Source organism: Oerskovia gallyi, from assembly GCF_014836745.1.
Taxonomy (GTDB): Bacteria; Actinomycetota; Actinomycetes; order Actinomycetales; family Cellulomonadaceae; genus Oerskovia; species Oerskovia paurometabola.
The window spans coordinates 109,106-203,507 of sequence record NZ_JACSQE010000010.1 but is presented as its reverse complement, the minus strand read 5'-3'; the positions used below and the strand labels follow the sequence as shown (position 1 = coordinate 203,507).

The window sequence follows — 94,402 nt, the reverse complement described above, 5'->3', positions numbered from 1 at the left end:
GCGGCCCCCACCACCACCCGACCCGAGGATCCCCCCTGAGCCCCGCGCCCCACCCCCTCAGCGACCGCGCGACCCGCAAGGTCCGCGCCGTCGCGGACCGCCACCGCCCGACCCTCGGCGAGCTGCGCCACGTAGAGTCGTGCACGCTCTCCGCGCGCGCGATCGGGACGGTCGCCGGGATCTTCGCCGCGGTCGTCGCCGTGATGGTCTTCAACGGCCGCGTCGTCGAGGTGATCGGGTTCGCCCTCTCGATGGGCCTGGTCCTGGCCGTGGTCCTGCGGTTCGTCGCGAGCGAGAAGCTCCTCGTGCTCGAACGCGGCCTCGTGGTCGGCTCGTTCGGCCCGTTCATGACGCCCTACGCCGTGCCCTACGCGGACGTCGACGCGCCGAGCGTCGCGGCGATCGTCGGGACCCAGCGCCCGGTGACGCTGCTCAAGGCCGACCAGGGGGCGTCCGCGACGAACCGGACCGCCTTGTGGTCGCTGCGGTCCGTGACGTTCGTCGGGCCGACCGCCGAGGCCTCCCGCGCGTTCACCCGGACCGGGACGTGGCAGCCGCAACCCGAGAAGCAGGACCTGTGGGTGTTCTCGGTGCGCGGCGCGCGGCGCCAGGAGATCCTCGTGCACGAGCTCGCCGCGGCCCTGCACCGGTCCGGCCAGCCGGGCGCCGAGCAGGTCATGGCGCACGCCCTGCCCGCGCGGCGGCTGCGCGTGAGCACCGCCGACGCCGACCACCTGCGCCTGCCCGAGAAGCTGCGCTCGACGAGCGTCCAGGTCGGCGCCCCGGTCGGCTGAGCCCGCTCAGCCCAGGGCGGCGGCCACCTCGGCCAGCAGGGGCGAGGCGGCGCCGTCGGACCCGCTCGCCGCGTCGCGCAACGCCGCGACCTGCAGGACCATCCACGGGCTGAACGCCCACGGCGTCGCGTCGACCGCGCTCCCCAGCGCGCCCGGCGCGGCCCACTCGAGCTCGGCGACCTCGTCCGGGTTGGCCGTCACGTCGCTCGCGGCGCGCGCGACGTACACGGGGCAGATCTCGTTCTCGACCACGCCCGACGCGTCCACGGCCCGGTACCGGAACCCCGGCACGGCGACCTCGAGGCCCTCGATCCGCAGGCCCAGCTCGTGCGCGGCGTGCCGCGTGATGGACTCCTCGGTCGTCTCCGTCCAGCGCGGGTGCCCGCAGAAGGAGTTGGTCCACACGCCCGGCCACGTGCGCTTCGACAGGGCACGACGCGTCACGAGGAGGCGACCTGCGCCGTCGAGCACGTAGCAGGAGAACGCCAGGTGCAGGGGCGTCTCCGTGGTGTGGACGTCGCTGCGCGCGAAGGTCCCGGTCCGGTTCCCCTCGGCGTCGACGGTCACGACGTGGTCGGCGGCGACGGGCACGTGCACGTCGGTCATGGCTCCTCCAGGGTCCTGCGGTGCTGTCGGGGGGGTGCACCGGTCGCAGGACCGGTGCGAGCAGCGCGGGCGCGGGCGCGCCCGGGGCATCCGGCCCCACTGTCACACACCGGACGAGAGGAAGGAAGTCCGTCCGGCAGGTGTCCCTCCCGGCCCGACGGCGCAGGGTCGCCCTGCGTCGTCGGGCCGCCGGTCAGACGAACCCGAAGACCGGCGGGAACACCACGACCACGACCGCCGCCCACACGGCGTACACCGGCAGGAACTGCGTCTGCCAGCGTCCGAGGGCCGCGAACGGGCGTCGTCCCCGCAGGAACGCGGTGAGGAGCAGTGCCGACCCCACGAGGTGCACGAGCAGCAGGAGGTTGAGCCCCAGGGCCGCGACCTTGTTGGGGCTGAACCCGAACTCGGCGATGCGGGTCAGCATCGCGGTGAGAGCGACCGCGTCGACCGCGAGCGCCGCGACGACCAGGGCGAGCAGCAGGGCGTCGAACAGGTGGGGCGGCGAGAGCGGGTCGCGTGCCGAGACCGAGTAGAGGAGCAGGCACAGGACGAGGACGAGGATCGCGTCCATGAGGATGAGGAGCCCGCGGTCGGTGTCGAGCAGGGACCCGGCCGTCGCGAGGACGACGAACAGCACGAGCAGCATCACGATCGTCAGGGGGGTGAAGACCCTGGTCAGGACCGGGGCGATGTTCTCGACGACGTTCTGCTTGGCCTCGACGAGCCAGGCCGCGACGACGAGCGCCCCGGGCACGGCGAAGGGCAGGACCCAGCCCTCGAAGAACGGCTCGGGGTCGATCCCGACGAGGTTGAGGGTCCCGAACGTGAGGCCGAGCAGGACGGCGCCACCCAGCGCGAGGAGCGTGAAGTAGATCGCGAGCTCGCCCGTGAACCGGGCGAAGTCCATGCGGCCGCTGTCCGAGCGCCACCGTCCACCGACGTACGCGATCCCCACGAGCGCCCACAGGACGACCGGGGCGTGCAGGGCGGCGAGGAGCAGGGTCGAGCCGTCCGCCTCGAATGGGTAGACGTTGAGCACGACCGCGAGCACTGCGAACGGGACCAGGAGCATCACGCCCACGCCCCACGTGAGGCGTCGCTTCCACGCGAAGTAGCCCGCGAGGAACGGGAGGACGAGCAGGCTGACGTTGCGCAGCAGGACGGTCTCGTCGCCGATCGTCTCGGCGGCGACCTTGACCGCGACGCCCGCGCCGACCGCGAGCGCGAGGACGACGGCGAGCTCGCGCCACGACCGCTCGCCCCGACCTGGCGTTCCGGCGTCCGGGACGAGCACGAGCTGCTTCCACAGGCGGTCGGAGTGCTCGCGCGCGAACTCCCGCGAGACCTCGTCGAGGTTGCCCATGCGCTTGACCGCCACGAGGAAGGCCTCGTCGCCGTCGAGGCCCGTCGCGGTCAGGTCGGCGACCTGCTCACGCAGGTGGTCCTCCATCTCGTCGACGTCGGCCGTGGAGATCGCCTGACGGCGCTGGACGTAGCTGCGCCACTGGTCGATCTGGGCCTCGAGCTCAGGGGTGCCGGGCATCATGCCCACCCCTCGGCCACGGCGCGGGGAGGCTGGGCGTCGCCCAGGTCCTTCCACACCTGCTGGAGCGCGTCGGCGACGACCTGCCACTGCGCGCGGCGCTCGGCGAGCGCTTCGTGGCCTGCGGGCGTCAGGGCGTAGTGCTTGCGCCGCCGCCCGACGTCGGACACGCCCCACGTCGCCTCGACGAGCCCGAGGCGTTCGAGCCGGTGGAGAAGGGGGTAGAGCATGCCGTCGGTCCACTGCATGTGGCCGCCCGAGAGCTCGTTGACGCGTCGGACGATCGCGTAGCCGTACGACTCCCCGTCGGCGAGGATGCCGAGGACGAGCGGCGTGGCCGAGGCGGCGACGAGGTCCTTGTCGATGTGCATGGTGCTCCAATACCTAGGACTGCTAGGGGTAACTAACCTAGCAGATCTAGGTATGGTGGCGCGGGCCCCTCGAGACGAGCACGGCTCGCGGTTGCCGACCCTCACGACCCGTGCCAGAAAGACGACCGTGGAGAACTCGCGGCCGAGCATCACGGTCCTCGCGCCGCACGGGACCGCCCTCGGCCCCGCGCTCCACGCCGGCCTCGTGGCCCGCGGGTGGACGGCCGACCTGCTCACCGTCTCCCGCGCCGACCCCACGCACCTGCGGACGAGGGCGGTCGTCGTCATCGAGGACGACGACGGCAACCCCCGGATGGGCCTGCCCACGTCCGGGTCGCTCACGACGTGCGTCTGCGTCGGCTCGGTGCGTTCCGTGTCGGTCCTGCTCACTCTCCACGGTCGCGGTGCCACGGTGCTCAACCAGTCCGCGTCCCTGCTCTCGCTGCTCCGCCTCGTCGAGAGGGCGCACCTGACGCCCGGACGGACCGAGCACGAGGCCGTCGCGTTCTCCCGCACGCTGCAGCGGCGACGCGACGAGAGCGCCGGCCTCGGCCGCCTGACCGCCGCCGAGAACGGCGTCCTGCGCGGCATGATCGCGGGCTTCAGCGCGGCGCAGATCAGCAACCAGCGCTTCCTCTCGACCCACACGATCCGCAGCCACATCAAGTCGATCCTGACCAAGCTCCAGGTCCGGTCCCAGCTCGAGGCCGTAGCCGTCGCCCGTCGGTCCGGCCACATGACCTGGCTCCACGACGCCCCGGCACAGTTCACCAATTCTGGTGAGGACGACACCTGACGCCGTCGAGCAGAGTGAGGAACGCACGACGACGTGCGCGAGGCTCCCGCCGAACCGCCCCCTCGGAGGCGGCGACCACGAGGCCCTCGCACCCACCCGGACCAGGGGACCGGTGATGCATCGATGACGAGCTGAGCACGACCATCCGTAATCACTCGAACACGCAAGGGGATCGATGATGAGACAGGTATCGAACACACAACCGACCACGCTCCTCAACACCACGGTCGTCGGCCAGCCCTGGCAGCCGAGCTACAAGCCGGGCCTCGGCGTCGACGCCGTGACCGGCCAGCTCCGCGCCTCGGCCGTCAAGCCGTTCACCGTCACGCCCAGCACGACCCAGAACCCCGAGTTCATGTACTCGTTCATCCAGGCGGAGAGCGACGTCCAGTCCCTCATCAGCGCCTCGCTGAAGGGCTCGTACAACATCGAGGGCATCACGGTCAGCGCCAGCACCTCGTTCCTCGACGAGCTCGCCGTCTCCGACCTCGCGGTGACCCTCGTCGCCGAGGTGTCCGTCGAGGACGGCCAGTACTCGCTCGCCCCGTCGTACGAGCTCGCGGTCGAGCCCGGACCCGGCTTCCGCGAGAAGTACGGCGACTACTTCGTGGCCGGCTACCGTTCGGGCTCCTCGCTGTACGTCACCTACCAGTGCCGGTTCACCAGCACCGAGCAGCGCACGAAGTTCTCGGCCGCCGTGGCCGCCGAGGTCCCCCAGGTGTTCAGCACCGAGGGAAGCTCGGCGTTCGAGAAGGTCGCCTCGGAGCACGGCGCGAACGTCAGCATCCACATCACCGCACGGGGGGTCAAGGGCAGCTTCCCCGACCCCCCGTCGGGATCGACGTGGACGGCCGAGACGATCGTCTCGACGCTCCTGCCCTGGTTCAACGGGGCCCAGACGCCCGCCCCGCTCGAGTCCTACCTCATGGCCTACCGCATGATCGACCCGTCGATCTCGGGCGAGGTGCCCATCAGCCCCGACGTCTTCTCGCAGGTCGGCTACCTCTACGGCCAGTTCTGGCTCGCCAGGAGCCGCGTCAAGACCTGCCCCGAGTTCGGCAAGAAGCTCGTGGACGACCCGTTCCGCAGGCTCGAGAAGGACCTCGAGGCCTACCAGTCGTCCCTCCCGACCGACCAGCCCCGGATCGAGGCGTTCACGGCGGACACCAAGCGGCTCCTCGGCGAGCTCGACGTCGTCGCCAACCGCCAGACGTTCTACACCCAGGTCGTCGCCGCGGCGAAGACCGAGCCGGCCGAGGGGGAGAACTTCGACGCCGACAAGGGCCGGGTGCGGTGGGGCTACGGGTTCCAGCGCGGCGACGCCCCGGGCATCGACGTGGCCAGCGTCACCCAGAACTACTCGGCCGACTGGAAGATCGGGTGGCGGGAGAACGTGTTCACGTTCCGCGACACCTCCAAGGTGATCGTCGGGTGGGACGTGATCTGCAACAGGACCGACAACGGCGGCGACTGGCAGAAGCGCAGCGCCACGATCATCGGCCGGAACAACGGCAACGTCTACGTCAAGAGCGACTACGACCGCGGCTGCAGCTGGACGATCGTCTGGTACACCGTCGACGCCAACCTGTACCCGGCCGGGCCGTGGACGCTGACCGCGACGCACGAGCCGGACTTCGTCGAGTCCGACGACGTCACCCGCGCACTCCACGCGGCCGACGCCGAGGGCACCGACTTCTGGACCCCCGAGCGGATGGAAGAGGCCGAGCCGCTCGACCGCTCGGTCACGATCGACCGGGACGCCCTGGCGGTCACCGAGGTCACCTCGGCCGGCGCAGGCGGCACGGTGTCCGGCACGGCCCCGTCCGAGGGCGGGCGGCTGGACCTGCTCGGCGCCGCCCAGACCGCCCGCGTCAAGGACCCCCAGTCCTTCCCCGAGCGGACCGTCGGCAAGCTCTTCTTCGTCATGGACGGCAAGCCGCACACCGCGTCGGCCGTCGTCGTCCACCGCTTCGGCATCATGACCGCCGCGCACTGCCTCGTGCTCGGGGGCAACCAGGCGACCGACATCGTCTTCGTCCCCGCCTACACGGCGGGCGCGGCCCCCTACAAGAAGTGGAACGTCACCCGGTCGGCGTGGCCCACCGCGTGGACCACGGACGAGTCGTCCGCGTGGGACCTCGGGCTGTGCATCGTCGCCCCGGACGGCGACGGGCGGGGCGTCGGCGACGTCGTCGGCACGGCCGGCGTCCGGTGGGGGCGCACGGGCACCACCTGGGACAACACGGGCTACCCGGCCCGCCCGACCCCCCGGTTCCCGTTCGACGGCGAACACATGTGGCACAGCCTCGGACGGCGCGTCGCCGACACCTTCCCGTCGACCGTCACCAAGGAGGACAACCTCACCGCCGGAGGCAGCGGAGGACCGTGGTTCACGACCGAGGACCCGCCCGTGGTGAACGGCGTCTTCAGCCGATACTCGGTCGAGGAGGAGCTCAACATCAGCCCCGAGTTCGCCGACTGGGTGGGGCAGTTCTACCACCACGTGTTCGGCTGACGCCCGCACGGACGTGCCAGGGCGGTCGCTGAACCCGCCAGGTACGACGAAGGCCCCGGATCGATGATCCGGGGCCTTTCGTACATCACGTGCGCGAGGGGGGACTTGAACCCCCACGCCCTTTCGGACACTAGCACCTGAAGCTAGCGCGTCTGCCATTCCGCCACTCGCGCGTGCCGCAGAAGATTATCACGAGAGCCGGTCCAGACCTGCATCGGTCGTCGGGCCACCCTCGGAGGGTCTTCCACAGGCGCTTCACCGGGGCCGAGCCCGGTGCTGCACCAGAGAGAACAGTACCCCGCTGCGGGAGGCGCCTCACGCACGGGGCACCCGATCTCCCCCTGATCTCCCCGTCCACTTCGGCCGATCACCGGCCCGGCGAGGCCCCGGGTCGTTACGATCTAGGTAGTCTGCCCGGGGACCGTGTACCCGGTCGAGGGAACGTCGATGAGGGAGGAGGTGGCATGGGAGTCCTGGATCGTTTCGAGAAGGGCGTCGAACGCGTCGTCAACAACGCCTTCAAGGTCGGGCGCAGCGAGGTCAAGCCCGTCGAGCTGGCGAGTGCTCTGCGTCGTGAGGTCGACGACCGGGCCGCGGTCGTCGACCGCGACCGGACGGTCGTGCCCAACCAGTTCACCATCGAGCTGTCGCCGGACGACTACGCACAGGTCGAGGGCTGGGGAGCGGAGTCGCTCGCCGACGAGCTCGCGGCCAACGTGACGGAGCACGCGGCCTCTCAGCACTACGCGTTCGTCGGCCCGGTGAGCGTGTCGTTCGAGCAGGACGACTCCCTGGACACGGGGCGTTTCCAGCTGCGGTCGGCGAGCGTGCGGGGGAACGTCGCTCCCGCGACGAGCTCGGCACCCAGCGCACGGCACCCCCTGGTCGACATCGACGGGCAGCGTTACCTGCTCACGGGTCCCGTCACCGTCATCGGACGCGGGTCGGAGGCCGACATCGTGGTCGACGACCCGGGTGTCTCGCGACGCCACCTCGAGATCCGCGTCACGCCCGACGGCGTGATCGCGACGGACCTCGGTTCGACCAACGGACTGTTCGTCGAGGGCCACCAGGTCCCGGCCGCTACCCTGCTCGACGGGAACAGCCTGACCATCGGGCGGACCCGCATCATGTTCTGGACGGGTGCGCCCGACAACGAGGATTGGTGATCCCCTCCGCATGACCGAGCTGACGTTCACCCTGCTGCGGCTGGGATTCCTGGTCCTCCTGTGGGTGTTCGTGTTCGCCGCGATCGGTGTGCTGCGACGCGACCTGTACGGCACCAAGATCACGGCACGCAAGGGCCGGAACACCCCCGAGGCGCGCTCTGCCGCTGCTGCGGCTCCCGCACGGGGCGCGGCCCCCTCCCGCGGAGCGGCCCCCTCGGCTCCGACGCCCGCGGCGCCGGCCGGACCCACGCGGCTCGTCGTGACGTCCGGTCCCTTGCGCGGCACCACGATCCCGCTCTCGGCGTCGTCGATCCTGCTGGGTCGCGCTCCGAGCTGCACCCTCGTCCTCGACGACGACTACTCGTCGTCCCGGCACGCCCGGATCTTCCCCCAGGGTGGCACCTGGTACGTGGAGGACCTCGGCTCGACGAACGGCACGTACATCAACGATCGACGCATCTCCGGTATCGAGCCCCTTCCTCCTGGCGTGGGCGTGCGGGTCGGTCAGAGCATCGTCGAGCTGCAGCGGTAGCGCCCCATGAACATCGCGCTCAAGTACGCCGCCCTCTCCGACGTGGGCCTCGTCCGGTCGAACAACCAGGACTCGGGGTACGCGGGTCCGCACCTGGTCGTCGTGGCCGACGGGATGGGCGGCCACGCCGGCGGTGACGTCGCCTCCTCGCTCGCGGTCGCGGCCCTCGCCCCGCTCGACGGCGAGTCGCACGGTCCGGACGAGGCTCTCGCCCTCCTGGAGTCGTCGATCGACAACGCCCGCCTCGACCTGGTCGAGCGCAGCGAGCAGACTCCCGAGCTCGCGGGCATGGGGACGACCGTCACGGCGCTCCTGCGCAGCGGCAACACGCTCGCGATGGCGCACCTCGGCGACTCCCGCGCGTACCTGCTCCGCGACGGCGTCCTGAACCAGGTCACGACCGACCACACGTTCGTCCAGCACCTCGTCGACACGGGCCGCATCACCCCGGAGGAAGCCGAGTACCACCCGCAGCGCAACGTCGTGATGCGGGTCATCGGCGACTTCGACGTCGACCTCACGCCCGACATGTCGGTCCGCGAGGCCCGCCCGGGCGACCGCTGGATGCTGTGCTCGGACGGACTCTCGGGGTTCGTGAGCCTCGAGACGCTCGAGCAGACCCTGATCTCGGTCCCGGACACCGACGAGTGCGCCGAGCGGCTCCTGCACCTCGCGCTGCGGGCGGGCAGCACGGACAACGTGACGGTCGTCGTGGTCGACGTCGTCGACCTGGACACCCTTCCCGACGGCGCCGGTCCCTCGACGGCACCGGTCGTCGTCGGCTCCGCGGCGATCGACCGCGACCGCCCGACGTCCGCCCAGGACGGTCCGGCAGCGCGGGCGGCGTCGCTCGTCGCCTCGGCGAGCGCTGCCCAGCAGGAGGCCACCGCGGGCGAGGAGCCCACCGACCCTGAACGCGCGCCGGCCGACGGCGCGGACGGTGCCACGCCCCCGGCTGGTGACGACGCCGACGTGCGTCCTGCCAAGCGCACCAAGCGCTGGATCGCCCCCGTCGTGACCGTCGTCGTCCTCGCGGTGATCGGTGCAGGTGCCCTGTACGGGTACCGCTGGACCCAGGAGCAGTACTACGTCGGTGTCGCCGACGGTCAGGTCGCCGTCTTCCAGGGAGTCCCGACGAGCGCAGGGCCGCTCACGCTGTCGACCCCGGTCGAGCTCACGGGCGCCAAGGTCGCCGACCTCCCGCCGTACGTCGTGGACCGGCTGCAGGAGACCATCAGCGCGACGTCCTTCGACGACGCGCGCGAGCGCGCGAGCCGCCTCGTCGCCGACGCCAAGGCGGACACCGAGGCCACGACCAGCGAGACCACCGAGACCCAGACGCCGGTCGACCCAGCAGCTCCGGTCGACCCTGCCGCGCCCGTCGACCCGGCCGTCCCGCCCGCGGACGCCACCGTCCCCCCGGCAGCGCCCTGATGGCCACTGTCGAGCCGCACGCCACGACGTCCACGAAGCGCCCGTCCCGACGAGCCGAGGCGGGCCTGCTCGTGCTCGCTCTCGCGATCGGGATCGGTTCCTATGCCTCGGTCGGGTACGGGCTCCAGGACAAGCTCCCGGACAACTTCACCCTGTACAGCCTGACCCTCGTCGCGCTCGCCGTGGGCGGGCACGTGATCCTGCGCCTCAAGGCGCCCTACGCCGACCAGGTGATCCTGCCCGTCGCGATCGCGCTCAACGGCATCGGCCTCGCGATGATCGGCCGGATCGCCATCGGCGGCTCGATGGTCGGGTCTCCCTCGGACCTGGCGTCGAAGCAGCTCATGTGGACCGTGCTCGGCGTGGTCGCGGCGTGCGGCGTGGTCTGGCTGCTCAAGGACCACCGGACCCTGCGCCGGTACTCGTACACCGCGATGATCGTCGGCCTGGTGCTCGTCGTCATGCCCCTGCTCCCGGTGATCGGCCGCAACATCAACGGCGCCCGCATCTGGGTGAACATCGCCGGGATGTCGCTCCAGCCGGCCGAGTTCGCCAAGATCGCCTTCGCGATCTTCTTCGCGGGCTACCTCGTGACCAACCGGGACACGCTCGCGCTCGCCGGCCCCAAGATCCTCGGCCTCCAGCTCCCGCGCCTGCGGGACCTCGGCCCGCTCGTCATCGTGTGGGCCGCCTCGCTCGCGGTCCTCATCTTCGAGCGCGACCTGGGGACCTCGCTCCTGTTCTTCGGGCTGTTCGTCGCCATGCTGTACATCGCGACCGAGCGCTTCAGCTGGGTCGCGATCGGCTTGAGCATGTTCGCGGTGGGCGCCGTCGTCGCCGCCTCGGTGTTCCCCCACGTCCAGGCGCGGGTCGACGTGTGGCTCAACCCGCTGGCCCCGGAGATCTTCGGCCGTGACCCGGGGGGCTCGGGCCAGCTCGTGGGCGGCATGTTCGGGCTCGCGAACGGGGGCCTGACCGGTACCGGCTGGGGACAGGGCTATCCACGCCTCGTGCCGTACGCCTACTCGGACTTCATCTACACCTCGCTCGGCGAGGAGCTCGGGCTCGCGGGCCTGCTCGCGATCCTCGTCATGTACCTCGTGCTGGTCGAGCGCGGCCTGCGGACCGCGATCGGCGTCCGCGACGGGTTCGGCAAGCTCCTCGCGGGCGGTCTCGCCTTCGTCATGGCGTGGCAGCTCTTCGTGGTGATCGGCGGGATCACCCGCATCATCCCGCTCACGGGCCTGACCATGCCGTTCGTCGCGCAGGGCGGTTCGTCGCTGCTCGCGAACTGGCTCGTGATCGGTCTCCTGCTGCGGATCTCCGACAACGCCCGCCGGCCGTCGTCCCTGCCGGTGCGGGGCCAGGTCGCGCCCTCGCAGGCAGCGACGGGTCCGAGCACGGGCAGCCAGCCCGTCGCGGTGGGTGCTGGCTCCCAGGAGGCCGTCGAGGCGGGCGAGGCGAGCGCCGTCGTCGGGCCGTCGCGTGGCGGCCACTCCCAGGACCTGCCCACGCAGGTCGTGCGCACCGACCTCTCCGAGGCGGGTGGTGACCCGATGACCGGGGCGACCGAGATCATCGACGACACCGAGCGGAAGAACCTGTGAACGTCCCCCTGCGCCGCGTGGCGACCGTCGTGCTCGTCATGTTCCTGGCGCTCATGGTCTCGACCACCTACATCCAGTTCGTCCAGGCGGACTCGCTCAACAACGACCCGCGCAACAAGCGCCAGGTGTACCGCGAGTACGGGAACTTCCGGGGTCCGATCGTCGTCGCGGGGGAGTCGGTCGCGCTCTCGACCCCGGTCGACGACCCGTACGGCTACCAGCGCTCCTACACCGACGGGCCCGTGTTCGGGCACGTCACGGGGTACTTCTCGATCGTCAACGGGAAGTCCGCGATCGAGAGCACGGAGAACGAGTTCCTCAACGGCCAGGCGAGCACGCTGTGGATCGACCGGCTCCAGGGCTTGATCACCGGACAGAAGCCCCAGGGGGCGTCGGTCGAGCTCACGATCGACCCCGCGGCCCAGCGGGCCGCCTACGACGCGCTCGGCGAGCAGCGCGGTGCGGTCGTCGCGATCGAGCCGGCGACGGGCAAGATCCTCGCGATGGTCTCCAAGCCGTCCTACGACCCGAACGTCCTCGCGACCCACGACACCAAGGCCGCGAGCGAGGCCTACCAGTCGCTCATCAACGCCGACGGCGACCCGCTCGTGAACCGCGCCATCGCGGGCAACACGTACCCGCCGGGGTCCACCTTCAAGCTCGTGACGGCCGCCGCGGCCCTCGAGTCGGGCCAGTACACGCCCGACACCGTCATCCCGGCCCCCGACGAGTACCAGTACCCCAACTCGACGGCGACCATGAAGAACTTCGGCGGGGCCCGCTGCTCGCCGTCGGGGGAGCAGACCCTGGCGGACGCCATGCGCATCTCGTGCAACACCGCGTTCGCGGACCTCGGGGTCACCCTCGGCGGGGACGCGATGCGGTCCCAGTCCGAGGACTTCGGTTTCGACTCGAAGCTGTCCGTCCCCATGACGGTCACCGCCAGCCACTTCCCGGACGCGGAGGTCACCGACGACGGCGGGCAGCTCGCACGCGCCTCGATCGGACAGGGCGACGTCCGCGCCACGCCGCTCCAGATCGCCATGATCTCGGCCGCGATCGCCAACGGCGGCAAGCAGATGACGCCCTACACCGTGCAGACGGTCCGGGGCGCGGACCTCGAGGTCGTCGAGCAGACCGAGCCGTCGCTCCTGCGCACCTCGGTGTCGCCGACCACCGCGCAGCAGCTCACCTCGATGATGATCACCGTCGTGGAGAACGGCTCGGGCAAGCCGGCTCGCATCAGCGGCGTCCAGGTCGCCGGCAAGACCGGGACCGCCGAGCACCAGTCGGGCGCGGCCCCGCACGCCTGGTTCACGGGCTTCGCGCCCGCCGACAACCCGCAGGTCGCCGTCGCCGTCATCGTCGAGAACGGTGGCGACAGCGGCAACGAGGCGACCGGCGGCGCCGTGGCCGCCCCCATCGCGAAGGCAGTGATGGAGGCGGTGTTGAACAAGTGAGACCTGTGGAGGGGCTAGCCCTGGGCGACCGCTACCGCCTCGTCCGCCGCATCGCGATCGGCGGCATGGGGGAGGTGTGGGTCGCGAACGACCGCGCGCTCGGGCGCGAGGTCGCCGTCAAGCTCCTGCGCGAGGAGTACGCGGGCAACGAGGACTTCCTGGAGCGCCTGCGCACCGAGGCGCGCAACAGCGCCGCGCTGTCCCACCCGAACATCGCCCAGATGTACGACTACGGCGAGCAGAACCAGTCGGGGTACCTGGTCATGGAGCTCGTCATGGGCGAGCCCATGGCGGACCTCCTGGAGCGCGAGCCGGTCCTCATGCCGTCCAAGCTGCTGCCCATCCTGGCGCAGACCGCGCGCGCCCTGCACGCCGCGCACGTCGCGGGCGTGGTGCACCGCGACGTCAAGCCGGGCAACATCCTGCTCGAGCCTCGCGGGATCGTGAAGATCACCGACTTCGGCGTCTCGCTCGCGGCGAACCAGGTCCCCATGACCGCGACCGGCATGGTCATGGGCACGGCCCAGTACCTGTCTCCCGAGCAGGCGATCGGCCAGGCCGCGACGGGCGCCTCCGACGTGTACGCGCTGGGGATCGTGGCGTACGAGTCCGTGGCCGGGAACAGGCCGTTCACGGGGTCGACGCCCGTGGACATCGCGGTCGCGCACGTCAACGAGAAGGTGCCGCCGCTGCCCGCGCACGTGCACCCGTCGCTCGCCTCCCTCATCTACGCGATGCTCGCGAAGGACCCCAAGGCGCGCCCCATGCCGGCCTCGGCGCTCGCCCAGACCCTCGACGACCTCGTGGAGACCATCGCACGCGACCCGTGGGGGGCGACCGCTCGTGCGGGCGGCCCGTCGCGCCGCTCGCGCCGCGCGCAGCCCGCCCGCCACGGCGCGTCCCCGCCCCCCAGCTCTCCCACGCCGCTCGAGATCCCCGAGGAGCTGCGCTCGCGCCCGCTGCCCACGATCTCGTCGCCCCGCCTGCAGGACCCCGCCCGGTCGGCACACTCGGCCCCCTCGGCACCCTCGGCACCCTCAGCATCGGCGGCATCCGCGGCACAGGCGGGTCTGTCGGCACAGACCGGCTACTCGGCCCAGTCCGGGTACTCGGGCCACTCGGCCCTCTCCGCGCCGTCCGCGGCCTCGGCGGCGGCTGCACCCGCGGCGCCCGCGACGGCGTCGAGCACCCCTGTCTTCGACGGCCAGGCCTTCCCCCCTCCGCCGCCGCCTCCGCCCGCACCTCCCGTGCCCGGACCGGCCGAGCCGACCGCGCTCCCGTGGGAGCGCGCCTCGGCACCCGGCGCCTCGGCACCCGCCGCGGCGGACCCGCCCGCGGACACGCCACGCTCGTACCCGCCGCGCCGGGAGATGCACGGTGGTGCGTCGGCTGCGCGCCCGCGCCGCGCAGAGTCCGGCCCGACGACGTCGCGCACCTCGGCGCAGGCAGGCTCCCCCCGGGCGGCCACCGCAGGTGTCACGCGCGCGGAGCGTCGGCGCGCGTCCCAGGACGCGCCGCCCGTCAGGACCTCGACCACGACCGGGCAGCGGATCGGCGGATTCGCCAAGGGGTTCTCGTGGCCGCTCCTCGCGCTCCTCGGGCTCCTGCTCGTCGTGCTCGTCGCGACCCTCGTGGGAGGCGGCGACGAGCGCTCCGAAGGGGCATCTTCCGCGCCTAACGTGACCAGATCGTTGCATTCGTCCCCGGACCTGGCGTCCGACGATGGGATGATGCTCAGTACTGTGCCGGGTCCCTCTGGGTCCCCGGCCCCGACGACATCGAAGGACTCCTAAGTGGTGGACAACGCTCCCCGGGTACTCGCCGGCCGGTACGAGGTCGGTGAGCTCATCGGCCGAGGCGGTATGGCCGAGGTGCACATCGGCCACGACACCCGTCTCGGACGGACCGTGGCGATCAAGATCCTGCGCTCGGACCTCGCGCGCGACCCGTCGTTCCTGGCCCGGTTCCGCCGCGAGGCGCAGGCCGCAGCGGCACTGAACCACCCGGCGATCGTCGCGGTGTACGACACGGGTGAGGACACCCACGTCGAGCCCGGCGGCGGTACCGCGCACGTGCCGTTCATCGTCATGGAGTACGTCGAGGGTCACACCGTCCGCGACATCCTGGGCGACGGCCAGGCCGTCCCGATCGACGAGGCCATCGAGATCACCGCGGGCGTGCTGTCGGCCCTCGAGTACTCGCACCACGCCGGCATCGTGCACCGCGACATCAAGCCCGCCAACGTGATGATCACCCCGACGGGTGCGGTCAAGGTCATGGACTTCGGCATCGCCCGTGCGGTCGCGGACTCCGCGGCGACCATGACGCAGACGCACGCCGTGATCGGCACCGCGCAGTACCTGTCTCCCGAGCAGGCCCGCGGCGAGACGGTCGACGCGCGCAGCGACCTGTACTCGACGGGCTGCCTGCTCTTCGAGCTCCTCACGGGACGCCCGCCGTTCATCGGCGACTCTCCGGTCGCCGTGGCCTACCAGCACGTGCGAGAGGCGCCCGCGAAGCCGAGCGACCTCGCCCCGGACGTCCCCGAGGTCCTCGACCGCATCACGCTCAAGGCGCTCGCCAAGGAGCGCACCGCGCGCTACAGCAGCGCCGCAGAGTTCCGCAACGACCTGGAGAACGCGGTCCGTGGCGGACACATCACGGCACCCGCGCTCGGCGTCGCGGCGGCGGCCGCGGCAGGGGCGGCCGCTCTGGCCGCGACCCAGGTGCAGGGCCCGCTCGAGAACGCGACGCAGGTCATGAGCCCCGCCGTCGCCGGTGCGCCGAACCCGTGGGAGACCACCGGGGTCCCCGCCGCCGTCCCCCCGGGGCAGCAGCCCGGTGGGCCCCTCGCCGAGGGCGAGCCGGAGGACGAGGGGTCGGGCAAGAAGCGTGGCCTCATGTGGGCGCTCATCGCGGTGGGCGTCGTCGCGATCGCCGCGATCATCACCATGATCCTGCTCAACCAGCAGCCGCCCGAACCCAAGACGGTCACCGTCCCTGCGTTCAGCGCGACCACGACCCCGGAGCAGGCCGAGGAGGCCCTCGACGCCGTGGGGCTGACGTTCCTCAAGGCGATCGACCAGGAGTCGCAGCTTCCCAAGGACACCTTCGTCAGCTCGAACCCTGAGAGCGGCGCGTCCGTCCCCGAGGGCACCGAGGTCACGGTGTTCTTCTCGGCCGGCCCGGCTGCCGTGATCGTCCCGAACGTCGCGGGGCTCTCCCAGGAGCAGGCTCGTGCCGAGATCGAGTCCGCCGGCCTCGCAGTCGACCCGACGGTCGACCAGGAGGACAACGGCACCGTGAAGAAGGGTCTGGTCACACGGACCGAGCCCGCTGCCGACGAGAGCGCCCCGGCCGGTTCGGCGGTCAAGATCTTCATCTCGAGCGGCCTCGTCACGATCCCGGACCTGCTCGGCAAGCCCCAGGCCGAGGCCGAGAAGGCCCTCGACGACCTCGACCTCAGCTATGCGATCGTCGAGGAGGAGAGCACCAAGACCGCCGGCACGGTCATCAAGCAGAACCCGGGCGCCGGCCCCGGCAAGCAGGGCCAGAAGGTCACGCTGACCATCGCCAAGGCCCCCGTGCCGACCGGACCCGAGATGACGAACGTTCCGGACATGACGGGGATGACGCAGGACCAGGCCGAGGAGTCGCTCGGCGGCCGCCAGCTCAACCTGGGCAACGTCACCGAGAAGGAGTCGGCCACCGTCCCCAAGGGTCAGGTCATCTCGTCCAACCCCGCGAAGGACACCGCGATCCCCGAGGGGACGAAGGTCGACCTGGTGATCTCGAGCGGCCCGCCTGCGGGCGGCGGCAACGGTGGCGGCGGCAACCCGACGCCGTGACGCTCCGGCGCGAGCCGTAGGACCGAACGCGTGCGGGCCCGGCCCCATGGGGGGCCGGGCCCTCACGCGTTCGTCCAGGACTCGAGGTGAGGCGCCCCGCGTCAGCGGCGCACGAGCGGCGCGAGCCCCTCGGAGCGCTCCACGGCGTCGGACGCCCCGCACGCCGCGAGCCAGTTCGCGAGCAGCCGGTGCCCGCCCTCGGTCAGGACCGACTCGGGGTGGAACTGTACGCCGTGCAGCGGGAGGTCCCTGTGCTGCAGGGCCATCACGACCCCGCTCTCCGTCGCGGCCGTGACGACCAGCTCGGCGGGCACGGTCTCGGGTACCACCGCGAGCGAGTGGTAGCGCGTCGCGGTGAAGGGCGAGGGAAGGCCCGCCAGCACGCCGGAGTCCTCGTGCTCGACCAGGCTGGTCTTGCCGTGCATGAGCTCGGGGGCATGGGTCACGGTGGCCCCGTAGACCTCGGCGAGCGCCTGGTGGCCCAGGCAGACCCCGAGCAGGGGCGTACGCGACGCCGCACAGGCACGGATGACCTCTTCGCTCTGGCCGGCCTCCGCGGGGGTGCCCGGACCGGGGGAGACGAGGACGCCGTCGAACACGCCGTCGTCGTCACGGAACCGGCCGTCCACGCCCACAGGGGGGACGGCGTCGTTGCGCACGACGACCGTCCGGGCACCCAGCTGGTTCAGGTACCCCACGATCGTGTAGACGAACGAGTCGTAGTTGTCCACGACGAGGATGCGGACCATCCCTAGCTCACCTGTTCCTTCGACGGTCGACTGGTTGACACGGCACGGCCACCAGGCCCGCCGGGAGCACACGTTCGACGCGGCCGCTCCGGAGCGGCCACCACGGCCACCGCGTCTCGTACATCATCGCTCCCCGGGCATGCGCCCGGTCGTGGCGTCCACGGCACGCAGCGGGGGGCGACGCCGTGCGGCCGTCGGCTCCCGCGGCCGGTCCCTGCGTCCCGCGGCGGGCGGGACGACGCTCACGCCTCGTCCTTCTCGCCGGGCACCCGGGCGTACTGCAGGTCGGTCGCGCCCTCGAAGGCGGGGATCTCGAGCGAGGACGACTTCTCGACCTTCCACCCGAGCCCGTACGCGTCGACGTACTCCTGGTAGACGCTGATCACGGGCGAGCGGTCGAGCGCGGCCTGGAGGGCGGCCGGGTCGCCGATGGCAGAGACCACGTACGGCGGCGAGTAGACCCTTCCGTGCAGGTTGAGCACGTTGCCGACGCAGCGGAAGGCGGTGGTCGGGGTCACGCGCTGCCCCTGGAGCATCATCGCCTCGGCGCCGCCCGCCCACAGGGCGTTGATGACCTCCTGGAGGTCCTGCTGGTGGACGACGAGGTCGTCCACGCGGGCGTCGACCGACTTCTGGGTGGGCGGCGCGTCGTCGAGGGTCACGGAGAGCGCCGGTCCCGAGACGGGGACCGAGCCGGCCACTATGCCGGTGTTCACCACGACCTCGGGTGGGGTCACCTCGGCGGGGGCGAGATCCTCGGCCAACGAGGTCACCTCGGCCTCGAGCTCGACGACCTTCTCCGTCATGTTCTCGACCCGCTGCTCCTCGTTCTGCACGAGGTCGGTGAGGTTCTGGGGGTGGCGCCCGTCCTGGTTGCGTGCGAGCCGGGCGCTCGCCGTGAACATGAGCCCGGAGAGGGCGAGCACCAGGAGCACGGTCACACCGGAACGGATGCGTCGTCCGCGGGTGGGCCTGGGGCCGACCGGCGCACGTCCGTCGCCGTCGGCGGACATGGCCCGGCCGTCGACGTCGGTGACGTCGCCCCGGGGCGCGTCGACGTCCTGGTCGTGCTGGCTCACTGACCCACCTCCGCCTCACCGTGCACAGGGCTATTGTGTCGGCCCACTACGCTAGACGTCGAATGGCGTTGCCGTTCACGACGTCGCGCAGCGCCGTTTCGTCCCACCCGACACAGCTCCTGCACACCCCCCGTGCCAGGATCACGCATACCGAGGACAGGAGCCAGCTCTCGTGCCCGAGTCGAAGTCCCGCAAGAAGCCAGTCAAGGTCAAGGTCCCGCAGGTGAAGAAGCCTGACACGGGCAACCCGCGCTGGCTCGTCCCGACCATGCTCACCCTGATGCTGCTCGGCCTGGCCTGGATCGTCCTGTTCTACCTCACGAGCAACGGGCTCGGCCTGCCGATCCCGGGCCTGCACCAGTGGAACCTGGCGATCGGGTTCGCGCTGATCATCGCGGGCTTCGTCCTGACGACTCGCTGGAAGTAGGACCCTCGCCCGGTCCGGACGGGGAGACGTGCTCGGGTGGGTCCGCAGTGCTGCGGACCCACCCGTCGTCTGCCGGGATACCCACAGGACACATCGCCCTGTGGATAACTACACCGGTGTAGTTCCACAGGTGTGAGTAAGTCTGTGGATAACTATTCGAGGTCGAGTAGTCGGCTCAGAAGAACACGATCTCGGGGACCGACGCGTACTTGAGGACCGTGAGCGCCACCAGGGCGACGGCGACGAGCACGGTCACCCCGACGCTCCACAGCGTGCGGCGCGCCTTGGGCGCGTAGGCGTACCCCGCCCCGAGGATCAGCCCGACGGCGAGCCCACCCAGGTGCGCCTGCCACGCGATGTTGGTGCCGGGGATGAAGCCGATCGCGACGTTGATCCCGATCAGCACGAGGATCTGGGTCGCGTTCCGGCCGAGACGCCGCAGGACGAGCAGGATCGCACCGAAGAGCCCGAAGACCGCACCGGACGCCCCCACGACGGCGGTGTACCAGCTCTGGGTCGTCGGGTCCGCGAGCAGCAGGACCCCGACCGAGCCCCCGAGCGCCGCGAGCACGTACAGCGCGACGAACCGCACCCTCCCGAGCATCTGCTCGAGGAAGGGACCGGTGATCCACAGGGCGTACATGTTGAACAGGATGTGGAAGACGCCCGTGGAGTGAAGGAACGCCGCAGTGAGGAAGCGGTAGGGCTCCGTCTCGCCGATGAAGGGCGCGAACGCCAGGCGCTGGGTCCAGTCACCGCCCGTCGCGAGCTGGAGCAGCCAGCTCCCGACGCACAGGGCGACGATCGTCAGCGTGACGACGGGGCGCCCACCACGGACCGTGCCCCCCAGGGCCGTCTGCGCCCGCGGGACGCTGCGTGCCTGTTCCCGGACGCAGTCCACGCACTGCACGCCGACGGCAGCAGGGCGCTGGCACTCGGGGCAGGCCGGACGGCCGCAGCGCTGGCAGCGGACGTAGGAGACGCGGTCGGGGTGTCGGGGACACACCGGAGCCGGCTGGGCCGGCTCCGGTGTCCCGAAGGCGGGGACGGAGATGGTCAGTCCTCGATGGTGACCGAGGTGATGACGATGTCGTCGACCGGACGGTCACCCGGACGCGTCCGCGTCGTGTTGATCGCGTCGACCACGGCGCGCGACTCGTCGTCCGCGACCTCGCCGAAGATCGTGTGCTTGCCGTTGAGCCACGGCGTGGGGATCGTCGAGATGAAGAACTGCGACCCGTTGGTGCCCTCGACCTCGCCCGAGACCGGGTTGCGACGCGACCCGGCGTTGGCCATGGCCAGCAGGTACGGGCGGTCGAACTGGAGCTCGGGGTGGATCTCGTCGTTGAACGTGTAGCCGGGACCACCGGTCCCGGTGCCCAGAGGGCAACCGCCCTGGATCATGAAGTCCTGGATCACGCGGTGGAAGATCAGCCCGTCGTAGAACGGCGCGTTGCTCTCGGCGCCCGTGCGGGGATCCGTCCAGGTCGTGGTGCCCTTCGCCAGACCGGTGAAGTTCGCCACCGTCTTGGGCGCGTGGTTCGGCAGGAGCTCGATACGGATGTCACCAGCAGTGGTGTGGAGGGTTGCGAACATGACCTCATTCTCACACGAGGCCCTGTGGCCCCCGCCAGTCGCCCGACTGGTGTCGAACGCCTCGGCGCGCTTGTCTCGCGGGTCCCCTGGCACGGTGGCAGAGTGGAGTCCCAGCGAGCATCACCAGCACCGCGAACACAGGAGGCTCCATGTCCGACCGCACCCGCCGTTCCGCCCGAGTCGTGAACGACACGATCTCCTCGATCGACTCCGAGAAGATCAAGGATCAGGCAGCCGAGGTCGCCGCGCTCGTCGGCGACGCGAGCGCCAAGGCGCAGACGACAGCAGCCCAGCTCGCCGACCAGGCCAAGGAGTGGGGCCAGCCCAAGGTCGAGGCCTTCGTCGAGTGGCTCACCCCCCGCCTCGAGAAGGCGTGGCAGGACAGCCTGCAGGCGGCGGCCCCCCGCGTCGAGAAGGCTGCCGAGAAGGCCAGCCCGGCGATCGACACGGCCCACGACAAGCTGGTCGAGGAGGTCCTGCCCAAGATCGTCGCGAGCTTCAACGCGGCTGCGGCGGCGGCCGCCGAGGCCGCCTCCCGCAACGTCGAGGCCGCGGCCGCGGCGACCGTCGCGTCGGCCGCCGCTGCCGAGAAGCTGTCCCGGAGGGCGACGAAGAAGGCCGCCAAGGCCGCCAAGAAGGGGCTCGACACGTCGGCTGCCTCGGCCAAGAAGGCCGCCAAGGCCGCGCCGGCCAAGCTCACCGCTGCGGCCGACAAGGCCGACCCCCAGAAGAAGAGCAAGGCCTTGTGGTGGGTCGTCGGTGGCGTCACCGCCGCCGGCGGCGCCTACGTGCTGTGGCGTCGCGCGCAGCCCACGACCGACCCCTGGGCCGAGCCCTGGGACCAGGTCCCAGCGTCGACCTTCGAGGACGCGCGGGCAGCGGTCAACAACGCGGCCGAGGCCGTCGGCGAAGCAGCGGGCGTCGCGGTCGCCAAGGGCCGCGAGACCACGGGCAAGGTCCAGGAGGCCGTCACCGACGCAGGCGAGAAGATCACCGGCAAGGTCCAGGAGGCGGTGAGCGACGCCAAGGAGGCCACGCGCAAGGCGACGACCCGCGCCAAGGACGCTGCGCCGTCGGGCGACGAGGGGGACACGGCAGCCGGGGACGGCAAGAAGCCGACCGTCTGACACCTCGCCCCCACCCAGAGGTACCCGAGAGCCCCGACCGGCACGACCGGGCGGGGCTCTCGTCGTTCGGGCCGGTGCAGGCCCGTACCGCGGGGCTCCGTGCGCTGGGCATGCGAAAGGCCGCCTGCCAGGTCCTAAGACCCGGCCGACGGCCTGTTCACCCTGTGGAGCCAAGGGGACTCGAACCCCTAACCCCCTGCTTGCAAAGCAGGTGCGCTACCAATTGCGCCATGGCCCCAGATCGCGCGGAACTACCCCGCAGAGACCGTCACTCGAAGGTGTCGGTGACCTCTGCCCACAGATCGCGCTCGTTGTTGTCCTCGGACACCTTGCGCCAGATCAAGAATCCGGCGCCGGCAACGAGCAGCAGTACGAAGAACTTCTTCATGACGTTCCCCCTCGGGTGGGTTTCCGGCAGTGGGCCTAAGAGGACTTGAACCTCTGACCTCTTCCTTATCAGGGAAGCGCTCTAACCGTCTGAGCTATAGGCCCTTGCTGTGCTGCGGCAGCGCTTGAGACTACCGCACTTCTCGGGGTGCGCCCAAACCGGGACATCGTCCGACGCGCTCCGAAGCAGCTCGAGGCCCTTCGGACGACGTCCCGGTATGGGGTGTTATGTCCTAGTCGTCCGTCAGTGTCAGGTGGATTCCGCCCACCATCGCCGCGACGATGTTGTAGATGAAGGCCATGATCGTGGACAGCGCTGTGATGAGCACCATGTTCACGATCGCGATCAGGGTGGACAGCGCGACCACCCGGTTGAACTCCACGAACTGGAGCACGTCGACCTTGGACTCCTCGCCCACGATGCTCCGGATCAGCGCATCGGTCTCGGTGAAGACCCCCATGCCGTCGAGCACGGTCCACAGGACCGCCGTCGCGACGACCGTCATGATCCCGATCGCCACGGCGAGCAGGAACGACAGCTTCATGACCGACCAGGGGTCGACGCGCGAGATCGCGAGCCGTACCCGCCGAGGCCCGTCGGCCGGGCGCGCCGCAGGCGTCGCACCCGTCGCCGGCTGAGCAGGCCTGGGCGCCTGCTGCGCAGCGGGGGCCGCGGCTGCGGGCGTCGCGCCCGTGACCGGGCTCGCCGTCCCGCTGAAGCCCGCCGCCGTGTAGTGCATGGCGGGCACCTCCTGCGTGCCTCCTGCAGGGGGTGCGCCGGCGCTCGTCGGGGTCTTGTTCACGCGTGGCACCGTTCGGTCGTCGATCTCGTCGGAGGACTTCTCGCTCTGCTTCGCGGGCGCGGGCGCCGGGGCGGGCTCGGCCAGCTTCTTGGCGGCCGCCTTGGCGGTCGCCATGGCGGCGGCGGCCGCCTTCAGCGCGCCGGACCGGGCGGTCGTGCTGCTCGGGGGCGGCGGGACGGGCGTCTCGTTCGCCCCTGCCACGCCCGACGGCGTCGCTCCCGTCGCCGGGGGAGGCGGCGGGACCGGGGCGCTCGCCCCGGTCTGGGCACCGTTGGTCGTCCCGCCCCCTGCGGTCCGTGCGGTGCCGTTGCTCGCCGGTGGGCGGGTGGCGGTGCTCGTCACCTCGTCAGGGCGCGGCGACACCGCCTTCGGCACGATCGTCGGCGGGGACTTCTTCTCGCTGCTCATCTACCATCCTCGGTGGCTCCGGGGGCCGCTTCCGACGAAGCCTCCTGCCCGGTGGTGCTGGCGGGAGAGGCTGCCTCGGACTGCCCCTGCTCGGACGCGTCCTCGTCCACGGTATCCCGATCCTCCCCCAGCCGACGTTCGACATTACGCGCAACGGCGATGATCTTGTCGTTCTTGTCCGGCTTGGCGAAGATGACGCCCTGCGACGTGCGACCCGTGGGCTTCACCTCGTCGACCGACGAGCGCACGATCTTGCCGCGCTCCATGATGACGAGCACCTCGTCGTCCGCGTCCACCACGAGCGCGCCGACCAGGTCACCGTTGCGCTCCGGCAGGTTGGCCACCTTGATGCCGAAGCCGTTGCGGCCCTGGACGCGGTAGTTGTCCTCCGTGAGCTGGGTCCGCTTGGCGATACCGCCCTCGGTGACCGTGAACAGGAAGGCGTCGTCACGGACCACGTCCATGGCCAGGAGGTCGTCCTCCTCGCGGAACTTCATGCCCGTCACACCCGAGGTGGAGCGCCCGAGGGGACGCATGGCGTCGTCGTCGGCCGTGAAGCGGATCGACTGCCCCTTGCGCGAGACGAGGATCAGGTCGTCGGTCGCGTCCACGAGACGGGCCGAGACCAGCTCGTCGGTGTTGCCGTCCTCGTCCTCGCGCAGGTTGATCGCGATGAGGCCGCCCGAACGCGGCGAGTTGTACTCCGCCAGGCGCGTCTTCTTGACCAGACCACGACGGGTCGCGAGGACCAGGTACTCGGCGGCGTCGTAGTCGCGCAGGTCGAGGACCTGGGCGATCTTCTCGCCCGGCTGGAACGCCAGGAGGTTCGCGACGTGCTGCCCCTTGGCGTCACGCCCGCCCTCGGGCAGCTCGTACGCCTTGGCCCGGTAGACCCGCCCGAGGTTCGTGAAGAACAGGAGCCAGTGGTGCGTCGTCGTGACGAAGAAGTGGTCGACGATGTCGTCCTCACGCAGCTGTGCGCCGCGCACCCCCTTGCCGCCACGCTTCTGCTGGCGGTAGTTGTCGCTGCGCGTGCGCTTGGCATAGCCGCCGCGCGTGATCGTGACGACGACCTCCTCCTCGGCGATGAGGTCCTCGATCGACACCTCGCCGTCGTAGGGCAGGATCGTCGTGCGACGCTCGTCGCCGTACCGCGCCACGATCTCCTCGAGCTCGTCGCCCACGATCTGACGCTGACGCTCGGGACGGGCCAGGATGTCGTTGAGGTCCTTGATCGCGGCCTCGAGCTCGGCGTACTCGTCGATGAGCTTCTGACGCTCCATCGCGGCGAGCGCGCGCAGCTGCAGAGTCAGGATCGCCCGGGCCTGGATCTCGTCGACCTCGAGCAGCGCCATGAGGCCCTCGCGAGCGTCCTCGACCGTGGCCGACCCGCGGATGAGCGCGATGACCGCGTCGAGCGCGTCGAGCGCCTTGAGGTAGCCGCGCACGATGTGCGCCCGCTCCTCCTTGGCCCGCAGGTCGAACCGTGCACGCCGCATGACGACGTCCATCTGGTGCGTCGTCCAGTGACGGACGAACGCGTCGATGCTCAGGGTGCGCGGCACGCCGTCGACCAGCGCGAGCATGTTCGCGCCGAAGTTCTCCTGGAGCGACGTGTGCTTGTACAGGTTGTTCAGGACGACCTTGGCGACCGCGTCGCGCTTGAGCACGATGACCAGGCGCTGACCCGTGCGGCCCGAGGTCTCGTCGCGGATGTCCGCGATGCCCTGGACCTTGCCGTCCTTGACCAGGTCCGCGATGCGCAGCGCCAGGTTGTCGGGGTTGACCTGGTAGGGCAGCTCGGTGATGACGAGGCAGATCCGGTTCTGGATCTCCTCGACGTTCACGACAGCGCGCATCGTGATCGAGCCACGCCCCGTGCGGTACGCCTCCTCGATGCCCTTGTGACCGAGGATCGTCGCGCCGGTCGGGAAGTCGGGGCCCTTGATCTTGGTCAGCAGCACCTCGAGGAGCTCCTCCTTGGAGGCCTCCGGGTGCTCGAGGTGCCACTTCACGCCGTCCGCGACCTCGCGGAGGTTGTGCGGCGGGATGTTCGTGGCCATGCCGACCGCGATCCCGGCCGAACCGTTGACCAGCAGGTTCGGGAAGCGGGACGGCAGGACGACGGGCTCCTGCGTGCGACCGTCGTAGTTGTCCTGGAAGTCGACGGTCTCCTTGTCGATGTCCCGGACCATCTCCGTGGCCAGCGGCGCCATGCGGCACTCGGTGTATCGCGGCGCGGCCGCCGGGTCGTTGCCGGGGGAACCGAAGTTCCCCTGGCCGGCTGCCAGCGGGTAGCGCAGCGACCAGTCCTGGACCAGACGCACCAGGGCGTCGTAGATGGACGTGTCACCGTGCGGGTGGAACTTGCCCATGACGTCGCCGACGACACGGCTGCACTTGGAGAACGCCCGGTCGGGGCGGTATCCACCGTCGTGCATCGCGTACAGGACACGACGGTGGACGGGCTTGAGACCGTCACGCACGTCCGGGAGCGCGCGACCCACGATGACGCTCATCGCGTAGTCGAGGTACGAGCGCTGCATCTCGAGCTGCAGGTCCACCTGCGCGATCCGGCCGTGCTGCACCGCGACCGCGCCGTCGGCCGGCGTCGCCTCGGTCCCGTCCCCGGGAAGGGTCCCCTGGTTCTCGTCCTGCTCGGGAGTCTCGTCCGTCACCGTCGTCTACCTCGTCCTGTCGTGGTCCTGCTGGGTGGTGAAGCTGAGTCGTCATGGCACGGAGCCCGTGCCCGCGCAGGCGGGTCCCGCCCTCTCGGACGGTCCGCCGGCGCCGGTGGCTGTGCCGGGTCCGGGCCCGGTTCTCGCCCCGGGCCCGGGGTCGGGCCGGGCGCCGCGAGCGGCCGGGTCGAGGACCCGACCGCTCCGTGGCACCGACCACGACCGCACGCTAGATGTCCAGGAACCTCACGTCCTTGGCGTTGCGCTGGATGAAGTTGCGGCGCGACTCCACGTCCTCGCCCATGAGGATCGAGAAGATCTCGTCCGCGGCAGCGGCGTCGTCGAGCGTGACCTGGTTGAGCGTGCGGTGCTCGGGATCCATGGTCGTGTCCCACAGCTCCGAGTAGTCCATCTCGCCGAGACCCTTGTAGCGCTGGATCCCGTTCTCCTTGGGGATGCGCTTGCCCGCGGCCTGACCGGAGAGCAGGAACGCGTCGCGCTCCCGGTCCGAGTACACGTAGTCGTGCGGCGCGTTGGACCACTTGAGGCGGTACAGCGGCGGCTGGGCGAGGTACACGTGGCCGTGCTCGATCAGCGGACGCATGTACCGGAAGAGCAGCGTCAGCAGCAGCGTGCAGATGTGCTGGCCGTCGACGTCGGCATCGGCCATCAGGACGATCTTGTGGTACCGCAGCTTGGCGATGTCGAAGTCCTCGCCGATGCCGGTCCCGAAGGCCGTGATGAGCGCCTGGACCTCGTTGTTGCCCAGGGCCCGGTCGAGGCGCGCCCGCTCGACGTTGAGGATCTTCCCGCGCAACGGCAGGATCGCCTGGTTGTGCGGGTTGCGTCCACGCACCGCCGAGCCACCCGCCGAGTCGCCCTCGACGATGAAGACCTCGCACTCCTCCGGCCGGTTCGACTGGCAGTCCTTGAGCTTGCCCGGCATGCCGCCCGACTCGAGCAGGCCCTTGCGGCGGGTCGCCTCGCGCGCCTTGCGGGCCGCGAGCCGCGCCTGCGAGGCCTGGATCGCCTTGCGGATGATGTCGCGCGCCTCGGTCGGGTGCGAGTCGAACCAGTCCGTGAGCTGAGCGCGCACGACACGCTGGACGAAGGACTTGGCCTCGGTGTTGCCGAGCTTGGTCTTCGTCTGCCCCTCGAACTGCGGCTCGCCGAGCTTGATCGACAGGACGGCCGTGAGGCCCTCGCGGATGTCGTCACCCGTGAGGTTGTCGTCCTTCTCCTTGATGATGCCCTTGGCCCGCGCGTACTCGTTGACCAACGAGGTCATGGCCGCACGGAAGCCCTCCTCGTGCGTGCCGCCCTCGGTCGTCGAGATCGTGTTGGCGAACGTGTGCACGGACTCGGAGTACGAGCCGGTCCACTGGAGCGCGATCTCGACCGAGATGCGCCGCTCCTTGTCCTCGGACTCGAAGTCGATGATCTCGTCGTGGATCAGCTCGACCTTCTTGGCCGAGTTGAGGTGCTTCACGTAGTCAACGAGCCCGTCGTCGTACTTGTACGACACGACGCGGGGCTTGAACTCGTCCTCGCCCTCCGGAGCCGCGACGAGGTCCTCCGCAGGATCGGCGACCTGACCCGTGACCTCGTCGTCGGTGTCGAGGAACTGGCGGCGCTCGTCCGTGAGCGTGATGCGCAGGCCCTTGTTGAGGAACGCGTACTGCTGGAAACGGGAGCGCAGCGTCTCGAAGTCGAACTCGGTCGTCTCGAAGATCTCCGGGTCGGCCCAGAACGTCTGGGTCGTGCCCGTCTCGGTCGTCGCCTCGCCCTTGACGAGCGGTCCGTCCGTCTTGCCACCGTCCTTGAAGCGCTGGCTCCAGGTGTAGCCGTCGCGCTTGACGACGGTCTGGACCTTGCGCGACAGCGCGTTCACCACGGAGATGCCCACACCGTGCAGACCACCCGAGACCGCGTAGCCGCCACCGCCGAACTTTCCGCCGGCGTGCAGGATCGTCATGACCACCTCGACCGTGGGCTTCCCCTCGGTCGGGTGGATCGCGACGGGGATGCCACGGCCGTTGTCCGTGACTCGTACACCTCCGTCTTCCAGAAGTGTCACGTCGATCGTGTCGGCGTACCCCGCGAGGGCTTCGTCCACAGAGTTGTCCACAACCTCGTACACGAGGTGGTGGAGTCCGCGCTCACCGGTCGACCCGATGTACATACCGGGTCGCTTGCGCACCGCCTCGAGGCCTTCGAGGACCGTGATGTTGCTCGCGTCGTACGTGCCGCCAGAGGGATCCCGGTCCACGCCCGGCCCTCCACCACTCTCCGGGGGCAGGCTGGAAGGGACGTTGTCTGTGTGGTCTGCCACGGGCGGAAGCGCTCCTCGTCATCATGCACGCGACAGGTTCACCCGCTGGGGAGGATCGCTGCACGGCTCATCGGTTCCGGCTCGCGCGGTGCACCAGTCGGTGCGTGCGGAGGTACCCGGAATGACCTCTCCATTCTACCTGGGAGGTGGCCGAAACAGCGGATTATGAGGCCCTGGAGGCAAGTTCTCCACAAGGTTCTCCACAGGGTGGGGGATCTATCCACCGAGGATGCGGGTCCGCCGGGCCTCTGGGTGGGCAAACCAGGTCGAACCGGGCAGCGTGTCAGCCGTACGTGTCGCGCGGTCCACGGCCCCGGACGGACTTCGGTCCGCGCCGGAAGCTCGGTCCGGTCGGGCCGAGGACCGTCACGGTCTCCACGACTCCCTCGCCGACCTCCTGGGCCAGGCGTTCGAGCAGCCGAGGCGTCAGCAGGCGGACCTGGGTGGCCCACGCGGTCGAGTCCGCGCGGACGACGAGCACCTTGTCCTCGAAGGTCTCCGGCTCGCAGTGGTCGGCCACCTGGTCGCCGACCACCTCGCGCCAGCGCCCGATCACCCCACCGACCGACACGTCCTGGACCCAGCCGCGCTCGTGCAGAAGCCGCTGCACGACCGCCCCGAACGTCTGAGGGTCCCGACCCCCCGGGCGCGCACCTGTGGACGGCGGAGGGTCCGCCAGGACGCGTCGCGACGGCTGACCCGGCCGGATGCCCTTCGCCCGTGCGGCCGCGCGCGCACGGTTGAGCGCCTCGCGCGCGACCTGTGCAGGAGGAGTGAGGTCCACGACCTCGCCGACAGGCAGACCCGGAGGCCGGCGGTGCTCCTCGTCCTCGCCGTCCTTCGCGGGCTCCTCGCCCTCACGCACGCCTGGTCACCTGACCGTCGTGCACGTCGAGCCGCAGCCCCGAGAGCTGCGCGGGCACGTCCTCGGGCACGGCCGCCGTGATGATGACCTGGTGGGCGCCCGAGACGAGGTCGGCGAGCTTGTTGCGGCGACGCACGTCGAGCTCCGCGAACACGTCGTCGAGCAGGAGGACGGGCTCGCCGTCGGGCCCCCAGTCCGGCGACCACAGGAGCGAGCCCGCCGCCTCCGGGGCCCCGTCCGTGAGGAGCCGGTACGACGCGAGGCGCAGCGCGAGCGCGAACGACCACGACTCGCCGTGGCTCGCGTACCCCTTGGCGGGCAGACCGCCCAGGGTCAGGACGAGGTCGTCCCGGTGCGGGCCGACGAGGCACACCCCGCGCTCGATCTCCTTGCTGCGCAAGGAGGCCATGGCCTCCAGGAGCTGGGCCTCGAGGGACTCGACGGTCTGCGGCCGGCCGTCCTGCCCGACGGCGTCGCCCGCGTCCTCGAGGGCGGCCGCGACCGAGGACCGGTAGGCGATGTGCGCCTCGCCCTGCCCCGAGCTGACCTGCTCGTACGCCGCGGCGGTGTAGGGCTGGAGCGCCGCGACGAGCTGGAGACGCAGCGCGACGATCTCCGCCCCCGTCGCCGCGAGCTTGGCGTCCCACACGTCGAGCGTGCGCAGGTCCGGGGTCGACGAGCGCGACGCACGCATCGCCCCGCCCGCCGACTTGAGGAGCGCGCTGCGCTGGCGCAGGACCCGGTCGTAGTCCGAGAGGACCCCCGCGAACCGCGGCACCAGGAGCACCGCGAGCTGGTCGAGGAACCGTCGACGGCCGTCCGGGTCCCCCTTGACCAGGGCCAGGTCCTCCGGGGCGAAGAGCACCGTCCGGGCGATGCCCAGGACGTCACGAGGCTTGCCCGCCGGTGCACGGTTGATCCGCGCACGGTTCGCCTTGCCCGCGGCGATCTCGATCTCGACCGTGCTCGCCCGGTCGCCCCGGACGATCCGCGCCCGGACCACGGCTCGTGAGGCCCCCGCACGGACCAGTGCCGCGTCGGACGGCACCCGGTGGCTGCCCAGCGTGGCGACGTACCCGATCGCCTCGACGAGGTTCGTCTTGCCCTGACCGTTGGGCCCGACGAACGCGTTCACACCAGGCTCGAGCTCGACGTCGACGGACGTGTACGAGCGGAAGTCGGCGAGCGAGAGGTGAGAGATGTACATCAGGTCCTACGGCGTCGGGTCGGTTCGTCTGGTCGTGCCGGTGCGGTCCGCCCACAGCATGTGGACGGCCTGTGGAGAGGGGCACCGGACGACGCCTACCAGTGTGCGGCCTCCCCGGTGCGACGACCTACCGGGCGATCGACGTCGTCGGGCAGGGAGAACCTCCGCCTCAGGAACCGCCGGCAGGCTTCACGGCGTGCCCGCCGAACTGCTGACGCAGGGCCGCGACCGCCTTCATCGCGGGCGAAGCGCCCTGACGTGAGGCGAACCGGGCGAAGAGCGCGGCCGAGATCACGGGGAGCGGCACCGCGCTGTCGATCGCCTCGTCCACGGTCCAGCGGCCCTCGCCCGAGTCCTCGACCCAGTCGCTGATCTCGCCCAGCTCCGGGTCCTCCTCGAGCGCCTTGACCAGGAGGTCCAGGAGCCACGACCGCACGACGGTGCCACGCGTCCAGGCCTTGAGGGTCCCCGGGACGTCCGTGACGATGTCCTTGGCCTCGAGCAGCTCGTACCCCTCGGCATAGGCCTGCATCAGGCCGTACTCGATGCCGTTGTGGACCATCTTCGCGTAGTGACCGGCCCCCACCGCCCCGGCGTGCACGAAGCCCTCCTCGCGTGGCCCCTCCGGCCGCAGCGCGTCGAAGACCGGCATCGCGGCCTCGACGAGCGCCGCGTCACCGCCCACCATCAGGCCGTAGCCGTTCTCGAGCCCCCAGACGCCCCCCGAGACGCCGACGTCGAGGTAGCCGATGCCCAGCGGGGCGAGGTGCGCGGCATGCTCGGAGTCGTCCGAGAAGTGGGAGTTCCCACCCTCGATCACGACGTCGCCGTCCGTGAGCAGTCCCGCGAGCTCGGTCACCACGCCGCGCGTGACGGGCCCCGAGGGGACCATGACCCACACGAACCGCTGCCCCGGGGGCAGCGCGGCGACCAGTTCCGCGAGCGAGGCGACGTCCGAGACCTCGGGGTTCTGGTCGAACCCCGTGACCTCGATGCCGCCCGCGCGCAGACGGGTGCGCATGTTCGCGCCCATCTTGCCGAGTCCGACCAGTCCGATGTGCGTGACCATCGCGTGCCTCCGTACCGTAGAGCTCGAGCCGTGCGCGGCGTGGTCGCCGCTAGCTCGCGAAGCGGATGGGGACCAGCAGGTAGCGGTAGTGCGACGAGTCCTCGCCGTCCAACGACTCCTGACCGGTGAACTCGACCGGCTTGTTGGGGTGCGTGAAGCTCAGTCGGACGAAGTCCGTACCCAGCGCCCCCAGGCCGTCGAGCAGGAACTGCGGGTTGAACGCGACCGAGATCTCCTCGCCCACCAGGACGGCCTCGAGGGCCTCGGACGCCTGCGCGTCGTCCCCCTGGCCCGCGTCGAGCACGACCTGACCGTCCGTGAACGACAGGCGGATGGGGGTGTTGCGCTCGGCGACGAGCGAGACACGCTTCGCCGCGTCGATCAGCGGGGCGGTCGCCATGACCGCGTGGATGGGGGTCTCGTCCGGGAAGAGCCGGCGGACCGCAGGGTAGTCGCCGTCGACGAGCTGGGAGGTCGTGTGACGGCCCCCGGCCTCGAAGCCGATGAGGTCGACGCCCGAGCCCGCCGTGAGACCCACGTTGACCAGGCCCGAGCTGCCCAGGGACTTCGCGACGTCGTTGAGCGTGCGCGCGCGGACGAGGGCGACCGCGTTGAAGTCGGGGGAGGACGGGGTCCAGGTGAGCTCGCGCAGCGCGAGACGGTAGCGGTCCGTCGCGAGCAGCGTGATCCGCTCGCCGTCGATCTCCATGCGCACGCCCGTCAGCAGCGGCAGCGTGTCGTCGCGGCTCGCGGCCACCGTCACCTGGGCCACGGCGTGCGTCAGCTCGTCGCCCGAGACGGTGCCCGACAGCTCCGGCATCGCCGGCAGCGCCGGGTAGTCCTCCACAGGCATGGTGAGGAGCGTGAAACGGCTCGCGCCGCACGTGACGATCACCTTGTTGCCCTCGACCGCGAAGTCCACCGGCTTGGCGGGCAGCGCGCGAGAGATCTCCGCGAGGAGGCGACCGGACACCAGGACCGTCCCCGGCTCGACGACCTCCGCGGGGATCTCGGAGCGTGCGGACACCTCGTAGTCGAAGCTCGACAGCCCGATGGTGCCGACCGCGTCGGCCTCGATGCGTACCCCTGCAAGGACGGGCGCCGGAGGCCGCGTCGGCAACGTACGGGCCGTCCAGGTCACTGCGTCGGCCAGGACATCACGCTCAACCCGGAACTTCATCCCACACCCTCTCGTCCATGGATCGATCTTCACATGTCAGGCACTCGACCGCGCGGTACACAGGGGTGAGTTCGCTTGTGCATGAAGATCGCACGTCGCGTGTTCTCGCGTCACCCTCCTCGCCGTCGGGGAGGGCAAGACCTGTTCGGGTCGTCGTGCCCGCATGAACCCTACGCGAGACCCGGCGTTGCCCGGTACCTCTGGCACGCTCTGTGGATCGGTGTCCGTCCCGCGCCTGCCCGGGCTCGATGTGATGGCGGTCACAGGTGCGAGATGAGGCAGCTCGAACGGCCCGGGACCAGATGAAGGCGTGTGGATTTTTCCTGCTTAGAGATCATTCGTCGTAGTCATCGGTGCTGTGCAAAGTGTGGAAAACGGGTCTTCGCGCAGGTCAGAGGCCGATTCTGCGTGTGGACGAAGTGGGTACGGGCCTGTGGGTAAATCGCAGGCACTGTTGACGACGAGTTGTCCACAGATCACCGTCCACCGACGGGACCTCCTCTGTCCACACGATGTGCCCCGTCGTCCACAGTTATCCACAGGTAGGTGCACAAGCTTGTGGGGGAGGCGCTCCGGCGAGCGATCTGTACACAGCACAGAGTGCCCTGTACACAGGCCGCTGGGGACGCAGTGATGCTGATCTGGGGACGGCCGGCGTCGAGCGGTGGACATACCCCCAGGCCTTGTGGACAACTATGGGGACAAGTGGATATCCACCGGCACTTGTACACATGGGCATGAACTGCCTGTGCATCCACAGGACTGTGGAGAGCCGTCAGATCGAGGACGCGCGCCGACGTCGGGCCTCTGTGCACAGACGTTGAAGACCCGACGGAAGTTCATCCACAGGAAAGCCGCTTAAGGTGCATAACAGGCAGCGGGCGTCCTTGCGAGCTGGGGACGATGTCACCGGTGACATCAGTCCGAGGACGTCAGGCTGCTGGGTCTGCGGGTACCGGCGCTCCTGATCGGACGTTCCTCGGGCCGCGTGAACAGGCGCTGTGGACGACGTCCAGCCGCGGGGACGAGCGCTCCGCTGGACGACGGGGCGGAGGTGTACGTGGAGCGCAGGGGCACCGTGTGCTGGGCGGAGGGGTGAGGTCACCGCAGCCCAGGTGGCAGGTGTTCGCCAGAGGCTGCGCTACGCACAAGGTGCGTCGACCTGGGGTGGGGCAGGGTGCGCCGCTCGTCGTGGGCCTGGCGAGACCGCCCGAGGAACGAGGGCGCGGAGGGTTGAGCGGGGCACACCCCCACCCACCCCACCCAGGGCGACCCCCATCCAGCGAGCGCGACCGCTCGCGGCACGGCCGGGGCTCAGCCCCGGTGCTGCTGCTTGATCCTGCTCGTCAGCTCGGTGACCTGGTTGTACGTCGAGCGACGCTCGGCCATCTGCTCGGTGATCTTGCGGTTCGCGTGCATGACCGTCGTGTGGTCGCGGCCGCCGAACTGCTGACCGATCTTCGGCAGAGAGAGATCGGTCAGCTCGCGGCACAGGTACATCGCGATCTGGCGTGCGGTGACCAGGACACGAGAGCGCGAGCTGCCGCACAGGTCCTCGATCGTCAGGCCGAAGTAGGCAGCCGTCTGGGCGATGACGCTCGCGGGCGTGATCTCGGACGCGTCGTCGTCGGTGATGAGGTCCTTGAGGACGATCTCCGCGAGAGCGAGGTCGACCTGCTGCCTGTTGAGGTTCGCGAAGGCGGTCACGCGGATCAGGGCGCCCTCGAGCTCGCGGATGTTCGTCGAGATCTTCGAACCGATGTAGGACAGGACGTCCGTCGGGACGGCGAGGCGCTCGCTCGCGGCCTTCTTGCGGAGGATCGCGATACGGGTCTCGAGGTCGGGGGGCTGGACGTCGGTGATGAGACCCCACTCGAACCGGCTGCGCAGGCGGTCCTCGAAGCCGTTGAGCTGCTTGGGCGGCAGGTCCGACGTGATGACGAGCTGCTTGTTGGCGTTGTGCAGCGCGTTGAAGGTGTGGAAGAACTCCTCCATCGTCTGCTCCTTGCCCTGCAGGAACTGGATGTCGTCGATGAGGAGGACGTCGACGTCTCGGTAGCGGCGCTGGAACGCCCCGGCCTTGCCCTCGCCGATCGAGTTGATGAAGTCGTTGGTGAACTCCTCGGAGTTCACGTACCGCACCCGCACGTTCGGGTACAGGTTGTGCGCGTAGTGCCCGATCGCGTGGAGCAGGTGCGTCTTGCCCAGACCGGACTGCCCGTAGATGAACAGGGGGTTGTAGGCCTTGGCCGGGGCCTCGGCGACAGCGACGGCGGCGGCGTGCGCGAAGCGGTTCGAGGAGCCGATGACGAACGTCTCGAAGATGTACTTCGGGTTCAGACGGGTCGGCTCCGCGTGCGGGCGCTGCGGGACCGGTGCGGGGAGCATGCGCTCGCGCTCGGGCTCGACGTGGACCTGCATCGGCGGCTCGGGCACGCTGGCGGTGAGCGCCGCCGGCGACGGCGGTTCGGCGGCCAGCTCGGGGTCGACCGTGATCCCGAAGCGGACGTCCCTGCCGAGCGCTCCCGCCATCGCGGAGACGAGCTCGTCGCGGACCCGCGTCTCCAGGTAGGTTCGCGTCTGCTCGTGCGGGACGGCGATGAAGACGGTGTCGTCGAGGATCGCGAGCGGCTTGGCCAGCTTGATGAAGGCGATCTGGCGCGGCGTCATGTCGGGGCTGGCTTCGAGGACGGCGATGGTCTGAGCCCAGACGTCTGCGATGTTCTCGTCGGGGTTGGACACCAGGTGATTCCTTCGTCGTCGGGTGCTGCATGATGATCAGGATCAGTCTGGAGTGTGCCACGCGGACCCGTTATCCACATAGTTTTCCACAACCTGTGGGGAGTACTCGCAACGCTCCCGAGCATGACGGCCGTCGACCGGTGGTCGGGTGATGGACGGTCGTTCGACAAGAGGGTGACGGCGCGGAGGGTGGTGCCCCGCTCGGCCTCTCTCGCGGGACTCGGCCTCTCACGCCAGGACCAGGGTAGACGTACCGGTCGCTGCACGACATATCATGACAGGCTCGGCGTCGTGGAACCCGGGTTTGACCCGAGGGGGGTCCGCGGCGTAACGTCAGACAGCCGTTCCAGGTACTTTCGCGCGCCCTCACGGGGGCGAATCCACGGACTGATCGTGGCGGGTACACGGGCGGCTGGGGTGCAGAACTGCATCCCTTCCAGCTGTAGCACTGCATCGTCGAGGACATAGACGGTGTACCTCCCCGACGTTCTTGGAGTACCTCGTGAGCAAGCGGACTTTCCAGCCGAACAACCGGCGCCGTGCGAAGACCCACGGTTTCCGGCTGCGTATGCGCACCCGCGCCGGCCGCGCCATCCTGGCAGCCCGTCGTCGCAAGGGCCGCGCCGAGCTCTCTGCCTGACAGCAGGTGCTACCCGCGGCGCACCGCTTGCGCCGTTCCGTAGATTTTGAACGGGCGGTGCGACGTGGCGTGCGCGCGGGACGATCGACCGTGGTGGTTCATCTCTCCCAAGACCCTGGGGGCGACGAGCCACCACAGGTCGGTTTTGTCGTTTCCAAGGCCGTGGGCAACGCCGTGCACCGAAACACAGTGAAGCGGCGCCTGCGCGCCGCGTCTTCGGCGTACCTCGACGCACTGCCGCCACGGTCCCGTGTCGTCGTGCGGGCTCTTCCGGCCTCGTCCGACAGCGACTACGCCCGGCTCGACCAGGACCTCGCGTCCTGCATCAAGCGCGCCGTCGCCCAGTGGGACCGTCGATCGGCCGACGCATGAGCGCCACGGTCCAGGCCGAACCTGCAGGGATCAGCTCACCGGGCTGGATCGCCCGGTCGTGGCGGTTCGTCCAGCGGATCCCGCTGCTCGTGCTGGTGGGACTCATCAGGGCGTACCAGAGCGTCATCTCACCGATGACGGGTCCCACCTGCAAGTACTACCCCTCGTGCTCGCAGTACGCGCTCGTCGCGATACGACGGCACGGTGTGCTGCGAGGCGTACGGCTCGCCGTCTGGCGGCTGCTGAGGTGCAACCCCTGGAGCAAGGGGGGCGTCGACGACGTCCCCGAGGCGCTGAGGAAGCACTCGCACTAGTCCTCCTGCCGGCGACGCCGGTCAGGACCCAGTTTGTTGAAGGTTAGGGAGTAGTACGGATGGACTTCTTCGCGTTCCTCGCGCCGATCGAATGGGTCGTGGCGTGGATCATGTACCTGTGCCACCAGGGGCTCGTGTTCCTGGGCATGGGCGACGGCCCCGGGCTCGGCTGGGTCTTCTCGATCGTCGGCCTCGTGATCATCATCCGTATCCTGCTGATCCCGCTCTTCTTCAAGCAGATCAAGGCCTCTCGTGGCATGCAGATGCTGCAGCCCGAGATGCAGGCCATCCAGAAGAAGTACAAGGGCAAGTCCGACCCGGCGTCTCGCGAGGCCATGAGTCGCGAGACCATGGAGCTCTACAAGAAGCACGGCACCAACCCGTTCGCGTCGTGCCTGCCGATCCTGCTCCAGTCGCCGATCTTCTTCGCACTCTTCCGCGTGCTCAACGGCCTGGTGCCGATCTCCAACGGTGATGCCGACAAGATCGGTCCGATCGACGCGAGCGTCGCGAGCGACATCGAGAGCTCGTCGCTGTTCGGGGCGCACCTCTCGGACATCTTCCTCAAGACCGACGACATGCAGGCGAAGATCGTCATCGGCGTCCTCATCGTCGCGATGTGTGCCACGACCTTCTTCACGCAGCGCCAGCTGACCATGAAGAACATGCCGAAGTCGGCGCTCGAGGGCCCCATGGCGTCGACGCAGAAGATGATGCTCTACGTCTTCCCCTTCATCTTCGCGGTCTCCGGCGTGAACTTCCCCGTGGGTGTCCTCGTCTACTGGACCACGACGAACCTCTGGTCCATGGGCCAGCAGTTCTACACGATCAAGCGCATGCCCGCTCCGGGATCCGAGGCCGAGCGCCTCATGAAGGAGCGCAAGGCTCGCAAGGCCGCAGCCAAGGGCATCGTCGAGGAGGCGGCTCCGGTCATCGAGCAGCCCCGCGGCCAGCGTCAGCAGCCCAAGCGCAAGGACCGCCAGAAGCCAGGCACGCCTCGCGTCATCAACGGAACGACGGCTCCGTCTGCCGAGGTCAACGATGCCCCGGTCAACGATGCCCCGGTCGATGGTGAGACCGATGGTCCGGCCAAGGGGACCGGCAAGGGTTCCCCGAAGCCGAAGCAGCCGAAGAAGTAGCCCCAGTCCTGTACCGAGAGCGCCGAGGTTCCTTCGAGACCCCGGGGTTCTCATGACCCCAAGGAGTCAGCAATGTCGTCGACCGACGCACCCGCTGCCGAAGACCACGCACCCGACGAGATGACGCGTCTCGAGGAGGAAGGCGAAGTCGCAGCGGACTACCTCGAGGAGTTCCTCGACATCGCCGACCTCGACGGCGACATCGACATCGACATCGACCACGGGCGCGCAGCACTCGAGATCGTCGCCGACGAGCCGACCTCGTTGCGGCACCTGGTGGGCAAGGAGGGGGAGGTCCTGGACGCGCTCCAGGAGCTGACGCGGCTCGCGGTCCAGGCACGGACCGGCGAGCGGAGTCGGCTCATGCTCGACATCGCTGGCTTCCGGGCGCAGCGCAAGATCGAGCTGACCGAGCTCGCGACCAAGGCGATCGCGAAGGTGCGCGAGTCGGGTTCCGAGCTGTCGATGGATCCGCTCAACGCCTTTGAGCGCAAGGTCGTCCACGACGTCGTCGCAGCAGCCGGCTTGAGCAGTGACTCGCGAGGCACGGACCCGGAGCGCTACGTCGTGATCCGTCCCGCTGAGGTTTCCTGACCTCCTTCGTCTCGCCTCCACCGCGGCCCGGTGTTTCACGTGAAACACCGGGCCGCTGTGCGTTGTGGGCCGTGTGTCGCCCGATGAGTTCATGTGAGGCCAAGATCGTTGTCAGGACGGGCGTCGCAAGATGACCGGCGCCCTGCGTCCCCCGCAGGGGAGCGTGGCCGCAGCCTGAGGTGCCCCCGGCTGGCGATCGCACTGCGGCCGATGCTCACGGCCGTCTACAAGGTCGAGACGCGGGACGAGGCACGGGCCTATCTTGACGGTGGGACTGCACAGCGCCCCGAACACGACAGCAGCACGGCCCGATGACGACCCACGATCTGGTTACGGGTAGGTGAGGCGGTCCCTGGGGTGTGACCGTCAGTGCCTGACGATCTCCCGTCGCCTGCCGGTCGCGGGACGACCAGGTTCGACGCTCGGTCGGCCCGCCTCGAGGTTCGCTCCGGAGGTCGCCACGGGTCGGGGCATGAGAAGCAGGCATCGCTCGTCGAGCATCGCGGAGGTCTCTGATCCCCGAGACGCAGCCGCAGTCGACGGCTTGTCGCCTGAGGCGCGTTGACGGTTCTGCCGGGAATCGCCGCGCTCGGCGGGCGGGGGGGGGGGGGCGAGGGTGCCCGGGGATCGGGTCGCCAGCGGTACGTGGAGGTTCACGGCGTGGGGGCTGATTGCACCGCCCATCCACCCCAGCTCGCGCACAGGTTCCACCGTCCTGTGCGAGATCCGGTGGTCGTTGGCACAGCGAGTTCTGGGGCCGCGCCCTGCCCATCGCTACGCCTCCGGCTGCATCGAGACCGCCTCGGCTCGACGTGTTGCCGGCCTCGCCGGGCATCGCACCACAGCCGTGCGAGACGTGACACCATGGACCCGGACCGTTCGGCATCGTCCGACGTCCCCTGGGAGCTTGAGCACCGAAAGAGGAGTAGATGACCCACGAGATGAGCGACGCCGTCGAGGGCAGTGTTTCACGTGAAACACTCGCCGACTCTCCAGAAGTCCAGGCGTACTTCGGTGCGGCGTACCCGCTTGTCGCCCGCTTCGCAGACCTGCTGCACGACCAGGGGGAGCTGCGTGGGCTGATCGGTCCGCGGGAGGTCTCGCGCATCTGGGAGCGGCACATCCTCAACTCCGCAGCGGTGGTCCAGTTTCTTCCTGTGACCGGCACGATCGCCGACATCGGTTCCGGTGCGGGCCTTCCCGGGATCGTCATTGCGGTGATGCGCCCCGACGCAGAGGTTCTCCTGATCGAGCCGATGGAACGACGCTGCGCGTGGCTGTCCGAGGTCGTCGAGGACCTTGGACTCTCCAACGTCGAGATCAAGCGAGGGCGCGCCGAGGAGTATCACGGCGCCTTCCAATGTGACGCAGTGACCTCGCGTGCTGTTGCCGCCCTTGAGAAGCTGGCGCGCATGTCCCTTCCCTTGGTGGAGCGTGGCGGGGAGATGGTCGTCCTCAAGGGGCGCAATGTGGCGCAGGAGATCGAGCCGGCGCGCAAGGTGCTCCGCAAGTACAAGACGGAAGAGCCGGAGATTCTCGAAGCGTCGAGTGTTGACGGCGTCGAGCCGACAACCGTGCTCCGAATCCGGCGCACGCCTGCTCAGGTTTGAACGGTGCCCCTAGGGCCCTTCGCGACGTGACCCCGAGTCCGCCACGTGGAAGTCACGGTGAGTGGAGACCAGGGGGAGGAGTGCACCGCATAGGGTGGCAGAGCCCCGGGTCCCGACGGTGAGACTCGGTGACGACACGCGTCCGGCGGTCCATGAATGAGGCTGTGGTGGGGCGCATGCTGGAGTAGGTCAAGTGAGGGAGATGGGCGTGACTGAGAGTTCCGACCAGCAGCAGGACATCCCGTTCGAGAGTCGGGACATGACGTATCTCGCGAGCGTTTCACGTGAAACATCCGAGGGCTACCCGTCGGACGCCGCGTTCGACGAGAGCCGGCGCGAGGAACTGATGGCGAGCCTCCCCGAGATGGATGACGACACCCCCCTGGCGGCGCAGCTCACGATTGATGCCCGTCGCCGGATCGATCTCCACGGACGACGCTTCCCGCGTCCGGCTTCGACACGGGTCATCACCATCGCCAACCAGAAGGGCGGCGTCGGTAAGACGACGACGACCGTCAACCTGGCAGCCGGGCTGGCGCAGGCTGGGCTCAACGTGCTGGTGATCGACAACGACCCGCAGGGCAATGCATCCACTGCTCTCGGGGTCGAGCATCGAGCGGGTACACCTTCGGTCTACGAAGTTCTGGTCGATGGCGCGCCACTTTCTTCAGCAGTCCAGCAGTGCCCAGACCTTCCGACGTTGTGGTGCGTGCCCGCGACGATCGATCTGTCGGGGGCGGAGATCGAGCTGGTCTCGCTGGTTTCACGTGAAACACGGCTGCGGAAGGCGGTCGATGACTTCCTGGAGGAACGTGTCGCCCAAGGCCTGGAGCCGATCGACTACGTCCTCGTCGACTGCCCGCCAAGTCTCGGTCTGCTGACCGTGAATGCCTTCGTGGTCGGGCGCGAGGTGCTGATCCCCATCCAGTGCGAGTACTACGCCCTCGAGGGGCTCAGCCAGCTCCTGAAGACCATCGAGCTCATCAAGGCGCACTTGAACCCGCGGCTGCACGTCTCCACGATCCTGCTCACGATGTACGACGGTCGCACCAACCTCGCGCAGCAAGTCGCCGCAGAGGTGCGTGAACACTTCCCCGAGCAGACCCTCAAGACGTCTATCCCGCGCTCGGTGAGGATCTCCGAGGCTCCCAGCCACGGTCAGAGTGTCATCACCTACGACCCGAGCTCCACGGGCGCTCTCGCCTACCTTGAGGCTGCACGCGAGGTCGCGGATCGCGGCCGCCCTGAACCCTTGCCTGTCCCTACCGTCGACGGAGCGTCTCGCAACGTCTCACGGCAGAACTACCTCGCCGAGCGATGGGCAGTGCTGCCTAGCTACCAGGAGGATGCACGATGAGTGAGAAGCGCCGTGGGCTCGGTCGTGGTCTCGGAGCATTGATTCCGACCAGTCCTGAGCGTGAACGTCCGGTGGACGTCTTCTTCCCCTCCGCGCCGCGTGTGGCGGAGTCCAGCTCCCCCGCGAGTCCGGACTCCGGGGGAGGGGAGACTGAGGAATCCGGTGCTCCCGTGCTGACCATCGAGCGCACGGATGCCGACTCGCCGGCCTCGCTCGGGGGCGTCGACGAGGTGGATCTCGTCGTGCTCACGAGCACGAGCACCGAGCAGGGGGTGGCACGGGCCGAGACATCCTCGTCGGTCGAAGCGACCGGAGGCGACAGCGAGCCCACCAAGGCTGACGACACGCCGGCCGACGTTTCACGTGAAACACGTACGACGGAGACGACGGACGCTTCGGCCGAGCCGGCACCGGCCGACCTCGTGCCGGTGCCGGGGGCGACGTTCGCAGAACTCCCCGTGGGGCTGATCCGGGCGAACTCTCGTCAGCCACGCACCGTCTTCGACGAGGGCGAGCTCGACGAGCTCGTCGGCTCCATCAAGGAGATCGGCGTCCTGCAGCCCGTCGTCGTCCGCCGTGACCCCGAGAACCCCGGGGGCTACGAGCTCATCATGGGCGAGCGGCGTTGGCGGGCGACCCAGGCAGCGGGCCTGGACGTCATTCCGGCGATCATTCGCGAGACGGACGACGCTGACCTCCTGCGCGACGCGCTTCTCGAGAACCTGCACCGTAGTGCGTTGAACCCGTTGGAGGAGGCTGCGGCATACCGCCAGCTGCTCGACGACTTCGGCTGCACGCACGAGGAGCTGGGTACACGCATCTCCCGGAGCAGGTCGCAGATCTCCAACACGCTGCGTCTGCTGCGTCTGCCGCCACTGGTCCAGCGTCGAGTGGCGGCCGGAGTTCTCTCCGCCGGGCACGCCCGTGCGCTGCTCGGTCTGACGGATGGTGCGGAGATCGAACGCCTCGCTCAGCGCATCGTCTCCGAAGGGCTCTCTGTGCGAGCCACGGAGGAGATCGTCGCTCTCGGGGGACTGGATGCGAAGCGTCCTGTGGAGCGCACGCCGAGACCGGGCCAGCGCAGTGCGGCGATCGACGAGCTGGCATCCCGACTCTCGGACCGCTTCGAGACGCGCGTCAAGGTCGACCTCGGGAAGAACAAGGGCCGGCTGACGGTCGAGTTCGCGTCGGTCGAGGACCTCAACAGGATCCTCGACCTCATGGCACCCCAGGATCCGGGCCTGCTGCGCCGGTAGGTGCCACTCGGGCAGACCCCCGACGTTCCACGTGAAACATCGGCCCCGATGAGCAGCTGCTCATCGGGGCCGATGACGTTCGTCGAGGAAGAAGCGGTCAGCGCTGGGAACCCTGACGCACCGCGCTCTGCGTCACGATCGCGCGGTAGAGGTCCCCTAGATCGCGCCCCGCAGCATGAACTGCCTGCGGGAACAACGAGGTCTCCGTCATCCCGGGCGCGACGTTGACCTCGAGGAAGTGCGGAACGCCGTCGGCGTCGACGATGAGGTCCGATCGCGAGAGGTCACGCAGGCCCAGAGCGAGGTGGGCGCGGACCGCCGTCTCCTCGACGCGCGCAGCGACCTCGGGAGCCAGTCGGGCGGGGGCGTAGTAGCTGGTACGGCCCGGGTTGTAGCGGGCGTCGTAGTCGTAGGTACCCTCGGTCACGATCTCGACTGCTGGGAGCGCCTCGGGGCCGTCCGGACCGTCCACCACGCTCACGGCGATCTCGGTTCCTTCGACGGCACGCTCGATGAGGGCGATGTCGCCGTAGGAGAAGCAGTCGACCATCGCACGAGGCAGTTCCTCGGCACGGCGGACGAGCGTGACGCCCAGCGCGGAGCCCCCTCTGGTCGGCTTCACGACGAGGGGGAGCCCCAGGCGACCGACGATGGCGTCGAGCACAGGCTGAGCGCCGAGCTCGCGAAAGAGGCTCTGGGGGAGAGTCACGTAGTCCGGGGTCGAGAGGCCCGCGCCCAGCACGACGTTCTTGGCGATGGGCTTGTTCCAGGCGGCTCGCGATGCCCGGGGACCGGTCCCTACGTAGTCGAGGGAGAGCAGTTCGAGGACGTCGCGGATCGAGCCGTCCTCCCCGCTCGCGCCGTGCAGGAGCGGCCAGACGACGTCGGGCTTCTCCTCGGCGAGGAACGGGAGGAGGGACGCATCGACGTCGTGCACCGTCACCTCGAGGCCTGCACCACGCAGGGCGTCGGCGACACGGCGCCCCGAGCGGAGCGAGACGTCGCGCTCGTGCGACAGCCCCCCCGCGAGAACGGCAACTCGTTTGACAGGGCGCGGTTCGTTCTTCGAAGCGCCCCCGTCCCGCGAGGCGGGGTGATCGGCCGGCGCGAGCTCGGCGACGTCCTCGGTGACGGTCTGTGATTCCGCAGCGGTACCCACGGTCTTGGTCCTCTCGACGTTCAGCAGGTTTCTCACGCGGGCAGGGGTGGCGCTCACGCGAGGTTGGGGCCAGGGTTCTCGACGTCGGACAGGTCCGGGTCCTGGGCGCCGGAGGTGCCGAAGAGGTCCACGAGCTCGCGCTCGGCAGAGACGACCCCGGCGAACCGCCGGACTCCCTCCCTGATGCGCTCCGGCGTCGGGAAGCAGTAGGAGAGACGGACGTGGTCCGCGCCCGTCCCGTCGGCATAGAACGCCGTCCCCGGGACATAGGCGACGCGGGCCGTCACCGCGCGGGGGAGCATGGACCGCGCGTCGAGCCCGTCCGGAAGCTTGACCCAGGTGTAGAACCCGCCGTTCGGGACGTTCCAGGAGGCAGACGGGAGGTGCTCCGAGAGGGCCCCGATCATGGCGTCGCGTCGTTCCCGGTAGAGCTCGCGGAACTGCTTGATCTGGCCCTGCCAGTCACAGGTGTCGAGGTAGGTCGCGATCGCGAGCTGCGAGGCGTTCGAGGGGCACAGGATCGCGGACTCGCTGGCGAGCACGAGCTTCTCTCGGACGGCGTGGGGGGCGACCACCCACCCGACCCGGTAGCCGGGAGCGAACGTCTTGGAGAAGGAGCCCAGGTAGAGGACGCCCTGGTCGTCGAGCGAACGCATCGCGGGCAACGGGTCGCCGTCGAAGCCGAGCAGACCGTACGGGTTGTCCTCGATCACGAGCACCCCGAACCGCTGGGCGATCTCGAGGATGCGGGGACGCCGCTCGACCGAGAGCGTCACGCCGGCAGGGTTGTGGAAGTTGGGAACGGTGTAGAGGAGCTTGACGCGCCGACCCTCGGCGGCCAGCCGGGTGAGGGTCTCCTCGAGGGCCTCGGGGATCAGACCGTGCTCGTCGAGCGGGACGTGGACGATGTCGGCCTGGTAGGACCGGAAGACGCCGAGGGCCCCCACGTAGCTGGGTGCCTCAGCGACGATGACGTCGCCCGGGTCGATGAAGATGCGCGTCACGAGGTCGAGAGCCTGCTGGGATCCCGTGGTGACCACGACGTCGTCCGGGTGGCAGTCGATGCCCTCGAGGCGCACGACGTCGACGATCTTCTCGCGCAGCGACTCGTCGCCCTGGCCCGAGCCGTACTGCAGCGCTGTGGTGCCGCGCGTCGCGACGAGCTTCTGCATCGCATCCGCGATCACGTCGAGGGGAAGTCCCTCGAGGTAGGGCATGCCGCCCGCGAGCGAGACGACCTCGGGGCGATTCGCGACCGCGAAGAGGGCGCGAATCTCCGACGCTCGCATGCCGTGGGCGCGCTCGGCGTAGGCGCCGAACCACGGGTCGAGGCGGGTGCCGCTCGAGGCGGCAGGCTGAGCGGGGTGCGTCGGTGTCGTGCTCACGCTCCCCAGTCTCCCACGGCGGATCGGTGGAAACCGTGAAGGGGCCGCTGACCGGACGACGGCAGGGAGCCTGTGGGGCCAGCCCTTCACCGGCCGGCCCGGGTGACGGACAGACCGTCCCGACCAGATGCCTCCGGCGGCGAGCCCAGACGCCGGCGGGGGGGGGGGGGGGGGGGGCCCCCCCCCCCCCCGGGGGGGGGGGGGGGGCGCCGGGGGGGGCCCCCCCCCGCCCCTCCGGGGCGATGCCCGCAGATCGCGGCGGGCGAGAGCGTCAGGCGATGAGTGCGTCGATCTCCTCGGCGAGGATGCGCTTGGGCCGTCCTCCCACGATCGACTTCACCAGCTCACCACCGGAGTAGAAGTTGAGCGTGGGGATCGAGATCACGCCGTACGCCGCGGTGATCGCGGGGTTCTCGTCGGAGTCGAGCTTGGCGATCTTGACCTTGCCGGCGTACTCGCCGGCCAGCTCCTCGAGGATCGGGGCGATCTGCAGGCACGGCCCGCACCAGGTGGCCCAGAAGTCCACGATGACGGGGATGTCCGACTCCAGGACTTCGGACTTGAAGGTGTCGTCGGTGACCTTGACGGTGTTGCTCATCGGATCTCCTCCAGTGCGCGGGGCAGCTCGTCGGGGGCGGGGGACTCGGGCGTGCCGGCGATCTCGGGGAGCCCCTCGGCGTCCTCGATCGCGTCGACGAGCTCGGTGAGGTAGCGCTGGGCGTCGAGCGCCGCAGAGCAGCCCGAGCCGGCCGCGGTGATGGCCTGGCGGTACGTGTGGTCGACCGCGTCGCCGCACGCGAACACGCCCTCGAGGTTGGTCGCGGTGGTGCGTCCGACGACCTGGATGTAGCCGTCGTCGTCCAGGTCGATCTGCCCCTTGACGAGCTCGGAGCGGGGGTCGTGCCCGATCGCGACGAACAGGCCGGTCGCGTCGATCGAACGCTCCTCACCCGTGAGGGTGTCGCGCAGCGTGAGCGACTCGACCTTGTTCTCGCCGTGGATCCCGACGACTTCGCTGTTCCAGGCGAACTCGATCTTGGGGTCGGCCTTGGCCCGGTCGGCCATGATCTTCGAGGCGCGGAGCTCGCCACGACGGTGCACCATCGTGACCTTCGACGCGAAGCGGGTCAGGAAGGTGGCCTCCTCGACGGCGGAGTCTCCGCCGCCGACGACCACGATGTGCTGGTCGCGGAAGAAGAAGCCGTCGCACGTCGCGCACCAGGAGACGCCGCGGCCGGAGAGTCGCTTCTCGTCCTCCAGGCCCAGCTCGCGGTACGCCGAGCCGGTCGCGAGGATCACTGCACGAGCCGTGTAGGTCTCACCGTTCCCGGTGACGACCGTCTTGACCGGGCCGTCGAGCCGGAGCTCGATCGCGTCGTCCCACTCGACCTGCGCACCGAAGCGCTCGGCCTGCTTCTGCAGGTTGTCCATGAGCTCGGGGCCCATGATGCCGTCGGGGAACCCAGGGAAGTTCTCGACCTCGGTCGTGTTCATCAGAGCGCCACCCGCGGTGATCGAACCCGCCAGGACCAGGGGCTCGAGGCCCGCACGCGCGGCGTACACGGCGGCCGTGTACCCGGCGGGGCCCGAACCCACGATGATGACGTTCCGCGGGGCGGTCGTGGGGGTCTGTTCCGTCACGTGTACTCCTCAGTGGTGGGTGGTGCACCGGGTCCAACGCCGGGCGGCGTCGTTCTGTTCCGAGGGCACCGTCGGTCGGTGGGCCGATGGATGGTCGACACCGACGTCGTGGCTGAGCACCCCGAAGGGTGCGGCCACGACGTCAGTAGACCGTGATCTCGTTGAGCTCGACGCGGAACTTGCCGTCACCGTTCGTCGGGAGCTCCGTGATGTACAGGACGAACGTGGTGCCTTCGGTCGCGGGGTCGAGCGCGAGCTCGACGGTGTCCGAGAACGTCCCCGATGCGAGGACGTCGCCACCCGTGGGCGCGTCGTCGGTGACGGCTCGGACCTCGACGCGGCCACCCGTGTTGTTCGTGTCGAGCACGATGCGCTGGACGGTCGCTTCGTCGTCGAGCGTGAACGTGTAGCCCGTCTTGGTCTTGTTGCCGCCGAAGGCCGCCGTGTTGTACGAGTAGGTGTACCAGAACGTCGTCGGGTCGCCGTCGACCGCGAGGGGCACGGACTCGGGCTTCTCGCCGACGTCGTCAGGGTTCGCGACGTCCGGGTCCAGCAGACCGCCTGCGGCGATCGGGAGGGGCTCGGTGTTCACCGGCACCTCGCCGTCGTCGGGGGCCGTCTCGGGAGGCTGGGAGCCGGTCGTGGACGACCCACCCTGAGCCGATCCCGGCGTGAGGACGGCGCCGAAACCACCGAGACCGGACTTCACGCCCCAGACGACGGCGGCGATCACCAGGATGAGCACGACGGGCATGATGATCCAGGTGCTCTTCACGCTGGTCTTCTTGGCGCTCGTCGTCGCGAAGGGACCGGTCCGTGGTCCGGTCGCGGGGTCGACGGCGGGACCCTGCCCGGTGGGCAGCGCCGTGACCGGGGCGACCGGCGGGGGCGGTGGGGCCGTCGGGTGAGACCCCGTCGGGGGCTGCTGCTGGTAGGCGACCTGGGTCGGGTAGGCGCCCGTCGTCGGGGCGGACGATGCCGCGTAGGCGACGGGGGCGTCGGCGTAGGTAGGCGCGGGGTAGCTGGCACCGTCAGGGAGCGCGGAGGCGCCCGCGAGGGGCACGCGGTGGATCCGCCCGGTCGTGGGCCGGTGGAAGGGGACCGCGGGGGGCGGAGTGCCTGGCGGTGTCGAGAGCGGGACGTCGAACGCGCTCCGGATGGACTGCCGGCTGACCCGGTTCGGCGCGGTCGGGGCGGGCGGCTGGACGAACGTCGGGAGAGCGGCGACGACGGACAGCGCCCCCCAGGGCTCGAGGGCGCTCACCAGGTCGGCCGGCGACGAGGGTGGTGCTGCGAGGCTGTCGAACTCCTGGGTGTCGTCGTTCGTCGACCCGCCACCGTCTGTGCCTGCCCGGGTGGGCGAGGCCTCTGCGTCGGCGAAGACCTTGGTGCACAGGTCCGACAGGTCCGTCGGTGCCCCAGGGACGAGCGTCGACAACGGGAGCACTCCTGCCGCGTCGCGCTGGGCGGGGAGCGGGTGGACCGAGTCAGGACTGATCCAGGGCACGTCGAGGCTGGGTCCCGCCCAGCGCGCTGTCATCGCGTAGTACAGCAGCGCGACGAGGCCGAGGGTGTCGGCTCGTGAGGTCTCGTCGGCGTCGTGCTGGTCCTGTCCGCTGATGCCCGCGTCGAGCCCGAGGCCCGTCACGACGACGCGGTCCCCGTCGACCCGCAGGGCTTCCGGTCGTAGTGCCAGGTGGTGGACGCCGCGCCGGCGGGCGACCTCGAGCGCGGCCGCAGCCTCGCCGACGATGGCGCGCGCCTGCTGGGCATCGACGATCCCGCCCGCCACGACCTCGGACAGGGTGATCCCGGCGAACGGCTCGGTGATGACGTAGGCGACACCGTCGTCGGTGCCGACGTCGAGCACCCGGGTCAGTCGCGGGTCGGCGACGAGCGCGGCCCGGCGGGCCGAGTCGATGGCCTCTGCGACGTGCTCGCCGGCGAGCAGCGAGACCCGCACGGAACGGTTCAGGACCGAGTCGTGCGCGGACCAGGCGGTGACGTCGACCAGGTCGCTCGCCAGCCGTTCACCCAGCAGGTAGCGGCCCACCAGTGTCGTGCCGGGTCCTGCTGCGGTCACCTGCCCACCTCGAACTTTCTTGCCGTCGACATCTTCCCCCCACATGGTACGGGCGTCCTCTAACTCGTGGTCGGGCGTCGCCGCCCGAGCTTGCGGAGCAACGGGTCGGCGAGCTGATCGAGCTCGCGGACCCGCATGACCTTGAGGCCGCCGATGTACACGGCGGTCATGACGATCCCGACGACTGTAGTGACCACAGCAGCCCGCAGCCACGAGAGTCCGTAGAGGTCTCCGAAGAGCTGGAGGACCCCCCAGCCGATCCCAGCGCTGACCCCGGCCGCGAGGGCGGTCTTGACGTGCATCCGCACGATCCGGAAGGCGTCGAGACCATGGAGCTTGCGTCGAAGTCCCGCGGTCCGCAGCAGGACGGCGACGACGTTGGACAGCGACATCGCCGCCCCGACCCCGACGACCCACCACACGGGGTCGAGCGTGCGGGTCGCGAGCCAGGCGACCCCGACGAGCGCGATCGTCGCCGGCACCTGGATCCAGAAGACCGTCTTGCCGTCCTCGTAGGCGTAGTACACCCACTTCATGAGGACCATCCCACCCAGCGGAACGAGGCCGAAGGCCATGGCGACGAGGATCTGACTGACCGCCACGGCGCTCGAGGGCGTGACGTTGATGAGCAGGAGCTTGGTGATCGGCAGGGCGAGGATCGCGAAGACGGCCGTGGCGAACACCGTGAACACACCCACGGTCCGCACCCCGCGCGAGAGGTCGTGCCGCACCCGGGCGAAGTCGCCCGCGCCCGCGGCGGCGCTCATCCCGGTGAACAGGGCCGTGGCGATCGAGACCGTCACGAGCGAGTGCGGCAACAGGTAGATCATGAGCGCCTGCGTGTAGGCGGCGTTGCCCGCGACGGCGAAGGCCTCGGGGGCGCCCGTGACCACGCCGGTCACGACGCCGTTCGTCAGGGGGTCGCCGTCGTAGGCACCGAAGGTCTCGCGCAGCGCGGCCGCAGGTGCGCTCGAGGCGAACTGGGTCGTGAACAGGACGCCGATCTGCTCGAGCATGACCGCGCCGAACGTCCAGATCGCGACCTGTCCGGCGGAGCGCAGCCCGATGCCGCGCATCCCGAGCCGGAAGTGCCAGCGGAACCCCGCGCGCCACAGGGGCACGAGGAGGATGAGGGCCTGCGACGCGACCCCGAGGGTCGCGGTCCCGGCGAGGACGGCGATCTTGGTGCCGTCCCAGGTGCCGAGGTCGTCGGCCGCGCCCGTGGCGTACGGCCCGTAGATCGCGATGAAGGCACCGAACCCGACGATCGAGACGATGTTGTTGACGACGGGGGCCCACATGAACGGGCCGAACTGGCCACGCGCGTTGAGGACCTGCCCGAGGAGCGTGTACAGACCGTAGAAGAAGAGCTGCGGGGTGCACCAGAACGCGAACGCGACGGCGAGCGAGAACTGCGCGGAGCCCCAGCCGTCGGTGTAGAGGGTCACGATCACCGCGGCACCCGCGGTGAGGATCAGGCTGAGCCCGAGGAGCAGCACCCCGGACAGGGTCAGGAGCTTGTCGAGACGCTCCTGGGGGTTCTTGGAACGGTAGGCACGGACGATCTGCGGGACGAGGACGGCGTTGAGCACGCCTCCCGCGAGGATCGCGAACAGGACGTTGGGGATCTTGTTGGCGACGTCGAACGCGTCGGCCGCGAGGCCGGTGGTGCCGATCGCGGTGACGAGGAGGACGTTGCGAACGAGTCCGAGGACGCGGGAGACCGCGGTGCCCGAGGCCATGAGCGCCGAGCTGCGGCCGAGGCTGCTCCTCGGGGTGGTGGCCACGGCGGGCTCGCCGGTCGGCGTCTCGGTCTCGTCAGCGGGTTCGACGGGGGCCATGGCGGCGTCGGGACGGGGGCGTCCTGCCCGCGTGGTCCCGGTAGGTCGGAGGTGCTTCACTCGTCGTGCCCTGTCGAGCGGCCCGACGGCGCCGCCACCCCGTGGGCTCCCGGCACACCCGCCGCGGGCGTCATCTCGGCGACGCGGCGCGGCGACCGGCCGCGTCGGATGGTGCGCCAGATGCCGCCGATCATGAGGAGCGCGACGAGCCCGGCGAAGATCGCGGTCCCCGTGTTCTCCCACTCGGCGCGCACCTGGACGACGAACGCCGAGGAGGGCGAGACGACGGCGCCGGAAGGAACCGCGAGAAGCTCGACCTCGACCTCGACGTCACCGCTGCCGATGGCCTGGACGGGAACCTTGAAGGCGACCTCGGCGCCTGCCGGGACGGGCCCGACCGGGAAGGAGACGACCTTCAGGAGACCGCTGTCGGGACGGAGCGCCACCTGGATCGTGACCGGCTGGTCGAGCGTGTTGCGCACCCAGACGGGGATCTTGCCCGACGTGTTGATCAGGGTGACGTCCAGCTCGCGGGGGACGATCGACACGGCGGACCGGATCAGTGCCGCATCCTTCACCGCGGTGTCCACCGCGACGGTCCGGTCGTCGGGAAGCGACCGGTAGGCGACCGCGGTGGGTACGACGAGGGCGGGCTCCGCTTCCTGGGCGATGGCCGCGGGATCGGCGGTGATCGTGGCGAAGTCCGCCGTCTGGGTCCGGGCGCGCTGGAGCTCGTTCATCTGGGAGACCGGCAGCGTTCCCTCGCTCACCGAGGACTCGGGCAGCGGGGAGCGCGCGACGTCTGGGACCGCCGAGCCGAGGAGGTCGTCGACCGGGGCGACGTCGACCCAGGTCGCCTCTGCCAGGGCATCGAGGACGGACGTGAGGGCGTGAGGGTCCGGGTCCCACGAGCGCGGGAGGGCGACGAGCACGTGTCGAGCCTCGGTCGGTCGCTCGGAGGCTGCCACCGCCAGGTCGGCGAGGAGCCGTTGTGTCGCGTCGGCCGTGGACGGGTCGTCGGCGTCGCGCCCGGCACGGGTCGCGTCCTCGACGTCCTGGGTGAGGGCGGCGTCGGCGACCAGCGCGGTCGCGGGGCCTACGTCGGTCGGGACGGTGGCCAGGCCGTTCGGGGTGTAGTTCACCGAGCTCTCGGGGGCGAGCCCGTCGCCCCGGACGACCACCAGGGGGGAGCCGGACTGGACGGCCGTGCGGACCGTCTGCACGTCGGGGACGTCGTCGGCCGGGTAGACGAGGTCGGTCCGCCACGCGGTATCAGGAGTCGCACCCCCCGGCAGCGGGGTCGTGGTGGCGGGCAGGAGCGCGCCGACCCGCGCATAGGCGGCGGGGTCCGGGTCGTAGGGTCGCAGGCCGAAGACCGTGCGGCCGGCGGCACCGTCGCGCACCGCCGCAGCCCATGCCTGCGAGTCGGTGTCCGGCGACGTCTCGGCGGCCGCCAGGAGCGAGGGGTCGAGCGCCCACGCGATCTCGGGGACCTGGGCCGTGGCGGACAGGAGCCTGCCCAGCCGTCGGTCGGCTCCCAGAGCCTCGTCCACGGCGCGGACGTCGACGCTCGACGTGGCGGTCCCGGTCGTGCTCGTCAGGGAGAGAGCGGGGCCGGTGACCGGGGCGATCATGCTGACCCGGACCGGGACGGGTGCCTGCGAGTCGCCCCAGAGGAAGAAGGTGCGCAGGACGTCGAGCCGCTCGCCGCCTTCCTCGACCATGACGGAGAGGGGCCGAGGCCCCCACGTCGAGCCCGGCTCCAGGTTGAGGTCGTCGGCGGCCACCTCGAACGTGACCGTGGCGTCCTCGCCCGGTGCGAGCGGGTCGACGTCCTCGGTGGTCATGCGTCCGGCCGGCTGCTGGGAGACGGGGGCGTCGGCCCAGGCCTCGAGGGCGGACCGGGTGCCGACGGGCCGCCAGCTGACGCCGAGCGTGGCACGGGGAGCCTTGAGCCTGTCCTCGGTGCCGTTGTGGATCCGCACGACGATCGTAAGGGTGTCGCCGGGCTGCACCGTGGTCGGCGACATCGACACGAGCGTCGTCGTGACCGTTCCCTCGTCTGCCTCGTCGGCCGGGGCCGCCGTGGGGTCCGTGTCGGTGGCGAGGGTGCTCGCCTCGACCGACGTGGCCCGGGCCCCTGTCACGACCTCGGCAGGCGTTGCCGCGAGGGCGGCCGAGGGCAGCACGGCGAGCCCTAGGGCGAGCAACGGCGCGAGGAGGGCTCGCACGTGAGAGCGGGCCGACCGTCGGCTCGGGGCGGGTGGCGTCGTGCCGAGGGCGGTGCGGCCGTCGGTCCGGCGGGGGCCGTTCGCTGCCGGACCGTGCGTCGAGGCGCGGGGCGCGCCACCGGAGAAGTGAAAGCTCATGGGTGGTCGGTCGGGTTCCGTGGGTCGTCGGGTGCCGGCCGGCTGGTACGGACGACGGTGCGAGTCACGGTACCCCGGAAGTGGGCGCTCGTGCGTCGCCCTCGCAGGACGTCGTGCGCAACCGCGGCGAGGCGGCGCTCGTTGGGATAGGACAGGCGGTCGGGCAGGTCCTCGAACGGGACCCAGGCGACGTCCTCGGCCTCGCCGTCGGGGTCGCCCTCGACCGTGAGGTGCCCGCCGGTCGCCCGCAGCAGGAAGTGGTGGACGACCTTGTGCACCCGACGGTCCTCACCGGTGAACCAGTAGTCGATGATCCCGAGCGGGGTCTGGACGGCCCCCGTGATCCCCGTCTCCTCGGCGATCTCCCGGACGGCGGCCTCCTCGGGCGTCTCCGCGCCCTCGAGGTGGCCCTTCGGCAGGCACCACTCGAGCCGACCGCCGCGGTTGCGCCGCGCGATGACCGCGGCCCGGAACAGGCCCTCGAACGTGTCGACGACCAGCCCACCTGCGGAGATCTCCTCGACGACGGGCAGCGGAGCGGGTGGGCTGGCGGACGGGGCGGGACCCCGGTGGGTCTCCGGGTCTCTCCGCAGCGCGTGACCACCGGGCGGCGCTGGTACACCGCGATGGTCCGGAGAGTGCGCTGGGGTGGACATGACCCAACATTACCGAGTGTGGAGTCCGCGCTTGATCTGGCACGCTTGGATGTCGTGCCGACTCCTTCCCAGAACTCTCCCGCCCCCGAGCCTGCCGCGCCGCCCGTCGAGGGGTCTCGCGGGGTGCCGACGACGCCCGAACAGCTCGAGCTCCTGCGGCGTGCGCTGGCGGTGCTGACGGAGATGGCGCCCGCGGCGATCGAGCTGGGCGAGATGTTCCGCGCGGCCGGCCACGAGCTGGCGCTCGTCGGCGGCCCGGTCCGTGACGCCTTCCTGGGGCGCGCGAGCAACGACCTCGACTTCGCCACGTCGGCCGACCCGGACCAGACCCAGGCCCTGCTCGCGGCCTGGGGCGACGCGCACTGGGACATCGGCAAGGAGTTCGGCACGATCGGTGCCAAGCGCTTCGCGCCCAAGGGTGCCCCGCGCGGTGTGGACGAGCTGGTCGTCGAGGTCACCACGTACCGGACCGACGAGTACGACCCGGCGTCGCGCAAGCCGCTCGTCGCGTTCGGCGACACCCTGGTCGGCGACCTGTCGCGGCGCGACTTCACGGTCAACGCCATGGCGGTGCGCGTCCCGGAGATGCTGTTCGTCGACCCGCACGACGGGCTCGCCGACCTCGCGACGGGCGTCCTGCGCACCCCGATCGCACCGGAGCGCTCGTTCGACGACGACCCGCTGCGCATGATGCGGGCCGCGCGGTTCGCGGCCCAGCTGGGCTTCGAGGTCGAGCCTGCGACGCGTGCCGCGATCGTCGACATGGCGTCGCGCATCGAGATCGTCTCGGCCGAGCGGGTGCGGGACGAGCTGACCAAGCTGCTCCTGTCCGACGACCCGCGCAAGGGGCTCGAGGTCCTCGTCGAGACCGGCCTGGCGGACCACGTCCTGCCCGAGCTCCCTGCCCTGCGTCTCGAGATCGACGAGCACCACCGGCACAAGGACGTCTACCAGCACTCGCTGACCGTGCTCGAGCAGGCGATCGCCCAGGAGACCGGGCCCGACGGCGCGGTGCCGGGTCCGGACCTCGTCCTGCGTCTCGCGTCTCTCCTGCACGACATCGGCAAGCCGGACACGCGGCGGTTCGAGCCGGGCGGCGGTGTCAGCTTCCACCACCACGAGGTCGTGGGCGCCAAGCTCACGGCGAAGCGGCTCAAGGCGCTGCGCTTCGACAAGGAAACGGTCAAGCAGGTGTCGCGGCTCGTGGAGCTGCACCTGCGCTTCCACGGGTACGGGGAGGGGGAGTGGACCGACTCCGCCGTGCGCCGCTACGTGACCGACGCGGGACCGCTCCTGGAGCGACTGCACCGCCTGACGCGGGCGGACTCGACCACCCGCAACAAGCGCAAGGCCCAGCGCTTGTCCGACGCGTACACGGACCTCGAGCAGCGCATCGAGCGGCTGCGCGGGGAGGAGGAGCTGGCCTCGATCCGGCCGGACCTCGACGGGCAGCAGATCATGGCGACCCTGGGCATCGCGCCGGGGCCGGAGGTGGGACAGGCCTACAAGTTCCTGCTGGAGCTGCGTCTCGACCGCGGGCCGCTCGGTGAGGACGCCGCCCGCGAGGAGCTGCTGACCTGGTGGGCCGCACGCGAGGCGTGACGTGACGCCGAGACGCCGAAGGGCGGGCACCGACGGCGCCCGCCCTTCGTGCGTGGTCCCCTGCGGGACCGGTCGATCCGTCAGCGGCGCTCGGTCGCCTCGCCCGCCGTCTCGAGGACGGGAGCGTCCTGCGCGAGGGGCGCGACGTCGTCGGACAGGATCGCCGGGGCCTCCACGACCGCCGGCCTGCGCAGCAGGAACGACAGCGCGACCGCGACGAGCATGACCACGGCACCCCAGACGAACGCCGAGGACACACCGTCGGCGAGGGCGACCTGCGGGCTCGCGCCCTCCGCGGTCCTGGCGACCTCGTGCGACGTCATGACGGCGATGAACAGGGCCGTCCCGGCCGCGCCCGCGAGCTGCTGCACCGTACCGATCATGGCGCTGCCGTGCGAGTACAGCGACGGCTTGAGCGCCGAGAGCGCACCCGTGAACAGCGGCGTGAACACGAAGGCCAGGCCCAGGCTCAGCACGACGTGCGCACCCAGGACGAACCACGGCGACGTCGTCGCGCCGACCGTGGTCAGCGCCGCGAGCGCGACCGCGACCGCGCTGAGCCCCGGCAGGACCAGGGGGCGCGGGCCGAGGCGGTCGTACAGGCGGCCGACGGTCGGGCCCAGCAGACCCATGATCAGGCCGCCCGGCAGCATCATCAGACCCGTGTAGACCGGGTCGAGCCCCAGCGAGCTCTGCAGGTACAGCGGCAGCAGGATGATCGAGCCGAACAGCGCGATCATCGCGACCGACATGATGCCGAGCGAGACCGTGAATCCGCGCGAGGAGAACACGCGCAGGTCGAGCAGCGCCGCGTCGCGGCGCTGCAGCACGAGCTGGCGCGCGACGAACAGCACGAGGAACACGGGCCCGACGACGAGCGGGATCCACACGGGCACGGCCGGCGTGGCGCGCGCGGCCTCACCCAGGTTGGACAGCCCGAAGACCAAGCCGCCGAAAGCCAGGACGGCGAGGAACAGCGACAGCGGGTCGAGGCGCGTGTGCGTACGGTCGGCCGAGTCCTTGACGTACTTCGCGCCGAACACGAGGGCGACGAGGGCGATCGGCAGCACGAGGCCGAAGATCCAGCGCCAGGACAGGGTCTCCAGGACCAGGCCGGACAGCGTGGGGCCGAGGGCCGGCGCCGCGGCCATGACGATCGCGACGTTGCCCATGATCCGGCCACGGGCCGACGGCGGGACGAGCGTCATGATCGTCGTCATGAGCAGCGGCATCATGATCGCCGTGCCCGACGCCTGCACGACGCGGGCCCCGAGGAGCCAGCCGAAGCCCGGCGCGAACGCGGCCAGGGCCGTGCCCGCGCTGAACAGCGACATCGCGAGCAGGAACGCCCCGCGCGTCCCGAGACGCTGGAGCAGGAAGCCCGTCGCCGGGATGACGACCGCCATCGTGAGCATGAAGGCCGTGGTCAGCCACTGGCCGGTCGACGCCGTGATGTCCATCTCCTCCATGAGGTGAGGCAGCGCGACGCCCATGGTCGTCTCGTTGAGGATGACGACCGACGCAGAGACGAGGAGGAGCGCGATCACGAGGAAGTTCTCCCGTGACAGCTTCTCCGAGACGGGTAAGGACGGGGCGGTGCTCTGCGGTACCTGCATGGCTCTCCTGTGGGTCGGTGCGCACGCGCGACGGGGAAGTGCGCAGCGAGGTGGGGGGAGCGTCCATCAGGATGTCGTACGCCCTACGAGAACTACGCTGAACCATCCTCGGATATTCCCCCGGTCCTGACGACTCCTTTTCCGGGCAGGACTCATCGGCGCCACGACGGCGGGTCGCCGCGGCACCGGGGCCGCGCGGAGGACGAGCGGGTGGGCTACCTCACCCCGCCGCAGGGCGTCCGTCCGGAGCCGCCTCGGGAAGGGGAGCGTCGCCGTCGGGCCCCGCCGCGTGACGCGCCCCGAAGCGGCCGAAGACCAGCGCAGCCCCCGCGTAGGCGACCGCGAGGACCACGAAGACCGGGCGCGAGTACCCCGTGTCCGGCAGCGTGAACGCCGCGAGGGCCGCCGCGCCCACGAACGCCGCGTTGTACAGGACGTCGTAGAACGCGAAGGCCCTCCCGCGGAAGGCGTCGGCCGTGTCGCGCTGCACGATCGTGTCCACCGCGATCTTCGTCGCCTGCGCCGCAAGACCCAGCAGCAGGGCGCCCGCGAACACGACCGTGCGCGAGGGCGTCGTGGCCAGCAGGAGCTGGCTCATCGCGGCCAGACCCAGCATCAGCGCGATCCACAGGTGCGGACCCGTGTACCGCGACAACGTCGGGGTCAGCACGACGGCGAGCGCGCCACCGACCCCCGTGAGGCCCACGACCGTCGCGAACGTCGCCAGACCCGCGTTCGTGTTGCCCGGGTCGGAGAGCAGGTTGCGCGAGATGAGGATCGACGCGATGAACGTGACCCCGTACAGGAACCGGTGCGTCGCCATGACCACGAGGGCCTGGCCCGGCGTGCGGCGCGCGACGAGATAGCGGGCGCCGTCCGCGAGGCCGCGCGCGACCTTCGCGATCTCCGTCGTGATCGCCGCCTCCGCGGGCCGGTCCGGCCCCAGCAGCCCGCGCGACATGCGCAGCGCCAGCAACGACGCCGCCCCGAACACGAGGGCCGCGCACACGAGCGCGACCGAGTCCTTCTGGCGCCCCGGCTCGAACGTCAGGCTCAGCAGGAAGCCGATGCCACCGCCCACGAACGCCGCCGCGGCGCCCAGCGTGGGGGTCAGCGAGTTGGCCGTCAGCAGCAGCGGGCCGTCGACCACGCGCGGCAGCCCCGCGGACAGGCCCGCGAGCAGGAAGCGGTTGACCGAGAGCGTCGCGAGCGCCAGCACGTAGATCCACGGCGTCACCCCCGTGGTCAGCATGAGCACCGCAGTCGCGGCCGTCAGGACCACGCGCACCGCGTTGCCCCACACCAGGACCTGGCGGCGGCTCCAGCGGTCCAGGAAGACCCCCGCGAACGGACCCACGATCGTGAACGGGGCCAGCATCACCGCGAACGCCGCGGCGATCGAGGCCGCCGTCCCCTGGGACTCCGGGGAGAAGAAGAGGAGCGACGCCAGCCCGACCTGGAACATCCCGTCGCCCGCCTGGCTGACCAGCCGGACCGCGAAGAGCTTCCTGAAGTCGCGCAGCCGAAGCAGGACACCGAGTTCCGAGATCACACCCACCGGTTCAGGGTATGCGGTGGTGAGAGCGATCCCCGCCCCAGGAAGGCCCGACGGCGGCGCGCGCCCCGGATCGGGGGGCGTACCGGTGTGCCGGGGTGGGGTGGGCACGGGGTGGCGGGATGGGGTAGGCACGGGGTGGCGGGGCCGGTCCTGTCGGCGAGACGGGTGGTCGGGTCCGAGACGGTCTCTGGGCCACGGTCCGCGCGACCCGTCTCGTGCGGAAGCACCCATCTCGTCCGAACCCAGCCCCCCGGGGGGCCGGCCGGTGCCCAGGGGGCGACGCCGTCGGGCATACGAAGAGGGCCCGGGACCCTCAGGTCCCGGACCCTCCTCATGAGCCGTCAGGTCAGCGCAACTACTTACGGTCGCGCTGGTCCTGCGCTCGCGAGCTCGCTACGGATCAGCGCAGGTACTTACGGTCGCGCTGGTCCTGCGCTCGCGAGCTCGCTACGGATCAGCGCAGGTGCTTACGGTCGCGCTGGTCCTGCACTCGCGAGCTCGCTACGGATCAGCGCTCGTTCTCGCCGGAGATGAAGGCCTCCAGAGCCGCACGGCCCTTCGTGTCCTCCATCTGGACCGGCGGGGACTTCATGAAGTACGTCGAGGCCGAGAGGATCGGGCCACCGACGCCGCGGTCCTTGGCGATCTTCGCGGCGCGCACGGCGTCGATGATGATGCCCGCCGAGTTGGGGGAGTCCCAGACCTCGAGCTTGTACTCCAGGTTCAGGGGCACCTCGCCGAACGCGCGGCCCTCGAGGCGGACGTACGCCCACTTGCGGTCGTCGAGCCACGCGACGTAGTCCGACGGGCCGATGTGGACGTTGCGGTCCTCGGTCTTGCCACCGAGGGGACCCTCGAGGTTCGACGTCACGGCCTGCGTCTTCGAGATCTTCTTGGACTCGAGGCGCGTGCGCTCGAGCATGTTCTTGAAGTCCATGTTGCCGCCGACGTTCAGCTGGTACGTGCGGTCCAGCACGACGCCGCGGTCCTCGAAGAGCTTCGCGAGCACGCGGTGCGTGATGGTCGCGCCGACCTGCGACTTGATGTCGTCGCCGACGATCGGGACACCGGCGGCCTCGAACTTCGCGGCCCACTCGGGGTCGGAGGCGATGAAGACCGGCAGGGCGTTGACGAACGCGACACCCGCGTCGATCGCGCACTGCGCGTAGTACTTCGCGGCGATCTCCGAACCGACCGGCAGGTAGCAGACGAGCACGTCAGCGCCCGACTCCTTGAGCGCGGCGACGATGTCGACCGGCTCGGCGTCCGACTCCTCGATGGTCTCGCGGTAGTACTTGCCGAGGCCGTCGTTCGTCACACCACGCTGGACGGTGACGCCCAGCGGCGGCACGTCGGCGATCTTGATGGTGTTGTTCTCCGAGGCGTTGATGGCCTCCGAGAGGTCGAAGCCGACCTTCTTGGCGTCGACGTCGAAAGCGGCGACGAACTCCAGGTCGGACACGTGGTAGTCACCGAACTGCACGTGCATCAGTCCGGGCACGGTGCTGCTCGGGTCAGCGTCGCGGTAGTAGTGCACGCCCTGGACCAGGGAAGATGCGCAGTTTCCGACGCCAACGATGGCGACGCGGATGGAGGACATCCTCGCTCCTTGCTGTCAGTGCCGGGGGCGCTGCGCGCCGACGGCTTCGTAGTTAGTGGTTGTCTTGCCCGTGACGGTTCTCGGGGCCGCTCGACGGCCGGGTGCGACGACGGTCGCGCTCGGTCGTGATCAGTCCGTCGAGCCAGCGAACCTCACGTTCGACCTGTTCCAGGCCGTGACGCTGCAGCTCAAGGGTGTATTCGTCCAGGCGCTCGCGAGTGCGGGCGGCGGACTCCTTGACCGACTCCAACCTCTCGGTGAGCCGGCTGCGCCGACCCTCGAGGATGCGGAGACGGGTCTCGGCGTCGGTCTGCGCGAAGAACGCGAACCGGACGTCGAAGCTCTCGTCCTCCCAGGCTGCCGGACCCGAGGTCGCGAGGACCGTCTGGAGACGCTCCTTGCCCTCGGCCGTGAGCTGGTACACGATGCGTGCCCGCTTGCCGGACAGCGCGTGGGGAGGGGTGGTGGGTGACTCGGTGCCGACGATGTGGCCGTGCGCGACCATCGCCTTGAGCGCCGGGTAGAGGGAACCGTAGGAGAAGGCGCGGAACGAACCGAGCAACAGGTTGAGCCGCTTGCGGAGCTCGTACCCGTGCAGCGGAGACTCGTTCAGGAGGCCGAGGATGGCGGTCTCCAGCACGTCGGAACGGCTGCGTGCCATGGCACCTCCTCCTCGGTCAGGCTGTCACCGCGGAGGGCGGATCGGGCTGCGTCATCTCCTCGATGTATCGAGTCGATACATCGACAGGCTAGGTGCAATCGGACCGCTGCGCAATGCGTCGGTGCATAGAGGTGTGTGTGTGACCGGTGCGTCCGGCCAGATGTGAAGGACTGGCGGAACTGCCGCGTGGCTGTGGCGAAACAATGCGATTCGTGCTGGCGAGGCCCTTGTCCTCACGGGGTGACGGCCTATTGTTCAGGGTGGTCCGATGCATGTCCCGCGTCCCCCGTCGTCCTCTCCTTGGGCGAAGCGCGGTCCGGTCCGGACCTGAAGTGACCCCCAGAGGAAGGTGAACCGTGGCGAGCTCCGCGAGGCAGACGAAGGGCACGGCGCGCACCGCCAGCACAGCGCGGACGGGCACCACGGCGCGCAAGCGTCGCTTCTTCAACTACCCCCGATCCCACGTCAAGAGCTTCCGTCGCTGGCTCCCGTCGTGGCGCGTGCTGCTCGGGACCTTCCTGACCGGCGTCGCGCTGGTCGCCGGCATCGTCATCGCCGCCTACGCCACCACGACGGTCCCCGAGGAAGCCGCCTACGCGAAGCAGCAGAAGACGACCGTCTACTACGCCGACGGCGTGACCGAGATCGGGACCTTCCAGGTCGAGAACCGCGTGATCGTCCCGTTCGACAGCCTGCCCGAGTACGTCGGGAACGCGGTCGTCGCGTCCGAGGACGCGACGTTCTGGGAGAACTCCGGGGTCGACATCAAGGGCATGGCCCGCGCCGCGCTGAACAACGTCACCGGGGGTCCGCGCCAGGGCGCGTCGACGATCACGCAGCAGTACGCGGAGCGCTACTACTCCGACGAGACCATCTCCAGCTACGCGGGCAAGTTCCGCGAGGCGATGCTCGCCCTGCGTCTGACGCAGAAGGAGGACAAGAAGGAGATCCTCGGGAACTACCTGAACACGATCTACTTCGGTCGTGGCGCGCACGGCATCGAGGCCGCGGCACAGGCGTACTTCGGCGTGCCGGCCGCCAACCTCACCCTCTCGCAGGCCGCGCTCATCTCGGCCGTCATCCCGAGCCCGAACAACTACGACCCCGCGGTCAACCCCGAGACCGCGGAGGCCAAGTGGAACCGCGTGATCCGGCGCATGGGTGAGCAGGGACTGATCACGCCGGAGGAGAAGGCCGCTGCCGCCTTCCCGGTCGACACGCTCCTGCCGAAGGCCACGGCCACCAACACGAAGGGCGGCCAGGCGGGCTACCTCCTGGACATGGTCCAGGACGAGTGGGCCAACTCGGGCCGCGACGCCGAGGACCTGTTCACCAAGGGCTACACGATCGTCACGACGATCGACAAGGCCATGCAGGACCTGGCGGTCGCGACCGCCGAGGGCACGATCCCGCGAGACGGCGAGCACCCGGCCAACGCGGGGCTGAGCCCGTCGATCGTCTCGATCGACTCGGCCGACGGTGCGGTCAAGGCCATCTACGGCGGGCCGGACTTCGTGACGAAGCCGTTCAACTCCGCGACGGACGGCATCGCGCAGGCCGGATCGACCTTCAAGCCGTTCACGCTCGTGGCGGCGCTCGAGCAGGGGATCGACCTGTCGGCGAGGTACGACGGCAACAACGACGTCGAGGTGCCCGGGTTCTACGAGAAGGGCAAGGGGGTCAAGAACTTCGACAACGGCACGTTCGGTGAGGTCGACCTCGTCAAGGCCACCGCGAACTCGATCAACTCGGTCTACGCGGCGCTCAACATGGAGGTCGGCCCCGAGGCCACGGTCGAAGCGGCCGTCAAGGCCGGGATCCCGGCCGACACCATGGACCTCAAGCCCGTCCCGTCGAACGTGCTCGGTACGGCCTCGGTCCACCCGATCGACCTCGCGCACGCCTACGCGACGTTCGCGGCGCAGGGCTTCGAGTCGACCCCGCACGTCGTGCAGTCCGTCAAGCTGCTCAGCAGCGGCGCCGAGATCTGGGAGCCCGCGGGCCGCAACGAGCGCGTCTTCGAGCCGGACACCATGGCAGCCGCGACCTACGCCATGACGCAGGTCGTCGAGGCCAAGGGCGCCTCGGGTGCGCCGGCCAAGGCGCTCAAGCGGCCCGTGGCGGGCAAGACCGGAACGTCGAACGACAACAAGTCGGCCTGGTTCACCGGGTACATCCCCCAGCTCGCGACCATCGTCGGCCTCTACCAGACCAACCCCGAGACGCAGGCGCAGGAGCAGATCGAGCCCTTCGGCGAGTACTACCGCAAGTCCATCACGGGTGGAACCTGGCCCGTGGACGCCTGGACGCAGTACATGGAGGGCGTCATCGCGCTCCCGCAGTACGCCGAGGTGCAGGAGTTCCCGCAGTACACGCCCAAGAAGCCGGTCCCGACCGAGACGCCGAGCGAGGTCCCCACGGAGATCCCGCCGGTCGACGAGCCCGAAGAGCCCGAGCAGCCTGAGACCCAGACAGCCATCCCGACCGACCTGGTCGGCAGGTCGAAGGCCGATGCTCGGGCGGCACTCGAGGCGCTGGGCTTCCGCGTGGCATTCACCGAGGAGTACTCGGCGGACGTCGCGAAGGACGTCGTCATCCGCGTGGGCAGCGCGGGGCAGCCCGCCGCGCCGGGGACGACCGTGGCGGTCGTCGTCTCGAAGGGGCAGGACCCGAACAACCTGCCGACCAACGAGGTCGTCGTGCCCGAGGTGACCGGCCAGGCGCAAGGCGCTGCCGAGGCGGTGATCCGACGTGCCAACCTGGTCTCCACCGTGCGCGAGGAGGAGAGCCAGCTGCCCAAGGGGCAGGTGATCCGGGTGGAGCCGGGGGCCGGCCAGAAGGTCCCACCGGGCAGCACGGTCACCCTCGTCGTCTCCAAGGGGCCGCCCCAGGGGTAGCACCCAGATTTCCCGACCCCGGCCCTGACCGGGTACCTTGGGATCTTGCTGTGTCTCGATCCGTGCTGCCATCAGTGCGGGGACGGCACAGCGACGCACAACCCTCCTGTCACGGAGAGACCGTGACCGCTGAGTCCGCAGGAGGTGGGTTAACCGCATGCGTCAGTACGAATTGATGATCATCCTCGACCCCGAGATCGAGGAGCGCACCGTTGCTCCGTCGCTCGACAAGTACCTGACGGTCATCAAGACCGACGGTGGCACTGTCGACAAGGTGGACATCTGGGGCCGTCGCCGCCTGTCCTTCGAGATCAACAAGAAGTCCGAGGGCATCTACGCCGTCGTCGACTTCACCTCGACGTCGGACACGGCCAAGGAGCTGGACCGTCAGCTCGGCCTCAACGAGGTCGTCCTGCGCACGAAGGTCCTGCGCACCGACGCTCGCTGATCACCCGCACTTTCTGACTTCCCTCGCGCCGTCCCGGTGCTCTGCGCGTCCTCATGGGCGCCGTCAGTGGCACGTGGTGGGATGTCCGCGGACGGGGGTCATCCCCTTCGAAGTTTCTTCGATACGCAACGAACAATGAGGAGCTGGCATGGCTGGTGAAACCGTCATCACGGTGGTCGGAAACCTGACCGGGGACCCGGAGCTTCGCTTCACCCCCGCAGGGGCTGCCGTCGCCAACTTCACCGTGGCGTCCACGCCGCGCACCTTCGACCGCCAGAGCAACGAGTGGAAGGACGGCGACACGCTGTTCATGCGCTGCTCGATCTGGCGCGAGGCCGCGGAGAACGTCGCCGAGTCCTTGACCAAGGGCATGCGCGTGGTTGTTCAGGGCCGTCTGGTCCAGCGTTCGTACGAGACCCGCGAGGGGGAGAAGCGCACGGTCGTCGAGCTGCAGGTGGAGGAGATCGGTCCTTCCCTGAAGTACGCCTCCGCGAAGGTCACCCGGGCCCAGCGCTCGGGCGGCGGCAACTTCGGTGGCGGCGGCGGTTTCGGCGGCGGCGGTGCTTCGAGCGGCGGTGGTTTCAGCGCTTCCGGCGGTGGCCAGCAGAACAACGACGACCCGTGGGCCACGGCTGGCCCCGCGTCGTCGGGTGGGTCCTCGTTCTCGGACGAGCCCCCCTTCTAGTCACCGCTCACCCCAGACAAACCCTTCCCGGCGGGGCAGGTGCCCGACGACGGCACCCACCCCGGCCGGGGATAGCACCTTGTGAAGGAGCAACACCATGGCGAAGCCAGTGGTGCGCAAGCCCAAGAAGAAGTCCAACCCCCTGAAGTCGGCGAAGATCGAGTCGGTCGACTACAAGGACACGACCCTGCTGCGGAAGTTCATCTCCGACCGCGGGAAGATCCGTGCCCGTCGCGTGACCGGCGTCTCCGTCCAGGAGCAGCGTCAGATCGCACGTGCCGTCAAGAACGCTCGCGAGATGGCGCTCCTGCCGTACTCGTCGTCCGCACGCTGATCGAGAGGGGATAGAACATGGCAAAGCTCATTCTGACCCACGAGGTCACCGGCCTGGGCGAGCCCGGCGACGTGGTCGAGGTCAAGGACGGGTACGCCCGTAACTTCCTCGTGCCCCGTGGCCTGGCGACCGGATGGTCCAAGGGTGCCGAGTCGCAGATCTCTGCGATCCGCAAGGCTCGTAAGGCTCGCGAGATCGCGACGCTCGACGAGGCCAAGGCGACGCGCGACTCGCTGCAGTCGAAGGCTGTCGTCGTGCAGGCCAAGGCGGGCCAGGGCGGCCGTCTGTTCGGTGCCGTCACCACCGGTGACATCGCCGAGGCCGTGAAGGCTGCCGGCGGCCCGTCCGTCGACAAGCGCAAGATCGAGATCGGCCAGCCGATCAAGTCGACCGGTTCGTACACGGTCACCATCCGCCTGCACGCCGAGGTCTCGGCGAACATCGCGGTCAACGTGGTGGCTGCCTGATCGACTGATCGCCCCTGTCCCGTGAGGGATGGATGGATCGGAGATCTCACCCGACGGCCCGGTCCCCTCTGCGGAGGGGGCCGGGCCGTCGGCGTTCCCTGGACCGGTCTGTCAGAACGTTCACGCCCCGGTGACCATCCACCGGTCGCTGCGCGCACGCAGCCCCGTGGTCAGCGCGCGCGCCGCCATGAAGACCCCCGCGAAGGCCGCCCACAACCACGCGAGGCCCGCGGCGCCGTCGGGCGCGAGAGCGCGGACCGCCAGCGCGAACGGCACGTACACGACGAACGTGACCATGCCCGCCCACGCGAGGTAGCGGCCGTCCCCGGCACCGATGAGCACGCCGTCCAGGACGAACACCCACCCCGCCATGGGCAGCAGCAGGCCGCACACGGCCATGCCGAGCGCGACGGCGGTGCGGACGTCCGGGTCGGACGTGAAGAACAGCGCGAACCACCAGCCGCCCACGGCCATGACGAGGCCCAGCAGCGCGCCCGCCGCGACGCCCCACTGGAGCGTTCGGCGCAGCACCGAACGGACGTGCGACCGGTCACCCGCGCCCAGGCCGTGGCCCACGAGGGCCTGCGCGGCGATCGCGAGGGCGTCGAGCGCGAACGCCGCGAGCCCCCACACCGACGCGACCACCTGGTAGCCCGCGAGCGTGACCTCCCCGAGCCCGGTCGCGACGAAGACCGTCAGGAGGATCGCGAGGCGCAGCGAGAGCGTGCGCACGAACAGCGGCGCGCCCGCGCGCGCGTTGGACCAGATGCCGCCCGCGGCGGGGCGCAGGGACGCGCCCTCGCGCCGGGCACCGCGCACGACGACGACGCCGAGCACCGCGCCCATGGTGAGCTGCGCGACGGCCGTCCCGATGCCCGAGCCCGCGATGCCGAGGCCCACGCCGTACACGAGGACGACGTTGAGGACGGCGTTGAACGTCGCGCCGCCCGCGGCGACGTAGAGGGGAGTACGGGTGTCCTGCAGGCCGCGCAGCACGCCCGTGGACGCCAGGACGACGAGCATGCCGGGCAGGCCCAGGCCCGACCAGCGCAGGTACACCAGCGCATGCTCGGCCACCTCGCCCGTGCCACCCATCGCGCCGATCGCCCAGCCGCCCCCGATCCACAGGGTCGCCGCGAGGACCAGGCCCAGGCCGAGCGCGAGCCACATGCCGTCGATCCCCGACTGGAGGGCTTCGCGCCGGTGGCCCGCGCCGATGCGCCGGGCCACGGCCGCGGTGGTCGCGTACGCGAGGAAGACGCACAGTCCCACGAGGGTCAGCAGGACCGTGGAGGCCAGGGAGAGCCCGGCCAGCTCGGCGGTCCCCAGGTGCCCGACGACGGCGCTGTCCACGAGCACGAAGATCGGCTCCGCGACGAGCGCCCCCAGGGCGGGCACCGCGAGGGCCAGGATCTGCTTGTCGATGAGGCGACGGCTCGGCGGAGCGTCCCCTGTGGACGACGGCGGCCGGTGCGAAGCGCCGTCGGTGACCGGGGAGCGGTCCTCGGGTGAACGGGGTGAACGACCGGCGTCGGAGGGCTGACCGGGAGCTGGCTGGCGTGCGTGCGGCGTGTCGCCGGAATTTCTTTCGTCCACACCCCTGAGCCTAGTGAACAGGCTGCTCATGGGCGTGTACAGGGGACAACTCGTCAGTTGTCCACATGGTTGTCCACATGGCTGTGAACAGGCTGGCGGGGTCTGTCCACAGGCTGTCCACACCTCTGTGAACAGGGTCGTTTGCGGGGGATGGAAGCGCGATCTACTGTCGCTGAGTCGTGCATGCTCGGGCCTACGGACGGTCGACGGTGCAGCACCACACGACACCCCTCGACGACGCGGGCTCAAGACGTGTCGGTGGGCCGGAGTAGAACAGATGTGCGACGCAGGACGATACCCGGCCATGCCGGGGGAGTGAGGGGCCCGCATGTCGATCGACGAGCTCGAGTCGAGCTTCGGACCACCCGCAGGCAGCGGCGGTCCCGGGTTCGACCGCACCCCGCCGCAGGACATCGCGGCCGAGCAGAGCGTCCTCGGCGGCATGCTCCTGTCCAAGGACGCCATCGCGGACGTGATCGAGCAGATCCGTGGCACCGACTTCTACAAGCCGGCGCACGAGTCGATCTACGACGTCATCATCGACCTCTACGGGCGCGGCGAGCCCGCCGACGCCATCACGGTCGTCGCCGAGCTGACGCGCCGCGGCGAGCTGGGCCGGATCGGTGGCGCGCCCTACATCCACGACCTCATGGCCATGGTCCCCACCGCCGCGAACGCGGGCTACTACGCACGCATCGTGCGCGAGCGTGCGGTGCTGCGCCGCCTCGTCGAGGCCGGGACGCGCATCGTGCAGCTCGGGTACGCGACCGACGGCGGCGACGTCGACGACGTCGTGAACAACGCGCAGGCCGAGGTCTACGCGGTCACCGAGCGGCGCACGGCCGAGGACTATATCGTCCTGGGCGAGGTCATCGGCGGGACCGTCGACGAGATCGAGGCCGCCGGGCACCGCGGCGAGGGCATGGTCGGGGTGCCGACGGGCTTCGCCGACCTCGACCGGCTGACCAACGGGCTGCACCCCGGGCAGATGATCGTGATCGCGGCACGCCCGGCGATCGGCAAGTCGACGCTGGGAATCGACATTGTTAGGAGTGCTTCCATAAAGCACAACATGACGTCCGTCGTGTTCTCGCTCGAGATGAGCCGCAACGAGATCACGATGCGTCTGCTGGCTGCCGAGGCGCGCATCCACCTGCAGAAGATGCGCAACGGCTCCATGGGGGAGGACGACTGGCAGAAGCTCGCCGGCACCATGGGCAAGATCTCCGAGGCGCCGCTCTTCATCGACGACTCGCCCAACATGTCGCTCATGGAGATCCGCGCCAAGTGCCGTCGGCTCAAGCAGAAGCACGACCTCAAGCTCGTCGTGATCGACTACCTCCAGCTCATGACGTCCGGCAAGCGCGTCGAGTCCCGCCAGCAGGAGGTCTCCGAGTTCTCCCGTGCGCTCAAGCTCCTCGCGAAGGAGCTCGAGGTCCCGGTCATCGCGATCTCGCAGCTGAACCGTGGCGCTGAGCAGCGCACGGACAAGAAGCCCGCTATGTCGGATTTGCGTGAATCTGGGTCAATTGAGCAGGACGCCGACATGGTCATCCTGCTCCACCGCGAGGACGCGTACGAGAAGGAGTCTCCGCGAGCCGGCGAGGCCGACCTGATCGTGGCCAAGCACCGAAACGGCCCGACCGACACGATCACCGTCGCGTTCCAGGGGCACTATGCGCGGTTCGTGGACATGCAGGTCTGACCCACTTGTCGAGACAGCCTAGATTGCACGATCCTCCACCTATGCTGCATGGCTAACGCTTTGCAACGTGTTGACCAGTTGGACGCGCACCCCGGAACAACCGTTGTCGCGGCGCTGGCAGGAAGTCGGGACAGCAGATCACCGTACGGGTCGGCTGAGGACGTGAGACCCGCTCTGGGTGCTGAGGATCGCATCCGGGCCGCCTACCGAGCTTGGGTGATGATCGCGGAAGGCGAGTCCAAGGAGACCGCGCGGGCTTGGTTCCTCGGTAAGAACCCGGTCCTTGGCGGCCAGTCTCCGATCCTCGCTCTTCGCGACGGGTACGCAGGAGATGTCATGGCGGCTGCCGCAGCCTTCTTCACGGCTCATGGAGCCAGTGACCGATTGGGCCTAAGGGTCATCTTCCTTTTGTACGCAACTGATTAGCGTTGCAGGCGCCGTCGGATCGATCCACCGCATCACGCGGGCCGAAGCAACCACAGTGTCGGCTCGCACCAGGAGCGCATTTCACCCGTCGCGCAGTGCAAATCGGACACCGAGGGTACCGGTCGGCACTACTGTGTTGCCATGTCCGTGGCAGATGACGCGTCCCGACTCCCTGCTGAGCAGCGCGCTCGGGTGCTTGTTGACGCTCAGCTTCAGGCCGCCGGGTGGCTCGTCCAGGACAGCAAAGCCTTGAACCTGTTCGCTGGACTTGGCATCGCTGTGCGCGAGGTCGTCATGGCCCAGGGGCATGGCCGGGTGGACTACCTGTTGTACGTCGACAAGAAAGTCGTCGGCGTCATCGAGGCCAAGCCCATGGGCACGGCTCTGTCGGGTGTCGAGTGGCAGTCAGCGATGTACGCGACCGGTCTGCCCGAGGCGCACCGCAAGCGCGCTGTGGTGGTGCAGGATCGCCTGCCGTTCGTGTTCGAGGCGTCCGGATCCGAGACTCATTTCACCAACGGGCACGACCCGGACCCGCGGGCCGGGAAGATCTTCAACTTTCCCAAGCCATCCACGGTCGCCCGCGTGCTGCGACGCCGACGCAGACCCCGAGCATCCGACGTGGCGGGCCAAGGTCCAGGCCCTGCCGGAACTCGACGAGGCACCGTTGCGGCCCGCGCAGATCATGGCGATCACGGGCACCGAGCAGTCCCTGGCGCAGCAGCGGTTCGACCGCTCGTTGATCCAGATGGCGACCGGCGCCGGGAAGACGCGACCGGCCAGACATCACCGGGTAGCCGACTCCGTCTACACGACAGATCAACGTCATCCTCGCCCAGCTGTTCGGCCAGCTCGCCCACGAAGAGCCTCCACATGGAAGCCTCCACATGACCAGCGGCCGTAGGTCCAGGAACAAGCGAAAGAGTGCCGGCGGACACAGCGCGCTTGCCGACCACAAGCGCAAGGGCAAGAAGTTCACTGCGCCGATGAACAGTATCGGTACACCGATTACGAGCATCCCGTGGCTCCGTGATGTCTACCCGAATCTGATTTGGATGTGTGCCGTACTACACAACCACGGCATCGACCAGGGCACAGGCGTCATTACCGGCACCCTTGACAGACTCCAAGACTTCTTCGACTCGAACGGGGTCGAGGTGGACCGGACGGGCGATGAGGTAAGGAGCGTCGGTCCCGTGCTAGACGGCACCCTGCAGTCATTTGACGCGATACCCCAGGCGAGCCGCACCGCTGCAATCGATGCCCTCAAAATAGGCGGCCTCTACGAAGAGGCCTTCCCCTGGCCGTTTGCCCGAGCCATGGCCAACTACCAAGACCTTCCTGGTGCTTGGATCCTCGACGGGTGGCGCGGACATGAAGAGCCCGTCTCGCGCGAACCGCCCGAGGAGTTCCTACGGCGCACGACCATCGCAGCCTGGCATGGCCAGAACGACGTAGCCACACGGGCCAAGGTGCTCTATACCCGCGCGTTCATGCAAGCGGGAAAGGTCTCGTTCGGTGAGAATGTCACCTTCCTCCACATGTTGACGAGGTACCCCAATGAGCTCACCCGTGACGAGTGCCGGCAGGTCGAGGCATCGATGCGCGCCATGTTCGGTGTCCTGTGGGGCAGCACCGGGACAAACGGCTACTCGGCTGACATCCAGTGCTGGGCCGTATCGTTCTGGCGCAGCAACTGGCGGCTCTATGCATGCCAAAAGGAAACTGAAGCTGCGGATGAGCCCGCCGACGCCCGGATCGGTGAGGAAGGTCCAGCCACAGACGAGTCCGAGAACCCTGAGGCTGGCTGGCGAGTTGCACAGCGCGCCTGGGCAGAACGGCTGGGAGAAATCCATCAGCGATTCCTGGACGCGCATCAAGCAGCCGACCCCGATCTTTACATTCCGGACCGAAACGAGGTCCTCACGGGAATCGCTCACCGACATCTACGCGCCACGGAGTTGATGATACAATTCCCCGGGCTTTGGTCCGCCGAACATGGCGCGTCGATTGTTCGCAGCCTCATCGAGGGGCGAATTATTCAGAAGTGGCTCGTCCACAAGGATGATCCCGATTTGTTTACGAAGTTCAAAGACTACGGTCGCGGTCACCTCAAACTTCAGGTACTGCACCTACGGGAATTTCGGGACAATCTACCGGCGCCAGTCGACGGACTCGACGAGACTATCAAGTCAATGGAAGGCCTTCTTGAGCGTGATCTAATGGAGGAGTTCCAGGATATCAGCGTGGAGGGGAACTTTGCTGGAACTGATGTGAGGAGCATGGCCTATGCCATAGGGCTCGAAGACGAGTACAGGCTCGTTTTCGCACCTATGAGCGCTAACGTCCACAGCGAGTGGATCACGCTGGAGCAGTATGCACTTGTGCCGTGTCGCAACCCCCTGCATCGCGGACACCGAGTTCCGAACCCGGAGGTCCGCGTCCTGCTCGGACCAGAGGTAGTCGACGTGGCTCTCTCCACCCTCGATGCTCTAGTCGGGGACTACGTGGACGCGATCGGCACTGGCAAGCGCGAAACCTAGCTCTGCCACTCCTCTCACTGCTGGGAGGCAGGGAGTGTGCCCACGGGTGCCGGCGGTCCCTCCCGGGCACAGCATTCGACCTCCAGTGCGATGTCGGACCCGTGCTGAAGGATGGTCACAGCGTCACGTCGAAAGGGGCTCACCATGGATCCGTTCTCTCTGCTGGTCGCGGCCGCGCCCGGGGCCGCCAAGGGCGTCGGCAGCGTCGTGGGGAAGCAGGTCGCGAAGTACCTCGGGAAACGCACTCAGCGCATCCGAGTCGCACGTGCGGTATCCAAACTGGCCGCAAATGAGGGCATCGCCGTCAGCCGGCGGCAGTTGAACGAGTGGCTGAAGGCTGACGACGTACGCCTCGGCATCGCAGCCGGAGACCGAGACTCTCTCCGTGATTGTGCGCACCGGCTGACGTTCGCGACCGTGCCGGCCGGCGCGAACCTCGACCACGCAGCCGCTCGGGTTCTCCAGCTGGTGCTCGACGAGTCGCTGCGGCGAATGTCGCCCGGGGACGCTGAGGTGGTGTCGACGCGTCGCGTCGAGCACGCGATCCACGGCCTCGAGGAGCGCACCCTGCTTGCCTCGGGCGGCGACCAGACCGCCTTCCGGCTCGCACTCGGCAAACTCCATCCCTGGCGGGCGACCGAAGCTGGGGAGCTCGCAGAACGCTGGACCGGTCTTCGGACGCTGGTCATTACGCTGGTCGGCAGCCGGGAGCGACGGTCGCTACTGCAGCACTGGAGCGCCGAACCGCCGCACGGCCTAGCCGATGCACCTGCGGAGGTGTGGTGCTGGTTCGCCTGTGTCGCAGCCGACTACGGGGCCAGTGAAGCAGCGGTCACCCTAATTGCCCGGGGCGTCGAGCACGGAGCTGACCCGTCCTACTGGTGGGCGCGAGCCGGCCTGGTTGTCGGCACCGGCACGCCGGAAGACACCGCTCGAGCGCAGGCGCTGTGGAGAAGGTCGGTGCCGAAACATCCGTTTGCGGCCGCCGGTGCGGCAATCGCCGTAGAGGACTACGTAACCGCAGGAGTAGTGCTCGATGACTGGAAGCCCGAGACGCCCAACGATCGCTCGATCAAGGCGATCCTGCAGATGGCCGCTGCGGCTGGGCGGGAAGACCTGAACCGAGCGATCGCGATCGGCCTCGAGGGGGCGAAAACGCATCCTGAAGGAAGTGGCAACGTCCTGCGCACGGCGGAAGCCCTGCTGACTCGCGGTCACCATGGGCCGAGCGACCACCCGCTGGATGACTTCGCACGTGCCTACGAGTTGGCCATCGCGGCGCGAGACTCCCGACGCAGTTGGCTCGGTGACAGCGTTGCACCGATCTTGACCGCTGTGAAGGCCTCCGCGCTGGCCACCGACATCGACGGTGCCTGGAGGCTTACCCAGGAAGCACCTGAAGGCACTGCACTTGCGCACGAGGCCCGTGACAACCGGCTTCGTCGAGAGTCTGCAATCCTCGCCGCGACCATGGGCCGCCTCGAGCCCGCCCAGATCATCGCCCGAGCGCTCGGAGACCCGTTCGTTACCCACACCGTCGAGGGCTGGGCAGCGCTTATTGACGACGACCCCGAGCGGGCTGAGGCAGCGTGGCTGAACGCATGGGCCAGCGCTCCTGACGACTCGGCACGGCTACAGACTGCCTCGTCGTTGGCGCCACTCGGGCGGAGTCTGCCAGACCTCGACTCGCTGCCGGAGGGCAACAGCCAAGCGATTCAAAGGATCCGTACGGTTCACGAGGTCATGAGCGCCCCGGACTCCGACATGTCCCTGCTGCGGGCTCGAGCCTCGAGTTCTGAAGAACTGACCGTTGTTCTATCCGAGCGCCTCGCCGCCCAGGACAAGTTGGTCGACGCCGCCGGAGTGCTCGAAGCCGGTGCAAATCGCTGGAACCACGCCCTGATGATGAAGATGGCCGCGTCGCGGTACATGGTGGCCGGCTCCTACCAGAAGGCGCACGACGCTGCTGCGGCCGCTCTGTCCATGGGCGGCCAGGCGTGGGCTGGCCGACTCGAGTGCTTGTCCATCCAATTCGACGCCCTCGAGTCCCTCGGCGAGTTCCAACGTTCGCTACCGCTCGCCCGAGAGATGGCCGTCATGGCTCCGGCGAACCTTACGATCCGTTGGGCCTTGGTCCACAGCCTGGTCCGCGCCGGAGGGATTCCCGAAGCCTGGGCAGCGCTGACCTACAACGGGAGGGCCGCAGAGCCCCGCGACGTCGGAGATGCCCGGACCTGGATCGGGCTCGCCGCCGAGTGCGACGACAGCGTCGAGTTCGTCCAGCGTTCGCTGGAGATGATGAGCAGATGGAAGGACGAGCCCGACCTGGCCGGCGTCTTCCTCTTCCAGATCTACTCAGGACTCCGGCGCCACGAACGCAAGATCGCCGAGGCCGACATCGCTGAGCTTCACAAGGCAACCAACGAGTTCACGGAAGCGCATCCCGACAACACAGTCTTCAGGAAGGTCACCCTCGACGAGAACGACCTCCTGGGATCGCTCACCGATCTCCTGAAAGAGAGTGCGACTGAACACCCGGCGCTGAAGGACATCCGCGAGCGCGCCGAACGCGGCGAGCTGCCCCTGGGATTCCTTTCCGAGTGCTACCGCCGCCCCTACGTCGAAGCCTCCATCAAGCGCGGCGCCGGGCTGGTCTTTAGCCACCACCCGCCGACCGCGAACGCCGCAGCTGCAGCAGCCGCTCTCGGCACCAGTGTCGTCATCGACGGCACCGCCGCCGTGACCCTCAGCCTCCTGGAACCGGGCATCGTCGACCAGCTCCTCGGCTCTTTCCTGACCATCGAGACCACCGACTCGGCCTACCGAGACGCACTTGCCTCGCAGCAAGGCCTCAACATGCTCTCGACCACGACACTCGGATGGGACGCGGAGAATCAGCGCCCGCTCCTGACCGAGACCGACGAGGCGGAGGCGGAAGCCCTTTCACAGAGAGCAGACCGCGTCATTGAGTTGCTCTCCAGGTCAGTGCGCCGAGGCTGGCCCGGCCTCAAACGGTTCGCAGAGTTCGCCGGTGAAGGTACCTGGCTCAGTGCCCTCGACTTCGCCCTCTCCGAAGAGCGGGCATTCTGGTGCGACGACCGCTCCCTGCGCCAAATCGCAGCATCCGAAGGAGCTCAGACCTTCGGAACCGTCGACCTCGTCGCTGCGCTGGTCGCTGCCGGCAAGATCACACCGGATGTCGCCGCGGCCGTGCACGCCACCCTGATCACCGGGTTCCATGTCGACATCGACTTCGACCCTGCCGTCATGGAACTCGCCGCCGAGATCGACGGCTGGCAGCCAAGAGGTGCAGCGCTTGCACTCTCCCGCGCCCACTCCTGGCGCGTACCGGCCGACTGCCTGCGCTTCGCCACCGACGCGATGGGACGCGTTGCGACCGACTCGCCAGCAGCACTCGCCAGCTGGACCTGGGCAGCGGCCGTCGGGCTGGTCCGCATCACCGACGGCAACATCGAGGGCGCCTCGGAGAACATCCGCAAACTCCTGAGCTACCTGACCGCACAGCCCTGGCTTCGGCCTGACACCCTCGTGTTCGTCATGCAGGGTATCCGCGCGGCTACGACCGAGCTGCCCGGTACGACCGACCCGCTGCGGGCTGTCATCGAGCGGATCTTCGTCGTCATCAGCGAGAAGCACGGCGCATCGCAAGCAGCCGAGATTGTCCTGATGCTCGTCGCCAATCTCGACGAGTCGGACCGCCTCACAGCAGCCGAGGCCATCCTCACGTCGGGCGACCTGGGGCCAGTACTCGCGCAGATCTCCTCCACCTCTCGAGACGCACAGAGCCGAGGACACCGGTGATGGCTTGCTGGAACGTAGGACGACCCTGTGATCCCGCGCGTCGGTGATGAGCGCTTCGACGCTCGTACTCGCTTGTGCGATCGACATCTTGATCTGAACACTCGCCCGCGGACCGGCGGCCGTGCATCGAGACCGGGCGGTACGGGTCGCCCAACACGGACCTCAACCGCAAGGAGCTGACGATGCGCCTGACCGCCCAAGTAATCCAGCAGCTGCTCGACCAGAACAGCGGCTACACGGACTCGACGTTGTACAGCGGCCGGAACAGCAGCGAGGAGCGCTACTACGAGATCCGTGGCGGCGAACTGCACGTGCGCTCTGTTGGCAAGACGTCGTGGGCAGACAGCCGGTACGAGAACGAGTTTGTCGCCGATACTGAACAGACGAGGCGGTTCCTGCGCGATCGCCTTCTCGTGCTGGACACGACCGGATTGGACTGAGCGCGCCGCCCCGGTTCCGCTACGGCAGGCGTGCGGCGTCGCGCCGGTACATGACCGCGTGCTCGAGCAGGTATCTCGTGACGGGTTCAGTGGAGACTCGGAACTGACGCGTCGACGGCAGTCGGCGCGGGGTTGTGACGGTAGTAGCGCGGCCGCGTCAGACTCGAGGTCACCGCTAGACATAGTGCGATCCTGGCCGGCTCTAGCAGGTAGGTCAATACTGTGCGGCAGCGGCACGGTTGGGGTTCGCCCAAGCGCGCAGCTGCCTCCGTTGACCGGTACGGGAACCCCTTATCGAGGGCCAAGACAGACCTATTTCGGCCGCCAAGGCGAAGGCCGCACTCGGAGCCGTCGCTCGCTGGAATGCCGACATTGACAAGATCTGGAGTGCGTGCGCGACCTAGTCGTGCTGCCAAATGATGATGTGCCCTCTGCTGTCCCTCCGAGACTTCTTGATGACGCTCGCATCCTTGAGGCGTTCGATGATGCTCGCGTGCGCATCGTCGTCGGGCACTTGTACCTTGCGGCCGTCACGTTCGCACAGCTCTGCGTACGACCCGCCGAGAGCGCGTAGGTGCGGGACTAGCGTGTCGCCCGCGAGGTCCGACCTGTGGAGGAGGCGAACCATCAGGGAGGCAGGGATGCCGCCCTCCAGGAGCCCGAGCTGCGCTCCGTCGAGCGTTAGCCCATGGCTCAGGCAGTACTCAGCGACTGCGACACAAGCGTCGCCCGTGGCGCCGACAAGATATTCGCCCAAGTTGGCGACGACGGTGCTCTTGATCGTGTCATCGACCTCGTCGTCGTTCATCAGAGCGGCGATACGCTCTTCGGTCACCACGGCCGGTGACATGAAGGTCGCGAACTGGGCGGAGACCGCGACGGCTGAGGCGAAGGCGACAGGGTCGGAGGTGACGGACGGGGCGAACGTCGCCGCGGTGTCCTCGACGAGGCCATACTCGAGCAGCAATCTCAGCATGGTTGTGGGTTCATCCAGGATTTCCTCAGCGGTCAGGTGCCGGGCGAACGGTGCATCCGACACGAGGGCGACCCGCGTCGCCGGGTCCGGAATGGCTTGGCGCGCCTTGATGATGGCGACCACCACGGTCGTAGATGTGGCGGACGTGTCCCAATCGACGACCGGTCCCGATGTCTCCAGCAGAGTCGCCAGCGGAGCGTCGACAGGCTGGTCTTCGAGGTAGGCGCTTAGGTTGGCGACGCTCGGGGTAAAGCGTCCGTGCTTGGCCAGGTGGGGCCACGTGCTCGGCGGCGCCTCCGTCACGTCTTCGAGTACGCATTCCTGGTTGGCGCGCGCCACTACCGATTCGATGAGCGCAGCCTCGTGGTCACCCACCGAGTGCAGGACATCGGCGAACGCCTCGGGGTCGTCGACGGTCGGCATCGTCCCGATCGCGTCCAGGTAGTCGTCCAGGTGGTCCAAGACGGTCGCGTGCACGACGGGTTCTTCGGCAGCGAGCTGGTCCAGGCTCAGCGACGCCAGCCCTGTGGGCCGGGCGCTGCTCGAGGTGGCACGGGCGAGGTTCGACGCGGTGATCGGGTAGGAACCCGCCTTCTTGATCGGGGCCAGTGCCGCGTCTGCGACCGGTCCGAGGTCATCGAAGACGGCACCGGTTTCCAGCGCGAGCTGGCCGGCGCGCGTGCTCGCCGTGGTGCCGCAGATGGAGGCCAGCTCGGTGTAGTTGTCCTCGACGAACCGTCGCGCGCTGGGACCGAGGCTGTAGGCGAGGTCGTCGCTCCACGATGTGAGTACCGCGTCGACCATGTCGCGTTGGCGGGCGAGGTCGACATGTGCGTCCTCGGTCAGGTAAGCCATGATGTCGGGCCAAATTGGGGCGAGGGTCTCGACGAACGCGCCGGGGTGCTCTCCGTGCTCGGTGTAGGCGGCGAGCAGCTGAACTTCCTCCGTTCCCATCCGCGGGATGTTCGCGATCACTGCGCGGGCCCGGTGCGGGTCTGAGGCGAGCAGATGGTCGAGCAGCGTGACGTTGTAGGCGCCGACGTCCTCGAGCGCGTTCGGTCGGTCGTTCAGCACGGCTTTGACGTCGGCACCGGTCAGCGTGTACATCAGGTCTGGGACGCCCCGGTCGATGTTCCGCTGGACGAACCTCATTGCGTTGCGCGAGATCTGCTCGGCGTAGAACGGGGCGATGTCAAGGCTGAAGTACTCATCCAGGTAGCCGTGCTTTACCAGGTCGGCGGCGAGGTCCGACCCGAGGATGCGTCTGGTCGCCTGTGCGAAGGTCTCTCCTGACCTGGTCGGTGTGCGCGGCTCCCGGCAAAGCCGTTCCCAGGTCGCGCCAGTGAGCATGGTGACGGTCCGTTCGAGGGTCTTGAGCTCGCGCTCCATCTGGGGCCGCGCCTCCGCCTCCCAGCGCTCGGTGGTCAGAGGCTCGTCCAGCAACTGCCCCACGAGTTGTGGTGTCAGCGGCCACGACGATCCGTTGGACACGGCCATCGACGCGTTGCTTTGTCCTGCGGCGAGATCGCGCCAGAAATCCGTCGACGTGAGGAGCTCCCGCGGCGCAGTACGGCCGTACGGCGGCACGGTGATCTGCGCGCTGAGTTCGCGCAGAATCAGGTGCAGTCTGTTCCCGAGCGCCTCGCTGCGGTGCACCGCGGCATCTTGGTTTTCGACCGCGGTGCGCAGCTCCTGGATGCGCTTCGTCCGCTCCTCGACGTTGTAGGTCACCAGGTCTCGGCCGAGCCGGTAGAGATCGTCGAGGTTGCTGGTGCCGAACCGGATCCTCTCGAAGTCCTGCAGGTGGACGTTCTTATAGACGACGACGGCTAGCAGGCCGTTCGCGTCGAGGTCGGGAACGGCGCGCGGCCCGTCGATGAGGTGGTGGTGGAACACCTTGAACTCGTTGCGGACGTTGGTCACGAGCCGCATGTCGGCGATGTGCCGGGCCACAATGTCCAGCAGACGGTCGCTGACGCCGTACCCGTCCTTCCGGAAAGCCTTCGTCATGACGTCCCGTGCGTTCTCCCGGGTGATGAACGGGACGAGCGGGATGACGATGTCAAAAAACTTGGTCCGGTTCGCTCTCTGGACGTCCTGCCTGGCGACGTCTGACTGCCTGTTCGTCGGGCTGTTGTTGTCCTCGGGGTTGGCATCACTGCTACTCGTAGGCTCCAGGAGGTCGTCCTCGAGTTTCTGGAACAGCGAGTCGCGCATCGCATACACGAACCGCACCGGCCTGGCGGCCAACTGCGGCGCCGAGTTGAGCAGGGTGTTCAGGGAACGCAGCGTCTCGAAAATGCCTGTGTCGTCGAACCTGTCGATGTCTTCGAAGACCACGAGGTTGTACTCGGTGACCTCGAAGAAGTAGACGATCTCGTCGAGGTACTCGTCGAAGTAGGTAGTGGGCGTCGTCCGCGACAGCTTGATGTTCGCCGGGCCGGCAACCACCTGGTCGACGGACACGCGGCCGCGCATCAGTCGTCGGACGACGTAGGTGACGGCGCCGATGAGGAGGAACGTGACGACGAACGCAATCGTTGGGTTGGGGAACCCGTGCGTGACCTGCGAGGCGATGCTCCACCCGAACGTCACGGCCATGGCTCCCATGGCCCCGACGAGCATAGCCAGCAGCAGGCCGTCTCTCCAGCGCCCGCGCGAGGTTCGGTCGAAGCGAGAGCGCGGCGCCTTCGCAGGCTCGACCGTATAGAGAATCTGCTTGACGACCTCCTTCTGGATCTGGTTCGTCAGGTCCACGTCCGGGTCCAGGCCCATGCTCGACAGCGAGACGTTCAGTGTCTTGTGCTTCTGGGTCTTCGCGAGCTCGACGAGGACGCTGCTCTTGCCGGTGCCGTAGGCACCTGTCAGCGCGACGTTTCGGACCTCCGCCCGGTCAAGCGCGACACCGAGGAGGTCGAGGTAGATCTCGTGGTGCTCTGGCTCGTACCTCGGGGTCAAAAGGTCAAGCTCGAACGGGAGCGGTCGAGCCGTGTCGAGGTCGCGTTCTCGCTGGGGCATGCAGTGATGCTATTCGGCTGTGTCTACAACTCCTCGGGCGGCGCGCACGCTGCCGTTGGTTGTGGCCGGCGACTCAAGCACGACGAGCTACAGTTGAAACAGCTGACAGCCGGTGTCGTGGCGCAGCGCACCCCTTGACCTGACGATCACGTGACTGCTGACTCAGGCTCGAAGGCGCATTGCGCCTGACCGGTGGTGAATGCACGCAACATCGCACCCCAGTCCTTGCAGGTGGGCTGGGATTGTCGTCAATGTTTGGGAGCACGAAGATCCGACTGAGGCTGCCGGCTGCTTGTCTGCGGTGGTCTGGCAGCGCGGGCGGTGGCAGTCTTCGGCCCGCCTCCAACGTTGATTGGGCATCCGAAGCAACCGAGATGGAGCCTGAGCAAGGAGCGCGGCAAGCGGGTCGGAAGTACGTCCAGTCTGGCCTCTGGATCACCTTAGTTCGGATACTCGGCCGGGATCTCTGCTCGCTCGGCGAGCGCCGTGCGCGCCGCGGCGCGCACGGTAGCTGATCGGTGCGAGAGGAGCTCTGCGGCAAGTTGTCGCGTGGGTTCGCTCGGTTCGTCTGACCACTGGCCCACGATGTACCGGGCGATCAAGGTGCCTTCGTCGGCAAGAAGCCCGCGGATCGCGTCGAGTCCGGGCACCAGTGCGACGTCGTTCTCGACCCAGCGGCTCAACGCGGCCGCAGCAGTGGCCCGTGTCCGGGGGACGATGTCTCCCGCGAGTACCGTAAGGGCGCTCAGGTCGGCTGGGTCGGCGCGCCGCGCGAGGTTATGGATCAGGCCCCGGCGTACGGCGCCATCTTGATTAGCAATCCAGCGCGAACTCAGAAGTGCGCCGGGTCGCAGCGAATCTAGGGCGGCCACTGCGGCAGGAGCGACGTCTCGATCGAACAGAGGCAGCCGAACACGTCGGCGCTTCACCAGGTCGTCGAGTGCCTCGCAGATCTCGGTCCGTGCCGATTCGGCAATCCGCTCACTACACCACTGAATGGTCACGAGAGTGGCTTCGAGCATCGGAGAGCTGGCGCGTGGCTCACGCAGTAGTTCGAGGATCGGTGACCAGTCGCCCTGGTCCGGAAACTGCGTATTGAGCAGCACGAGTACCCGGCCTGCGTCGATGCCCGTGCCCCTGGTATACATGCCTGAGCGGACTTGAGTTAGGCGGTCGCCGATCGCTGCGGCCGCCGCGGTGATCAAGGGAGCGGCGGTGTCGGCAGGTACGTTGGCGATGGGGCCGACCCAGGTCAACGCCTTGAGGTCACCAGCGCGAAGACGGCTCGCGTTCTTACTGCGAGTTGCTGGATCGCGACGCACCCGAAGCGGCATCAGGGCGTCGACGAACTCCCAGTTATCGCCAGAGCGCGCGAGGAGCGTTGCGGCGTCGTCGTCATCCCACTCTTCAACCGGGATCGCGGCGAGCACGGCTGCCCACTCGTGCGCGGAGCCCTGATCGACCAAGGCGGGGCACGAGACGATCCGAGCACGGATCTGTGCACGGATCGTGGGGGAGACGACGTCGATGAGCTCTCTCAGGAGCTCTGCTTGCTTGTACTCGACGATGAACGAGGGACGGACGCGTTCGATCCATGTCGCGAGGTCGGCATCGGCCGAGAGGGCCCAGCGAGCCGCGGCGTCGGCCGCGGACGAGGTGAGGACATCGGCGCCGCGGGCGAGGAGCTCGATTGCGGACCGCGCGTCGGTGTGAGTGACGTCCGCGAGGTTTAGGGTATCGGCGGCGATTGTGATGGCGTCCGCAGGTCCCGCTTCAAGAAGATGGGAGATGGCACGCTTGACCGCTTTGGTATCGCCGGCGCGGACCAGGTCGGTCAGGCACTGCGCGGCATGGTCGGTGTCGCGGGTGCCGTCCATGAGGTCCGCTCGCGCGATCAGAGAGGTGGTGTGGCACCACGCGTCATGGTGTGCCGTGAAGCCTGCGGTTAGCGATGCGCCGCGGAGGCGGTGAGTACCGGTGTCCCGTGAGAATCGAACTTCGCCGTCGTCCTGCCAGCGGCGAAACGAGTCGTCGAAGATCGAGCCCAGCCCCCAGGACATCATTTGCGCACGCCACCAGGACGCCTCGTTGTCGCCGGCGCTGATTGTCGATCCCACGTCGCCCTTGTAGAGGTCGGACGCGCGAAAGACTAGGGCCGCGGCACTGCCCGCGATCGCGGCGGCGGTGACGTCCTCCGGCCACTGGGCGGGCAGTGCGTAGGTTCCGACGGCGGCCTCGATGGCCCGGGACGGGTCGCCGACCTCGGCGAGGCTGCGGGCACGGTGGACCATCAACCAGGCGTGGTCGATCGGCCCGTACTCATCGGAGGTTAGCGTGTCGTCCAGAGCCGCGAGCGCTTCCTTGTACTTGCCGCTCTCGGTGAGGACGGCGGCTGCTACCGCGCTTGCGGCAGCTCGCTCGTGCGGCTGCTTCGCGCCTTCGAGGGCGGCATGGATGAGTTCGTCTCGTCCTTCCGTCACGTAGTCCAATAGCGCGAAGAAAAGCTCCCACCCCCACCCGGAACGACGAGCGTCGGACTCGACGAGGCCGTACCGGTCCATCTCGCCGAAGCGGCCCGATGTCAGGAGTGCGACCGCCTGAGTCGGTGATATCTCCCCGACTCGAGCATTCGGATGTGGCGCGACCAGGCGCGGAGCGAGCAACGAGTAGCGGAGCTCGTGCTCCGGAGCGAGATCCGGTGCGCCCGCCCAGGCAGAACCTGACCAGCGCGGCTGGGGGCGTACCGCCGCGGCGATCTTCGTCAGCGCGGCCAGGGCCGTGGCGTCGAGAAGCTGGTCCTCCGCGATGAAGAGCTTTCCGCGCTTCGTCGTCCTGACAACGGACGGCGCGTCGACGCGCGCCCAGTACGCCCGGCTGGTCTCAGGGTTGCGGAGGACGACGACGTGCGGGACGGAGTGATGCAGCCAATACTCAAAGTGCTCGCGGCTATCGCGGAACCACCACCCTGGCTGCCCGCCGACGGTTGCGGGCTCGGCGAACCAGGAGTCGCCGTTCTTGACCTGCATCCCGAGCATGAGGCCGAGGTCAAACCGGCGCGCATCTCTTGGAGAGACCCAGAGGTCGGTGCCGATGTCGTGCTCCTGCGGGTGAGGCACGACGGCCCAGCCGTACTCCTCTAGGGCTGCGGTGATGTAGCTAGCGCCGGAGGTTCCGGCTGGGCTCGTGGCACCGGCTCGCAAAGCGGGCTCCTTTCACTTGCCGCGGGCACCGTGGCGGGCTCGCGAGCGCTGGACGTACACGCGCGGACCACCGCGCCGCACCCTGGACTCCGCCAGGTCCTACCTCGTAGACGTGTCGGACTCCTCGTCAGCAACGACCGATCCGTACACGGCGGGTCCCTTGAAGCTGAGGGTGCGTTCGTCGCCCACTCGTCGCAGGACGATGGCAGGCAATCGGGTCGGCTCGGTGACTGGAAGTCGCAGTCCAGTGACGTGTCGACCCTTCAGGACCGCGGAGGGTTGGGGCAGCTTCGTCAAGTCCGGGAACGGAACGACCTGCAACGGCACCCCAGTACGGGCACGATGTTCAAAGGCGGCCGTGTGCATCGCGGCTCTCAGGACTTCGTTCAAGACCGTTGCCTCGGCGAGCAACGAGGCAGCGTCGAGGATGATCCAGACCTGATCCGAGCCCTTGGAGTACACGGTGCCGCGCTTTGTCGGCTTCGCCGTGAGGATCTTCATCACGGGTCGGTCCACCAGATCGAGTGAGCGTCCCGCCGTGCCGTCGACGGCGCTCAGCGGGACTCTGGCGGGGTCCGGAAGGGGGCTGGCAACCAGAGTGACTCGTTCGTCGTCTACATGTCGGATCGCCATGCCGTGTTTGGACTTGTTGTTGCCTGAGGCCAACGGCAGGTCGTCGCGGGTGAGGAGGATACAAGCGTGATTGATCCACTCGTTGGTAAGACGCAGTGCGTCGTTCACTGCCGAGACGTTCGGGTTTGCCAGGACATCAGCCAGGAACATCAACTCGGCAAACACTGGCCGGTCTGTGCGTGACAGACCGGCTCGCATCGACTCGACGGCGTCGGCGACTGGCGTCGGTCCAGTCGCGACTGTGAACCACAGGCTCTCTTTGCCTGCCTCGGTGTCGATCAGCGCGACACGTGCCTCGAGGAATCGCACCAGCGTCTCTGCCACGTGTTGGCGCAGCGCGAACGCATCGACAGCAACCTGTAGCTGCCGGTCGCGCTCCGGAGTGTCCGCGAGGTCCTCCGGCGTGGCGCTCAGCAGACGTGCGACCTGGGCGCCGAGTCCGGAGGAGAAGTCCGCACCCGTAGGGGCGTCGTGCCAAGCGATGAGTGCGTCGATGCGGGACGAGAAGTACCCCGTGACGTCGCCGGCGAGGTACTCGGCGTCCAGCTCCAGCACCTGCTCGGGCGTCGGGACGGGCCCGCTGGGCTGTGGGAGCATCCATATCTCCGATCGTCATCGACGGCGCGCGACCGCAATCCAGACGCGCGGGGCAGTTCCACGTCACCACAGGCGTTCCGCTCGCTCTGCGCTAGTCAGTCTGGCGTGGAACACGGCGAAGGACCGCTGAGACCTCTTCGACAAGTGCCTTGACGTCGTCTGCGGTTGTGAGGGCCTTCTCCAGGCTGAACTTACCCTTCTTCGTCACTAGGCGAACGCGCGACGGCTTCCACTCGCCGGACGTCCTTTCTAGTGCCCACCCACTGTGGATCATGTCGTTGCGCCTGGGTCGGAGGGCGTCGACGTCGCGATACCAGGCCGCGATCTCAGGTCCGTCTGACAGCTCTGTGAGGTGCTCAGCAAGCCAGCTGCCCTTCATGAAGATCTTGACTGATGGCTGGTCATTGATCAGGAGGTGGACCGCTGCTGGGTCAACGCCGAGCAACTCCGCGAGCAGTTTCGAGGCCAGGAACTCGATCTTGCTCCACTGGGTGACGAGGCGACCAAGCTGTGCCTCGATCTCGCGGTACTCGGCCGACCCCGCTTCGTTCTCGTTCACGACAGCATCTCAGCATGAGCAACCACCTGGACGCTAGCTCGGTCCGGACGGTGCCGGCGAGGCATACCGTGCAACCTACTTTTCGCAGCCTGATCGACACGCCCGAGATCGCGCAAAGCACAGCGGCGTGTCCGCGCAGTCTGCGCTGCACGTCAACATTTGTCGAGATGCAACCAACTTTGTACGTTCCTCCGTCTGTCTTTTACTGCCATCATCGGAGCCTCTGAAGGTAGTGCTGGCGCACGTACGGGCGGGCTGAGGTCCCCGATGTCGCGGCTGGGTCTCATCGATAGCGAACGCCACAGGCACCCGCTGCCTGAGGGCGTCCACGGTCTCCCCAGGTGATGATCTGCTTCGACGAGCTCATGCGCGGGGCAACGACCGGGCCAGGACGGCCGCTGCGAGTGCGAGCGCTACGAGCACCGCTCCCACCTGGTGGAACGCGGCGAGTGCCGCACCGCTGTCTGCGCCCGTCGCGACCATCGAGCCGAGGATGCCTACTCCGACCGCACCGCCGAGCCGCTGGGTGATGTTGTACAGGGTGTTGCCGTCGGCAAGGTCGTTCTCGCCGAGTGGCGCGAGGAAGGCGGCGAGCAGCGGCGTCGTGACGAATCCCGCGGCGAGGGCGCGGCCGCACAGCATGATCGCGGTGACCCACAACGGTGTGTCGTGCGTGAGCAGCAGCATCACGCCACTTGACACGGCGAGCGCGGCGAACCCGAACGTCACCAGTGTTCGCAGTGGGATGTGTGTCGAGATGCGCTGACCTAGTGCGGTTCCCAGCCCCATGACGATGCCCTGGGGGATCAGGGCGAGCCCCGTGGCGAGAGCGGTGTGCCCTTGCACCTGCTGGGTGAACACCGGTATCAGGAACACGGTTCCGAAGGCGATGACCGAGGCGAGCACCTGGAGCACCAGCGCGAGGAGCGACTGACTGCTACGGACGACGTCGAGGCGTACCGGCGGGTCCTTTCGCCGGGACGCGGTTCTGACGTACGCGGCGAGCAGCCCGATCCCTGCGACGACCAGCGTCAGCGGTGCGGGACTGCCCCATCCGCTGGCGGAGCCGCGCGTGGCCCCGAGGAGCGTGGTCACCAGGCCGGCCGACAGCACGAGGAACCCGATCGCGTCGAACCGGGCCTCTGCCCTGGCCCGCGTTCCGAGGTGGCGCAGGCGCGATGCGAGAAGCAGTCCGGCCGCGCCCACCGGTACGTTGACCAGGAAGACCCACCGCCACCCTCCGGCGCCGATCAGAAGGCCACCGAGCGACGGTCCGAGGGCGGGAGCAAGGAACAGCACCACGGCGGCCGAGACGGGGACCTTGCCACCGCTCAGGCCGTCCTTGCCCATCAGGATGCTCAATGCCAGCGGGACCAGGGGAGCGCCGACAAAGCCCTGCACGACCCGAGCGGTGACGAGCAGCTCGATGCTCGGGGCCACGGCGCACACGGCGGAGGTGGCGACGAACAGCGCCATGCTGACCAGGTAGACACGCATCGTGCCGAAGCGGCGTGAGGCGTACGCGGTCAGTGCCAGTCCTACGGCGAGGGACAGCAGATAGCCGGAGACGACCCAGTGGACCGTGTCGAGCCCGGCGCGGAGGTCTTGGGCGATGTCCGGGACCGCGACGTTGACGATGCTCGAGTCGAGCATGCTGAGGGAAGGGCCGATGAGCAGTCCGTAGCGTGCGGCTCGGCCGATCCTCGTGGCACCGGGGCGTGTGTCCGCGCCGTCGACGGTCACGACCGTTCCGCTTCGTTGCGCAGGTCGTCGAGCCAGCGCAGCTCCTGGGAGAGGCGATCGACCAGCTGTTCCTGCGCGCGGCGCCGCCATGGCAGGGCCGGGTCCCGCGGGGCCTCGGCCAGGAGGCCCTGTACCTGAGCGAGCGCGTGCTCGACGATCTGCCGTCGCACTCCCAGGACGCCGAGGCGCGACGGTACCGGGAGCTCGTCGAAGAAGCTGACGCGGAGCAAGAACTCCTCGTCGTCGCTCGCCAGCTCGCGCGGCAGTGTGGACACGAGGTCGTGAAGCATGCCGCGCCCGGTCTCGGTGATGGCGTAGACGTTGCGCGCCGGGCGCCCTTCCTGCTGCTCGACAGACTTGGTCACCGCGCCGTCGCGCTCCAGCTGCTTGAGGGCCGGGTAGAGCGAGTTGTTGTTGACCGGCGCGATCGACGGGCGCCGTATCCGGCTCTTGAGCTCGTAGCCGTGGGCCGGGCCGTTCCGCAGGACGCTCAGGGCGTAGATCTTGATCGTCATTCGTCCAATCTAACCTAGGTTAGCCTGGACGGTGCACACGAACTGCTTCTCCATCCCAGGGCACCGCGCACCCCGTCTCGCGCAGCCACGCTGCTCCGACACCGACGGACGGACCGACGAACCCGGAACAGCGCCGGGTTGTAGGCGATCCCGCGGACGTCGGCGGCGACGGTGCAGCCGAGGACGAGCAGCACGCGCCGAAGAGCAGGGTCGCCACCTCGGGGCTGGCGGCAGCGCTCGGATCGGCAGGTGGGCGGGCCGGCTCGACGCGCAGCGCTCATGATGCTGCTCCTTCGTGGTCAGGGGCCATGTCGGCGGTCCTGCACGTCCCCTCAGGATCGACGGTGCGGCGGCGCCTCGCCTGCTCGGGCGGGGGCGTGCTCGTCCAGCGCGCGCAGCGCGTTGAGGGTGCGCGGGTAGCCCACGTAGGGCAGCAGCTGGGTGATGACGGCCAGCAGAGTGGCGCGGTCGTTCCCGACGTCGAGGTTGGCGCGGACGTGGCCGGCGACCTGGGGGTCCGCTCCTCCGAGGGCGATCAGCATGGCGAGGGTGAGCAGCTCGCGCGTGGGCACGTCGACCCCGTCGCGGGTGTAGTGGTCGCCGAAGCAGTTCGCGGACAGGTACCGCTGGATGTGCTGCTCGTCGGCCGGCGCGTTCGCGTACATCGCGTCGACGGCGTCCGCGCCGACGATCTGCTTCTGCACCGCGAGCCCGGCCTCCGAGCGGGTGTCCGGCGTCGTGGTCGACTGGCCGGGCAGCGGCAGGCTGACACCGCGCTCGGTCAGGAGCGCGTTCGTCGCGTGCAGGAAGTCGAGCACGCGACCCATGCCGACGTACGGCACCGCCTGGTACACGACCTCCTTGACCTCGACCGGCGTGACGCCGACGGTCAGCGCGGCGCCGGCCATCACGCGGAACTCGTGCAGGGCACCGCAGGCGATGAGCGCGGCGAGCTGGACCATGAGCCTGGTGCGCACCGGCAGGGGAGCGTCGCGCTGCACCTCGTCGAACGCGAAGTTGTCGAAGTACTCGACGAGCTCCGGGTCGGTCCTTGCGAGCGTCGAGACGTGGTCGGGGAACAGTTCGTCGTGGTAGGCGCGTGCGGACGGTGTGGGGGCCATGACCACTCCTCGGGGCGGGGTCGGGGACACGGAAGGGAAGGGGGTGGGCGCCCGGGCGCCCCCCCCCGGTGGTCAGGGCCGCAGGGCGACCTTGAGGGACTCGCGGGAGTCCATGAGGCGGTAGGCCTCGGCGACGTCCTCGAGCGGCAGGGTCGCGTCGAAGACTCTGCCCGGGTCGATCTCCCCGGCGAGGACCTGGGCGATCGCGGCCTCCTGGTATGCCCGCACCGGGGCGGGGCCGCCGGCGAGGCGTGCGTTCTTCCCGAACAGGGACCCGAACCCGACGGGGGCGTCCTCGTACTGGGGGACGCCGACGCGGGAGATGATCCCGCCGGGGCGGACGACGCCGTAGGCCTGCTCGTAGGCGGGCATGTGGCCCACGGCTTCGAGCACGGCGTGCGAGCCTTCGCCTCCGGTGAGGTCCATGACCTTGCCGATGCCCTCGGCGCCACGCTCAGCGACGACGTCGGTCGCGCCGAACTCACGCCCCAGGTCGGTGCGCGCGGCGTGCCGGCCCATGAGGATGATCCGCTCGGCGCCGAGCTGCTTGGCGGCGAGCACGGCGGACAGCCCGACGGCTCCGTCACCGATCACGGTGACGATCTGGCCGGGCTGCACCTGTGCCATGTGCGCTGCGTGGTAGCCGGTGAGGTACACGTCGGACAGGGTGAGCAGGGAGTTCAGCAGTCCCTCGTCGGCGGTCGCCGGGTCGACGTCGGGGACGACGACGAGGCTGCCGTCGGCCAGCGGGATGCGGGCGAGCTCGGCCTGGAGGCCACCGGTCTCGCGGGAGCCGTACCATCCGCCGTGCACGCAGGAGGTCTGGAAGCCCTCCCGGCAGAACACGCACGTGTTGTCGGAGAACGCGAACGGGGCGATGACGAAGTCGCCCTTCTGGACGTTCGTCACGGCGCTGCCGGTCTCCTCGACGACGCCGATGAGCTCGTGGCCCATCGGGTTGCCCTGGGTCGAGCCACGCATGGAGTGGTAGGGGTGCAGGTCCGAACCGCAGACGCAGGCCCGCACGACGCGCACGATGGCGTCGGTGGGCTGCTGGAGGACGGGGTCGGGGACGGTCTCGATGCGGACGTCTCCGGCGCCGTACATGAGTGTTGCTCGCATGAGGTGGTGCCTCTCGGTGGTGCGGGGATGGATCGGGTGTGGCGGTCGCCGTCGGCGGTGCTGGTGCTCAGGCTTCGGGGATCTCGCGGCCGAAGGTCTCGAGCGTGATGTCGGCGGGGTCGGGACCGCCGCGGACGCCCGTGTCCAGGCCGTCGATCGCGGCCAGCTCGTCGCCCGTGAGCTCGAAGTCGGTGACGGCGAAGTTCTCGGCGATGCGCGCGGGGGTGACGGACTTGGGGATCGCGGAGCGGCCCTGCTGCAGGTGCCAGCGCAGCATCACCTGCGCGGGCGTCCTGCCGTGCGCGGTGGCGATCCGGCCGATCGTCGGGTCCTCGAGCGTGCTGCGACGCTCCTCGCCGTAGCCGGGGTAGAACGTGATGCCGCCGATCGGCGACCACGCCTGCGTGAGGATGCGGTGCTCGGCGTGCAGCTCCTGGAGGCCCTTCTGCTGGAAGTAGGGGTGGACCTCGATCTGGTTGACGGCCGGGACCACCGTGGTGGCCTCGAGGAGCGAGGTCAGGTGCTCGGGCATGAAGTTGCTGACGCCGATCGCACGGACCTTGCCGTCGGCGAGCAGCGTCTCCAGCGCTCGGTAGGCCTCGATCGTCAGGTCGAACCGGCTCGGCAGCGCCTGGTGCAGGATCAGCAGGTCGATGGTCTCGATGCCGAGCTTGCCAGCGGACTTGTCGAACGCGTGCAGCGTCGCGTCGTAGCCGTAGTCGCTGATCCAGACCTTCGTCTCGACGAAGATCTCGTCGCGCTCGAGACCGGATCCGGCGATCGCGCGTCCGACCTCGCGCTCGTTGCCGTAGGCGGCGGCGGTGTCGATGTGCCGGTAGCCGGTACGCAGCGCCTCGGTGACCACGTCGACGGTCTCCTGCGGGGGCGTCTGGAAGACGCCGTACCCGAGGGCGGGCATCTCGGTGCCGTCGTTCAGTATCAGAGTGGGGATCGGGTTCGTCGTCATGCCTTTCACGCTAGGAGGTTTCCGCCGGATGAGGCAGGTCCTGCTGGTACCCCGCTCGGACGTCACGACGTCGCGGCGCCGGTCCGCGCCAGCAGGGAGCCCCAGGTACCAGCAGAACCTCCCAGAAGCAGGGCGTCGGCCGTACCGTCGAAGGCATGGACCTGAAGGCCGAGACCCGCGAGTTCCTCACCAGCCGCCGGGCGCGCATCACCCCCGAGCGCGCAGGCCTGCCCGCTTACGGTGGCAACCGGCGTGTGCCGGGCCTGCGCCGTGAGGAGGTCGCGATGCTCGCGGGCGTGAGCGTCGACTACTACACGCGGCTCGAGCGCGGGAACCTGGGCGGTGTGTCCGAGGAGGTCCTCGAGGCCGTGTCCCAGGCGCTGCAGCTCGACGAGGCCGAGCGCCACCACCTGTTCGATCTCGCCCGCGCGGCGAACCAGTCCGGGGCTGCCCGGTCACGCGCCAGGCGCACCTCTGCGCCCGTCCTCCGTCCGGTGGTCCAGCGGATCCTGGACTCGATGGAGGGCGCGCCGGCGTTCGTGCGCAACGGTCGGCTCGACGTGCTCGGGGCGAACACGCTGGGGCGGGCCCTGTACTCGCCCATGTACGAGTCGCCCGAGCGGATCGCGAAGAGGCCGGTCAACAGTGCCCGGTTCCAGTTCCTCGACGCGGAGGCGGCACGGGCATTCTGGGGGGACCGGTACGACCGCATCGCGCACGACGCGGTCGCGATCCTGCGGGCCGAGGCGGGCAAGAACCCGTACGACACGGCCCTCACCGGACTGGTCGGGGAGCTCTCCACACGCAGCGAGGACTTCCGCCGGCTGTGGGCGTCGCACGACGTGCGGCTGCACCGCACGGGCACCAAGGTGTTCCACCACCCCGCAGTGGGCACGCTCGAGCTCGACTACGAGGCCCTCGAGCTGCCCGCCGACTCCGGACTGCAGCTCAACGTCTACACCGCGGTCCCCGGCTCCCCGTCCGACGACGGGCTCAAGCTCCTCGCGTCCTGGGCCGCGACCCGCGAGCAGGAGGAACGCCCCGCCCCGTCCCAGTCCCCGTCCCAGTCCCCGTCCCAGTCCACGCTTCGAGGAGAAGAACGCTGATGCGTACCCTGCCGCAGACCCCCACGACGAAGAACCCGCCCGAGCAGTTCACCGGCGACGTCTGGCTCGACATGATCGTCAGCCCGCAGGACGACGACCAACGCACCGTCGTCGGACGCGTTCGCTTCGCCCCCGGTGCACGCACCGCCTGGCACGTCCACGCCCGCGGTCAGTTCCTCCATGTCGTCTCCGGTGTCGCGCTGGTCGGTACCAGGGACGGCGCGGTCGTCCGGGCCCTGCCCGGCGAGACGGTGTACTGCCCTCCGGGTGAGCAGCACTGGCACGGCGCTGCACCTGACTCCTTCATGGAACACCTCGCGATCTCGGAGGGTGCCGACGACCCTGCCCGGAGCACGACCTGGCTCGAGCACGTCACCGACACCGAGTACGCCGCCCGATGAGCGAGGCGGTGACCGTCTCCGTGAGGGGTCCTCACGCTCGGCGGGGTGGCCGACCGGCTCTCGCCCGGGCGGCCCCTGGAGGGTGATCAGATGTTGAGGGCGTCGCCGACCGGGACCCGGCTGACCCTGATGAGCCAGAAGCCGAGGGCCCCGACAGGGACGGTGACCGCGAAGATCCCCCACGCCCCTCCTCGTCCCCCGTGCACGAGGTTCCAGATCGCGACCGCGGCGAACAGGGCGGTGAGGGCCACCCCGGCCACGAACAGGAGCGCACCGATCAGCGCGACGAAGGGTCGTTCCCTGGGCTGCTTGGCCATCCGTGCGGTCCCTCTCGGTCGTCGGGCCCGGTCACCTGCCCGCAGGACGGGCCTCGGGGCAGAGCGGGCACCTCACAGTAGTGGGTCTCCCGGTGGCCCGTGCCGCCCGTGCCGCCCGTGCCGCCACTGCCCGACGGCGCCGCTCACCTTTGAGGCGCGCGGCGCCGTCGGGCAGTGGCTCACCCGGGCCGCAGCCCGGGCGGGACGCAGGTCAGCCCTGCGGCGCCCACGGTCCCCAGCGGTCGCCGGGGGCCTGGTTCCTCGTCCACCACTTGGCGGTGTACGTGGTGCCGTCGTGCGTCACGGTGTCCCCCGAGGAGTAGACGCGGGTCGGCTTCCACGCCCCGACGCCCTTCGAGTCGACGCCTGCGATCTCCTCCCACGGGCCCCACGGGTCCCCGGGGGTCTGGCCCGAGGTCCACCACTGGGCCCGCCAGACGGCGCCGCCGTACGTGACGGTCGCTCCGCCCGCGTAGGCGGTCTTCTTCGACCACGCGGCCGGTTCGACGTACGTCGGCTGGGCCTGGGGGTTGAGCTCGTCCGTCAGGACCGACTTCGCGGCGTTGGTGACCGGGTCGTCGAGCAGCAGGACGTCGAGGCCCTTCTGGATGTCGTTCGAGATGATCGCGCCGTTGTACCAGTAGGCCGACCACGACCCGCCGAGGATCAGCTGGTCGGGCGACAGCGCGCCCCGGTCGAACCACGCGATCTCGACCGGGTTGGCCGAGTCCGTGAAGTCCCACACCGAGATCCCGCCCTGGTACCAGGCCTGGACCATGATGTCGCGGCCCGGGACGGGGATGAGCGAGCCGTTGTGCGCGACGCAGTTCTCGGTCGCGGCCTGCTCGCGCGGGATCTTGTAGTAGCTCTTGAACACGAGCTGTCCGTCGACGATGTCGTAGATCGCGTCCGCGCCCTTCTCGGGCCCGACCGTCGCGTTGCACGTGGGCGCGCCGCCGCCGCCGAGCTCGTCGGTGAAGACGACCTTGGTGCCCGCGTTGTTGAACGTCGCCGAGTGCCAGAACGCGAAGTTCGTCGTGTCCCGCACGACCTCGGTGACCACGGGGTGCGCACGGTCGGAGATGTCCATGAGGATGCCGTCGCCCATGCACGCGCCCGCCGCGATGTCCTTCGACGGGTAGGTCGTGATGTCGTGGCACCCGGACGTCGTGCTCGAGCCGTTGCCGCCCGGGTTGCCGCCGTCGGGGAAGAGGACGGGCGTCGAGACGAGCTCGGCCGACTCCGGGTCGTCGACCGGGATCTGCACGACGCTGATGAGGTCGTGCGGCGGCTTGCAGTCGGGGAACGCGGCGTTGGGAGAGTAGGACGAGACGTAGACGAACAGGTCCTTGCCGTCCTTCGACGGGGCGAGCGAGTTCGTGTGCGAGCCGCACTGGGTCTCGACGGCCGACACGTACCGGGGCGACGTCGGGTCGGAGATGTCGAAGACCTTCAGGCCCTCCCAGGACTCCTTGATCGTCGCGCTCTGGGCGACGTTGTCGCACGAGGCGTTGCTGCGCGAGGAGTCGGTGCTCAGGACGAGCAGGTCGCCGTAGACCGAGATGTCGTTCTGGGAGCCGGCGCAGACGACCTGCGCGACCTGCTGGGGGTTCGTCGGGTCCGCGACGTCGTAGACCGTGAACCCGCCGTAGTTGCCGGCGAAGGCGTAACGGCCCTGGAAGGCGAGGTCGCTGTTGTACTGGCCCTCGGGCGCGAAGGCCCCGTTCTTGGGGATGTTGGCGACGAGGGTGAGGTTAGGGCTGCCGGCGATCTCCCCGGGGGCCAGGACGTCGGTGGCCTGGGCGAGGGGAGCGAGGCGTTGCGCGGGAAGGGAGGACGGAGCCTGCTCGAGGAGCTCGGCCACCGCCTCCGGAGATCCGTCGGACGGTTCGGCGTACGCGCCCGACGCGACCGCGAGCGAGGAGACGGCGAGGGTTGCGGCCACGGACGAGGCGAGCAGTACCCGGTTCTTGCGCCTGTGCGT

Annotated in this window: 73 protein-coding genes, 3 tRNA genes and 1 pseudogene; 34 read left to right on the top strand and 43 right to left on the bottom strand. The window is 69.2% G+C overall.

Going from position 1 to position 94,402, the window contains the following annotated elements; all coding sequences use genetic code 11:
• On the top strand, positions 1-794 hold a 794-nt coding region (locus H9640_RS13700; RefSeq protein WP_191791253.1), incomplete at its 5' end, for a hypothetical protein.
• 6 nt (positions 795-800) lie between these two features.
• Here H9640_RS13700 and idi read toward each other — a convergent pair.
• The 3 genes from idi to H9640_RS13685 all read right to left on the bottom strand — a co-directional run bounded on the left by idi (position 801) and on the right by H9640_RS13685 (position 3,317).
• The gene (idi, locus tag H9640_RS13695) at positions 801-1,400 is read right to left on the bottom strand and encodes an isopentenyl-diphosphate Delta-isomerase (protein ID WP_191791252.1); all 600 of its coding nucleotides are present in this window, start codon (positions 1,398-1,400) and stop codon (positions 801-803) included.
• Between the two features lie 193 nt (positions 1,401-1,593).
• Positions 1,594-2,949: a permease prefix domain 1-containing protein gene (locus H9640_RS13690; protein WP_225227188.1), complete on the bottom strand. Its 1,356-nt coding sequence runs from the start codon at positions 2,947-2,949 to the stop codon at positions 1,594-1,596.
• Positions 2,946-3,317, bottom strand: coding sequence for a PadR family transcriptional regulator (locus tag H9640_RS13685; protein ID WP_191791251.1), 372 nt, complete (start codon positions 3,315-3,317; stop codon positions 2,946-2,948). The genes H9640_RS13690 and H9640_RS13685 overlap by 4 nt, the downstream gene beginning before the upstream one ends.
• Before the next feature lie 127 nt (positions 3,318-3,444).
• On the opposite strand from H9640_RS13685, the gene H9640_RS13680 reads away from it, so the two are divergent.
• Together H9640_RS13680 and H9640_RS13675 are read left to right on the top strand one after the other, a co-directional pair.
• Positions 3,445-4,113, top strand: coding sequence for a helix-turn-helix transcriptional regulator (locus tag H9640_RS13680; RefSeq protein ID WP_191791250.1), 669 nt, complete (start codon positions 3,445-3,447; stop codon positions 4,111-4,113).
• A gap of 178 nt (positions 4,114-4,291) precedes the next feature.
• Positions 4,292-6,628, top strand: coding sequence for a trypsin-like serine peptidase (locus H9640_RS13675; protein WP_191791249.1), 2,337 nt, complete (start codon positions 4,292-4,294; stop codon positions 6,626-6,628).
• 90 nt (positions 6,629-6,718) lie between these two features.
• On the opposite strand, the gene H9640_RS13670 is transcribed toward H9640_RS13675, so the two are convergent.
• Positions 6,719-6,801 (bottom strand) — tRNA-Leu (locus H9640_RS13670).
• Between the two features lie 291 nt (positions 6,802-7,092).
• On the opposite strand from H9640_RS13670, the gene H9640_RS13665 reads away from it, so the two are divergent.
• From H9640_RS13665 to pknB, 7 genes are read left to right on the top strand one after another with little or no spacing between them, the layout of a single operon-like run.
• Positions 7,093-7,797, top strand: coding sequence for an FhaA domain-containing protein (locus tag H9640_RS13665; protein ID WP_191791248.1), 705 nt, complete (start codon positions 7,093-7,095; stop codon positions 7,795-7,797).
• 10 nt (positions 7,798-7,807) lie between these two features.
• Positions 7,808-8,329 carry an FHA domain-containing protein FhaB/FipA gene (locus tag H9640_RS13660; RefSeq protein ID WP_191791247.1) on the top strand — a complete coding sequence of 174 codons (522 nt, stop codon included), beginning with the start codon at positions 7,808-7,810 and terminating at the stop codon, positions 8,327-8,329.
• Between the two features lie 6 nt (positions 8,330-8,335).
• On the top strand, positions 8,336-9,763 hold the full coding sequence (locus tag H9640_RS13655; RefSeq protein ID WP_191791246.1) for a PP2C family protein-serine/threonine phosphatase: 1,428 nt from the start codon (positions 8,336-8,338) through the stop codon (positions 9,761-9,763).
• Positions 9,763-11,370 (top strand): FtsW/RodA/SpoVE family cell cycle protein, encoded by a 1,608-nt coding sequence (locus tag H9640_RS13650; RefSeq protein ID WP_191791245.1) that lies wholly within the window; start codon positions 9,763-9,765, stop codon positions 11,368-11,370. Before H9640_RS13655 ends, H9640_RS13650 begins: the two co-directional genes overlap by 1 nt.
• The gene (locus tag H9640_RS13645; protein ID WP_191791244.1) at positions 11,367-12,830 is read left to right on the top strand and encodes a peptidoglycan D,D-transpeptidase FtsI family protein; all 1,464 of its coding nucleotides are present in this window, start codon (positions 11,367-11,369) and stop codon (positions 12,828-12,830) included. The genes H9640_RS13650 and H9640_RS13645 overlap by 4 nt, the downstream gene beginning before the upstream one ends.
• Complete coding sequence (locus H9640_RS13640; protein ID WP_191791243.1) at positions 12,827-14,623, top strand: serine/threonine-protein kinase; 1,797 nt, start codon at positions 12,827-12,829, stop codon at positions 14,621-14,623. Before H9640_RS13645 ends, H9640_RS13640 begins: the two co-directional genes overlap by 4 nt.
• Positions 14,624-16,678: a Stk1 family PASTA domain-containing Ser/Thr kinase gene (pknB, locus tag H9640_RS13635; RefSeq protein WP_191791242.1), complete on the top strand. Its 2,055-nt coding sequence runs from the start codon at positions 14,624-14,626 to the stop codon at positions 16,676-16,678.
• Positions 16,679-16,779: 101 nt separating this feature from the next.
• On the opposite strand, the gene H9640_RS13630 is transcribed toward pknB, so the two are convergent.
• A complete protein-coding gene (locus H9640_RS13630; protein ID WP_191791241.1) occupies positions 16,780-17,427 on the bottom strand; it encodes an aminodeoxychorismate/anthranilate synthase component II in 648 nt (215 codons plus the stop codon).
• A 242-nt stretch (positions 17,428-17,669) separates the two neighbouring features.
• Positions 17,670-18,506: a DUF881 domain-containing protein gene (locus tag H9640_RS13625; RefSeq protein ID WP_307823902.1), complete on the bottom strand. Its 837-nt coding sequence runs from the start codon at positions 18,504-18,506 to the stop codon at positions 17,670-17,672.
• A 172-nt stretch (positions 18,507-18,678) separates the two neighbouring features.
• Here H9640_RS13625 and H9640_RS13620 point away from each other — a divergent pair, with 172 nt between their 5' ends.
• Entirely contained in the window at positions 18,679-18,933 is a 255-nt protein-coding gene (locus H9640_RS13620) for a cell division protein CrgA (RefSeq protein ID WP_191791240.1), read from the top strand.
• A gap of 175 nt (positions 18,934-19,108) precedes the next feature.
• Here H9640_RS13620 and H9640_RS13615 read toward each other — a convergent pair whose 3' ends face one another.
• Both H9640_RS13615 and H9640_RS13610 read right to left on the bottom strand, forming a co-directional pair.
• Positions 19,109-19,834: a rhomboid family intramembrane serine protease gene (locus tag H9640_RS13615; protein ID WP_318243775.1), complete on the bottom strand. Its 726-nt coding sequence runs from the start codon at positions 19,832-19,834 to the stop codon at positions 19,109-19,111.
• A gap of 155 nt (positions 19,835-19,989) precedes the next feature.
• Entirely contained in the window at positions 19,990-20,529 is a 540-nt protein-coding gene (locus tag H9640_RS13610; protein WP_191791239.1) for a peptidylprolyl isomerase, read from the bottom strand.
• A gap of 149 nt (positions 20,530-20,678) precedes the next feature.
• Here H9640_RS13610 and H9640_RS13605 point away from each other — a divergent pair, with 149 nt between their 5' ends.
• Positions 20,679-21,656, top strand: a complete 978-nt coding sequence (locus H9640_RS13605) for a hypothetical protein (RefSeq protein WP_191791238.1) — start codon at positions 20,679-20,681, stop codon at positions 21,654-21,656.
• A gap of 165 nt (positions 21,657-21,821) precedes the next feature.
• Here H9640_RS13605 and H9640_RS13600 read toward each other — a convergent pair.
• The 11 genes from H9640_RS13600 to dnaA all read right to left on the bottom strand — a co-directional run bounded on the left by H9640_RS13600 (position 21,822) and on the right by dnaA (position 35,327).
• A tRNA-Ala gene (locus H9640_RS13600) sits at positions 21,822-21,894 on the bottom strand.
• Positions 21,895-21,924: 30 nt separating this feature from the next.
• Positions 21,925-22,044 carry a DLW-39 family protein gene (locus H9640_RS19250; protein ID WP_210410998.1) on the bottom strand — a complete coding sequence of 40 codons (120 nt, stop codon included), beginning with the start codon at positions 22,042-22,044 and terminating at the stop codon, positions 21,925-21,927.
• A gap of 30 nt (positions 22,045-22,074) precedes the next feature.
• Positions 22,075-22,148, bottom strand: a tRNA-Ile gene (locus tag H9640_RS13595).
• A gap of 128 nt (positions 22,149-22,276) precedes the next feature.
• On the bottom strand, positions 22,277-23,254 hold the full coding sequence (locus H9640_RS13590; protein WP_225227187.1) for a DUF3566 domain-containing protein: 978 nt from the start codon (positions 23,252-23,254) through the stop codon (positions 22,277-22,279).
• Complete coding sequence (gene gyrA / locus H9640_RS13585) at positions 23,251-25,932, bottom strand: DNA gyrase subunit A (protein WP_372440668.1); 2,682 nt, start codon at positions 25,930-25,932, stop codon at positions 23,251-23,253. Before gyrA ends, H9640_RS13590 begins: the two co-directional genes overlap by 4 nt.
• A 229-nt stretch (positions 25,933-26,161) precedes the next feature.
• Positions 26,162-28,201 carry a DNA topoisomerase (ATP-hydrolyzing) subunit B gene (gene gyrB / locus H9640_RS13580; protein WP_307823900.1) on the bottom strand — a complete coding sequence of 680 codons (2,040 nt, stop codon included), beginning with the start codon at positions 28,199-28,201 and terminating at the stop codon, positions 26,162-26,164.
• Between the two features lie 346 nt (positions 28,202-28,547).
• Positions 28,548-29,129 carry a DUF721 domain-containing protein gene (locus tag H9640_RS13575; RefSeq protein WP_307823899.1) on the bottom strand — a complete coding sequence of 194 codons (582 nt, stop codon included), beginning with the start codon at positions 29,127-29,129 and terminating at the stop codon, positions 28,548-28,550.
• The gene (recF, locus tag H9640_RS13570; RefSeq protein WP_191791237.1) at positions 29,122-30,336 is read right to left on the bottom strand and encodes a DNA replication/repair protein RecF; all 1,215 of its coding nucleotides are present in this window, start codon (positions 30,334-30,336) and stop codon (positions 29,122-29,124) included. The genes H9640_RS13575 and recF overlap by 8 nt, the downstream gene beginning before the upstream one ends.
• Positions 30,337-30,505: 169 nt before the next feature.
• Positions 30,506-31,405, bottom strand: coding sequence for a phosphogluconate dehydrogenase (NAD(+)-dependent, decarboxylating) (gnd, locus tag H9640_RS13565; RefSeq protein WP_191791236.1), 900 nt, complete (start codon positions 31,403-31,405; stop codon positions 30,506-30,508).
• 49 nt (positions 31,406-31,454) lie between these two features.
• Positions 31,455-32,585, bottom strand: a complete 1,131-nt coding sequence (gene dnaN / locus H9640_RS13560) for a DNA polymerase III subunit beta (protein WP_138826994.1) — start codon at positions 32,583-32,585, stop codon at positions 31,455-31,457.
• A gap of 1,314 nt (positions 32,586-33,899) precedes the next feature.
• Complete coding sequence (gene dnaA, locus H9640_RS13555) at positions 33,900-35,327, bottom strand: chromosomal replication initiator protein DnaA (protein ID WP_191791235.1); 1,428 nt, start codon at positions 35,325-35,327, stop codon at positions 33,900-33,902.
• A 502-nt stretch (positions 35,328-35,829) separates the two neighbouring features.
• Between dnaA and rpmH the strand changes: the two genes are divergently transcribed.
• From rpmH to H9640_RS13515, 8 genes are all read left to right on the top strand, one after another.
• A complete protein-coding gene (gene rpmH / locus H9640_RS13550; RefSeq protein WP_010849920.1) occupies positions 35,830-35,967 on the top strand; it encodes a 50S ribosomal protein L34 in 138 nt (45 codons plus the stop codon).
• 6 nt (positions 35,968-35,973) lie between these two features.
• Complete coding sequence (gene rnpA, locus H9640_RS13545) at positions 35,974-36,339, top strand: ribonuclease P protein component (RefSeq protein WP_191791234.1); 366 nt, start codon at positions 35,974-35,976, stop codon at positions 36,337-36,339.
• Entirely contained in the window at positions 36,336-36,653 is a 318-nt protein-coding gene (gene yidD, locus H9640_RS13540; protein WP_191791233.1) for a membrane protein insertion efficiency factor YidD, read from the top strand. Before rnpA ends, yidD begins: the two co-directional genes overlap by 4 nt.
• 59 nt (positions 36,654-36,712) lie before the next feature.
• Entirely contained in the window at positions 36,713-37,792 is a 1,080-nt protein-coding gene (gene yidC / locus H9640_RS13535; protein ID WP_191791232.1) for a membrane protein insertase YidC, read from the top strand.
• 72 nt (positions 37,793-37,864) lie between these two features.
• Positions 37,865-38,386, top strand: coding sequence for a Jag family protein (locus H9640_RS13530; protein WP_191791231.1), 522 nt, complete (start codon positions 37,865-37,867; stop codon positions 38,384-38,386).
• A gap of 929 nt (positions 38,387-39,315) precedes the next feature.
• Positions 39,316-39,996, top strand: coding sequence for a 16S rRNA (guanine(527)-N(7))-methyltransferase RsmG (gene rsmG, locus H9640_RS13525; protein WP_225227185.1), 681 nt, complete (start codon positions 39,316-39,318; stop codon positions 39,994-39,996).
• A gap of 346 nt (positions 39,997-40,342) precedes the next feature.
• Complete coding sequence (locus tag H9640_RS13520) at positions 40,343-41,353, top strand: ParA family protein (RefSeq protein WP_191791261.1); 1,011 nt, start codon at positions 40,343-40,345, stop codon at positions 41,351-41,353.
• Positions 41,350-42,609 (top strand): ParB/RepB/Spo0J family partition protein, encoded by a 1,260-nt coding sequence (locus H9640_RS13515; protein WP_191791230.1) that lies wholly within the window; start codon positions 41,350-41,352, stop codon positions 42,607-42,609. Before H9640_RS13520 ends, H9640_RS13515 begins: the two co-directional genes overlap by 4 nt.
• Before the next feature lie 97 nt (positions 42,610-42,706).
• On the opposite strand, the gene H9640_RS13510 is transcribed toward H9640_RS13515, so the two are convergent.
• The 8 genes from H9640_RS13510 to H9640_RS13475 form a co-directional block, all read right to left on the bottom strand.
• On the bottom strand, positions 42,707-43,804 hold the full coding sequence (locus H9640_RS13510; RefSeq protein WP_318243774.1) for a D-alanine--D-alanine ligase family protein: 1,098 nt from the start codon (positions 43,802-43,804) through the stop codon (positions 42,707-42,709).
• Positions 43,805-43,821: 17 nt separating this feature from the next.
• Entirely contained in the window at positions 43,822-45,057 is a 1,236-nt protein-coding gene (locus tag H9640_RS13505; RefSeq protein ID WP_191791259.1) for an aminotransferase-like domain-containing protein, read from the bottom strand.
• Between the two features lie 367 nt (positions 45,058-45,424).
• On the bottom strand, positions 45,425-45,751 hold the full coding sequence (trxA, locus tag H9640_RS13500; RefSeq protein WP_191791229.1) for a thioredoxin: 327 nt from the start codon (positions 45,749-45,751) through the stop codon (positions 45,425-45,427).
• The gene (gene trxB / locus H9640_RS13495) at positions 45,748-46,794 is read right to left on the bottom strand and encodes a thioredoxin-disulfide reductase (protein ID WP_191791228.1); all 1,047 of its coding nucleotides are present in this window, start codon (positions 46,792-46,794) and stop codon (positions 45,748-45,750) included. The genes trxA and trxB overlap by 4 nt, the downstream gene beginning before the upstream one ends.
• A gap of 142 nt (positions 46,795-46,936) precedes the next feature.
• On the bottom strand, positions 46,937-48,877 hold the full coding sequence (locus tag H9640_RS13490; protein WP_191791227.1) for a protein kinase family protein: 1,941 nt from the start codon (positions 48,875-48,877) through the stop codon (positions 46,937-46,939).
• A gap of 59 nt (positions 48,878-48,936) precedes the next feature.
• Positions 48,937-50,718, bottom strand: coding sequence for a murein biosynthesis integral membrane protein MurJ (gene murJ, locus H9640_RS13485; protein ID WP_191791226.1), 1,782 nt, complete (start codon positions 50,716-50,718; stop codon positions 48,937-48,939).
• Positions 50,719-50,774: 56 nt separating this feature from the next.
• Positions 50,775-53,087, bottom strand: coding sequence for a DUF6049 family protein (locus tag H9640_RS13480; protein WP_191791225.1), 2,313 nt, complete (start codon positions 53,085-53,087; stop codon positions 50,775-50,777).
• A complete protein-coding gene (locus tag H9640_RS13475; protein ID WP_191791224.1) occupies positions 53,084-53,743 on the bottom strand; it encodes an NUDIX hydrolase in 660 nt (219 codons plus the stop codon). The genes H9640_RS13480 and H9640_RS13475 overlap by 4 nt, the downstream gene beginning before the upstream one ends.
• 123 nt (positions 53,744-53,866) lie before the next feature.
• Between H9640_RS13475 and H9640_RS13470 the strand changes: the two genes are divergently transcribed.
• On the top strand, positions 53,867-55,345 hold the full coding sequence (locus H9640_RS13470) for a CCA tRNA nucleotidyltransferase (protein WP_425564154.1): 1,479 nt from the start codon (positions 53,867-53,869) through the stop codon (positions 55,343-55,345).
• Between the two features lie 80 nt (positions 55,346-55,425).
• Here the strand turns inward: H9640_RS13470 and H9640_RS13465 are convergent, their stop codons facing one another.
• Together H9640_RS13465 and H9640_RS13460 are read right to left on the bottom strand one after the other, a co-directional pair.
• Positions 55,426-56,961 carry an MDR family MFS transporter gene (locus tag H9640_RS13465; RefSeq protein WP_191791222.1) on the bottom strand — a complete coding sequence of 512 codons (1,536 nt, stop codon included), beginning with the start codon at positions 56,959-56,961 and terminating at the stop codon, positions 55,426-55,428.
• Between the two features lie 220 nt (positions 56,962-57,181).
• A complete protein-coding gene (locus tag H9640_RS13460) occupies positions 57,182-58,519 on the bottom strand; it encodes an MFS transporter (protein ID WP_307823895.1) in 1,338 nt (445 codons plus the stop codon).
• Between the two features lie 215 nt (positions 58,520-58,734).
• Here H9640_RS13460 and H9640_RS19830 point away from each other — a divergent pair.
• Positions 58,735-58,977 (top strand): annotated as a pseudogene (locus H9640_RS19830) (hypothetical protein); the annotation flags it as partial.
• Positions 58,978-59,027: 50 nt separating this feature from the next.
• Here H9640_RS19830 and H9640_RS13455 read toward each other — a convergent pair.
• Positions 59,028-60,119 carry an inositol-3-phosphate synthase gene (locus H9640_RS13455; RefSeq protein WP_191791221.1) on the bottom strand — a complete coding sequence of 364 codons (1,092 nt, stop codon included), beginning with the start codon at positions 60,117-60,119 and terminating at the stop codon, positions 59,028-59,030.
• Positions 60,120-60,171: 52 nt separating this feature from the next.
• The gene (locus tag H9640_RS13450) at positions 60,172-60,780 is read right to left on the bottom strand and encodes a PadR family transcriptional regulator (protein ID WP_191791220.1); all 609 of its coding nucleotides are present in this window, start codon (positions 60,778-60,780) and stop codon (positions 60,172-60,174) included.
• A gap of 356 nt (positions 60,781-61,136) precedes the next feature.
• Between H9640_RS13450 and H9640_RS13445 the strand changes: the two genes are divergently transcribed.
• The 5 genes from H9640_RS13445 to rplI all read left to right on the top strand — a co-directional run bounded on the left by H9640_RS13445 (position 61,137) and on the right by rplI (position 65,611).
• The gene (locus tag H9640_RS13445; RefSeq protein ID WP_191791219.1) at positions 61,137-63,677 is read left to right on the top strand and encodes a transglycosylase domain-containing protein; all 2,541 of its coding nucleotides are present in this window, start codon (positions 61,137-61,139) and stop codon (positions 63,675-63,677) included.
• Between the two features lie 157 nt (positions 63,678-63,834).
• Positions 63,835-64,125 carry a 30S ribosomal protein S6 gene (gene rpsF / locus H9640_RS13440; RefSeq protein WP_030152648.1) on the top strand — a complete coding sequence of 97 codons (291 nt, stop codon included), beginning with the start codon at positions 63,835-63,837 and terminating at the stop codon, positions 64,123-64,125.
• A 148-nt stretch (positions 64,126-64,273) separates the two neighbouring features.
• Positions 64,274-64,810, top strand: coding sequence for a single-stranded DNA-binding protein (locus H9640_RS13435; RefSeq protein WP_191791218.1), 537 nt, complete (start codon positions 64,274-64,276; stop codon positions 64,808-64,810).
• 97 nt (positions 64,811-64,907) lie between these two features.
• The gene (gene rpsR, locus H9640_RS13430) at positions 64,908-65,144 is read left to right on the top strand and encodes a 30S ribosomal protein S18 (RefSeq protein ID WP_030152654.1); all 237 of its coding nucleotides are present in this window, start codon (positions 64,908-64,910) and stop codon (positions 65,142-65,144) included.
• A gap of 17 nt (positions 65,145-65,161) precedes the next feature.
• On the top strand, positions 65,162-65,611 hold the full coding sequence (gene rplI, locus H9640_RS13425; RefSeq protein WP_191791217.1) for a 50S ribosomal protein L9: 450 nt from the start codon (positions 65,162-65,164) through the stop codon (positions 65,609-65,611).
• 120 nt (positions 65,612-65,731) lie between these two features.
• On the opposite strand, the gene H9640_RS13420 is transcribed toward rplI, so the two are convergent.
• Positions 65,732-67,036 (bottom strand): MATE family efflux transporter, encoded by a 1,305-nt coding sequence (locus H9640_RS13420; RefSeq protein WP_191791258.1) that lies wholly within the window; start codon positions 67,034-67,036, stop codon positions 65,732-65,734.
• A gap of 499 nt (positions 67,037-67,535) precedes the next feature.
• On the opposite strand from H9640_RS13420, the gene dnaB reads away from it, so the two are divergent.
• The 5 genes from dnaB to H9640_RS13395 all read left to right on the top strand — a co-directional run bounded on the left by dnaB (position 67,536) and on the right by H9640_RS13395 (position 76,143).
• A complete protein-coding gene (gene dnaB / locus H9640_RS13415) occupies positions 67,536-68,912 on the top strand; it encodes a replicative DNA helicase (protein ID WP_056654050.1) in 1,377 nt (458 codons plus the stop codon).
• Between the two features lie 733 nt (positions 68,913-69,645).
• Positions 69,646-70,242 (top strand): DEAD/DEAH box helicase family protein, encoded by a 597-nt coding sequence (locus tag H9640_RS13410; RefSeq protein WP_225227184.1) that lies wholly within the window; start codon positions 69,646-69,648, stop codon positions 70,240-70,242.
• The gene (locus tag H9640_RS13405) at positions 70,226-71,881 is read left to right on the top strand and encodes a DUF5677 domain-containing protein (RefSeq protein ID WP_191791216.1); all 1,656 of its coding nucleotides are present in this window, start codon (positions 70,226-70,228) and stop codon (positions 71,879-71,881) included. The genes H9640_RS13410 and H9640_RS13405 overlap by 17 nt, the downstream gene beginning before the upstream one ends.
• 144 nt (positions 71,882-72,025) lie before the next feature.
• On the top strand, positions 72,026-75,703 hold the full coding sequence (locus tag H9640_RS13400; RefSeq protein ID WP_191791215.1) for a PIN domain-containing protein: 3,678 nt from the start codon (positions 72,026-72,028) through the stop codon (positions 75,701-75,703).
• 182 nt (positions 75,704-75,885) lie between these two features.
• On the top strand, positions 75,886-76,143 hold the full coding sequence (locus H9640_RS13395; RefSeq protein WP_191791214.1) for a hypothetical protein: 258 nt from the start codon (positions 75,886-75,888) through the stop codon (positions 76,141-76,143).
• A gap of 400 nt (positions 76,144-76,543) precedes the next feature.
• On the opposite strand, the gene H9640_RS13390 is transcribed toward H9640_RS13395, so the two are convergent.
• The 9 genes from H9640_RS13390 to H9640_RS13350 form a co-directional block, all read right to left on the bottom strand.
• Entirely contained in the window at positions 76,544-80,137 is a 3,594-nt protein-coding gene (locus H9640_RS13390; RefSeq protein ID WP_191791213.1) for a YobI family P-loop NTPase, read from the bottom strand.
• A 440-nt stretch (positions 80,138-80,577) separates the two neighbouring features.
• Positions 80,578-83,337 carry a DUF4365 domain-containing protein gene (locus H9640_RS13385; RefSeq protein WP_191791212.1) on the bottom strand — a complete coding sequence of 920 codons (2,760 nt, stop codon included), beginning with the start codon at positions 83,335-83,337 and terminating at the stop codon, positions 80,578-80,580.
• Positions 83,338-83,436: 99 nt separating this feature from the next.
• The gene (locus tag H9640_RS13380) at positions 83,437-84,567 is read right to left on the bottom strand and encodes a hypothetical protein (RefSeq protein WP_191791211.1); all 1,131 of its coding nucleotides are present in this window, start codon (positions 84,565-84,567) and stop codon (positions 83,437-83,439) included.
• Between the two features lie 91 nt (positions 84,568-84,658).
• Positions 84,659-85,126, bottom strand: a complete 468-nt coding sequence (locus H9640_RS13375; protein ID WP_191791210.1) for a hypothetical protein — start codon at positions 85,124-85,126, stop codon at positions 84,659-84,661.
• Between the two features lie 363 nt (positions 85,127-85,489).
• Positions 85,490-86,869: a DHA2 family efflux MFS transporter permease subunit gene (locus H9640_RS13370; protein ID WP_191791209.1), complete on the bottom strand. Its 1,380-nt coding sequence runs from the start codon at positions 86,867-86,869 to the stop codon at positions 85,490-85,492.
• Positions 86,866-87,384 carry a PadR family transcriptional regulator gene (locus H9640_RS13365; protein WP_191791208.1) on the bottom strand — a complete coding sequence of 173 codons (519 nt, stop codon included), beginning with the start codon at positions 87,382-87,384 and terminating at the stop codon, positions 86,866-86,868. The genes H9640_RS13370 and H9640_RS13365 overlap by 4 nt, the downstream gene beginning before the upstream one ends.
• A gap of 332 nt (positions 87,385-87,716) precedes the next feature.
• Positions 87,717-88,505: a carboxymuconolactone decarboxylase family protein gene (locus tag H9640_RS13360; RefSeq protein WP_191791207.1), complete on the bottom strand. Its 789-nt coding sequence runs from the start codon at positions 88,503-88,505 to the stop codon at positions 87,717-87,719.
• 72 nt (positions 88,506-88,577) lie between these two features.
• Entirely contained in the window at positions 88,578-89,627 is a 1,050-nt protein-coding gene (locus tag H9640_RS13355; RefSeq protein WP_191791206.1) for a zinc-dependent alcohol dehydrogenase family protein, read from the bottom strand.
• Positions 89,628-89,694: 67 nt separating this feature from the next.
• The gene (locus H9640_RS13350; RefSeq protein ID WP_191791205.1) at positions 89,695-90,594 is read right to left on the bottom strand and encodes an aldo/keto reductase; all 900 of its coding nucleotides are present in this window, start codon (positions 90,592-90,594) and stop codon (positions 89,695-89,697) included.
• 155 nt (positions 90,595-90,749) lie between these two features.
• Here H9640_RS13350 and H9640_RS13345 point away from each other — a divergent pair, with 155 nt between their 5' ends.
• Together H9640_RS13345 and H9640_RS13340 are read left to right on the top strand one after the other, a co-directional pair.
• Positions 90,750-91,700 (top strand): helix-turn-helix transcriptional regulator, encoded by a 951-nt coding sequence (locus H9640_RS13345; RefSeq protein ID WP_191791204.1) that lies wholly within the window; start codon positions 90,750-90,752, stop codon positions 91,698-91,700.
• Positions 91,700-92,101 (top strand): (R)-mandelonitrile lyase, encoded by a 402-nt coding sequence (locus H9640_RS13340; protein WP_191791203.1) that lies wholly within the window; start codon positions 91,700-91,702, stop codon positions 92,099-92,101. Before H9640_RS13345 ends, H9640_RS13340 begins: the two co-directional genes overlap by 1 nt.
• Positions 92,102-92,187: 86 nt before the next feature.
• On the opposite strand, the gene H9640_RS13335 is transcribed toward H9640_RS13340, so the two are convergent.
• Both H9640_RS13335 and H9640_RS13330 read right to left on the bottom strand, forming a co-directional pair.
• Positions 92,188-92,418 (bottom strand): hypothetical protein, encoded by a 231-nt coding sequence (locus H9640_RS13335; RefSeq protein ID WP_191791202.1) that lies wholly within the window; start codon positions 92,416-92,418, stop codon positions 92,188-92,190.
• A gap of 211 nt (positions 92,419-92,629) precedes the next feature.
• Complete coding sequence (locus tag H9640_RS13330; RefSeq protein ID WP_225227182.1) at positions 92,630-94,363, bottom strand: carbohydrate-binding protein; 1,734 nt, start codon at positions 94,361-94,363, stop codon at positions 92,630-92,632.
• Positions 94,364-94,402 lie beyond the last annotated feature (39 nt).

What these genes read in the sequence shown, in the direction of transcription:
- idi (WP_191791252.1), bottom strand. Translation starts at nt 1,400, where the DNA reads ATGACCGACGTGCACGTGCCCGTCGCCGCCGACCACGTCGTGACCGTC.
- H9640_RS13690 (WP_225227188.1), bottom strand. Translation starts at nt 2,949, where the DNA reads ATGATGCCCGGCACCCCTGAGCTCGAGGCCCAGATCGACCAGTGGCGC.
- H9640_RS13685 (WP_191791251.1), bottom strand. Translation starts at nt 3,317, where the DNA reads ATGCACATCGACAAGGACCTCGTCGCCGCCTCGGCCACGCCGCTCGTC.
- H9640_RS13675 (WP_191791249.1), top strand. Translation starts at nt 4,292, where the DNA reads ATGAGACAGGTATCGAACACACAACCGACCACGCTCCTCAACACCACG.
- H9640_RS13665 (WP_191791248.1), top strand. Translation starts at nt 7,093, where the DNA reads ATGGGAGTCCTGGATCGTTTCGAGAAGGGCGTCGAACGCGTCGTCAAC.
- H9640_RS13660 (WP_191791247.1), top strand. Translation starts at nt 7,808, where the DNA reads ATGACCGAGCTGACGTTCACCCTGCTGCGGCTGGGATTCCTGGTCCTC.
- H9640_RS13655 (WP_191791246.1), top strand. Translation starts at nt 8,336, where the DNA reads ATGAACATCGCGCTCAAGTACGCCGCCCTCTCCGACGTGGGCCTCGTC.
- H9640_RS13650 (WP_191791245.1), top strand. Translation starts at nt 9,763, where the DNA reads ATGGCCACTGTCGAGCCGCACGCCACGACGTCCACGAAGCGCCCGTCC.
- H9640_RS13630 (WP_191791241.1), bottom strand. Translation starts at nt 17,427, where the DNA reads ATGGTCCGCATCCTCGTCGTGGACAACTACGACTCGTTCGTCTACACG.
- H9640_RS13610 (WP_191791239.1), bottom strand. Translation starts at nt 20,529, where the DNA reads ATGTTCGCAACCCTCCACACCACTGCTGGTGACATCCGTATCGAGCTC.
- H9640_RS13605 (WP_191791238.1), top strand. Translation starts at nt 20,679, where the DNA reads ATGTCCGACCGCACCCGCCGTTCCGCCCGAGTCGTGAACGACACGATC.
- H9640_RS19250 (WP_210410998.1), bottom strand. Translation starts at nt 22,044, where the DNA reads ATGAAGAAGTTCTTCGTACTGCTGCTCGTTGCCGGCGCCGGATTCTTG.
- H9640_RS13590 (WP_225227187.1), bottom strand. Translation starts at nt 23,254, where the DNA reads ATGAGCAGCGAGAAGAAGTCCCCGCCGACGATCGTGCCGAAGGCGGTG.
- recF (WP_191791237.1), bottom strand. Translation starts at nt 30,336, where the DNA reads ATGTACATCTCTCACCTCTCGCTCGCCGACTTCCGCTCGTACACGTCC.
- gnd (WP_191791236.1), bottom strand. Translation starts at nt 31,405, where the DNA reads ATGGTCACGCACATCGGACTGGTCGGACTCGGCAAGATGGGCGCGAAC.
- dnaN (WP_138826994.1), bottom strand. Translation starts at nt 32,585, where the DNA reads ATGAAGTTCCGGGTTGAGCGTGATGTCCTGGCCGACGCAGTGACCTGG.
- yidD (WP_191791233.1), top strand. Translation starts at nt 36,336, where the DNA reads ATGAGCGCCACGGTCCAGGCCGAACCTGCAGGGATCAGCTCACCGGGC.
- yidC (WP_191791232.1), top strand. Translation starts at nt 36,713, where the DNA reads ATGGACTTCTTCGCGTTCCTCGCGCCGATCGAATGGGTCGTGGCGTGG.
- H9640_RS13530 (WP_191791231.1), top strand. Translation starts at nt 37,865, where the DNA reads ATGTCGTCGACCGACGCACCCGCTGCCGAAGACCACGCACCCGACGAG.
- rsmG (WP_225227185.1), top strand. Translation starts at nt 39,316, where the DNA reads ATGACCCACGAGATGAGCGACGCCGTCGAGGGCAGTGTTTCACGTGAA.
- H9640_RS13520 (WP_191791261.1), top strand. Translation starts at nt 40,343, where the DNA reads ATGGCGAGCCTCCCCGAGATGGATGACGACACCCCCCTGGCGGCGCAG.
- H9640_RS13515 (WP_191791230.1), top strand. Translation starts at nt 41,350, where the DNA reads ATGAGTGAGAAGCGCCGTGGGCTCGGTCGTGGTCTCGGAGCATTGATT.
- H9640_RS13505 (WP_191791259.1), bottom strand. Translation starts at nt 45,057, where the DNA reads ATGCGAGCGTCGGAGATTCGCGCCCTCTTCGCGGTCGCGAATCGCCCC.
- trxA (WP_191791229.1), bottom strand. Translation starts at nt 45,751, where the DNA reads ATGAGCAACACCGTCAAGGTCACCGACGACACCTTCAAGTCCGAAGTC.
- murJ (WP_191791226.1), bottom strand. Translation starts at nt 50,718, where the DNA reads ATGGCCCCCGTCGAACCCGCTGACGAGACCGAGACGCCGACCGGCGAG.
- H9640_RS13480 (WP_191791225.1), bottom strand. Translation starts at nt 53,087, where the DNA reads ATGAGCTTTCACTTCTCCGGTGGCGCGCCCCGCGCCTCGACGCACGGT.
- H9640_RS13475 (WP_191791224.1), bottom strand. Translation starts at nt 53,743, where the DNA reads ATGTCCACCCCAGCGCACTCTCCGGACCATCGCGGTGTACCAGCGCCG.
- H9640_RS13465 (WP_191791222.1), bottom strand. Translation starts at nt 56,961, where the DNA reads ATGCAGGTACCGCAGAGCACCGCCCCGTCCTTACCCGTCTCGGAGAAG.
- H9640_RS13455 (WP_191791221.1), bottom strand. Translation starts at nt 60,119, where the DNA reads ATGTCCTCCATCCGCGTCGCCATCGTTGGCGTCGGAAACTGCGCATCT.
- H9640_RS13450 (WP_191791220.1), bottom strand. Translation starts at nt 60,780, where the DNA reads ATGGCACGCAGCCGTTCCGACGTGCTGGAGACCGCCATCCTCGGCCTC.
- rpsF (WP_030152648.1), top strand. Translation starts at nt 63,835, where the DNA reads ATGCGTCAGTACGAATTGATGATCATCCTCGACCCCGAGATCGAGGAG.
- H9640_RS13435 (WP_191791218.1), top strand. Translation starts at nt 64,274, where the DNA reads ATGGCTGGTGAAACCGTCATCACGGTGGTCGGAAACCTGACCGGGGAC.
- rpsR (WP_030152654.1), top strand. Translation starts at nt 64,908, where the DNA reads ATGGCGAAGCCAGTGGTGCGCAAGCCCAAGAAGAAGTCCAACCCCCTG.
- rplI (WP_191791217.1), top strand. Translation starts at nt 65,162, where the DNA reads ATGGCAAAGCTCATTCTGACCCACGAGGTCACCGGCCTGGGCGAGCCC.
- dnaB (WP_056654050.1), top strand. Translation starts at nt 67,536, where the DNA reads ATGTCGATCGACGAGCTCGAGTCGAGCTTCGGACCACCCGCAGGCAGC.
- H9640_RS13410 (WP_225227184.1), top strand. Translation starts at nt 69,646, where the DNA reads ATGGCCGGGTGGACTACCTGTTGTACGTCGACAAGAAAGTCGTCGGCG.
- H9640_RS13405 (WP_191791216.1), top strand. Translation starts at nt 70,226, where the DNA reads ATGACCAGCGGCCGTAGGTCCAGGAACAAGCGAAAGAGTGCCGGCGGA.
- H9640_RS13400 (WP_191791215.1), top strand. Translation starts at nt 72,026, where the DNA reads ATGGATCCGTTCTCTCTGCTGGTCGCGGCCGCGCCCGGGGCCGCCAAG.
- H9640_RS13395 (WP_191791214.1), top strand. Translation starts at nt 75,886, where the DNA reads ATGCGCCTGACCGCCCAAGTAATCCAGCAGCTGCTCGACCAGAACAGC.
- H9640_RS13390 (WP_191791213.1), bottom strand. Translation starts at nt 80,137, where the DNA reads ATGCCCCAGCGAGAACGCGACCTCGACACGGCTCGACCGCTCCCGTTC.
- H9640_RS13380 (WP_191791211.1), bottom strand. Translation starts at nt 84,567, where the DNA reads ATGCTCCCACAGCCCAGCGGGCCCGTCCCGACGCCCGAGCAGGTGCTG.
- H9640_RS13365 (WP_191791208.1), bottom strand. Translation starts at nt 87,384, where the DNA reads ATGACGATCAAGATCTACGCCCTGAGCGTCCTGCGGAACGGCCCGGCC.
- H9640_RS13360 (WP_191791207.1), bottom strand. Translation starts at nt 88,505, where the DNA reads ATGGCCCCCACACCGTCCGCACGCGCCTACCACGACGAACTGTTCCCC.
- H9640_RS13355 (WP_191791206.1), bottom strand. Translation starts at nt 89,627, where the DNA reads ATGCGAGCAACACTCATGTACGGCGCCGGAGACGTCCGCATCGAGACC.
- H9640_RS13350 (WP_191791205.1), bottom strand. Translation starts at nt 90,594, where the DNA reads ATGACGACGAACCCGATCCCCACTCTGATACTGAACGACGGCACCGAG.
- H9640_RS13345 (WP_191791204.1), top strand. Translation starts at nt 90,750, where the DNA reads ATGGACCTGAAGGCCGAGACCCGCGAGTTCCTCACCAGCCGCCGGGCG.
- H9640_RS13340 (WP_191791203.1), top strand. Translation starts at nt 91,700, where the DNA reads ATGCGTACCCTGCCGCAGACCCCCACGACGAAGAACCCGCCCGAGCAG.
- H9640_RS13335 (WP_191791202.1), bottom strand. Translation starts at nt 92,418, where the DNA reads ATGGCCAAGCAGCCCAGGGAACGACCCTTCGTCGCGCTGATCGGTGCG.